Source organism: Pseudarthrobacter sp. MDT1-40-2, from assembly GCF_059383595.1.
The window spans coordinates 1,141,916-1,255,730 of the sequence record NZ_JBWZCL010000001.1 but is presented as its reverse complement, the minus strand read 5'-3'; the positions used below and the strand labels follow the sequence as shown (position 1 = coordinate 1,255,730).

The following is a 113,815-nucleotide window of genomic DNA, read 5'->3' as shown; positions in this document are numbered from 1 at the left end:
GGGCCCAGCGGCAGTGGATTACATACTGAACAGCTACCGGGCCGTGGTCTAAGCAACACAACGACCACTACGACGAGCAGAGACGTCCCCGGGCGGTGTACCAGCCGTCGTGGCCGGCATCCCTGGAACGGAAACAACCAGGCGCCAGCCGGCTCCCCAGGGCAGCCCGCCTGAGCCGTGGGCTTACACGGCTCACCTTGGAAGCCTCAGTCAAATCAATCACGGAGCGCATCATGACAACTGCACGGACCTTTGACTCCATCGTCATCATTTTCAATCCGAACAGCACCGGCGATGCCCCCAAGCTCGCCGAGAATCACCGATCATTGCTGGAAGAACTTCTTCCCTACACGGCAGACATCAGGCTTCAGCCCACTGCACGTACCGGCCACGCCGTCCAACTTGCCCGGGACGCCGCCAGCGCCGGCGGGAACGTGCTGGTTGTCTCTGTCAGCGGTGACGGGGGCTATAACGAGGTCGTCAATGGTGTAATGCAGGCCGACAACCCCCAAGCGGTCTGCGCCGTCTTGGGTGCCGGGAACGCCAATGACCACCGCCGCACCACCGGTACCCGGCCTCTGGAACACGCGATTGTTGCGGGTGCGGTGCGGCACATCGATCTGTTGCGCATCACCACAGGCCAGGGAGCGGGCGCGCCAGCAGAGTACGCGCACTCCTATATTGGTTTCGGACTGACTCCGGTCATGGCGATCGACCTGGAAAAGGGCAGCAAAGGCGCCTTTAAGGAAATGTTCTCCGTGATGCGTACTTTTTCCAGATTCAAGCCGTTTGAAATCCGCCAGGCAAACGGCAAACGCCGGAAGTTTGACAGTCTCGTCTTCGCTAACATCGCCGAGATGGCCAAGTACGCCACGCTCAGCGAAGCCGACAACCACCCCTCCGACGGAAAATTCGAAGTCGTGATCTTCCCCCACAGGTCAAAGGCGCGGATGCTGCTGACCGCGGTGCGCGCTGCCACCCGGGGACTGGGAGATCAGCCCAGCGTCAGCAACTACACCTTTACAACTCTCAAACCCATCCCGTACCAGATTGACGGGGAAGTGAAATCTGTAGAGGCGGACACTCGCGTCACCATCGAATCCGCCGCGGCCGCCCTGGCCACCTTAGGCTAGTCGGCCCCCACAAACCCTTTCATCAGGACTAGGACAACCGGTGCACACCGCGAACGACGAAAAACAAGACAACGAACTACTGCTACACCGTCTGCTCATGTCCCGGAGGGCCCCCCGGCTGACGCCCAGAATCGTCACCACCGCGTCCTTGACCTCACACGTGCACACCCTGACCGGACCAGCCGGGCCAGGCCCGGTGTTTGTGCTGCTGCACGGCATAGGCATGTCCCATCGCTACTACCGGCGGCTTCAGGTTCTTCTGTCCCGGCACGGGATCACCCATGCCGTCGACCTGCCAGGCTTCGGTGGAACACCCACACCGGGCACGCAGCTCTCTGTCGCCGACTACGCCCAGCACACAGCAGCAACCCTTGAAAAAATGGGCGCCTCCCGCGTAGTGCTGATTGGGCACTCAATGGGCACCCAGTTCGCCACCGAACTTGCGGTTCAACGCCCCGACCTGGTCTCCCACCTCGTACTTTTGGGTCCGGTCGTGGACCCCGCCCGCCGAACAGTCCTCCAGCAGAGCCTGTCCCTGGGTCTTGACTCACTGCTGGAAAGCCCGGCCGGCAACGCCACCGTCTTCACCGACTACGCCCGCTCCGGCTTGCGCTGGTACCTTACCGAACTTCCCGTCATGATGACCTACAACCTCACTGCCCGACTGTCCCTGGCCAACCAGCCCACCCTCGTCGTCCGCGGCTCACGGGACCCCATAGCGCCCCAACTCTGGTGCCAGAAGCTGGCCGCCACCGCCACCAACGGACGCTTCCTGGAGATACCCGGCAAACCCCACATCGTCCAACACGGCGGCGCCGCTGCCACCGCCGCGGCCATTCTTGCCTTCCTCGGGCTGCAGTGACATAACTGGCGGGCTCAAAGACGATCTCAAACGGTCAAAGTCCTGAACGGCATCCAGAATCGGACTCCAAGGAACTTGTCGACGGTCAGCGGCCGGAGAAGCGTTGAAATTACCTCGAGAGTATCCCTTGGAAGTCTCGAAGCGGGAGGCCAGGCCAGTTGTGGTTAGGACCGTGCGTCAATCTCCTTTTGTACAATTGCGGCGAGTGTACGAAGTACCTGCTGATCAGACGGGGGGAAAGCCCGGGGTTTCTGGTCGATGACGCATAGGGTTCCGATATTCCAACCCCGTGGCCCGTGTAACGGGTAGCCCGCGTAGAAACGGATGAACGGCTCCCCGGTGACGAGTGGGTTGTTGGCGAAGCGATCATCAGTTGAGGTGTCTTCGATAACTAGCATTGCATTGCGTTCCACGGTTACAGTGCAGAGCGCCATCGCCCGGGGGGCTTCGAGAAGAGGCCCCACGACGGACTTGAAGTATTGGGCGTCTTCGGCGATAAGGGACAACGACGCTGCGCCCACATCAAAGTACTTCCTGGCGGCGATAACAACCCGGTCAAAGATCTCCTCGGCCCCGCTCTGGAGGAGAGCGGTCTCGTGAAGGGAGTCCAGGCGTTCAGCCTCTGCCTGTTCTGGGGACAGCAGGAACCTGCCCGCAGCTCCCAGCGCTGCGAGCGGCTTCTCGTTACGCGTCTTCCGCCCACTGATAATGCGTTTAGATATCGGGCCCGGGCCTGGAGCCGCTGAAAGGGCCCGACGCTGTTCCGCTCCCGGCCTCCCGTACCTCCTCGGACCATAACCGCGGTCGAGCTCGGCCTGGGCCCGGGCACCATCATGAAGATATGCATCCAGTTCAAAAGCGGACAAGTGGAATCCGCCGGGAGGTGGCGGCCAAAGTTTCCGGGGGTCCAGGCCGACGGCGGCGGCGAGCTCCAGCAACCGCTCCACCTCTTGATTCACGTGCTTTTCACTCATGCGGGCTACCTCCAGCTGAGTCGCGTCTCGTGAGAACAAATCTTCCCCCAACTGCGCCGTAGCACTTGATAAGTTTACTTACTAGTCGACCCTGAGGCTACACCGCTATGACTTTGCGGCCGCAACCCCGTGCCCAGGGCCGCCCAAAGCCGTGATCGTTTCATACCGTGGGCTGATTCAGTCAGCTCAGCTTCAACCGCCGGGCTGAGGCGGTGACCCGGGGTGGCGGACACACTGGACATATGAACGTCATTCTGCACGCCCAGCAACTCACCAAGCACTACCCGGGAAGCGTCGCCTTGGACGGGGTGAATTTCGCTGCCGGTGCCGGCGAGTCGATCGCAATTATCGGGCCTTCGGGTTCGGGCAAGTCCACTCTGCTTCACTGCCTGGCCGGGATACTGCGTCCCGACGCCGGTTCCGTCACCTTTGCCGGCAGCGCCGGTCCGGTCCGGCTCGACAAGCTCGGGGACGGTGCGCTGTCCAGGATCCGCCGGGAAGAGTTCGGTTTCGTGTTCCAGCAGGGCATGCTCCTGCCCGAGTTGACCGCCGTCGAAAATGTTGCCCTGGCCCTGATGCTCAACGGCACGAATCGGCGAACCGCAGAGGGGCAGGCTGCCCCGTGGCTCGGTGCGCTCGGGCTGGCGGGCCTGGAGCAGCGCCGGCTTGGGGAGCTTTCCGGCGGTCAGGTCCAGCGCGTCGCGATTGCCCGGGCACAGGTGACCGGGGCCCGGGTGCTTTTCGCAGATGAGCCTACCGGGGCGCTGGACTCTGCCACCTCGGCGGAAGTGCTGGATGTCCTGCTTAACTCCGCGGCGGCCAATGGCAGGACGTTGCTGGTGGTCACCCACGATCCCCAGGTGGCCGCCCGCTGCGGCCGGGTGGTCGAACTCCGTGACGGCCGGATCATCGCGGACAGCGCCCTGGAGGCGGCTTCGAACGTTGGTGGCCCGGATGCGTAGCCTGATGCTGGCCATCAGGCTGGCGCCCTTTCTTGGCAGGGGCGGTACCGCTGACCTTCGCACGGCCGGGCTGCCCGTTCTGGCGTTCTGCATGGTCACTGCCCTGCTCCTGACGGTGACTGGCGGTTCGCAGGTTTTTTGGTCGTGGAAAGACGACTTCGCCCAGACCTACCAGGCGTTGGCGGTGGTTGCGATGGTTTTGTTGGTGATCCCGCTCCTCACCTTGGGCGCCTCGGCCGCCCGGCTGGCCGCCCGCCGTCGTGATGACCGGTTGGCATCTTTGCGGCTGCTGGGTGCAAGCGGCGGAACGGTGGTGTGGCTGACCGTGCTCGAATCCACGGCCCTGGCGGGAATCGGTGCCGCCACCGGATCCTTCCTGTACGCCGCCGTCAGCCCGTTCCTTGGCCTGATCGAGTTCCGGGGCAGGGCAATCGGCGCTCATGCGTGGCTGGGACTGCCGGGGATTCTTGCCTGCGTTGTGGCAGTCTGCCTGCTTGCAGCGGTCAGCGCGGCGTTCGGCCTGCGCAAAGTTGTCCTGTCACCGCTGGGAGTGCGCACACGGCAGCAGGCCGACGGCGCCCATTGGGTCCGCGGACTTCTGGCTGCCGCCGTCGTCGGTACAGGCGTTGTCCTGATGGGGATGCTCAGCGCCTTCGGAACTTTCGTGGTGATCATTGCCGTGATGGCCGGGTGCTTTGGCCTGGCGCTTCTCGCCCTGAACCTGATGGGGCCCTGGATAGTGCGGGTGCGGGCCAGAGGCCAGCTCAAACGCGCCACCCGTCCCGATCAGCTCCTCGCAGCCCGGTCGGTGCTGGAGAGCCCTAAGGAGACCTGGCGCCAGGTGGGCGGGGTGGCCATGACCAGTTTCGTGGGTGTCTTTGTGGGCATGGGCCTGGCAGTGGCCGAGGTCATGGAAGGCAGCAGTGCCGACGCCGAGACCCTGATGCTGGTCCGCGACATCAACACCGGCGTGACGATCACGCTGCTGGGTTCGTTCCTGATGGTTGCTTGCTCCGTGGGCGTCAACCAGGCATCGGCGGTGCTGGACCGGGCACCCATGCTGGTGGCCCTTGACCGGCTGGGCGTTCCCCGCCAGCTGATGGTCGCGGCACGGGTCAAGGCTGTCATGTCGCCGCTGTTCCTGGTGGCCGGCATCTCGGCGGCAAGCGCGGCCGCCTTGGTCCTGCCGCTGACAGGGGTCGCGCTGTTCCTGCGGCCATTGGCGGTCCTGACCCTGGCCGGCGTCTTCGTCGCAGGGTTCCTCCTGGTGCGATTGTCAGTTACCGCGGGAACCTCCCAGATCGGCCCGATCCTTGCCCGCCCTGAGCGTTATGCGAGCATGGATTCCTGAGACGCTGTTCCCCAGAAAATCCCCGCCAGGCAACCTTAGGGGTATGACCTTGGGGTATGGTCAAGCAGCCGGACTTCGAGCAGCTTGGGGGATTCAACGCGTGGAACCATCGATGATCAGCAAACCGCAGCGCCGTACCCTCTTGTTGGCGGCTGCCGTCATGCTGGTTTCAGGGTGCAGGCCCGGCGGCAGTGCCGGCCCGGCACCCTCAACGACGGCGCGGACGCCCCGCCCAGTACCTGACGCATCGACTACGGCGCCCGTGCCTCCAGCTGCCGCCACAGTTGAGCCAACGGTAACGGCTCCGGTACCCACGACCGCAGTCCCGTCCCAGGATGAGATCATCGCACGGTTCTCCGGCCGCTCCCCGGCCTATTGGGGCCTGGAGGGGCCCGGAGTCCTGCAGGTGCTGGCTGATCCCGCGGCAGGGATTGCCCTGACGGTGGATTACTGCGGTGGCCACGGCGGAAGCGGAGTCGACCATGCTGCCCTGGAGTTACTGCAAAGGCTGGAGGTTCCGGCAACGCTGTTCCTGAACGCGCGGTGGATCCATGCCAATCCCGCCCTGACGCGTGAGCTGGCCGCAGTGCCGTTCTTTGAATTGGCCAACCACGGGTCGCGGCATTTGCCGCTCAGCGTGACCGGGAATTCCGCCTATGGGATTCCCGGCACGCAAAACATCGCGCAGGTGTACGAGGAAGTCATGACCAATGACACGCTTCTGATGGAAATCACCGGTAAGCGTCCGCGTTTCTTTCGGCCAGGGACCGCTTTCCTCGACGAGGTTGCCACCGAGATTGCCCACGCTCTTGGCGCCGTCCCGGCCGGGTTCAGCATCAATGCCGACGGCGGGGCTACATACTCCGCGGAAATGGTCGCCGCCGAAACAGTCAAGGCCCGGCCGGGGGACATTATTATCTCCCACGGTAACCATCCAAATTCAGGAACAGCCGCTGGTTTCGCGAAAGCAATCCCGGCATTGTTGGAGAAGGGTTTTGGATTCACCACCCTGGGTGCTGCCGTACCCTGATCCGGCTGGTTCGCTCTGTCGGTCTTCGGCGAGTCAATTGTGGGCCTTGGGGATGGTCGCGCACAAAGCTGTTCCCGGAACGCGTTGACTCAACGGCCTGGAATACACCCTGGTGCCGTGCCACGGCACTTATAGGTTGCGCCGGGCTTCAGCTCAACCCCCGAGAAGAGCTGCGGAAGGGTCACGAGGTAGTAGCCCCTGTCCTTGAGTTGAGTGATCAATTCATCCTGACCGTCCACTGTGGCAGCATGTATGTCGTGCTGAAGAATGACTGATCCAGGCTTCACCAGGTTCATGATCCGCGGGATGAACACCTCTTTGTTCCGGGACTGCCAGTCCAATGAGTCAACATCCCAGAAGATCTGGGGCAGCCCGACAGTTCCTGCAACAGTGGCATTGGTTGCGCCGTACGGCGGACGCAGGAACGCAGGAACCACACCGGCAGCTCTTTCGATGGCTGCCTGGGTGCTGCTGATCTCCCTGACGATTTCGGCTGGTGGGATCTTCGTCAGGTACGGGTGGCTCATCGTGTGGTTCGCAATGTGGTGTCCGGCTTCGGCCACGGACCTGGCGATCCCGGGATTGGCATTGACGTACGCACCCTGCTGGAAAAATGTGGCAAGCACCTGGTGTTTGGCCAAAATTTCCAAGAGCCTGGCTGTCTGGGCGTTGGGTCCGTCGTCGTAGGTCAAGGCGGCGCATGCAACGATGTCGCAGTTGACGTGGCCGGTAGTGCCCTGGGCAGAAACGGGCGGGTTGAACGCTGCCCCGGCCCGGACAGCCCGACGAATCGCGTCTCCCGCGGGCGAGAGCACTTTGCTGGTGGCTGCTGCAGTGAGGGTCACTGTTTTCCGTCCACGCGGCGGCAGGCCCGTATTGGCGTCCTGATCGAAGGTGATACTGATTTCGCCTGCAGGCGTGAAGGTGATTTCGGAGAGCAATTCGGCGTCGGTAATGGCCGCGTCAGCAGGTTCGGGGACTGCTACCGTGGTGCCAATCTGCGCAGTGGCCGGTGGCGTCGTGGATGCCGGTTCCCGGTTCCCGGATGAATTGGCATCAGGCACCTCACGGAGCATGGTCCTCAGAGTGCCGATTGCGTCGGGTTTGACCAGTTCCGCGCTGCTGAGAACGGCGCCTGTAGCGACGTCGGAATAAGTGATTTCCTCGGTGCGCAGGGAATCGACGCCGCCGCTCCTGATTGTTTGCACAAACCTTGCACCGACCAGACTGCCGGTGGCCAGAACAAGTTCATGGGTAATCAACAGTCCGTCGCTGAGAGGTTCGGAAACTGCTGTCGGTTGTGCGGTGGGCTCGTGCCGTCCACCTGCATGGGCATCCAGTAAGGCCAAAAGCCGGGCATCCAGTGCTGAATTGAACGCTTCTGCACCACTGACGTACTGCCATGATGCGACGGCGGGAGCCGTACCTGCCCCGCGGGCGCTCATGTCTACAACAGCAGGAGCTCCGATGCCGATTTTCGCCGGGGCTGCTCCGGGAACCGCATTGACCGGCTTCGGAGGGGGCAAGGGTACTGGTTCTGCGACACACGCGGACAGCGCAAGGCCGGCAAGGACGGCCAGGGGAACCGCAAGCGGCACGCGTAAAGGAACGGGCGCCCTCAACTTTCCGCCAGCAGAGATCCGGTGGCGACAATTGCGCGTAACGTCTTGGTGCCAACCATAACGAGTGTCACTCCCAGCTGAGGATTTCAGTTGGTCCCAGAATGCCAGAGGGCCATGGCGAATTGCCGCAACGCCACTGTTGGAACCCCATGATGGGCTAACGGGGAATGTCCCGGACTGCTGTGCTGTAAGCCGGTTTGCGGAGCAAGAAGGGTGAAAACAGCGCAAATGCGGCATATTATGGGCTCATGCCAACTATCCGCATATCCGAGGCAGCACGCTTCCTGGGCGTCAGCGACGACACCGTACGTAGATGGACGGAGAACGGCATGCTCGCGCCGCTTCGGGACAGTTCCGGCAGGAGGGCAGTGGACGGGCTTGAACTCGCCCTGCACGCGAAGAAACTGGCGCAGCTCCCGGACGACCCCGCCAAGGGCGGCAGCTCAGCACGGAACAGGTTCGTCGGCCTGGTCACGGACATCAAGGAAGACCCCGTTATGTCCCAGGTTGAGCTCCAATGCGGGCCGTTCCGCGTGGTCTCCCTCATGAGCACGGAAGCCGTCCACGAACTGGGGCTGGAACCGGGCACGGTGGCCACCGCCGTCGTCAAAGCCACCACGGTGATCATCGAATCCGCAGGCCGGGGAACAGCGTGAAGCGCGGTGCAGGCCTCGCGGCGGCGGCAGCGGTGCTGCTCCTGGCCACATTCACGGGCTGCAGTGCCGGCGGTGCGGGAGATCCGGCGTCGGGAGCTAACGACGCCCGCGGCACCACCCCCAGCAGTTCCCTCACCGTTTTCGCGGCTGCTTCCCTCCGCGGCACCTTCACAGAAATCGCTGAACGGTTCGAGGCGGAGAACCCCGGGATCGAGGTGGTATTCAATTTTGCTGGCTCGTCAGACCTGGTGTCCCAGATCAGCCAGGGCGCCCCGGCGGACGTTTTCGCTGCGGCCGACACCGGCACCATGGGCCGGTTGCAGGAAGCAGGGCTGACAGATGGCCAGCCAACCACCTTCGCCACGAACACCCTGGCCATTGCGGTGCCGCCGGGGAACTCGGCGAACATCGGGGGCTTCCGCGACCTCGCCAGGCCCGGCCTGAAACTCGTGGTGTGTGCGGGCCAGGTCCCGTGCGGTGCCGCTGCACAGAAACTGGAAGCGGAAACCGGCACCTCGCTGGCCCCGGTCAGCGAGGAGAATTCGGTCACTGACGTGCTGGGCAAGGTGCTCTCTGGCGAGGCGGATGCCGGCCTGGTGTATTCCACGGATGTCCGGGCGGCGGGGGAGCGTGTGCAAGGCATCGATTTCCCGGAGAGCGCCGGTGCAGTGAACAGTTACCCCATTGCGGCAGTGAAGGGTACTGCAAACCCAAGGGCCGCGGAGGCATTCATCGCCATGGTCAGCGGTCCTGCAGGCAGTCAGATCCTGGGCGCTGCCGGTTTCGGCCCGGCAGGCCCATGAACGTCATCAAAACAGGCCGCGCAGGCTACACCGGCATTCCACGCTGGGTGCAGGCCATCGCGCTCGTGGCGGCTGCGCTGATTATCCTGCCGCTGGCCGCCATTATTGCCCGGGTGGACTGGCCCCGGTTCCTTCCGCTGGTTACCTCGCCGTCGTCCCTGGACGCACTGGCCCTGAGCCTGCGAACCTCTGCCGTCAGCACGGTGCTGTGCCTGGTCCTCGGTGTTCCGCTGGCCCTGGTGCTGGCGCGCTCACAGTTCCGCGGCCAACGGCTCCTCCGCGCACTGGTGCTGCTGCCACTGGTGCTCCCGCCAGTAGTGGGCGGGCTGGCGCTGCTCTACACGTTCGGCCGCCAGGGCCTGCTGGGTAGCACGCTCACCGTCCTCGGCATACAGATCGCGTTTTCCACCACCGCCGTCGTCATTGCGCAGACTTTCGTGGCGCTGCCGTTCCTCGTGGTCAGCCTGGAGGGTGCGCTGCGCACGGCCGGGTCCCGCTATGAGGCCGTGGCTGCCACCCTGGGCGCCAGGCCCTGGACGGTGCTCCGCCGAGTGACGCTGCCGCTGGTCCTCCCCGGGCTCGCCTCCGGCGCGGTACTCAGCTTCGCCCGCAGCCTTGGCGAATTCGGTGCAACCCTCACCTTCGCTGGCAGCCTGCAGGGGGTGACCCGGACCCTGCCGCTAGAGATCTACCTGCACCGCGAGACAGACCCGGATGCCGCCGTCGCCCTCTCCCTGGTCCTGTTGGTGGTGGCCGTGGCGGTGGTGGCGCTCGCCTACCGCGGCCCGCAACGGGAGCGTGGGGCAACGTGACCTTCAGCGTGGATGCAGCCGTCCGGGCACGGGATTTCGACGTCCAGCTGACCGTCGCGGCGGGGGAAACGGTGGCCGTGATGGGTCCCAACGGTGCGGGCAAATCCACACTGCTGGGAGTGATCGCGGGCTTGCTGAAACCGGATTCCGGGTCCGCCGAATCTGCCGGGCGGAAGCTTTTTAAGCTCGACGGCGGCACTCATGATTGGGAACCGCCGCACCGTCGCGGGACGGTGCTGCTGGCCCAGGAACCGCTGCTCTTCCCGCACCTCAGCGTCCTGGAGAATGCAGCGTTCGCTCCGCGCAGCGCCGGAATTACGGTGGCGCAGGCCAGGGAGGCCGCCATGGAATGGCTTGAGGCCTTGGATGTGGCAGAGCTGGCCGGCCGAAAACCCGGCGGGCTCTCCGGTGGGCAGGCGCAGCGCGTGGCCGTTGCCCGGGCACTGGCTGCCGAGCCGGACCTGCTGCTGCTGGATGAGCCGATGGCCGCCCTGGACATCACGTCGGCGCCGTTGCTCCGGCGGTTGCTGAAAAAGGTCCTGGCCGGCCGGCAGGCAATTGTTGTCACTCATGACGTCCTCGATGCCCTGATGCTGGCGGACCGTGTGGTGATCCTCGATGCAGGCCGGATCGTTGAGGAGGGCCCCGTCCGGGAGGTGCTGAACCAACCCAGAAGCCGTTTTGCTGCGGGATTATCCGGCGTGAACTTTGTAACAGGCACCCTCACTGCCTCCGGAGTGCGCGCCTGCGACGGGCTCGAGTTCTTCGGCCACCAGGACCCGGGTTCGCCCAACGTGACGGGAGCCGGCGGCGTTGCCGTCTTCCCGCCGTCGGCCGTTTCCATCTTCCTGGAACCCGCCTATGGCAGCCCGCGCAACAGCTTCCCCGTCACGGTGGCGCACCTGGAACCCCACGGTGACCAGATCCGCGTGCGGGCAGCGGGTGATCATTCGCTTGCGGCGGACGTTACGCCACAGGCCGCCGCGGAACTGGGGCTGGCGCCGGGAATGACCGTGTACTTCGTGGTCAAGGCCGGAGCGGTGTCGGTTTACCCGGCGTAGGTGTACGACCCCACAGCTAAGCGGCTATCGGTCGCTGATGAGCTGGCCTTCCGCGGGCCTCTGCGACACCAGCTGGAGGTTGGAATCGAAGACCGACAGTAGATCGGACTGGGTAACAACAATTCGTCCGTCGGAGATTCGTCGAAGATCGCGTACTGGCGCATCGGATTCCAGTTGCGCATTGGCTACGACCTGAGGGCCATTACTGACAGCCACTATGCTGACAGTGCGCTTCGACCCCAATGTATCGTCGGTGACCACGTGATCGGAATCGACGGCGGCCACGAGGCGCGGAGTCTCCACGCCTTGAGTCTTCGCTGTTGTTCCTTGGTCGTCTATGAAATAGAGCCCAGGGCGGTGGCCAGGCACTGTCGATCCAACTGCAAGTACGGTGTCAGTCCCTGCCATGCAGAGGTCAAAAGGCTCACCTGGAATGGGAGTTTCGCTAAGCGTGATGGATGATTCCGGTGCCGCTATTCGCCCAAGGAGTATCCCGGCGCCCTTGTTCGCGGCGAGTATGAGCCCATTATCTCCCTGTCCCAGGACCTGTGGGAGGAAGGGCAGGGGCAGACGCTCGGCCTCTGATGGCCCATACAGGGGCATCAATTCGGCCACTGATTCACCGGATGTCCCAGGAAGGACGGAAAAAAGGGTCTCTCCGAGAATGCCACGTACTCCCGAATCAACGGCGTAGTCAAGAGTTTTTACGCTCTCCTGCCCGGGGTCGATGATGGCAGCTTTTGTGATGCCATCGCCGTTTGACCATACAAGCACGACCCGGCCACTGCCGTCGACCGCAGGAATGGTCGTAACGGTGGCTTCCGCCTTCATCCCTACCGCGCGGTCAAGTTCAATCGCGCGGGCCCACGTTCCTTCGTCGGGGGTCAGAGCAAGCAGATATGGTTTTCCATTAGTGCTTTCGACAGCGAAAGCCGCCGAGCATCGCCAGGCGAAGAGCGCCGGGGCGGATGAGCAGGCAGTCAGTCCCGTGACTGCAACTACCCCGGCAAAGGCGAAAAACTGCCGCCGTGTTGTCACTAGATGCTCCTGAGTATTTCGATAACCGGGTGACGGACCGCCCGGCCCATGACGAGCCAGACAACCAGGGAAAAAATGACGAGAACCAATAGGTTGCCGAGGGCAAGAAGTCCGAACGGTGTTGAGCCGGAAGCAAGGTCGGCCCCAGCGGTCAAGCTGCGAAGCTGGTCTTCTACAAAGGGACTTACAAGAAGCCCCAAAGCCGTGCCCATGAGTTGTGCGCCACAGCAGACCACGGCAGTTTCTGTCATCAGCACGGCACGCAAGCGCGTGCTGCTCCAACCAAAGGCCTTCAGGACTCCTATGTCCCGGCGCCGCGCTTGGCCGATACTTTGTGCGAGTGCCGCTACTGCAACTGCACCGACGACAAGGAGCGCACCAAGCATGACGGAAGATACAACCCGAATCAGATTGATTACACCCGGAACAGCTCCGAGCTGTTGTGACTGACTGATGGCATGAATGCCCTGTGACTGTAGCTTTTCCAGTATGGGGGACACATCGGCTGCGGTCCGTGCCACCATGCTGATCCGTTCGTAGCCCTGTCCGGCCAGGTACTGCTCCTTCGGCACACCTGCCCTGGCAGCCGCCAGCTCTATGACTGTTTCTATGGGGGCATATGCGGCGTTGAGGGCGTCCACCTGGTACCCCGGATCGCTCAATGCGACAACGCGCATCTTTAGTTTGGCGGTGACGCCGGAGTTTTCGGTTCTGGCTTCTGTGTAGATAAGGTCGGCTTCGTTGTTGAGAAGACCGGTGAGGTCGTTGCCGTCAGCGGTGGCCGGAAGAACCACGGTCCCTGGTTCCAGCTCCGTTGCAGGAGCGGTTCCCACCAACAAAGGAACTCCGCCGTGCGGGTTCCATGGCAGGAGGGTGAGAGCGGATAACTGGGGCTCCAAACCTACCGGGACTGCGATAACGGGTTGTGCTGATTCTATTTCTGGAAGAGCGCTGATGTCGCGGAACGTGCTTTCCGTTAGAAGCCCCGCATCGTTGTAGGCGATGATCGTGCGCAGGGTCGAGGAATCATCGAGGCCTGCAGTCGCCTCAGCCTGGGCCATCGCTCCCAGGACAGTGCCAACAGTAACCGAGGCGCCACCAATGACGAGTAGGAAAACCAGCCCCAGGTAACGCCGCGGAGCTCTCCGGATTCCAGCGAATATGAGCGAAAAGAGTGTCATGATTCCTTGTAATTCAGTCGGTGTTGGAGCCGGTGGCCGGATGCGCCGGGGAGACGTTGGCAGGGGCAATGCTGCCGTGATCCAGAACGATTATGCGGTCGGCGTACTCGGCCGTGGCGAGATCATGGGTAGCCACGAGAATCCCTACCCCGGTTTGGGCAACCGCGCGCATCTGCTCGCGGACGTTCTGTGCAGCTGCCGCATCCAAACTCGCCGTGGGCTCGTCAGCCAGGATCAGCCGAGGCGCTCTAACTAAGGCGCGGCAGAGCGCAACCCTCTGTGCTTGTCCGCCCGAAAGCGCCCCGGGAAGCTTTTCGGAGTGTTCTGTAAGTCCCATTCGAGCGAGGAGCTTCAGGCCCGTGCGGGAACGCACTGAGGTCCGATCGGCAAGTAGGGGAAGGAGCACGTTTTCCAATGCGGTGAGATGGGGTGTCAGCGTTGGCTCTTGGAACAGGAATCCAACGTGGGCCGCTCTGAGCTTGGTCCGTTCCGCCTCGCTGAACCTTTCTGTTGACTTCCCACCCATAATGACGCTGCCTGAGGTGGGATTTTGGAGGAGTCCGGCTACTGCCAGCAGCGTAGATTTGCCCGCCCCTGAAGGACCGACAAGTGCAACCAGTTCTCCTGAACTGACGGTGAGTTCGATGTTCTCCAGGACTGTTTGGGTTCCTGAACGCGTTCTAAACGACTTTCTAACCGAATGAAGCTCCACGACTGGTTCGCCGGGTGTTCCGTACATGTTTCCCCTCAAGAGCAATAATGCAGGTGTTGCTGTCAGATGGTGCTGCTGGTGAGTATTTCGAGTCCTCAGTCTGCTTGTCTTAGTTCTATAACCATCTGCGCTACGGCGCTCGTGGATGCGTAGTCCGGGAACGAGCCGTCCGCATGCACCGTGTACAGGGCAGAAAGCTCGCCTTCCCCGTGGCGGCGGGCGATTTCGGAGAGCAGCATTCCCTGCGTTTTTTCGCTTAGCTGGCTCCCGGAAGCAGATGCAACCTTCGGTAAGGCCGCGAGTACCGAGGTCGCCGTGCCTTGGGGGGAAGCAGAGACCTCATCAACGGCGTTGCGAACGGCTTCTGCGTCAGGAGCCTTTCCCGTTGAGGCGGTTACATCGACGAGGATCTCTGCCGGTTGGTTGGACCAGTCCAGATCAGCGAACATGAGCGGAGGCAGGTCCCCACCGTAGTGATCCACGGCAGTGCGGCATCGCCCGACCTGGCGTGCTGACGGTGGCGTCACTGTTTGTTTGGCGCAGCGCAGCGCGGCATCCCGAACAGCCGCAGCTACTGGTTCTGTAGGGGCCTGGCCGAGGTGGTACATGAGATCGCCCCAAATCGCTATGTCAGCGTCGGGCCAGGAGTCAAAGCTCTCCTGCTCGCCGTACCGCAGCACGGAGCCAGGATCTATAACAGTACTTGGATCCTTGCCTATGGCCTTAGTTGTTTGGACTGCGTAAAACATACCCTGCACGTTTACGGATGGGGTTCCGACACGTCTGGTGAGCCCGTCCTTGTTGAAGGTTGCTTTCAGACCATGACCAATATCCTGGTAGGCAGCTGCGTCACCTCCGGCTGCTAGAAATCCCTCAAGTGAGTAATAAGCCCACCACGGGTCGTACTGCATGAAATGCTGCGGGGCGAGCGTCTGGGTAAGTTGCCTGAGGCGATCGGGGCGTGTACCGCCGACGTAGGCTGAACGCTTGGCTTCGGCAAAGGCTGAAAGAAGGGCCACCTCGTTTTGAGCTCCAGCGCTAGTGTCGAGGGCTGCCTCAGTGAACGGGCAATGCGACAACTGGCTGGCCGCCGCCTTGTCGTCCGGCTGTGCGGCCAGGATCGTCTCCACCAAATGCACTTGCACAAAGGTGTTTCCCTCGCAGCGGGCGAGAGCGTCGCGCGCCACGGCAACCGTTCGAGGATCCACGGGCAATCCGGCCGACTTCAAGGCAACTGAGGCGGCCCATGTGCTGAGCACGGTAGCAGCAACGTCTTCCGGAGCGTGTTCCGGCTTGTCTTCCACCCAACCGCTTGTAGCGGTCCACCCGGCAAGACCCGCCACATCTGCTTCGCCGAGGCTGCTGGAATTCATCGCGAGAGCGGTGAAAAACGCACTCCAGACTCCATTGGACGGAGCATCCGGAGCCTCCGTGAGCTCCTTGAGCAAGTCCTCGGAAAGCCTCGGGCGCTCAATACCCAGACGGTCAAGGACCGCTGACGACCAGCCGGTGGCGTCCAGTGATGGCGTCCCATATACGGGTGGCGAAGCCAGCAGACCATCCGGTCTCTTCAGGGTCGCCATAGTAGCCATGATTTCGTCAGAGTTCAGCCCGACCTTGACAGCCGTGTCGTTCCCGCCCCTCAGCGACAGGAACCCGGCAGCGCCCGCCACCACAAGGACAGCCAGCAGCAGAGCAATTGCTCCTCTGCGGCTTAGCCCTCTTGTCCTTGTGATGGCAGGCGTAGTTCGGTCATCCGAAGATGTCATACCCACTTCTGGACGGAAGCCGAGACAGTCCGCGGCGATCCGAAGTACGGAACGTTCGCATTACCGGAAGACGAGCCGGTCACGTACAGGTAGAAGTTGTTGCTGGTTGAGTTCGATCCGGCTCGGTCAGAGATCCACGTGTTGTAGTTCGTCCAGGTTGTCGAGAAATCCTGGTCGCTGGACGTCGCTCCTGATGCATTACCAAGTGAGACGCCTACGCCGGTGACTCCAATGTAGGCGGTGTTGGTGATCGATGAAGCGTAGCTCGGACCCGACCCGGAGCCCAGGTACTTTGTGCTGGTCGTATAACCAAACGGATTGCCAGAACCCAGCCAGACGTTGGCCTGAAGGTAGCGTCCCCCCGCGTAGTAGTAATTCGACGAAGCGCTGACTGCGCTGGCCGGTTGTGCGGCAACTAACCCCGCCGCTAGAGAAGCGCCGACTGCCAAAATTGAAGTCGCGACTTTTACTGCTTTCATTCTTTTGTTTCCTCTCTGGATATCTTTTTAGTGAACCCGGAAAGGAGCAGGTAAATCTAAATTCGCCACTTTTCAGTTTGCGATTGCAGAGCCCCCCACTCTCCCCCGCGTTCATCCAAACACAGGTTTGATGACCGCGCAACCAGATTTTCGATTCAATTGACATTGTCCAAGGAGGCAGTGTGACAGCTGTGACGTTGCGCGCTAGGGATTCGCACGATGAAACCTCCAACTTCCAGCGCTGTTTTTGTCAACAAGATGACAAATTTTAATAAAATTGGTCAATATCAAATAAAATCAATCTCGTCCAGTCACAGAATAGCGCGCTAATCGAGTGTAGGTGCAGTGAGTTTGTACTCGATTGACGGACGCTCAGCTGGCATCGGGCGCACAGTTCCATGGTGACGGTCCGTCACCAGACCCAAACAAACCGGACTGCGCGCAACTATTTATCTTTAGATCTTTATGAAGCGAGGCGGCAAAATTGGGTCCAAGCAGGCCTCGGGCTTCGGACCGGGATTGCGGCAACTGGAGAAGATGTTGCGTTGCTGCGAGCGAAATCAGGCTCCCGCGCGAACCTGATCGTCTCGTCCACGACTGTCTCCTCTGCGAAGCTGCCATTCCTGCGATCTCCTGGTTGCCAGAAGTGCGGGCTGTGCGGATCGTGGGGCTTCGATTGATTCCGGTTGTTGCTTAGCGCGGCGGCGTCCGCCACCAGGAGGTCCAGTTCTGCAGTCCAGAAGGAATCGAAAGCCTGCCTCATCCCGGCTTCCTCGAGGCTGTAAAACCTGTTGTGCCCGGACTGCCGTGCCGACACCCGGCCAACTTCGGCCAGGAGCAGCGGTCGCACAAGAAATCATCCGGCGGCAGCCGGCGCGCCGGCGCTGTGGCAGGGAACGCTGGACAGGGAGTTCGCCCTGGGCAAACATGGCAGGGGAAGGCCTTCGAAAAAAGTTGAGCGTAGTACACTCAAGTTAAAGATTTCCGTGTCCCGAAAGGAGCTCCCATTGGACGTCAAATTCACCACCAAGAGCCAGGAGGCTCTTTCGGCGGCAGCCATGAACGCATCGACCGCCGGCAACCCGCAGGTGGAGCCCCCGCACCTGCTGAAGGCACTGATGGACCAGCGCGAAGGTGTGGCGGTTGCCCTGCTCCGCGCCGCCGGCGCTGATCCTGACGCCGTCAGTGTCCAGGCCAGCAACGCGATCAAAGCCCTGCCCGCGAGCTCGGGAAGTTCCGTCCAGCAGGCACAACTGTCCCGGCCATCGCTGCAGGCGATTCAGACAGCGCAAACGGAAGCCGACCGCCTCGGTGATTCCTTCGTCTCCACCGAGCACCTGCTGCTGGGCCTTGCAACCGGAAGTGACGGCGTCGGGCGGCTAATGCGCGACGCCGGAGCCTCCCATGAAGCACTCCTCGCCGCGCTGCCAGGCGTCCGTGGCGACCGCAAGGTTAACTCCCCGGATCCCGAAAACACCTTCCAGGCGCTCGAGAAGTTCGGCACCGACCTCACCGCTGTGGCGCGGTCCGGCAAGCTGGATCCGGTGATCGGCCGCGACTCGGAAATCCGCCGCGTGATCCAGGTACTGAGCCGGCGCACCAAGAACAACCCCGTGATCATTGGTGAGCCAGGGGTGGGCAAGACGGCGGTGGTCGAAGGCCTGGCCCAACGCATGGTTGCCGGTGACGTTCCGGAGAGCCTGCGTGGCAAGACCCTGATCGCCCTGGACCTTGCGTCCATGGTCGCCGGCGCCAAATACCGCGGTGAGTTCGAGGAACGGCTCAAGGCTGTTCTGGAGGAGATCAAGAACTCCGACGGGCAGATTGTCACCTTTATTGATGAGATCCACACGGTAGTGGGCGCAGGTGCCACTGGCGATTCCTCCATGGACGCGGGCAATATGCTCAAGCCCATGCTGGCCCGCGGCGAACTGCGGCTGATCGGTGCCACCACGCTGGATGAGTACCGCGAGAACATCGAGAAGGATCCTGCGCTGGAACGCCGTTTCCAGCAGGTCTACGTGGGCGAACCCAGCGTGGATGACACCATCGGCATCCTCCGTGGACTCAAGGAACGCTACGAGGCACACCACAAAGTGGCCATCGCTGACTCCGCGCTGGTTGCAGCTGCCACGCTGTCCAACCGGTACATCTCCGGCCGCCAGCTACCGGATAAGGCGATCGACCTCGTCGACGAGGCCGCCTCCCGGCTGCGCATGGAGATCGATTCCGCCCCGGAAGAGATCGATCAGCTCCGCCGCGCCGTCGACCGCCTCACCATGGAAGAACTGGCACTCAGCGGGGAGACAGACGCCGCTTCTGTGGATCGGCTGGCCGCGCTGCGCGCTGACATGGCGGACAAGAAGGAACAACTCAACGCCCTCAACGCCCGCTGGGAGGCAGAAAAGGCCGGCCTCAACCGCGTGGGTGACCTGAAAGCCAAACTGGACGAGCTCCGGTCCACGGCTGACAAAGCGCAGCGTGAAGGCGACCTGGAAACGGCGTCCCGTGTGCTTTACGGGGAAATCCCCGCTTTGGAACGCGAACTGGACGCCGCCGCGCAGGCCGAGGCCGAGGTTGCGGACAAGTCAGGCCAGATGGTGGCAGAGCAGGTCACTGCTGACGACATCGCCGAGGTCATTTCCGCCTGGACGGGTATCCCCGCAGGCCGCATGCTGCAGGGGGAAAGCCAGAAGCTGCTGCATATGGAGCAGGAGCTGGGCAAGCGGTTGATCGGCCAGTCCAAGGCAGTACAGGCAGTCTCCGACGCCGTCCGGCGTGCCCGTGCCGGTATCAGCGATCCCAACCGGCCCACTGGGTCCTTCCTGTTTCTGGGGCCGACCGGCGTTGGCAAGACCGAACTGGCCAAGGCGCTCGCGGACTTCCTGTTCGACGACGAACGCGCCATGGTGCGGATCGACATGTCCGAGTATTCGGAGAAGCACGCCGTGGCCCGGCTGGTCGGTGCACCTCCCGGATATGTGGGCTATGAGGAGGGCGGCCAGCTCACCGAGGCAGTCCGACGCCGCCCGTACTCGGTGGTGCTGCTGGACGAGGTGGAGAAGGCGCACCCGGAGGTGTTCGACATCCTCCTGCAGGTGCTCGACGACGGCCGGCTCACCGATGGCCAGGGCCGCACCGTGGACTTCCGGAACGTCATCCTGGTGCTGACTTCCAACCTGGGCAGCCAGTTCCTGGTGGACCAGACTCTGAACCCTGCCAGCAAGCGGGATGCGGTGATGGCCACCGTGAATGCCTCCTTCAAGCCGGAGTTTCTGAACCGGCTGGATGAGGTGGTGCTGTTCGACGCCCTCACCGTTGACGAACTGGCCCGGATCGTGGAGATACAGGTGGCCGAACTGGGCCGTCGCCTGCACGAACGCCGCCTCACCCTCGAAGTGACCGAAGGCGCCCGTGCCTGGTTGGCCATGTCCGGCTTCGACCCGGCTTACGGCGCCCGCCCGCTGCGCCGGCTGGTGCAGCGCGAGATCGGCGACCGGCTGGCCAAGGCAATCCTCGCCGGCGATATCTCAGACGGCGACACCGTCCTGGTGGACACCGCTGCCGACGTCGACGAACTTACAGTCGAGGCTCTGGCCAACCCGACGGCGGCCGCCACCCTGGGTTCGGGCCTGTCCGTGACGCGGAAGTCCGGTTAGGGGGCATGCTTTCAGGTTTCGCCGCCGGGAGGTAACAATATTAGGGCCATGATCAGAACCGGGCCAGTGTCATATGCCTGCTGGGCATGTGCAGGAAGTGCATTTCGGACCTCGTTCTGACTCTTTGGCATCGATGCCGATGCCGGGATCAGTCCCCTCCAGCGCGGCCAGTGCCCCTTCCGTGTCAGGCCGAGCGATGAAGAATGCCGGGATTTCAAGCGCACGGAGCCTCGGCGTCCAGGAAACCAGTCCCTGAGGTTTATCCAGGCTCGGCGGTAAGCCGATGCGGGTGCACCGTATGAGTAGTTTCCGGCCCAATCCCGTTCAATAAAGTGCTGCTGCATGCAGTCGTAGCTTCCTCAGTGGCCAGTGCTTCATGCGAGGGCCACCCGCCAGTCGTAAGGGGGCGGGTGTTGGGCTGAAGGGTGATGGCAGTGCCGGTGGTAGGCCCGGCGCTGTTGTCACGAGCAGGCGTTCGCCCATTCATGCCCGCGATGGATTGTTTTTGCGTAAACTTTACGATAGTTTCCTTATGCAGTGAAATGCATGCCGGAATGGGCAGGCGAAGCAGAATTCAAGGACAAAAAATGACCATTCACACGGAGGCATTTTTGAGACCGCAGTGCACCTTCGGAAGGGTCTGACAGCAGCACCTACTGAAGCAGATACGCAACCATAAGGAAGTTTCATGCCCTCTACTCCCCAACTGCTCAACGACAACGGTGCTTGGTGCTGGTTTCAGGATGAGCGCGCCTTGATCGACCCCGTCGCCAACACCTTACTGGCGGGATCCGTTGCTGCGCCCCAAGGCCCCGGCGGTGAACACCGGGCGGGAAACATTGAAGTCGCTGTTCTCGATCTGGCAACAGGCCAACGTGCCGTCCATGTGCTCCATGAGCGCCTCGAGTCGGATGACCACAACGCGCCAGCCCTCCTCATCCGTCCCGACGGACACTATGTCGCCATGTACGCAAAGCATAAGACCGATAATTTCTCACGATGGAGGGTCACGGCGCGTCCGCATGACGCGTCTGAGTGGTTACCGGAGCAGGTCTTTGATTGGACTGAACTGGCCGGCGGCAGGGGCGCGACGTACTCGAACGTTTACCGGCTTTCGGCAGAGGCGCGAACCTACAACTTTGTGCGCGCCGTCAACGATGACCAGTCCATCATGGTCTCCGAGGACGACGGCAGCACGTGGAGCTACGGCGGGAAGCTCTTCACCCGCCCTAAGCTCGGTTACGTCAATGGCTACACCCGGTACTCCTCGGACGGAACCGAACGGATCGACCTGACCACCACGGACCACCATCCGCGAGATTACAACAACAGCATTTACCACGGCTACATCCAGGGCAATGCCCTTCACACTAGTGACGGCACCGTCGTCAGTAAGCCCGTCCTGGGTTCGGACGGAATCGACCAGAGCGAGCTGACCACGATTTTTCCCGCAGGACTGGAACTGGACGGTGACGTCCTGACACACGGCTGGACCTGCGATGTGCGACGCCAAGGGGAACAGATAGCGGCAATAATCTCCTGCCGGGCCAATGACACCAATGGCGCCTTACAAGGGAACCAACAGCTTGACGTCGACGATCACCGCCTGCTCTACGCCAAGTTCGACGGCAGCAACTGGAGCCTCCGGCCTTTGGCGAAAGCGGGGGCAGCGCTCCTGCCGCACGAACAGGACTACACCGGATTAGGGGCAATCGATCCATACAATTTGGACCGGGTCTATATCTCGGCCCCAGTCGATCCCCGCTCGGGCCACCGCACCGACCACTATGAGATCTACGCCGGCGGAACGGCAGACTGCGGCCGGACTTGGCAGTGGGAACCCGTAACGGCAAATTCGGATGTAGACAATCTTCGGCCGCTGGTAGTTCCGGGGGAGCAAGGGCTGCGTATTGTGTGCTGGTTCCGCGGCAACATGACTTCCTCACAGGCCTACGACACTGAGATCGTCGGGCTCAGCTTGCCATCCTCCAAAGGCCAGCAAGGCGGTGACCGCTGACGCCGGACTTAGAGTAGTGGATATTGTCAGATAGAGTTCGAGGCCCCGTCCAAAAGTGCAGTCAACACACGGCCTCCTTGGTCAGGATTATGTGTACTTGGACTGCCAGGCCTAGGGCGTGTCTGCTTATCGTGGTGCCCGATCTGGTCCGATGGCTCCGGGATTACAGCTTTTGGTACGTAGCGTGCGCTGGAGAGCCCGGTTCGCTCGGGACGAGTACCCCTTGGCGCCCATAACGGCGTCCGGGCGCGTCATGGGCGGCCAGCCTCCCAACCGTGGCAACCTAAACTGCCTCCACGACAACGAGAACATCGGTTGGTCCCCGCCTTGACCGGGACCCAGATCACAGCCGGAGGCCGCACCGCGTGCACGAAGGACCTGAAGGATTGCACTCCGATCTTGGTGAGGGACTCGCCAACGACAACTACTACGGGTTCACCGAACCGGCTGGAAAGCCGGGGATGAGTACTCTGCCTTCCCCCGAGAATTCTGGCTTCTAATACCCCTGCCAAATGTGGGAGTGGCTGTTGCAGCCCTTATGAGCATGCCATCGTCGGGTGCGGTGTCTCTGGAGCCGCGCATAAGGTCGTGGCCCACACCGCGGCCGCCCGGGCGGCCGCGGTCCTTTCAGTTGGTTTCCTCGGCTGGGGGTGCACTTCCGGGAGTGCAGATCTGTCCCACCAGGCCTATGCTCGGTAGCACATGGTCACTCTCGGAAGATTCCGTTCATAGCAGCACGGGTGCCCAGCCGCGGAAGGGTGCTTTGTCCTGGAGACGGATGATGCGCAGACACGACAGGCCGTCAGGCGTTGAGGATGAAAGTCGTCACGCTCAGTGAGGGCAACGGTGCAGTGAAGCCATTTCCCGTCCCGGAGATATCCGGTTGGTTCTGGAGATTGCGCGTGGAGTCGGTCATCCAGGATCGAACCTGACGAACCCTGGTTCCCTCCAGCTTTATCGGCTGCGTGACAGCATTGGCTGTTGTGTTGACTGCGACTACGACGACTTGGCCAGCGTTGCCGATGTACGCGGAGGTGAGCACGCCGGCCTGGGGCTCCTTTGCCGTATCAATGCGTGTGTAGCCGGGGCGGACGAACTTTGAGAAGTGGGCGATCATGTAGCCCCGCTTGCTGATCGATCCGTCCTCGAGAATCGGTCCGTACCCCCGTCTGATGTACCACCATACGTAAGCCTGGAACTCTGCATCCACAAGAGAATGGTGGACGTGCTCGGCCACGCGGAGTGCTTCAGGCCAGAGGTTTGCCGAGCTGGAGCTGTTGGGGTAGTACACCTCGGTCATCCACAACTCCTTGCCCGCGCCCTTCTCCTGGAAGAGCGGGTAGGTAAAGTCCGTGTACTTGGTTCCATACAGATGGGCGCCGATGATGTCCACGTTGGCAAGAGCTGCGGGATCGTTAAGGATGGGGTCCGACACGGACTTTACATACTGGTACGATTCCGGCGCAATGATGCGTGCGTCGATCTGGCCGGCATAGTCGCGCAGGAAGCGGTTCAGCTCATCTGTGGTCCACCACGTCCAAGTGTGGGCGTAATCGGGCTCGTTCTGGATCGAAATACCGTAAAGCTCTACGCCGTTGTCCCGCATGTAGTGAACAAAGTCATTCAGGTGCTGTGCATAGGCGCCGTAGGCGTCGTATCGCAGCCGTCGGGCAGAACCCGGGGCTGTGTACGCGGCAGCCATCAGGACGTCTACGGCAGGACCACCGGAGCCGGTGGTGACGACCTTGACCGGCCACTTGCCGGGTGTCATCTGGGCCTGGATCGACTTCCACTCCCAGGTTCCGGCTGCCGTTGCACTGAAAGTGACTCCTGCCGCCACGAGTGCACCCGCAACGTAGATGTCAACCTGGGTATCTCCTGCCGGCGCGGTGTAGCGGAAGGCCAGGTTTTTGGTCCCTGAAGACCCGATGACGATGTCGTTGAACTGGACGCTCGCACCCGAAGTGGCGTCGAACTCAACGTAGCCGCCGCCCTGGTAACCTGCATGGTCGGTGGCGACGTGGGCGTTGACGAGCACGCCGGCCTCCGCCTCGTACTGGCTGCCTTGCGGCACCCCGCCGTCATGTTCGAAATACTCTATGAGATGGGCGGGCGGGTTCCAAGGTGATGCGAAAACCAGCGCGCCTTTTGCTGCCGCTGCTTTCGCCGTCCCGAGGTCAAGCGGCCAATGTGCCCTGTCTTCATTTACAGGAATTCGCAGGATTGTGAGTCCGAGGTCGTTGCCGCCGTTGTCGAACGCGGTGTTCCTCTGTGTTGCTGTGAGGTCACCAATCCACTTGGCATGCGTCATCCCTCCGAAGCCGCGGATGGTCTGGCGCAGCCGCCCCGGTTCCAGCAGGAGTGCTCCCTTGCGCGCTTGAGGTGGCATATAGGCGTTTCCGGATGATGCGGCCCCGAGCGCTAGTGGCACTGCAGCTATTCCGCCGGCCAGGACATTGCGGCGGCTAATCGCGGGGAGGGATGGCTTCTTTGTCATTGTTCTCTCGCATTCTTTGGATCGCTTGATGTTTGACCTAAGGTGTTCCGGTTCTTGGTCTTCGGGCACGGAAAGCCCGGGCGTGTGGTACCGCGGCCGCCGGCCGGTAGAAACAGACAACACGGGCGTCGCTTGGCCGCCCTCGTGCACCATTGAGACCGCCAGAGGGCCTTGGGAATGATAGATGGTTCGCCTGTCTCTGGAAGCGGTTCGTTTCTGCGATGGCCGCTCCCGGATCCACAACAAGGTCGTTCTCGCCAGGAGCGCAGTCACGGACTCAGCGAAGCTGGTTCTCGAAGTAGGGTCAGCTCAGGCTGCCTGGGGTATTCGATGTGAGGAGCGTTGTTCGCGGCTATCCACCCGCTGTGGAGAAGGCCTGCAGCGCCCGGTAGGGATACCGCCGATCAGCGACCCCTACCGGACGGCTAATCTCAGCGGATTTTGACGGGGACGGGTGCTTGGGATGAAGTGGAATTACCAGCGCGATCCCGTCCGCTGACATACAGGTGATAGGGACCTGGCTGGAGGGCTGAGGTATCGAGCTGTGTTTCCCATTGTTCTTTGCTTACTACGGCGTCCGCAGTAAGCGCTACCGTCCCGGGCTGCCCAGGCGCCCGCAACTCCACGGTAACGTTCTCAATGCCCGCCTGCTCATCGCTGGCCGTTCCGCCCACTGTCAAGGGGCCGTCTACATGGGTTCCGGGCCTTGGGGTCGTGATGGACAGGGCTGGCGATGTTTGATCGGGGTCGGTGACCAGTGTGACGAGGGAGCGCGCCGGCAGCTTAAGGCTGGTGCGGTCGCCGGCGGCTGTGGCGATGTCGTGTGAGGCCTCGAGGCTGTGCGAGGAATCTGTAAGATACGCCGTCACGGGCAGATTGAGGTCTATGTCTGTGTTGAGGGCTTCGGTGCCTGTGTTGAGGATTTCTACTACTTTGGCCCCGTTGGAGTTTCGGTAGGCGGAAATTTTCGCGTTGGTGAGTTGGTGGTCAACGCCGATGCGTTCGGCATCCGGCTTGATGAACCGGCTGAATGCTGAAAAGGCGTGAAACCTTGAGGAGACGCGGTAGGTGCCGGCCGTGTCGTTGATCTGCATGAGGGCTGCGGTGCCGCCCCGGGATGCCCCCAGCCAATACAGGTATGCGCTGGCGTTGGCTTGGGCGAGGGTGTCATGGATGTGCTCGGCGATCTTGATCCCATCAGTGACCTTCCCGCTGTCCCAGGCCTCATTCCAACCGTCTTTAACGCTGGACGGGGCCCATTCGGACATCCATGTACGGACCGGTGCCTGAGGATCATAATTGGATCGGCCTGCGTACGAGTGGGCGGTGTAAACGTCGAGTTGTTCCAGGGCTGTGGGGTTGGCCGCGATGGCGTCCAGGTAATGTTCTCCTGCGGGCCAGCCGAATGAGTCGCAGCACGCGACGTCGATGCCGGCATTCTGCGCGTAGGGCCCGAAGTGAGCGACGAACTCGGCCGCCTGTTCGGGGGTGAACCGCATCGATTCGTAACTGGTGGTGTAGTCGGGTTCATTGGTAAACCCGATCGTGGCGATATCTATCCCTTCCTGGGCATAAAACTTTGCATACTGAAGCAGGTAGTTTGCATAGGCGGTGCGCCAGTCGCCGCTGTCGCAGGTGGTTCCCTGGAGGCCGCAGAGGGTGCCTCCCTGGTTGTATGTTCCGTTGGTTTTCATGTAGCCGGGGGCCGTCCACGCGTTGGCGTAAAAGCTGGCAACTCCTCGCTTCTGCGCTTCCTTCGCGAACCACACTTGGCCGCTGTCCCAGCCGTCCCATACGTATTGGGGTTCGGCAGCGGGGCCTCCCGGGTCCTTTGGCTGGATGGAGATCATTTTGTCACCGGTTGCCGTCGGGCTTCCGCCGACTCCAAGCCGCAGGATGCTTGGCGCCGCGCCAACTTCAGGATCCAGAAGCAGGTTCATAACCTCTTCCCGGGTCTGCTCAGGCAGATTATGAATCCACGCCGGGCGCTGGAATGCGGTGGAGTAGCCAAAGCCCTCAATCTTCTGATGGGTTTCGTCCGGCAGCAGGTCGATGGCCGGGGAGTCCAATGCTGACGCTGGTGCAGTAACCGTCCCCAAAGCGACTACGGCTAACACCGTGGGAAGCGACAAGAACCCTAACAACTTCATTTACCCTCTCCTTTGAAAGTTTCCGGCTAGCGCCGAAACTTAAAGATACCCGCTTGCAGTATATGGGTCAATAGAAATGGTGCAATAAGAGGTAACCGCGCCACCAAAACAGGTGCTAGGCAGCGCCAGGCTTGAGGATACTCTCGGATACTTTAGGTATTTATTCATCGGGTCTGGCACAGGATTGTGCTGCTTCCATCACTCAGAAGCGAGATCAGTGAGGAGCCGAGTGCGGGGAACTTGTGGAGTGGAGTGCGCAGCCGAACTATCGACGCGTGGGCCGTCCACGTCGTGATTTTTACAACCGGTCCCGCCCCCGTCTGCAGGAGGTCTTTCTGCGCCAGCGCTGCCGCAGTTTTTTAAGGTCACTCGCAGGGGCGATTGACTGAAGCACGACCGGCGCCACTTCCCATCCGAACCGGCGCCATTCCAATCCGATATGGCAGAAAGGCAGGCAGTCGGCGAGGCGTGTAGGCGTGGCGCGCGTTGCTAGGAGGCGAGTTCTGGGGAGCTCAGGTGTCGAAGGGGATGGGTTGCTTCGGCGGTAGAGCCTCTTACAATCAGCTCGGTTCCGAGTTCGATCCGTTGCGGCAACTCTTCATCGCCTTCCAGGTGTCGAAGTAACGCACGGGTGGCTGTTTCTGCCATCTGCACTACGGGCTGGCGGATGGTGGTGAGGCCCGGTTCAACCCATTCGGCGGCGGGGATGTCGTCGAAGCCTACGATGGACAAGTCATTAGGGACGTTCATTCCAAGGGACCGTGCGACACGGTACGCGCCCAGGGCCTGAGCATCGTTTCCGGCGAATATGGCGGTGGGGCGGTTATCTAGGGACAGCAGTGTGCGAGTGGCCAGTTCGCCGGCTTCAATGGAGAAATCTCCAGGTACGACGAGCGCGGGGTCTGCGTTGATTCCGGAACGGCGCAGCGCAGCAAGGTACCCGTCTTCGCGGGCGCTGCTGCACTGTAGATCCTCCCGCCCGCGGATCATGCCGATCCGTTTGTGTCCGAGCTTGAGAAGGTAATCCGTGGCCGAGAAACCACCGTCCCAGTTTGCTGCGCCGACGGTCAGGAGGTCCGGGCCCGGCTGCCCAACGGGATCAATCAGAATCAAAGGGATGCCCAGTGATTTGATGCGCTGGATTTGCTTAGAGTCCAGTTCGTACACGGCAAGCAGGACTCCGTCCGACTTCCGCTCGGCGAGGTTGGCGAGCCAGGAGCGGATCCGCGCTCCGTCGGGGGAGAGGCTGCTGACCACGGTTCCGTAACCGGCTTCCTGTGCCACCCTTTCCACGCCTTCAATGATTTCGCCTGCCCATTCCGTGTTAATGGCTGGGAACACAAGATCGATCAAACCGGCTTTCTTGCGTGGCTTCGCCGCCCGCCGCGCGTAGTCGCGGCGGGCGATGATCTCTTCTACCTTTGCGCGCGTTGCGGCTGCGACGTGGGAGTGGCCGTTCAGGACCTTGGAGACCGTGGGCACGGATACGCCGGCTTCGGCGGCGATTTCGCTGATCGTCGCTCGGGGCGTGTCCTGCTTGGTCACCATTAGAGGTCCCTTCGTTAGCGCCTACCTAGACCACCATTTTCGGATAGTTGCCATGCCTGGATTCGCCCGCACATTCCGAAAATCCTGTGTGGTTTGCTTACCCCTATCGTAGTCCTTGCTTCCTGCAAGTAGAAACTTTCCATGGAACCGAGAGAATCCAATTGCCGTCCGGTCAGGTCAGCCTGCCGCCGGGCCCCACCGGCCAAATATTGACTCCAGGTGGCTGTCTTACCGCCCACAAGGCGCACAGCTGCGGCATGAAAGTCTGCGAGGGCCGATACCCCGGCCTCCTGCACGGCTGCTTTCAGTTCCAGGTATCCCTTCACAGCCAGATCCCGTCGGCGTCGTGCAGCAGCTTCGGCGGCTGCGTCATCGCTGTCGGCGTCGCTGGGGGAAAGGTGAGCGGCGCGCGAGTAGGCCTCGATGTCTACCAGGTGCTCGGGCGGGAAAGTCATGACCGCGTCGCCGTTCTCGGGCAGCCCGGCATTCTGCATGACGATGAGCACGCGCAGGTCTCCGGAGTCGTTGATGGCTCGGTGGATTGTGCCAGGGGTAAACCAAACAATCGTACCCGCGTTGAGAGGTGTGGAGGTGAAGCCGCGTGAGTCGAGTGTCTCAAGCCTGCCGGTCCCCTGCTGTACTACGTATGCCTCCGTGGAAGCAGTGTGCATGTGGGGAGAGCCGCCGGCTGCCCCATCTGCAGCCGGCCAGTCATAAATGCTGACCTCGGACACGGCTGTGGCGCCTGGGAATGAATTGCACACCTCAGATCCACGCCTCCAAGGCAGCCTTCGCCTCGGCCGCCAGCGTCGTTGACGTGTCCGCGTCGGACTCGCCATCGGCGATGATGACGGCGTAGCGGTACTTGAGCGGTTCCCCTTCTTTAAAGGGGACTACTTCGCTGAAGAAGGGGGCCGAGCCGAGGCAAGCAAATGGCGAGGAACGGGCGAACCACTGGTTGGATGCGCCACGGTTGCCCTGGTCTTCTATGAACATGATGGTGGACTTCCGGCAGGTGCCGTCATGCTGGCCGGTAAAGGCTATCCAGGGTGAGCGGGTGCCCATGAGTTCGTCGGTGCCCGTTCCGGCATCGGAGTGGAAGCTGCCACCGGTAAATGCCCGGGGTCCACGCCAGAAGAGTCCACCGTAGCCTGCGTTGTCGCGGCCTTCCGTGGTGGGGCTCCCGATGCTGATTTCGGCGCCGGAGACGTTGCTCATTTCGGTTTCGAACAATAGCGCCCATGCCTTCCCGGAGGGCAGCAGCTGGACGGCGAAGCGGCGCCGTTCCCTGATCAGGGGTGCTCCCTCCTCGCCAGGCCGGGCAGGCTGGGCCGTCCAAAGCAGGGACTCGCTGGCCGATATTCCGGTTTCGGATTCCTCGATGCTGCTGAACGCCTGGTGGTTCATTGCCCCATTGTTCTCCAGGTTCGAGTAGCCGGACTCACGGGTGTAGGTTACTCCGCCCCAAAAATTGTGGTCGCCCACATTTGGCAGTGCCCAGGAAAGTCCCTTGTGCCATACGTGATCCCAGGGGCGATAGATGGTTACCTCGTCGCCTTCCATGGTGGTGAGCGGGTGGAAGTAGGGCCGGGGGCTTTCGTACTGGTCGTTGATGGGACGGTAGGTGTAAGTGGCGATTTCCTGCGCCCCGATGGAGAAGGTGAGAGACCTGCCGTCGTCGGCGTAGCTTAGGTCTTCAGTCAAGGCGCGTCGGGCTGTATTAGTCACAAGTTTCTCCGTTGAACTGGTTGGGAGTTAAGAGCCTGATGTCGAGGCCAAGGCGCGGGTGCCGCGGCCCTCGCCGTCCATACCACCGTAGAAGGGGTGCCCAGGGACGATTTCACCCCGCCGCACCGGCCGCCTGGTAAAGGCTGAAGCATAAATCGCGGCAGCCAGTTCAAGGGTCTGCCGCGCTGAATCGGCGTCGGCCGGGAGGGGGAGGCCTGCGTCAAGCGCGTCGTACATCGCCAGGAATTGCGCCGAGTGCCCGCTGCCCCGTTCCAGGGGCTGTGAAGACCATGCCCGCGAAACCTGTCCCTCATGGCCGGGGGCAGGAGTGATGGTCCAGTCTTTGGTGTTGTAACCGTAGAGGTGGCTGAGCTCGATCGTGGCGAACTCGCAGTCAATGCGGATGTCTGAGGTTTCCCGTGGGGAAAGCAGCGAGTTGATGATCGTGGCCGCCGCACCGTTCTCGAACTGGAGTAGTGCCGCTGAGAGGTCCTCGGTGGATGTGGGGCGCGCCTTACGGGATGCGATGGCGGTGACTTCCTTCCACGGCCCAAGCAGGTGGAGGAGGAGGTCGAACTGGTGGATGCCGTGACCCATGGTGGGGCCACCGCCCTCCGCTTCCCAGGTGCCGCGCCAGGGGAGGTCGAAGTATTCGTCTGGGCGGTACCAGAGGGTGTCGCAGCGCGCGACGAGGGGGCGGCCGAAATCGTCGCCTCCAATCAGGGAGCGTGCAGCGTTTGAGGCGTCACCGAAGCGGTGTTGGAACACGCACGAGAACTGCGCGCCGCCCTTGCTCTCGGCGGAGCTGAGACGGTCAAAGTCCGCCAGGCTAAGGGCCGGAGGCTTCTCGGACAGGACATGGGCGCCGGCTTCGAGGCACTCGATAGCCTGGTCAATATGCAGCATGGGTGGAGTGCACAGGTGCACAATGTCTGGCTTAGCCTCTGCCAGTAACTCCGTCAGGCTCTGGTAGCGGCCGGGGATGCCGTGCTGGTCGGCGAACGCCTGCAGACGCGCCTCGTCGACGTCGCACGCACCCACCAGCTCGGCTCGATTATCCGTTTGGGCCAAGTTGGATGCGTGGAACGCTGCAATCCCGCCGGTCCCCACGATGGCTACTCGATACGTCTTCATAAGAGACTCCATTATCACGATAATTCTAAAAGCTATCCGAAAGTTTCTTGGTTGCCTCGGCAGGCCAATCCGCGCGGATAGCCTGTTATTTTTGCGGTTATCCCACGTTAGGGAGGGAAAGTGAGGGAAGTCAAGAGATTTAGATTTAGAAACTAAACGGTAGTTTCTGATAGTTTTGTTCTACGCATTCGTAAATTGAGGAGAAGCCTGTGAGCACCGGCGCCGCCGAACAGCACGCACTTGCCCGCGTCCCCGCTTCGGGCGTCGTCGACTACCTGATACGCGAGATGACTTTGGAAGAAAAGCTCGCGCAACTGGTAGGCGTGTGGGTGAATGCTTCCACCGAAGGTGATTCCGTAGCCCCGTTGCAGAGTCAGATGGCGGGGGACACCCGTTCGTGGGACGAGATCATCTCGCACGGGCTTGGCCAGATCACGCGCATGTACGGCACTGTTCCGGTGGAGCCTTCTGAAGGCGCACGTCGCCTTGCGGCCGCGCAGGAGCAGATCAGGGGGGCATCCCGTTTTGGTATCCCTGCCCAGGTGCACGAGGAATGCCTTGCCGGGTTGGCTGCGTGGAAGGCAACGGCATTTCCGGTTCCTCTGGCCTGGGGTGCTACGTTCAACCCGGCCCTGGTGCAGGAGATGGCAGCCCGCATCGGCGCCAGCATGGGGTCCCTCGGGGTTCACCAGGGACTGGCTCCCGTACTCGACGTGGTCCGCGACCTTCGCTGGGGCCGCGTCGAGGAGACGATCGGCGAGGACCCGTACCTCGTGGGCACTCTCGCGACGGCCTATGTTCAGGGCCTGGAATCTGCCGGGATCGTCGCGACCCTTAAGCACTTTGTCGGGTATTCGGCTTCCCAAGCCGGCCGTAACCACGCGCCTGTCTCCATGGGTCCCCGGGAGCTGGCCGATGTCATGCTGCCGCCCTTTGAGATGGCGCTTCGCCACGGCGGTGCGCGTTCGGTGATGCACGCGTATACAGGTGTTGACGGCGTACCGGCCGCCGCGAACCGTGCGCTCCTCACCGGGCTGCTGCGCGAGCAATGGGGCTTCACAGGGACGGTAGTGGCGGACTACTTCGGCGTCGCGTTCCTGGGCGTCACCCATGGCGTAGCGGCAAACCCCGGTGACGCTGCGGTACTGGCCCTGCAGGCGGGCGTCGACGTTGAACTTCCAACAGTTAACTGTTTCGGAGAACCTCTGCTTGCCCGGGTCCGTGAGGGCGCCTTGGATGAATCGGTGATTGACGAGGCCCTCCGTCGGGTTCTTACACAAAAGGCAGAAGTTGGGCTGTTGTCCCCCGATTTCACCCCGGAACCCCCTGCTCTCTCCGGCCCCATCGAGCTGGATCCTGCCGAGAACCGGGCACTGGCCCGTGCCATCGCTGCGCAATCACTGGTGCTGTTGAGCAACCGGGAGTTCGCCGGGGCTCCATCCCTGCCCTTTACCTCGGCCCGGACTGGTTCCGTGGGTGTTGTCGGGCCACTGGCCGACGACCCCTTCGCGATGCTTGGCTGCTACTCCTTCGATGCCCATGTTGGAGCGTCGCACCCGGAAGTTCCCGTGGGGATTTCCATCCCGACGGTTGCAGGCGTCGCGGCGGCCCGGTTCGATTCGGTGAGGAGCTCCGTCACCGGAAACTGCGAGTCGGCAACCGAGGACCAAATCGCTGAAGCTTGCCGCGTGGCATCATCGGTCGAAACGTGCGTCGTGGTCGTCGGCGACAACGCAGGACTCTTCGGACGCGGAACCTCTGGCGAGGGAAACGACGCCTCCGATCTCCGCCTTCCCGGAGACCAACACCACATGCTGGACCGGATCCTCACTGCCTGCACTAACGCCGGCACCCGCGCGGTAGTGGTAGTACTCAGCGGGAGGCCCTACGCCCTGGGGGACTTCGTGGACCGGGCGGACGCAATCGTTCAGGGCTTCTTCCCTGGGGAAGCAGGCGGCGAGGCACTCTGGGACGTGCTCACCGGCGTCGTCAATCCTTCCGGCAAGCTGCCCGTCTCAGTACCTCGTTCCCCCGGCGGCCAACCGGGCACGTACCTTCACTCCCGGCTGTCCGGACCCACCGAGGTCAGCGCCTTGGACCCCTCGCCACTGTTCGGCTTCGGCCATGGCCTGTCCTACACAACCTTCGAGTTGTCAGGTCATCAGTGCACCGCACCGGCAATGTCGACGGCGGACACCGTCACCATCAGCTGCACGGTCACCAACACCGGTCACCGGGACGGCGCCGAAGTAGTGCAGCTTTACCTGGAGGATCCGGTGGGCGAAGTGGTTCGCCCGGTACGGGAGCTGATTGGTTACGCCCGTGTAGAGCTGGCAGCAGGCGCATCAGCCATCGTTGACTTTGCCGTCCACGCCGATCGCACATCCTTCACCGGGGTGGACCTGGCCCGCGTTGTCACACCTGGGCTCGTGAAACTGCACGTGGGGACCTCCAGCACGGCCGACGCGCATAGCCACGAAGTCATCCTGCACGGACCTCGGCGGGTGGTGGGGTTCGAGCGTGAGATGCTCACGCCAACAGAAGTCAGGTACTTGGGGTAAGGCGTGAGGAGCCTGGCTTCTTGAGGCGCCGTGAACGTGTGTTGAAAATGACCTTCACTCAGGGGCCGTGAGTTCAGGCATAGCAGGTAGAAGGCCCGGCAACGAAGGCAACAAGTCAGGCATAACCTTCCGACGGCCGTAGCTGAAGTTGCTGGATTCCAGACCACCCGGTACGGGTAGGTGGAGATGACATTAGAAGTCTCCCAGGCCGCTCGGAAAAGCGATTCCGCAATCTGATTCACAGTGCCGTACAGGCAGAAGTTCCACAGGAACATGCCGGCCGTATTTACCACTGACATAGAGTGCGGCAGATAGGCCACAGTCCGAACAAACTTCTTGAATGGCCGTACCAGATGGTGTTGCCATGGCGGCGTCGCCGCACGGTGCTGGAAGACTGCGTTGAACGAGGCGCCCGAAGCCTTCTCTGCTTTGATGATCTCGGCCAGGGAGAGTACCAAAAACCTGCCCTACTTAGTCTTGGGGTAGCTCTCCGGCAGAAGCAGATGTGGCTACCCTTCAGAATCATCCCGGGCGGTGCAAGCGACAGCTATTTGGGTTTTTTGTTGTCCCCCCCCCCACTCGGGCGCCGCCACACAGGGGTGCGGCTGAGAGGGATTGTTCTGGCGGACTTAGGCGGAAGCTAGTGCTTCTTGAAGTTCATCACGGATGGCGTCGCCGCCTTCGGCCTTCCAAGCCTTGACCCCATCATCCCAAGCGCTGACCGGCTGCCGGCCCTGCAGGATGTCATTTTGCAGGTCGGTCATCTTCTTCTTGATGCTGGTGCCCTTCTTGGACTGCGTCGGGGAATAGATGCCAGCCGTCGGGTCCTTCTTGCCCGTTGGGACGAGATCCTGCTGTGCCTGGTACTGGTCCTTGGTAGCCTTCTCCACTCCTGCCTGGTAGATGGGCCAGGGGGCGTCAGCCAGGTACTGGATGGACAGCTGCGTCTCGCTCTTGCCCTTGTCCGTGAGAATGGGGTCCGTGCCCTTCAGGTCGTAGTTAGCACCCTCTACACCATACTTTCGGAACAGGTATTCCTCGGTGCCGAATGGAGCGGACAGCCAGTTGAGAACGTTGAGCAGGGCCTCTACACGCCCTTCGCTGGCCTTGCTGATGGCGGATATCGAGTTGTTGGGATTGCCTAGCCAGATGGATCCCTTGCCGCCACCGTCGAACTTCGGAATCGGTGAGGCGGAAATGGCGAAGGGTCCCTTTCCCAACTGGATCTGGTAGAACTGCGGCCAGGCGCTAAAGGTGTCCCAGTGCATTGCGGCCGTCCCGTTGCCGAACCAGGCCTTGTAGTCCTGAGCGGAAGCGGCGAACGTATCGGGGTTTACCACCCCGGCCTCCACCATCTTCCGCGCTGCGGAAAGGGCATCCTTTTGCTCCGGGGCCTCATAGGCGCTGGTCAGCTGGCCGTCCTTTTCGGACCAGTTGAAGGGGATACCGTACATCTGGCGGATGTAGTCGGTGGGGGCCATCGTGAGTGCCCACTTATTGGACTTAGTGTCCGTCAGCTGCTTGGTCAGGGCGAAGAAGTCCTCGAACGACGTCGGGGCCACTTTGATGCCCTGGCTGTCCAGGATATCGGAGCGGTAGTAAAGGACGGAACTACTGAGCACACCGCGAGGGATGGGGATGCCGTAGATCTTGCCGTTAAAAACGGTGCCCTTCCAACTGTCCGTGGGGATGTTGGCCAGGAACGGATACTTCTTCACAGCATCACCAGATAGGTGCGGGGTGAGGTCTACGGCCTTAGCCTCCAGCAGCTGGGGCAGCTGAGGTGCGTTGCCGTCCACGTTGAACAGGTCGGGCAGGGAGTTTCCGGCAACGGTGGTGGCGAATTTCTGGCCGTAGTCCTGCCACGGGGTAATTGAGATTTCCAGTTCGGAGCCCAGCCGCTTGTTCAGCTCCTGCCAGTAGGTGTTCTGGTCCACGCCGGGCGGCACGGGGGTGGAGGTGATGGTCATCGCCGTGATTTTCTGGCCATCGCCCGGGGCCGAGGTGAATGCCCTCGTGGGCTGGGCCGGGTACTTCAGGAACGCGTCCATCACACCCTGCGTGTTGCCCGGCATATCCGGCTTTACGCCATCGTACTTGAGGTAGGTGGGCAATTTAACGGCGTTGTTGGAGGACTGAACTTCACCGCTGCTGGCGCTGCTGCCGCAGGCCGTCAGCAGTGGTGAGCCGACGGCGGCAAGAACAGCAGCGGATAGTGAACTTTTCAGGACGGAACGGCGGGAGACACTGAGAGACATGGAATTTCCTTCTTCGTCGAAGCAGTCTTGTACTAGGGAAGAGAGAGGCTTGGTCGGCCTGATAACCGGGCGTGTTTAGCCCTTCACGGCGCCGGTAAGAACACCCTTGGCGAAGTGCTTCTGCAGGAACGGGTAGACCAGCATGATGGGCACAATGGAGATGACCAGGATGGCCATTTGGATGGAGGCCTGCGGAGGCACGGCTTCAAGGCTGGCGCCTAGGTCCTGCGCCCCCAGCTGGGTTCCGTTCACCACGTAGGTACGCAACACCAGCTGGAGCGGCCACTTGCTGGCATCGTTGATGTAGAGCATCGCGTTGAAGAACGCGTTCCAGTAGCCCACCGCGTAGAAGAGGCCTACGACGGCGAGCACCGCCTTGGAAAGCGGGATCGCGATGTGCCGGAAGACCTGCCATTCGGAAGCTCCGTCGATCCGGGCACTATCCATCAGTTCGCCGGGAAGGTTGGTGAAGAACGACCGGACGACGATGACGTTGAACGCGTTCACCATGGTGGGCACGATCAACGCCCAGTACGTGTTGATGAGGCCGAACTGCATGACCACCAGGTAGCTGGGGATCATGCCGGGGCTGAACAGCAAGCTGAACAGGACCAGCAGCAGCATGGGCCGATTGCCCAAGGTGCCGCGCCGACTCAGGGCCCAGGCCAGCAGGCTGGTGGTCACCAGGCTGAGGACGGTGCCGAGACCGGTGACGATGGTGCTCACCACCAGCGCCCGGCTGACAACGCCACCATTGAAGATGCTGCGGTAGGCGTCCAGGTTGATGCTTTTCGGGAGGAGGACAAAGCCCCCCGCCTTGTTGACTTCCTCCGGTGATGCGAGGCTGGTGGAGATGATGCCGATGAATGGAACAATCACCAAGGCACACAGCACCGTCAGCACGACGCCTTTCAGTGCCCGGGCTCCCAGCGAGGGTACCGGAGATCCGTCGATCATTTTGGTGCTCATGCTTTGTACACCCCTTGTTCTCCAAACTTGTGGGCCACCTTGTTGGCTGACAACACCAGCACGACCCCGACGAGGCCCTTAACCAGCCCGACCGCAGCAGCGACGCCCCAGTTTCCGCCGATGATGCCGTTGTTGTAGACGTAGGTATCCAACACCTCGCTGACCCGGATGCCGGCCGCTTGCTGCTGCAGGATGATCTGCTCGAAGCCGACCGTGAGGGAATCACCGAGTTTGAGGATGAAGAGCAGGATGATGATGCTCCGCAGCCCCGGTAAGGTGACATGCCACGTCTGCCGCCAGCGGCTGGCGCCGTCCACGCTGGCCGCCTCATACAAGGAGCGGTCGATCTGGGACAAAGCCGCGAGGAACAGGATAGTGGCCCAGCCGGTGTCCTTCCAGATCACTTGCGAGGTGATCAGCGCCTTGAACAGCTCGGCGTTGCCGATGATGCTCAGGGTTTCCATGCCGTTGGCGCGCAGGAAGTTGTTGATCATGCCCGAGCCGCCCAGCATCTGCTGGAACACCGCCACCACGATCACCCAGGACAGGAAGTGCGGCAGGTACAGGATGGACTGCACCGTCTGGCGGAGCTTGTTGGAAAGCAGGCTATTCAGCAGCAGGGCGAGCATGATGGGCAGGGGAAAGACCAATACCGTCTGCAGGCCAGTGATGATCAGGGTGTTTTTCAGCGCGTTTAGGAACGCAGGATCGCCGTTGAAGAGAATTTCAAAGTTCTGAAAGCCGACCCACTCACTGCCACTGATGCCCAGGTAGGGCTGGTAATCCTGGAACGCGATGACGTTCCCCAGTAACGGGTAGTAGTGAAAGCAGATGATGACGGCCATGCCGGGCAGGGCAAATAACAGAAGGAGCTTGTCCCGTCGGACCTTCTCCCAGAACGACATTTTAGGGCGGGAGATGGGAACTAAGGCCTCAGGTGCACTCCGCGGCGCGCGCTTCGTCAGATTCGTAATAGTCATCTGACGGCTCCAGTACCTAGAGTCGGGCCATTGCATGCTTCCGCAGACGATGGAACGGCAGCAGCTAATTTCCAGCCTTCCAAAGCCAGGTCACGGCGCAGGCAGGCGACGTCTCCCCACACCTTGATTGGCGAGGCTGTCGACGGCAGAGCGGCAGCCTTCCGGTACTGCTCCCTCCAGCCGCCTCGCTTGCCGGGCCTCTTACGAGACCCTGGAGCTTTCACCTCGACCACCTCGGGCGGTCTGTCCAGTCGTACTGCCATCGCAAATTCCCTATCTACCTGTTCATCGACACTTGCTTCATTCCCACGTAGGAGCCTGGAACACCTGTCGATTTCGATCGGTGTGGTCTCAGAAGTACCTGTGGTGCGGCCTGCTGCGCGTCGTGGCAGCGTCCCCCACGTTCGCGGCTAATGGAGCTTCATGGGTGTTCCTTGCCGTCATTGGTCGGAGCCTCTCTGGTGCCGCGATGCGATTCGCATCACATACAGAAAGTATCGTAAATTTTACGCAATAACAACAGGAGTGACTGGCAATTTTCTCCCAAACGGAGAAACAGAAGGGCCTGCCCGCGCTCTCGACGAAGTCTGACCGCACCCGGGTACTAGACCGTGCGTGTCCTTGACTGACGGGTACGGATCCACGCCGATATGACGTCGGGGACCGGCTCCATCTAGTCAGGATTTTCCTCCAGTTAAGGCGACCGGACGCGGCTGAGCCCTAGTGGATGACGGCGATTTAGTCCAGATAAATGCCTGCGGCTACAGGGCGGCTGCCGAGCACGCAGCATGGATGGCGGAAATGACCGGCTCCGATGCGTCTTCTGACCTGCCCTCCTGGACATCCCCGCCGTGAACCGGGTGCTGGAAGAGCAGCTCTGTCTACGGATCTTAGGGATCAACGCCGCGGGTGATGGCAGGAAACAGCGCCCTTTGCATGCACTCGCCCGCATATCTGCAACGACGGGAATGAACGTATATGTGAAGCCGAGCGGGAGGTCCTCACCCGCGGATAGAAGAACGTCTGCTGCGAAGAATTTGTCAAGCATTGCATGGAGCGCACGGGTAGGCGGACCATTGTCCCCATGAACCAAGATAACTATGGGCCGGTGGGCCCCGACGCGGGTTCGTTGGTCCGGTTCGGTGACGCCATGACCGCCCGGACAATACTCGAATCGGGAGCAACGGCGGGGGCTTTCTCCGTTGTGGAGCACTTGCTCGCGCCGAAGGAGTTGGCGGCACCGCTGCATAAGCACAGCCGCGAAGACGAGTTCACCGTAATCACTAAGGGCCACATTGGTTTTCTTTTAGGCAGCGAGGTTTTTCATGCCGGTCCCGGTGAGGTCGTCCGAAAGCCCCGGGATCAGTGGCATACCTTTTGGAACGACGGTGAGGAACCAGCACAGGTACTGGAGCTGATTTCGCCGGCGGGTTTCGAGAAATACTTTCAGGAAATTGCCAGATTTTTCCCTGAGGATGCTGCGCCAGATTTAGGAGGCATGGCGGCCGCGAACGCGAAGTACGGGCTGCAAATGGACTTTGAATCGCTGCCTGCTTTGGTCGATCGCTTTGGTTTGGTCCGCCCCATGGAAATGGACGCCTAGGTCTCACGAATGTGCTGATGATCGTCCGGGAGCGGCTTAACGCCGAGGAGAAGGAACTACCTGCTGACGTTCACGGAGCAGGGCTTCGTGGTCCGAACAGCGTTAAGTCCATGCGCTTCGGTTCGTTGCGGCATCAGCGGACCCTTTAATGTCTTTGGGTATGAACGTAGTAGCCAGTAACGTCCCGCAATGGACCGTCCAGCGTGTTGTCATTGTCCACGGGTACGAGGCTTCGCCGGATGCGAACTGGTTCCCTTGGCTTCAGGAGGCCCTCGAAGGTGAAGGCATAGCCGTCACCATCGTTCCACTCCCTGAACCTGACGATCCTAAGAAAGCAGCGTGGGAAGACGCTGTCAGCGCGGCACTCGGAGTGCCTGACGCGGCGACTGTGATTGTGGCGCATTCTCTCGGCGTGGTTACAGTCCTACGAGTACTCGCGGGGATGACCGAGCCATGGGAACTGGGCGGTCTTGTGTTGGTCGCTGGCTTCACTGAGCCACTGGAGGCGTTGCCGGAACTTAATGATTTCCTCGCAACTGACGTTGACGTAGAACGGGTAGCCACCAGCATTAAGGATCGAACAGTAATCCGCTCCAACACGGATCCTTTCGTGCCGCCGGCAGCGTCCGATGACCTCGCCAGGCGCTTGGACGCAAGGTTGCAGGTTCATCCGAAAGCGGGGCATTTCATGACAGAAGACGGCGTTACAAGCCTGCCAAGTCTGCTCGCCCTTATCCTGTCCACATAGCGCTCCTCCCCGCACGCTCAATCCGCGGCAATGGCTCCTACGGGAGCACGCTGGTGTTGATGATGTTTCCTTCCGGAGCCACCACAAAGCAGTCCACTCTGCGGTCACCCACTTCCCAGCTGGTACTGCTGGGATACACCCGCTCGAAGTTGAGGACGAACGGGGTGGCTGCGGGAGACAACGTCACTGCCTGGCAAGCTTCCAGCGCCTTGGCTTTGAGGGCATCGGCGCCGGGATAGACCTCGCCTTCTTCATACGTGTAGTTGGCTACAAACTGGGCCGAGTGCGGGCTGTCGCAGGCCACGATATTGGCCTTCTGCGCCTCGGGCCTAAAGTCCGAGAAACAGTCTCCCAGGCGGAAATCAGCCGGTGCCGCTTCCCGGGGGAGGGGCAGTGCGGTAGGAGGCGGCGCCGTCGTGGTGACTATTGAACCCGCAGTGGGGACATCCTCCGCTTCAGACTCCAGGACGTTGAGGTTGGCAGAAACCAGGAGCCACACCACCAGTGCCACCAGCAGCAGCGCAACGACTGCCAGGACCACCAGGAACCAGACCTTGGAGCTGGCGCGGGATCCTGCAAGTGCGTGAGCAGGATCATTGACCACGTCGGGAGCCTCCATATGTGACCTACCAGGCGGCGTTTCAGGGCGGAGTGGAATGGGCCGCTGCTGCCCGTTGCCGGGCTCTGGCTCGGTCACGTAAGCCTCCCTGCTGGCGTCCGATCTAGCTGCGTTTCCGCCGGGCGGCGGAACGGGTGTTGCTCATGTGACTCTACCCAACCCGCTTGGCGAGCAGTTAGTGCTGAAACCATGTAATCTAGGTGTACGACAAATTGACCAAACATTCCGGGGCCTCACTAACGCCAATGGTGACCACCTCCGGTCCGAGTACAAAAGGGGGTCACGCCATGGGGCGCGGCCGTCAAAAGGCAAAAGCTACCAAGCAGGCTCGGGACATTAAGTACTATTCCCCGAACACTGACTATTCCGCTCTTCAGCGTGAGCTCAAGAGTTCCGAGGGTCGTGCTCCGAGCCATTTCGCGAATGATCCGGTAGAACCGGACTACTCGGCTTATGTGGACAAGTATGCGGACGATGTTGAGGACGACGACGAAGTGGATTCACGCAGAATCAGCTAGTCGGCGTCACTCCTGAACCCGCTGTCCCACCGGAACCACGGTGCGGACAGCGGGTTTTTCGACGTCAGCACGCAAAAGCGGATGACCCAAGACAACATCCGGGCCACTGATTCACTCATGCGATGCCTGCATTCTCAGGCGCCTTCAGTCATGACGTGGAGTTGTTGTGACGAGACGCGCAAGGGCAGTGCCGGGTGCCGCGAGCCGGTCCACGGTGTCGAAGACAAACTGCTGCATTGCCGCCGCAGCGGCTGTTGGTCCGACGTCGTTCCTTCGAGCCAGGTTGACGGTTCTGGTCAGTGAAGGATTCACCAGGCGTGCACTCTGCAGCCCGGGCCTGTCGATGACTACCATCGCAGGCACCACGGCCACCCCGAGGCCCCGTTCCACGAACCGCAGTACGGCGTCCATCTCAGCACCTTCGACGGCGATCACCGGCTGCAGGCCCCTGGCGGAGAACGCAGCCTCGGTGGCCACGCGCAGATCATAGCTTCGGTTGAACGCGACCTGCGGAATGTGCGCCAGCTCATCCAGCGTAAATTCTGCCGGAAACTCTGATCCGGCAGCGGAGACAACCACCAGCTCCTCAGTGAGCAGCGGAATCAGTTCAGTCCCCGGCGCCGCGGGGTCCACTCCGCGGGAGACCACCAAAGCCAGATCCAGTGCGCTTTCGTTGAGGGCATCAACCAGGAAACGCGAACCGCCCTCAGTGACGTGCAGCTCAATCCCGGGATGTGCGCTACGAAAGGCGGCCAGTACATCGGCTACCAACGAGACGCACAAGGTAGGCGGGGCGCCCAAGCGGACGCGGCCCCGGCGCAACCCTGCGAGTTCGTACATCTGCTCCCGGGCGGTCTGCGCGTCGCCGAGCATACGCCGGGCGATGGGCAGGAGCAGCTCTCCCGCGTTTGTAAGTGTCACACCCGACGGTCCGCGGTGGAAAAGAGCCATGCCAAGATCGGCCTCAAGGGCAGCGATCTGCCTGCTCAGCGACGGCTGTGCCACATACAGTTGTGCAGCCGCCCGTGTGAAATGCCCCACCCGGGCGACTGCCTCAAAAGAGCGCAACTGCTCCAACTTCATCCTCATAGCCTAAACGCATCACACCGAGCCAAACAATTTATTGGAGTCATTAGTCCCTTTCTTCTATCGTTGGCAGCATGAATCCCCAAAACACTCCAGAACGTCTAATCTCCACTTCGGTGCTGGTCATTGGCACGGGTGGCGCCGGATTGCGCGCCTCGATTGAACTTGCCCAGCGAGGGGTTCAGGTCCTTGCGGTGGGTAAGCGCCGCAAGCACGACGCGCACACCAGCCTGGCCGCCGGGGGTATCAACGCGCCCTTGGGCACGATGGACCCGGAAGACAGCTGGCAGCAGCACGCCGCCGACACCTTGCGGGAGTCCTACTTCCTGGCCGACCCGGCCATCGTCGAGACTGTGGCACGCAATGCCGCCCGTGGCATCGAGGACCTCGAGCAGTGGGGGATGCCGTTCGCTCGAGAGGAAGACGGACGCATTTCGCAGCGTTTCTTCGGCGCGCACAAGTATCGTCGTACCGCCTACGCCGGGGACTACACCGGACTGGAGATCCAGCGCACGCTAATGCGCCGGGCGGCGGAACTTCAGGTGCCGATCATCGACACCGTCTACATCACCCGGTTGCTCGTCGCCGACGGCACCGTATTCGGCGCCTTTGGTTTCGACGTCGTCGACGGGTCGCCGGTGCAGATCCACGCAGATGCGGTCATCCTGGCGGCAGGCGGACATACCCGTATCTGGCGGCACACCTCTTCCCGACGCGATGAAAACACCGGAGACTCGTTCCGGCTGGCCGCGCTGGCCGGGGCGCGGATCCGCGACGCCGAATTGGTCCAGTTCCACCCCTCCGGCCTATTGGAGCCCGACGACGCCGCCGGCACGTTGGTCTCCGAAGCCGCACGCGGAGAAGGAGGCATCCTCACCAATGCCTTAGGTGAGCGCTTCATGGAGCGGTATGACCCAGAACGGATGGAACTTTCCACGCGGGACCGGGTTGCACTGGCCGCATTCACCGAGGTTGCTGAGGGACGTGGGACTGCGAAGGGGGGCGTCTACCTGGACGTTTCCCACCTGCCGCGAGAGATCATCATGAAAAAGCTCCCCAGGGTCTACCGCACCCTTATCGATCTTCAGATGCTGGACATCACCACGACCAAAATCGAAATCGCGCCCACTGCCCATTACTCGATGGGCGGGGTCTGGGTTGCACCGGAGGATCACGGCACAGGAGTGAACGGACTGTACGCGATCGGCGAGGCATCCTCAGGCCTGCACGGCGCCAACCGCCTCGGCGGAAACTCGCTGACCGAACTGCTCGTCTACGGACGTATAACCGGCGAGCATGTTGCTGAGTACGTGCATTCACGCATCCATCTCACCCGAAATCCTGCCGCCGTGGCCGATGCCCGCAGCGAAATGCACGGCCTGCTGGATGGGGTTGGAACAGAGTCCGTACGGCCGCTGCAGCGGGAGCTGCGCAATGTCATGACCGCACATGCCGGAGTGGTGCGCACCGAGCAGGGACTGCAAGAAGGACTGAAGAAACTAGCCGCCTTGGAGGGACGTGCCCAGCTCGTTACCGCGCAGCCAGACATTGCAGGATTCGATGATCTCGCCCACGCGTACGACCTGCTTGGTTCCTTGCTGGCAGCACGGGCCACCCTGGAGTGTGCACTCGAACGCAGGGAAACCCGCGGAGCGCACAACCGTGCGGACTTCCCAGCGACAGATCCTTCACTGCAGGGCAATTTTGTCTGGTCCCCGAATCACGGAGTCAGCTTCGAGAGCCTGCCTCCGGCTCCGGAATCGTTCCGAGCCCTAGCCGAAGCCAACGCGGACGACTCTATGGCCGGGAAGCTTGTTGAGTGAACCGGAGGAACTTTGGCCCTTAGGCGTAGCTGTTGATCATCCGCACGGCTCCGCCGTCGACGCCCTTGGCGCCCTGGACATAGTCCGGACCGGATTTGATGATCAGGTCAGAATCGGCGTCGACAGTACCCATGATCCAGGCCGGGAGGCCGCGCTCGTTGAGGCGGGCCACGGCGGCGTCTGCAACCTGCGGGGACACGATGGCCACCATGCCCACGCCCAGGTTCAGGGTGCGTTCCAGGTCCGCCAGCGGCACGTTCCCGAGCTCGGAAACCAGTTTGAAGACGGCGGGCAGTTCCCACGTGGCGCGGTCGACGGTGGCCACCAGTCCCTGCGGCAGGACGCGCGCCAGGTTGGCGGCCAGGCCGCCGCCGGTGACGTGGCTGAACCCGTTGACGCCACCGGCACCGGTGGACGAACCGGCCACCGGGAAGGTGCGGGCCAGGTCCAGGCAGTCTGCTGCGTAGACGCGGGTAGGTTCCAGCAGTTCCTCGCCGAGCGTGCGGCCCAACTCGGAAACCTGGCGGTCCAAAGCCCAGCCAGCGTGGTTGATGACCCTGCGCACCAGCGAGTAACCGTTGGAGTGCAGGCCGGAGGAGGCCATGCCGATCACGACGTCCCCTGCGTTGACGCGGTCCGGGCCCAGAAGCTGGTCCGCTTCCACTACGCCGGTTGCTGCGCCGGCGACGTCGTACTCGTGTTCACCCAGGAGGCCGGGGTGTTCTGCCGTTTCGCCACCCACCAGGGCGGTGCCTGCAACGGAGCAGGCCGCAGCGATTCCGCGGACGATGTCGGCGATGCGCTCCGGTACCACCTTGCCGCAGGCGATGTAGTCCGTCATGTACAGCGGTTCGGCGCCTACCACCACGATGTCGTCCACCACCATGCCCACAAGGTCGTACCCGATGGTGTCGTGGATATCCATGGCCTGCGCGATCGCGACCTTGGTACCGACGCCGTCGGTTGAGGTGGCCAGCAGCGGCCTGGTGTAGGTCAGAAGCCGGGAGACGTCATACAAGCCTGCGAAGCCGCCGACGCCGCCAATGACGGAGGAGTTGTGGGTGGCTTTGACGGCGCCCTTCATCAATTCAACTGCGCGGTCGCCCGCTTCAACGTCAACACCGGCGGAGGCGTAGGTGATGCCGGAAGCGGCACCTGCGGCGGGAGTGGCGGAAGTCATAGGGATTCCTTCTGGTCGGCGCCGGTAGTCACGGCATCGTGGTGGATGGCGGGCACATGGTCGGCCTCGGTCAACAGGTTCTCGAACTCGGCGTCCGGTCCGGGATCGCACCCCGTGGCCCCGGGCTTCTCGGAGGGATCTTCGGTAGGGCCAACGGCCAAGGCAGCCGTCCGGCCGGGAAGTGCCGAGGGCGACGGCGCGAGGCCTCCGAGGTCCTTGCGCTCCAGCAGATTTTTGCCCAGCTTGTCCGAATCCGGAAGCTCGATGGGGTACTGGCCCGTGAAGCAGGCGGTGCAAAGGCGCTCGCGCGGCTGCTGGGTTGCCCCAATCATGCCTTCTTCGGAAATGTAGGCCAGCGAGTCAGCGCCGATTGCCTGTGAGATTTCCTCGATGGTGGCGCCGTTGGCAATGAGTTCAGCGCGGGAAGCGAAGTCGATGCCGTAGAAGCAGGGCCACTGCACCGGCGGGGAGGAAATCTTGATGTGGACTGCTGCGGCACCTGCTTCGCGGAGCATCCGGACAATGGCCCGCTGGGTGTTGCCGCGGACGATCGAGTCATCCACCACCACAACACGCTTGCCGCGGATGACGGACTCCAGCGCGTTGAGCTTGAGCCGGATGCCAAGCTGGCGCAGCGTCTGGGACGGCTGGATGAAGGTGCGGCCAACGTAGGAGTTCTTGACGAACCCATGCGCGAACGGAATGCCTGACTGCTCGGCATAGCCCACGGCCGCCGGCGTACCGGACTCCGGTACGGGGATAACGATGTCCGCTTCCTGGGTGTTTTCACGGGCCAGCTGGCGGCCCATCTCCACCCGGGACTCATAGACGGACCGTCCGGCAATGGCGGCGTCCGGCCGGGCCAGGTAGACGTACTCAAAGACGCAGCCGGCGGGAGTGGGTTCGGCGAAGCGCTTGGAGCGGACACCCTCCTCGTCGATGGCGATGAATTCGCCGGGCTCTATTTCCCGGATAAAGCTGGCGCCGACGGTGGCCAGGGCGGACTGCTCCGAAGCCACCACCCAGCCGCGCTCCAGCCGGCCGAGGACCAGCGGGCGGATGCCGTAAGTATCACGGGCTGCGTAGAGCGTGCCTTCATCCATGAAGACGAAGCAGAAGCCGCCCTTGATCTTGGGCAGAAGCTCCAGGGCCGTCTGTTCGAGGGTCTTGCCCTCCTCGCCTTCCAGCAGGGCTGTGACGAGAGCGGTGTCGGAGGTATTGCCCTGCTTCATCTCGCCGCTGAGCTGGCCGCCGTTGCGCTCCATGATCATGGCGTTGAGTTCGGCCGTGTTGGTGAGGTTGCCGTTGTGGGCGAGGGCTACGGTGCCGGTGCTGGTGGCTCCGAGGGTGGGCTGGGCGTTGGCCCAGTGGCTGGCTCCGGTTGTGGAGTAGCGGCAGTGGCCGACGGCCAGGTGCCCGGTCAGGGTGTTCAGCGTGGTCTCGTCGAAGACCTGGGAAACGAGGCCCATGTCCTTGTAGACATTGATCCGCTGGCCGTCGCTGGTGGCTATACCAGCGGACTCCTGACCGCGGTGCTGCAATGCGTACAGCCCGTAGTAGGTAAGTTTTGCTACTTCTTCACCTGGTGCCCAGACTCCGAAGACGCCACAAGCGTCCTGCGGGCCTTTTTCGCCAGGGAGAAGATCATGGGAAAGTTTTCCATCGCCGCGTGCCACTGGTTGATTATCTCACGATATGCGGTGGGTCATTCCCGAGGATTCAGCCTGTGACTTTAGGAACCCTCAGGGCGGGGGCCGGCGTCGCCGTGAGCAGTATCCGTCGAAGAGCCGGCGTCGGAATCAGGAACAGCCTCAACTACTGCAGTGCGGGAACGCCTAACGCTCAGCCGGTCAAGGATGAGTGCAAGGATGGCGCCCAGCAGCACACCACCAATGGCGCAGACGATCAGGAAGAACCCGAACACAGCGTTGGCGTCGTACGCGGGATCGCCGGGAAGCGCGAAGGCAATAATTCCTGCCACAACAAAGCCCACTACGCCGCCCAGAATCATAAACGGCACGTAGCGGGGAGCGCGACGGACGGAAACTTCGCGGCGTTCAGCGGGGGATTCTTCAAAAGCCATGTCATCCAGCCTACTCGCGGGCGAGTAGGCTCCAGGCCTTGAAGCGGCCGACGGTACGCGACAGGCGGGCCCGGCAGGAGTGGCCACCCCCAAATCAACAGGTCCAGTCCGGCCAACCGGAAGAGAAGCCCCCGCACTTTTCCCGGAAACTTATGCCCGGACCTCCAAAGCCGCCCGCGGAAGTGGTTCACTGAAACCTACCGCGGGGTCTATCTCCGAGGCCCGCTCCACGGAGGAGGTAGCTCATGACCAAGATCATTTTGATGATGTCTGTGTCCCTGGACGGGTTCTTCGAAGGACCGGACCGGGACATCAGCTGGCACCTAGTGGACGACGAATTGCACCAGCACTTCAACGACGAGTGCAGGGCGTTGGGCGCGTTCATGGACGGAAGGATCACTCACGAACTGATGGCCGCTTACTGGCCCACGGCTGACCAGGATCCGGGCAGCACGCCAACGGAGGTCGAATTCGCCGGTATCTGGCGGGACAAGCCCAAGTTCGTTTTCTCCCGGACCCTCACGGCCGCAGACTGGAACACCACAGTGCTGCATGATGTGGTGCCCGAACACATTGCGGAACTAAAGGCGCAGGCAGATGGCGATCTTGCCCTGGGCGGTGCAAATCTTGCTGCCACCTTCATGCGGTATGACCTGATCGACGAGTATCGGATCTACGTCCACCCCGTCGTGATCGGCAAGGGGCAACGCCTGTTCCAGTCGCCGGACATCAAAGCGGACCTCCAGCTTGCAGGGACGCGGACCTTTGGAAATGGAGTGGTCCAGCTTCGCTACCAGCGGGAATCGTTGCAGACCGGGGGCTTGTAAAGCCTAACCAGAAGTCCAGTGCCTTAGAGCCGTCTGGAGCGCCGGTAAGAGGCCGGTCGGGGGGAAGCTGCACCCGATGGTTAACTCCGCCTTAAGCCTTTGCGTCCACCGGGTGCTTTCTTGCGCTGGTGCTGTTCCGGATCAGGGACCCTTGGGCGACGGCTTGGCGAACTCGTGGTGAAGGACGCGCGTAGCAGAAGTGGATTCGCGTTCTTTCGCAGCTGGAACATACCTCTCCAAACGCATCTGACCTGCGGAGACATCCCCAGTTAAGGGGTTGTTCAACGCCAGATCCCGAATTTCTCCGTACCGGTTTACGTCCCTAGAGTCTTGGAGGCGTCAAAGGCGAGACGCACGAAAAGCGAGTTGAGGAGTCCGGATGGCTGTTGGCCAAATAGAAAGGTTGCGGAAACCACCTGCCCCCGCGGTCACTGCACAGCGGGTACCGGCCGGTTCGCACAGGAGGAGGTTCCAGCGCAAGGAAGCCCTCATCTTTTGGCTGCTGATCCTGCCAAACGTCCTGGCCATCATCGCCTTTTCCTACTACCCCAAGTTGTACAACTTCGTGCTCAGCTTCATGGAATGGGACATGGTCTCGCCGGCGCCGGTATGGGTGGGCCTGGAGAACTACAGCGACCTGCTGACCAGCAGCAGCTTCTACGAGGTGCTCCGGAACACCCTGATCTTCACCGGTATCTCTGTCTTTGGCAGCCTGGCCGGCGGTCTGGCGATCGGCGCGCTGCTGTCACAGAAGCTGCTGTTCTCCGGCTTTGTCCGGACCATGGCCTTCGCTCCGCACATGCTGCCCGGGGCGGCGGTGGGCATCCTGTGGCTCTTCATGTTCGATCCGGGCTACGGGCTGAGCCGCTGGGCCTTCGATCTGTTCGGTGCCGCTTCGCCGCAATGGACCACCACCTCTGACTGGTCGATCTGGGCCATCACCATCGCCTACACCTGGCAGCGGCTGGGATTCGTGGCCATCATCTACTACACCGCAATCCAGGACCTGCCCAAGGAAATTTTCGAGGCCGCCTCGCTTGACGGCGCCACGGGAGCCAGCCTGTTCCGCAGGATCACCCTTCCCCTCCTGTCGCCAGTGACCTACTTCCTCTCGCTGACCGGCTTGATCAGCGCTGCGCAGGCTTTCGACATCGTTGCCGCGCTGACCAACGGCGGCCCGGGCGGCTCCAGCACCACACTGTCCTGGCTGGTCTATGAAGAAGCCTTCCTGAAGTTCGACCTTGGTACATCGGCTGCCTCGGCCACCGTCCTCTTTGTCCTCCTGATGGTGGTCACCATCGTCCAGCACCGCATCGCAGACAGGCAGGTCCACTACTCATGAGCAGCGAAGCCGTGACTACCGAAGCCCCAACTGCAAGGCCCGATGCGCCACAGGCCCGGCCGCCGCAGTCCCAGCCCCGGCGCAAGGCGGCCTCTTCACCGGAACTGGCGTTCCGCCGTCGGACCCTCCGGATTGTCCAGTACCTGGCGCTTGCGGTTTCCCTGCTTCTCTTCCTGGTTCCGATGTACTGGCTGTTCAGTTCCGCCCTGAAATCAGAGGCGGGCATCTACGCCTTTCCGCTTCAGTGGATCCCCGCACCAATAGAGTTCGGGAACTTCGCGGAAGCCTGGACCTCGGCTCCGTTCGATAAGTTCTTTCTGAACTCGATCATCACCACCGTGGTGGGCACAGCCCTCGAGGTCGCCCTGGCGGTCATGAGCGCCTACGCCTTCGCCTTGGTGCAGTTCCGCTGGAAGACGCCCGTCTTCCTGCTGATGCTGGGCTCCCTGATGTTGCCGGGGCACGTCACGCTGCTGGTGAACTACATCACCGTGGGAAACCTCGGGTGGCTGAACACTTACCAGGGCCTGATTCTCCCCAACGTAGCCAGCGCCTTCGCGATGTTCCTGATCTACCAGCAGATGCGCCAGGTGCCCAAGGAACTGATCGACGCCGCCATCATGGACGGCGCCGGCCACTTTCACCGCATGCGCAGCATTGTGATCCCCATGTGCCGCTCCATGATCCTCACCGGCACCATCATCGTCATGGTCACCAAGTGGAACGACTTTGTCTGGCCGCTGATTGTCACCAACACCGCAGATATGCGGACCCTGCCCATTGGGCTCATGTTCCTGCGCAGCCAGGAGGGATACAACAACTGGGGCGCCATTATGGCCGGAACGGTCATGGTTGCCCTGCCCATGCTGCTCGTCTTCTTCGTAGCCCAAAAGCGCATCATCGGCGGCCTCGCTGCCGGCGCCGTCAAGGGCTAGGAAGCGCCCAAACCGCACCATCAACAACACGTTCACCGGGAGAATTACCATGTCTGATTCATTCTTGTTCAGCCGCCGCAGCCTCCTGTCCGCCATGGGCGTCGCCGGCGCAGGGCTTGGTTTGGCCGCCTGCGGAGCTCCGGGAGGCAGCGGTACGGCTGCTAACGCGGACTCCAACCTGCGCAGCAACTTCAGCCAGGCGGGCGTTAACGTACCGGCTGAATACGCAGGCCGCACCAATATCCTCTTTTGGGCGCCCTTCACCGGCGTCAACTTTGAAGCTGTACAGGCGCAGTTCAAGCTCTTCAACGATTCCCAGACGGAGATCTACGCCGCTGCCGAATCCCAGGGCACCTACGCAGACCTGAACCAGAAGTTCACTGCGGCACTGCAGGCCCGCCAGGTGCCGGATATCGTGTGCTTCCCCGAACTGCAGTGGCTCCAGTTCTACACGGCAGGTGCACTGGCCCCGCTCGAGAAATACTTCGACGACAAGTGGTCCCTCGATGTCTACCTGGACAACTATGTCCATGAAGGCAAAGCCGCGGGTGGAACGTACGTCGTTCCTTTCGCCCGGTCCACGCCGCTGTTCTACTACAACAAGAGCCGTTACAGGGAGCTGGGACTTCCCGAGTCAGGCCCGCAGACCTGGGACGACCTGGCAGCGTTCGCGCCGGAGTTGAAGAAGGTCGACGTCAACGGTCGTCCGCTGATGCCCATGGCCTTCGGTTCGGATGATGGTTGGTTCGGTCAGGCCCACGTGCGTGCCTGGGGCGGATCTTTCTCTGACGGCCTGACGGTGACGGCAGACTCCGATCCCGTCCGGAACTGGCTGCAGTGGAAGGCAAAGTTCATTCATGAGGACAAGTTTGGCTACATGGCCCAGGCTGCGATGACAGACTTTACTACCGGCGTTGCCGCAGCCTGCCACGGATCCACCGCGTCGCTCAGGGGTGCAACCAAGGCAGCTCAGTTCGACATTGGAACCGCCTTCATGCTGGGCAAGAACGAGAAGGAAACCAAGGTTCCCACCGGCGGCTCAGGGCTATCCATCGTGAAGGCCGAATCCCAGGAACGCCAGGACGCCTGCGCAGAACTGTTCCGTTTCCTTGCCGAGCCGGAGAATGCCGCGCTGTGGCATGCCAGCACGGGCTACCTGCCGATCGTCAAGGAATCGTTGAACACCAGCACGGTCAAGGACCTGGTAGCACAGGACCCGAACTTCGGTGTGGCCCTCAAGCAGCTGCCAAACGCCGAGACGGCCGATCCCATCATGTGGTACCAGTCGGCAGCGACGGAGATTGCAGCGGCCATGGCCAAGGTCTACGGCGACAACGCTGACGTGTCCTCCACCGTGGCAGGGCTCCAGGAAAAGCTCGAAGACATCATGGACGACCACCGCAAGGACCTCGAAAAGGTCATGTCTGCTTAAGGAGCAATTTCCGTGAAACCGAACAAGCTGGTTGTTGTATCCGTTGATGCCATGGTGGGGGAGGACTTTGAGTTCGCCCGGACGTTGCCGGCGTTCTCCCGTCTTTTGGATAATGCCGCGGTCGCAGAGATCGAAGCCGTCTTTCCCACTCTGACCTATCCGAACCACACCGCACAGCTGACCGGTTGCGGTCCTGCTGCTTCCGGGATCTACAACAACCTCCAGTTCCAGCCGGGTGAGGAGGAGCCCGAGTGGTTCTGGTACAGCAGCGCCATCAAGGTCCCCACGATCCTCGAGAAGGCAAAGGAAGCGGGCCTCACCACCAGCGCGATCCAGTGGCCCGTTACCGCCCAGGCCGACGTCGATTTTCTGATGCCGGAAATCTGGGACACGCAGCGGTGGGGCAGCGAAGAAGCCCTGTACCGTGGCACTGCCTCGACCGCTGTTTTCGAAACGTACTATCCAAGGCACCGGGACAAAATTGTCTGGGGTCCGAAGCGGGCATTCAACGAATTCGCCTGCTCCATTGCCGAAGAAGTACTGGCAAAGGAGCAGCCGGACGTGATGTTCCTGCACCTGGTGGCCGTGGACGCGGCCCGACACCTGACCGGACCGTTCACCCCCGCGGTTCACGACGCGCTGCGGGAAATTGATGCCCAGCTGGGCCGGCTGCTCGCAGCGATCGACGCGGCCGGCAACGCTGACACCACAAACTTCGTCATCGTCAGCGACCACGGCCATCTCGCCACCGAGCAGGCCACCAACTTGAACACGCTGTTCAAGGACCGTGGTCTGCTGCGCGTGGACGAGGCCGGCGATCTGGTGGACTACGACGTCGTCTGCCTCAGCGCCGGCTTTTCCGCCCAGCTGTTCCTGGCGGAGGGAATTTCTGATGCCCGCCTTGGTGAGGTTGAAGCCTTCCTCAAGGAAATCGAAGCCGAGCCGTCCTACCGGATCGAGAAAATCCACACCGTCGCTGAGGCTGACGCCCTGTTCGGGCTTGCCGGTCCGTTCAGTTATGTCGTCGAATCCGAGCCGGGCGTGCTGGTGGGCGCTGACTGGAACGACCGCCCGCTGGTGCTGGTCGGGGATGAGGACTTCACCGGCTACCTGGGCAACCACGGCCACGCTCCGCGGCATGGCGCCCAGCCCGTGTTCATCGCCAATGGTCCCGATTTCCGGCCGGGAACACATGCGGGAAGGCGCAGCATCCTGGACGAAGCACCTACCTTCGCGGCGGTTCTCGGCCTTGAGCTTCCCCAGGCAGAGGGCACTGCCATGACTGAGTTGCTGGCACCGGCTCAAGCGACAGCAGCAGTCCCAGGCTGATCATTCCGGTTTGCCCGGGCATATCCCCGGCATACCCACGGCGCCCTGCCAGAAGCTCATTTGAACTTCTGGCAGGGCGCCGCACTTTGACCCTGACCATTGACAAACCTGCAACCGAGGCATAACGTACAACCAAATGGTTGTACATCAGGGTTCCGAGGCGGAAATCGACAGGGTCTTCCAGGCCCTGGCGGACTCCACCCGGCGCGACATCGTCAGCCGGGTGGCCATCTCGGAGTTTTCGGTATCGGGACTAGCAGCGCTGTACACCATGAGCTTTGCCGCCGTGCAAAAGCATGTGGCGGTACTGGAGCGCGCCTCCCTGGTGACCAAGGAGAAGCGCGGGCGGGAGCAGATTGTGCGGGGAAACCACGAAGGTCTGGGCAAAGCGCGCCGCCTGCTCGACGAGTATGAGGCACTGTGGCGGCAGCGTGCCGGCCGCATTGCCGACATTCTGAATGAAAAATAGGGAGCACCAAGAAGGGGATCATCATGGCAGTCATCAGTTCCACCAAGAACCTGGAGGCACTCAGCCTCACGCTGGTGGCGGAGTTTGACGCCGGCGTCGAACGCGTCTGGGAACTCTGGCAGGACCCGCGCCAGCTTGAGCGCTGGTGGGGACCGCCCACCTGGCCTGCCACGTTTGAACAGCACGACTTCGTCCCCGGCGGCAAGGCGAGCTACTACATGACCGGGCCGGACGGCGAGAAGGCCCGCGGCTGGTGGCGTTTCACCGCTGTGGACGCGCCGAACACACTGGAGTTCGACGACGGTTTTGCTGACGAGCGCGGCGAGCCGGTAGGGGATTTGGGGACTACTCACGCAGTGGTCACCCTGGAGCCTTCCGGTGACGGTACGCGGATGACTGTGCACTCCACCTTCGAGTCCGAGGACCAGTTGGAAAAGATGCTCGAAATGGGCATGGAGGACGGCATGAAGGAAGCCATGGGCCAGATCGACGGCATCCTGGCAGAACAGCGGCAGCACTGAGCCGGCTGCTGTCCCGCTATAGTGCCAGGGTCATAAACACGCTGTTGGGATCCTCGAGGTAGGAGCCGAACGGCGGGCAGGGCTCGAAGCCCGTTTTTGCATACAGTGCCCGGGCCGGCGTGAAAAAATCCATGCTGCCGGTTTCCAGGGAAATCCTGCGCACCTTGCGCCGCCGGGCATCGGCCAGGGCGTGGGCCAGCAGGGCCGAGGCGACACCCTGGCCCCGCCTGGCCGGATCCGTCCGCATGCTCTTGAGTTCCTCGTGCCCGGCCTCAAGGAGTGGCGTCGCGGCCAGGGCGGCGGTTCCGGCAATGGCGTTGGCGGCCATAGCCACCCAGAGCCTGACGTGAGGGGTCTGCAGTGCCGTCAGGTCCAGGGCGTGCCGGCTCTCGGCGGGCGCTGTGGGTGCCATATCGTCCAGGTGGGCCTGCAGAAACCGGCCCAGGCGGGGATCTGAAAAGTCGGCGCGCTCAATCCGCAGGGTCATGACTCCTCCGCCAGGCTTTTGATGAAGTTATCTGCCTGGGCGAGTTTGCGCGCCATCTTGGCCCGCTCATGGACTGCCCGTTCCCGGAATTCGGCCAGCCGGGCCTTTTCTGCCCCGCCGGGAGCGGTCCCTGCGGCCAGGAGGGCAAGGATCTCCGCCATCTCCTCGAGCGAGAACCCCAGCGGCTTCATCTGCTTGATGACCATCAGGCGATCGAAGTCGTCCTCCGAATACACCCGGAAGCCCCCGTCGGTTCGCGCCAGGGCGGGTAGCAGGCCTACGTCGTCGTAATGCCTGATGGTGCGCAGGGACAGGCCGGTGCGTTCCGCGAGCTCGCCGATGTGCATGGTCAAGCTGCCGGGTTTTGCAGTCATGGGTGGCCTCCGTCCTGGTCGACTTTCAACTCTACCATCACGTTAGGGTAGTGTTGGGGTGGTGGCCTCACTCTCAAAATCAGATGCTGCCCTTCCCGGTGCGACGCCGTGCCCCCACAATCTTCGACAATACGAAGGCGCCTCGAGCGTTTTCCTGACCATGAACGGAGCCGGCGATGGCCGTCAAAACCGCAGGGAATGCCCGGGCAGAAACCCCCGAAGAGCTGCAGTCAGTCCTTGGCACGCTGAAGTCCCCGCGGCGGCTCAAGACCGAAGTGCTGGCGGGCCTGGTGGTGGCCCTGGCGCTGATTCCTGAGGCCATCGCCTTCTCGATCATCGCCGGCGTCGATCCCCGGCTGGGACTGTTCGCCTCCTTCACGATGGCCGTGACCATTGCCTTTGTGGGCGGCCGGCCTGCCATGATCTCCGCGGCCACCGGAGCCGTCGCACTGGTAATCGCTCCGCTGGTGAGTTCCCATGGCGTGGACTACCTCATCGCCGCCGTGATTCTCGGTGGTCTCTTCCAAATAGTCCTGGGACTGGCCGGGGTAGCGAAGCTGATGCGCTTTATTCCGCGTTCGGTAATGGTGGGGTTCGTCAACGCGCTGGCCATCCTGATCTTCATGGCCCAGGTGCCAGAACTCCTTGGGGTGACCTGGTTGGTATATCCGTTGGTGCTGCTGGGCCTGGCGATGATCTTTGGCTTGCCGAAACTCAGCAAAGCAGTGCCTGCGCCCTTGGTTGCCATCGTTGTGCTGACTCTGATCACCGTGCTGGCTTCCGTCGCCGTCCCCACCGTTGGGGACAAAGGCGACCTGCCGGAGTCGCTGCCGTCACTCCTGATACCGAACGTTCCGTTCACCCTGGAAACCCTGCAGGTCATCTTCCCGTTCGCAATGGCCTTGGCGTTTGTCGGCCTGCTCGAATCGCTGATGACCGCCAAGTTGGTGGATGACGTCACGGATACCCGCTCCAACAAGACCCGTGAGGCATGGGGGCAGGGCGTGGCGAACATTGTCACCGGGTTCACCGGCGGTATGGGCGGCTGCGCGATGATCGGCCAGACGATGATCAACGTCAAGGCATCCGGCGCCCGCACGCGGATCTCCACCTTCCTGGCCGGTGTCTTCCTGCTGATCCTGGTGGTGGTCCTGGGTGACGTTGTCTCGGTGATTCCTATGGCGGCCCTGGTAGCCGTGATGATCTTCGTCTCCTGGGCCACGTTCGACTGGCACAGCGTCCACCCGCGGACCCTGAAGATGATGCCCAAGAGCGAGACCATGGTGATGGTGGCAACGGTCGTTGTGGTGGTTGCCACGCACAACCTGGCCATCGGAGTGGCAGTGGGTGTGCTGGTGGCCATGGTCCTTTTTGCCCGCCGCGTGGCGCACTTCGTCACCGTGGATCGGACCGTTATGAGCCTGGACGGCCACGAAACCGCCACCTATGTAGTGAACGGCGAGCTCTTCTTTGCATCCTCGAACGATCTTTACACGCAGTTTGCGTACGCGCTTGATCCGCGGCACGTGGTCATCGACATGCATGCCTCGCACCTGTGGGACGCGTCCACCATCGCTGCACTCGACGCCATTACCGAGAAATACCGCCACCACGGCAAGGACGTGAAAATTATCGGCCTGAATGATGCCAGTGTGTTGATGCGTGAACGCCTGGGCGGCAAACTCGGCTAAGCGCCGCCACCATCACGGGTATCTCTGACGTCGGGATCAAGTTCATCTGCTTTCCGCGTCCGCTGGCCCACGTCTTCGCGGAGCGTACTGGCCTCTGTGGCGTGCTGGTCAGCCTGCTGGCGCAGCCGCGCCGCGTCCACCTGCGCCTGCTCTGCCTCGGCCCTGGCGTGCGCCGCCTTCGCTTCCCGTTCCCGCGCGTCGAGTTCCCTGTCCTCGGCCTCACGGCGGATTTCTGCGGCCTCGTCGCGGTGCGCATCATCGCGCTTTTGTTGCAATGCCTTGCGGCGCCGTCCGGTTGCGAGCAGCAGTAGCACTACCAGCACCACCACCACGGCAACAGCAATCCAAATCCATACAGTTGTATCCAAAGTACCCACCACTTTCGTTCGATGTGACCGACCGGCGGAAGCCGTTCCGGCTGAATCTGTCCAGCTCATCAGTACTTGGCCGGCAGCGGCACCTACCGTTCATTAGTAATCCTGCTTACTATTTTATGACCAGTATTCGCGGATGGGAGACCTTCCGGAGAGCCGGCAGGCAATCAGTAAGTGAGGCGGTGGCGCGCTGTGGGTAGCAGTGATTTTCGACGGCGGCGGCTGGAGCGCCTCGCGGAGCTCCGGTCATACCGCGGTGCCGGGATCACGGCGGAGGAAGAAGCGGAACTTTCAGCCGCCGAGGCAGCGGACCAGCAGAAGCGCCGGAAAACCAGCGAGGCCGCCCGAGCCGACTACCTGGTGCGGGAAGCCATGGCACAGGGCAAGTTTGACAACCTCAAGTACGCAGGAAAGCCGATTCCGGGGCTGGGCGAGGGCTACGATCCGGACTGGTGGATCAAAGGACTCCTCCAGCGCGAGGAGGTCAGTGGTCTGGGACCCAAAGCCATCCTGCTGCGCAAGGAAGACGCCGAACTGAACGCCAGGCTGGATGCGCAGCACACAGAGAAGCAGGTCCGGGACATCCTCGTGGACTTCAATGCCCGCGTGGTTGACGCCCGCCGCCAACTCCAGGGCGGGCCTCCGGTGGTCACGAAGACCAGGGATGTCGACGCCGAACTGCGGCGTTGGCGTGAACGCCGGGCTGCGCAGAAAACAGCGGAGCCGCCGCCGGCTGAACGCCAAAAGGGCGGCTGGCGGAGGTTCTTTGGACGGAGACCAGTCTAAAGTAAGCAGGCTTACGAACTCTCTGTAAGCTGGCCCCGAACGGGTTTTGTTCTCGCAGTGCACAAAAGGAGAAGTCATGACTGAAGTAATGGCACATCACGGACTATTCAAGGACACTGCTCTCCACGTGGATGACACCGGCGGCAGCGGTCGGCCGGTAGTCCTGATTCATGGGTGGCCGCTGTCCGGGGAAGCGTTCCAGGCCCAGGTTCCGGCCCTGCAGCAGGCAGGGTACCGGGTCATCACTTACGACCGTCGTGGCTTCGGCCGCAGCGCCAAACCCGACGCGGAACCCACGTACGACACGCTTGCTCAGGACCTGCACGCCCTGCTCGAGGAACTTGACCTCAATGACGTCACGTTGGTGGGTTTCTCCATGGGCGGAGGAGAAGTTGCCCGCTACTTCAGCCTTTACGCAGCTGAGCGGATCCGCAGCGTCGTCTTCGCATCCGCTGTGACGCCCTTCATGATGCAGGGCGAGGACAACCCCGAGGGCCCGCTGACCAAGGAAGCTGCCGCCGAAATGACAGCCGGTCTGACCAACGATGAAGATGCCTTCTACGACGGTTTCACTCGGGATTTCTTCTCAGTGGACGGTGAACTTAAAGTCAGTGAGCAGCAGCGCCAAGACGCATTGGCCTTGTGCAAGCAGTCTGACAAGAAGGCTGCTTTGGCCTGCCTGGCTGCTTTCGGTGAGACGGACTTCCGCAATGATTTGCTGGTTGTGAGTGTTCCTGCTCTGGTGCTCCACGGTGATGGCGACGCAACGGTAATTTACGCAGGATCCGGGCAACGGACGCACGCTTCGTTGATGGGCAGCGATCTGCACGTCATCGCGGGTGCCCCCCACGGCTGCAATCTCAGCCACGCTGACGAATGGAATGAAGCCCTGATCCGCTTCCTCGCGAAGTAGCTGCCCGGTAGTAAGCCGGCCACGTCAGGCTCGCTTAGCGTTCCGGAGCCGCCGCCGGCTGTACCTCAAAAGGGCGGCTGGCGGCGGCTCCTGAACCGTCGTTTCTCTCGAAAAACTACCTAGATGGTGCGCGGAGCCTTGGCCAGGTTTGCGCGCAGTTCCTCTGCGTTCTGCCTGGTTCCGTAGGCCGGACGGTCGCGCTCGACGCGCCAGCTTTCGGGCAGGGGGCCAACGTTGACGGTGTCGAATCCGAACTCGTCGTACAGCTTCGTGACCAGCGCTGCCGCTTCCTCGAAATCGCTGGCGGTGGCCAGTGCCCGGCGGTTGGGGACTTCGGCCGGGGTGCCGTCCTTGGTAATTTCCGCGGCCACGATGTGGTTGAAGCCCTTGGCCACCTTGGACTGGGGGAGATGCTCCTGAAGCAGCCCTGACGTGGTGGCCTCGCCGTTATCCAACGCGGGGATCCGGCCATCCCGTTCCCAGTAGTAGTTGTTGGTGTCGATCACAACCTTCCCGGCAAGAGGCTCCACGGGGATGTCCTGGTAGCTCTTGAGGGGAACAGTTACCACTGCAAAGTCGCCGGCGGCCGCGGCTTCCGCCGCTGTTGCGGCCCGCGCTCGTGGGCCCAGTTCCTCCACCAGGCCGGAGAGCGTCTCCGGACCACGTGAGTTGCTGATCACCACGTCGTATCCGAGGTCGACTGCCTTGCGGGCAATCTGGCTGCCAATATGTCCTGCACCGATGATTCCGATTGTTGTCATGTCCCCGGTAACACCGCCGAACCCGGCGAAAATTCCGTGATGACGCAATATGTCGCCAGATGACCGGTAAGTGCAACGGGCGGCCACCTCCAAGGATGACCGCCCGCCGTCGAAATCTCACATCAATAGCTAGCCCGCGAGGCCCGCCAGTGCGAAGATGGCGGCCGCGATGCCGAAGCCCATCACGCCGATGAGGGTTTCCATCACGGTCCAGGTCATCAGTGTGGTCTTGACGTCCATGCCGAAGAAGCGGCCCACCAGCCAGAAGCCGGAGTCGTTGACGTGGGAGACCACTACCGAGCCGGCGGCGACGGCGATGACCAGTGCCGCAACCTGCATGCCGTTGAGTCCGGCGAGGGCAACCGCGGGGGCTATCAGGCCCGCCGTCGTCGTCAGGGCCACCGTGGCGGAACCCTGGGCGATCCGGAGGATGGCGGAGATCAGGAAGCCGGCCAGGATCAGCGGGATTCCGGCGTCGCCCAGGACGTCTGCCAGGGCACTGCCGATGCCGGAGGTGCGCAGCACGCCGCCGAACATGCCGCCGGCGCCGGTGATCAGAATGACCGAGCAGACGGGGCCCAGCGAGGATTCAAGCAGCTTCTCCAGAGCACCGGCGCTCTTGCCGCGCCTGCGGCCCAGGACGAACATGGCAACCAGGACGGCAATGAGGAGGGCCACCGGGGTTTCGCCGATTGTCCGCAGCACCTGGTACCAGGTTTCACCCTTGGCAGTCTCCGGCAGGAGGCCTGAGGATGTGGCTGTACTGAGGCCCGTGTTGAGGAAGATCAGCACCAACGGGAGCAGCAGGACCAACACGACAGTGCGGAAACGCGGCGGGTTGGCTTCGGCTTCGGCGTCGGCACGGCCCAGCAGTTCAGGCACCGGCAGGACCAGCTTCTTGCCGGTCCACAGACCGAAGAGGTAGCAGGTCACGTACCAGGTGGGGATCGCGGCGATCAGGCCGGCGATAACAACCAGGCCAACGTTGGCATCAAAGAACGTGGCGGCCGCAACGGGGCCAGGGTGCGGCGGCAGGAAGATGTGCATCACGGAGAAGGCGCCGGCGGCCGGCAGGCCGTAGCGAAGCACCCCGCCACCGAGCCGGTGCGCAACGGCGAAGACCACGGGCAGCATAACTACCAGGCCGGCGTCGAAGAAGATGGGGAAGCCGAAGATCAGCGAGGCGACGCCCAGCGCGAGAGGGGCCCGCTTTTCGCCGAAGAGGTTGATGAGGTAGTCAGCCAGCGACTTGGCGCCGCCGCTGATTTCAACAAGGCGGCCCAACATGGCGCCGAGGCCCACCAAGAGGGCGACTGTTCCCAACGTGCTGCCAAAGCCGCCAACCAGGACGGAGACCACCTTGTCTGCCGGGATTCCCGTGGCAAATGCCGTCGCGAGGCTTATCAGGATCAGGGCCAGCAGCGCGTGCATGCGTAGTTTGATAATGAGGAACAGCAGGGCCAGGATCGCCAGGCCGGCGATCAGGAGCAGGGGGCCTGCGCCGAGGGTTTGTTCCCATCCTTCGATGGTCATGATTCTCCTTTGAAACGGGGGGAAGGGGGCTAGTTGTTGGCGAGCAGGTGGAGCGCGGACAGGACGTCCTCCACCAACTGCCCGGGGGTGCGGCTGATGTCCAGTACCAGGCTGCCGGTGGCGGTTTCCTGTTCCGTCAGCGGTTCGAGGGTGGCGAGCTGGCTGGGCAGCAAGGTGGGCGGCATAAAGTGCCCCGTGCGGTTGTGGATGCGTTCGCCCAAGAGGTTGGGATCGCCGTCGAGGTGCAGGAAGACGACGTTTCCCTTGGCTTCAGTGAGCAGGTTGCGGTAACTCCGCTTGAGGGCCGAGCAGGTCAGGACCGTGCACTGCCCGGCTTCTGCCTGCTCTGTCATCCAGTCTCGGATAGCGGTCAGCCACGGCCAGCGGTCCTCGTCATTCAAGGGCGTGCCGCTGTTCATCTTGGCGATGTTGGACTGCGGGTGGAATTCGTCAGCCTCAGCCATAACCCAGCCAAGCCGGGCGGAAAGTGCCTCGGCGAGGGTGGTTTTACCGGCACCGGAAACACCCATCACCACAAGGTGGGTGGCAGCAGACTTCATTGCTCTACCTCCGTAGAAGACGTCGTTGGCTTCGGGTGAAGCTCCAGGCAACCGAAAACACTCGGCTCGAAAAATAAGATAGCACCATTTCAGGCCTAGATACTACCTTTTGGTGACACTGGTCATATCTTTCGAAGAAACGGCATAAAGTGGTTAATGCGCTGCGGCGCAGAGGAGGCAAGAATGTCGAGGGCGACACCCACTTCAGTGCCGGGTCCGGCAATAGGTCACCGGCCGGCGGCGGTGCCAGGATCCGGGCCGCGGCCAGTGCCAGGGGCCACTCCCGATGCCCTGCACGTGCGGGTGCTGGACGCCTTGGGCGGGGCGATCGTCGCTGGCGACATCCCGCCGGGCGAGCGGCTCACCCTCGAGGGCATTCAGCAGGAATACGACATCTCCCGCACCCTGGCCCGCGACACCATGCGCGTCCTCGAATCCATGAACCTGGTGTACTCGCGCCGCCGGGTGGGCATTGTGGTCCAGGAGCAGGAGCACTGGAACTACTACGACCCCAAGCTGGTGCGCTGGCGCCTGGCGTCCCGGCACCGCGCGGAACAATACGCCAGCCTCACGGAACTGCGCATCGCCGTCGAACCCATTGCTGCAGCAGGTGCCGCAAAACGCGCCGGTGCGGGAGAACGACGCCGGCTGGCAGCGCTCGCACGCGAGTTACGGACGCTGGGGGAGGCCGGGGACCTGGAGGCTTTCCTGGCAGCGGATATTGAGTTCCATCAACTGCTCCTGCACAGTTGCGGAAACGAGATGTTCAAAGCCCTCGATGTGATGGTGGCCGAGGTCCTGTCAAGCCGGACCAGGCAGGGACTGATGCCTTTCAAACCACGACCTGAGGCGCTCAAGGCGCATGAGGACGTGGCGGAAGCCGTGGCCGGCGGCGACGCTGCCGCCGCGGAAGCTGCAATGCACCACATCCTCGAAGAGGTCCGCACGGCGATGGGGATCTAGCGGCCGGTACTTCTAGTCTGTCAGCACCACAGCGATTCCCAGGCCGCCCAGCGCCACGCAGGCGAGGGCGGTCCAGAGCACGGCGGTGACGTCCGCGCCCAAGCGTCCGGCGGATAGGCCGTGTGAGCTGGCCCGGTAGCGCCGCCGCTGGGTGAAGTAGATTGCCCCCGCCGCGCCCGCCGAAACAGCGAACAGTGCCAGGATAGGCAGGCCATGCAGTGGCAGCCAGCGGAGGAAGATGGCGCTGACTGTGATGAGTGCCATCATGGTGCGGCCCCAAGCCAGGCTGGTCCGTTCGGGCTGCAGCCCCGGGTCCTGGTGCAGGGCGGGACGGCGCGTCCTTGCCGGCACGGACTAATCCAGCAGGATGACGACGAGCACCACCGCTGCTGCCAGCGCACCGGCGCCGGCGAGGAGGGGGACGATAAGCGGCAGGGGCAGCGGTGCCTTGTTCCGCATGCTGCGTTCCACCCGAAGCCAGCGGACGGCGGCGCCAGCGCTCAACAGCATGCCCAGGCCCAGAAGCAGGATGGCGATGCCCTGGCGGACAGGTTCAATAAACAGGTCCGCCGTGAATGCCTCGATGGCAATGCCCCCCGCCAGCAGTGCCAGTGACGTGCGGATCCACGCCAGGAAGGTCCGTTCATTGGCCAGCGTAAACCGGGGATCCGGTTCCGTTCCGCCGGGCAGCAGGCGCTCGGCAAGCCGGCTGCGCCGGAACGGCTCTTGTGCGGGAAGGGGCTCGGGGCTGGTCACTCTGCAAGTCTAGCCACGCCGTTGTTGGCCCTGGAATGGCCGTGACCCGCAGAAACGGTGACATCGTTCCTGCGGGGGGGGCGGGACCGCTGGTGCGTCACGGGCGCTACTTCTGGTCCGGCCCCAGGTCGGGGGCTGCCACGAAGCGAACAGCGCGGGTGGAACTGCCCTGCAATTCAAGGATTGCGATCTCGTTGTCGCCCTCGCAGATCAAGGGGCCGGGCACGTAGAGCGTGCGCTGCGGGCCCCGGCTCCAGTAACGGCCCAGATTGAAGCCGTTGATGAAGGCGTTGCCCTTGGTCCAGCCGTCGAGCCGGAGATAACGGTCCCCTGGCCCCGTCGCGGTGAACGTCCCGAACGACACTGACGGTCCCGCAACGCCCCCATTCCCCGTGAACTCCCGGGCCAGTGCGCGTAGCGGTGGCAGTTCGGTCAGGTCGAAGGGCAGAACGTTCCACCCTGACAATTCCTCACCGTCCAGGGTGGCGGGGCCGATCAGTCCTTTCGGTTCACCAATCCGTGGCCCGTAGTTCACCCGGCCCTGGTCCTCAACGAGGATCTGCAGGAGTCCTCCGCGGGGCAGCGCTTTGGACCGTTCACCAAGGTCCCGGCTCAGGATTCCGACCGGAACGCCGTCCAGGAAAAACTGCGCCCGGTCCCTGACTTCGGCGACGGACAGCAGGCCCCCGTGCTGCAGTGTCCGCTCGTAAAGATGGAATCCACGGTAGGTGCCGGTGACATCGCTGGTGGGAACGGCGTCGGAGGCCGTTGGTGCAGCGTTAAGTGCGGAAGCCGCCTCCAGCAGGGGGATGCCGGCACCCACGGTCACCACGGCTTCGGGTGCAGGTTCTGCCGGTACGGGTAACTCGTCCGGAACCTCGAAGTGCCGGGCGATGACCTCCCGGAAGGCAAAGTACTTCTCCGTGGGGTGCCCGTTTTCACTCAGCGGGGCGTCGTAGTCGTAGGAGGTGATGGTGGGTTCATAGATGCCTTTGTCGTTGGCACCGTTACTGAATCCGAAGTTGGTGCCGCCATGGAACATGTAAATATTGACGGAGGCACCAGCAGCGAGAAGGGCATCAAGCTCTGCTGCGGAAGCGGCGGCGTCGGTGGTGTGGTGCTGCGTTCCCCAGTTGTCGAACCAGCCGTTCCAAAACTCCGCGCACATCAGCGGACCGCTCGGTTGACGCTCGCGGAGAAAGGCCAGTCGTTCAACGGAGCGGGAGCCAAACGTGCCGGTCTTGTGCAGTTCCGGCAGCGAGCCGTCCTCGATCATGGTGCCGTCGGGCTGGTCGCAGCTGAAGAGCGGTACGTCCACGCCCAGACGTTTAACTAGGTCCACGAGGTGCTGCAAGTACGCCTTGTCATTGCCGTAGGCGCCGTACTCGTTCTCGATCTGAAACAGTATGACGGGGCCGCCGCGGGTAATCTGCCGCTCCACCACGAGGGGCAACAGGGACGTGAAATAGGCGTCCACTGCCGCAAGGTAGCCCGGTTCGCTGCTCCGCACACCGACGGTGGGGTCCTGGAACAGCCACGCCGGCAGGCCGCCGTTATCCCATTCGGCGCAAATGTACGGCCCGGGCCGGACGATGGCGCGCATGCCTTCGGCCGCCACCAGATCAAGGAAACGGCCCAGATCGAGTCCTCCATTGGCGTGGAATGTTCCGGGCGCGGGGGAGTGCTCGTTCCAGGGCACGTAGGTCTCGATGGTGTTCAGCCCCATGAGCCTGGCCTTGCGGATCCTGTCAGCCCACTGATTCGGGTGGACCCGGAAGTAGTGGATGGCTCCGGACAGGATGCGGAACGGTTTGCCGTTCAGCAGGAAGTCCTGGTTACCGATGGCGAACGAATCCATAAAGGTTTTCCTCATTTATTGACGCCGGACGGGTGCGGGGTTAGACGGGGCTTTCACGCAGGACGGCATGGAAGGCGTAGGCCGCGTTGCTCCAGATGACAAACAGCAGTGGTGCCGGCGCGAGGGCCACCCCCAGCACCGGGTGGAGTACGGAAGCCGTTGCGATGATGCCCAACAGCACCAGCATGGCCAGGCTGAGGTACCAGCGCTGGACGCAGAGGTACAAGGACGCCTTCATCAGGCTCTTCATCCGGGCTTCGGGAAGCAACACCACCCCCGCTGTGGCCGTAACGGCCAGGCTTACCGTGACGGCTGCCGCCACCAGGATGACCGGAACCAGCACGGCCGCAGCAGGCATGGCCTGGACAATCACCAGATCGACACCGAGGAACAGCAGAACAACTACAGCAGCAAGGCCCAGCAGGAAGGCGCGCAGGAATCCCCGCTTGTATCCGCGGAGGAACGCTGCCACGGGTTTCACGGCGGTACCTTCATCGTTCAGGGCCTGGAATGCGGCGAACAGCCCAGCGAGCGACGGCGGCACGGTCACCGAAAGTGCCAGGAAGAACGGCCAGGCCGCCGCTGGGTCTGCTACCAAGGCAAGGCACAGAACCAGTGGTGCGTTGGCCACCGCCATGAGGACATTCCCCGCGAGGAACGTGTAAACGAAACCGAAGATGTTCCCAAAGGTTTCAAATCCGGGTCCGGAGATCCGTCCAGGTCCCCGCCGCTGCGGTACAGAGGTGTGCTGGCGCACTCCCGTCACCCCTTCATGCCACTCGTGGCAATGCCCTGGATGAAGTAACGCTGGCCGACCAGGAAAATGATCAGGATTGGCAGCACCGAGATCACGGAACCGGTCATGATCATGGCATATTCGGCGTCGAACTGCCCCACAAAGGAGCGCAGCCCCAGCTGGACTGTCCACAGCCGGTTGCTGGTGAGGTAAATGAACGGGCCCATGTAGTCGTTCCAGGTGTTGACGAACGTCAGCAACGCAAGGCTGGCGAGGGCGGGTTTGGACAGCGGCAGGATCACGCGGGCCCAGATGCCGTATTCGCTGAGACCGTCGATGCGGGCAGCTTCACAGAGTTCATCAGGGATGGTCATGTAATACTGCCGCATCAAAAAGACGCCAAAGGCGCCGAATGCCTGCAGCAGGATCAGGGCGTTGAAGCTGTTGGTGAGGCCCAGATTCTGCATCATGATGTACTGCGGCACCATGTAGGCCTGCCAGGGCACGGCGATGGTTCCGATGTAGGCCAGGAACAGCACATCGCGGCCGGGAAAACGGACCTTGGAGAATCCATAAGCCGCGAGGGAGCCGGTAAGGACCTGCAGGCAGGTGATGATCACTGCAAGGTAAAGCGAGTTCTGCAGGTAGCCCAGCATGGGAATCCGCGACCAGATATCGCTGTAGTTGCTCCACACGAATTCAGTGGGGATCCACTGGATCGGGACTGTCAGAACCTGGTTGTTCTCCTTTAACGAGGAGGACATCATCCAGATGAAGGGCACCATGAGGCCCACCACCAGTACTGCCAGCACCGCGTAGATGACGACGTCGGTGATGCGGGACCTGCGTTCCCTGGTGGACCGTCTGCGCTGGGTACTCCGGCGGTCTTCGGGCGAGGGTTCCAACCCATTGCCAAGGAAGGGTGCCTCGGCCTTGAGGTCTTCGGCCATGTTGGTCATCAGCGTTCCCTTCGCTGTTGGATCTTGAATTGCACGACGGTGACCGTCAGGACGATCAGGAACAGCACGAGCGAAATGGCCGATGAGTAACCAAACTTCCCCTCGCCGATGCCTTCCTGGTAGATCAGCTGGGAGAGCACCGTGGTGGAGCGGCCGGGGCCTCCATTGGTCATGACCACGATGAGGTCAAATACCTTGAAGCTGGAGACCGTGAGCATCACCACCACAAAGAAAGTGGTAGGACGCAGGGACGGAATGGTGACGTTCCAGAATCGCTGCCAGGCACTGGCGCCGTCTACCTCGGCCGCCTCGTACAGCTCGGTAGGAATAGCCTGGAGGCCGGCTAAGTAGAGAATCATGTAGTAGCCCATGTCCCGCCACACACTGGTGATGATGACGGCGGGCATGGCCCAATCGGAGCTGGACGTCCAGCCTGGCGTCTCAGCGATGCCGATGGCGTTCAGGAACTGGTTAATGGGGCCGTTGTCCGGGCTGAACAGCATGTTCCAGACGACGGCGACGGCCACCAGCGAGGTGATGTACGGGAAGAAGATGGCGACCCGGAAGAAACCGATGCCCTTCAGCTTGCGGTTCAGCAGCATGGCCAGCGCCAGAGCCAGCGCCAGCGTAAGGGGTACGTGCCCCAGCGCGTAGACCACTGTATTGCGCAGGGCTATCCAGAAGGTATCGCTTTGGGCCATGCGCTGGAAGTTCTCCAGCCCTACCCAGCGTGGCGCGGTGAAGGAAGTCCATTCCATGAAGGAGAGGGCGAAGGCCGCCACCACCGGAATCAGCGTGAAGGCCAGGAAGCCCAGGAAGTTCGGCAGGATGAAGGTCCAGCCAATCAGGGTATTGCGCCGCGCCTGCTTACGGTTGCCCCTGCTGTTGAGCGGCGCTGGTGCCGGGGCGGCAACCGGCTTGTATGTTTCAGTCGTCATAGATGACCGCTCCCGGATACCGGGGCGTTCCTCCCATTCAGGATCGGAAAGTTTTGGGTTCCGCCCCTGCGCCGGCGACCGGCGCAGGGGCGGGGGAGGGCTACTTGCCGAGGACTTCACTCTTGACGCGCTTACCCATTTCAGCGATGCCGTCCGCCACGGTGCGCTCGCCAACCATGATCAGGTCGTGTTCCTGATTAAGGATCTTATCGGTGGCCGCGGACTTGTCGCTCACAGGCATTTCGAGGGCGGTCTCGTCCGGCGTGAAGGCCTTCCTGGAAAGCTCGTCGTTCGGCAGGCCTTCGAGCTGGAAGTAGGTGTCCGTTACTGCATCGTCCTGCAGGGCGGGCACCACGCCGATTTTGGAGATGGCCTTGGCGCCCCCTTCGCCGGCGGCCCATTCGATGAACTTTCGAGCCTCATCTGAGTTGGCGGCGTTCTTGTTCACGGCGAACGCCGTGGGGGAGCCGAAGGTGCTGACCTTCCCGTTTGACTCTTTCTGCGGCAGCGGAGCCAGGCCCCAGTCAACGTTGGTCTTGCCGTCCTTCTTGGCCTGCAGGAAGCCGGCGATGTACCAGGTACCCATCGGCATCATTGCGGCCTGGCCGGTTTCGAACATGGTGCGGTAACTGGTCTTCTGGCTCTTCGAGGTGCCGAAATCGAGCGTGGCACCACTCTGCTGGAGATCCAGGGCGGTGTTGTACTGGTTCTCGAAGAAGCCGTATTCGCCGCTGTTCTGGTCGCCATCGTTCTGTGCGGCGGCGATGGAGTGAACCACCGAGCGCCAGCTGTGGTGGTACGTGCCGTATACCGTCTTGCCGTCAGCGGTGGTGGTCAGCTTCTTGGCGAGGTCCGTGTACTCCTCCCAGGTGAGGTCGCTGGGGTCTTCAACGCCGGCGGCCTTGAGCAGTTCCTTGTTGTAATACAGCAGCCAGAAGTCCTGCCGGTACGGTGCAGCGTAGTACTTTCCGTCCATGTCGAAGGCGTCCACGCCTGCGAGGTTGTCCTTGCCGACTGCGTCCACTACGCCGTTGATTTCTTGCAGCTGGCCGTTGTTGGCATACCGGGCGTAATCTATGACGTTCTTCATGGTCAGGACGTCGGTGGTGTCTCCGCCTGCCAGCATGGTGGTGACTTTCTGGGGGTAGTCATCGGCAAGGATGTCCACCGGTTCGATGTCGATGTCCGGATTGGCGGCCTCGTACCCGTCAAACAGGGCCTTGAATTCCGGCGTGCCTTCGTAGTTCCACACCGAAACTGTCAGGCGGGTCTTGCCGTCCTGGCTTTGCGGTTCCGCCGTGCCGGCGGCACCTGCGCAACCGGACAGGCCAAGGCCGGCAGCTGCTGCCAGTGCGATGGCGGCGAGGGTTGTGCGCTTCATTGCGTTCTCCTTTATAGGGTTATAAGTTTGCCGTAGTGGCGGCGGTCTTTATGGTCAGGCGCTGAGGGAGAGGTCCTCGTGGACCACCTGGGCAAGGAGGTCCCTGCCGGTCAGGTAGCGTTCCAGGTCCTCAAGTGCTGCATCGGACATCCGCCGTGTCTCCGTTCCCAAAGACCCGGCAATATGGGGGGTGATGATCACATTGGGGAGGGTATACAGCACCGAGTCCGCTGGCAGGGGCTCGGGTTCAGTGACGTCCAGCAAGGCCGTGATGCGCCCGGTGGCGCATTCGGCTTCGAGCGCTTTCGTGTCCACCAGCGAACCACGCGCCGTGTTGATCAACGTGGCATGGTCCTTCATGGCCTCCAGTTCAGGAGCGCCGATCATGTGCCGTGTTTCCGGGAGGGCAGGGGCATGGACTGTGACGACGTCGGAGGTTTTGAGGAGCTCCTGAAGCGGGACGAGCCGCCCCCCGGCCGCGGCGACAGCCAGCGGATCGGCATGGGGATCGCTCACCAGGCACGTCACATCCTGCAGCTGCTGGACGAGCTGAACCACCCGACGTCCGATGCGGGAGAAGCCGATAACCCCGATGACCCTGCCGATGTTGCCGAGTTCGCCACGCTGGGTGGCGTAACTCCAGTCCTCCCGGAACGTCCGGGCATCGTTGGACAATACGTGGGCCTTTTTGCCTGCCAGGACAATGGAAGCGAAAGTGAACTCCGCCACCGGAATGGCGTTGGCGTCCGCGCCGTTCGTCACGAGTATGCCGCGCTCCCACAGCTCCTCGCTGACGAAGCTGCGCACGGTGCCGGCGCAGTGGAAGACGGCGCGAAGTTTGGGCATCTGCTCCAGCCTCGCCGCATCCAGGCGCGGCACACCCCAGCTGGTCAGGAGTATTTCTACTTCTGCCAGACGTCCTGACAGTCCCGGAACATCCAGCGAGTCCGTCCACGGTTCCTCACCGAGGTCCACCACCGCGCCCAGCCGCTGCAGGCGGGTGGAATCAAATTGATCAGCAAAGGTTCCACTGTTCATAACCAGCAGCGCCTTGGGCTTCAGTGACATAAGAACCCTCCTTTCTGCATTTCGTGGCAGGGACTTGCCGGACCGCATGATGTCTTGCATCACATCTAACATTCGGTAGATACTCATAAACAAGACGGATCATTCAAATCTGTCATGATCGATCCAATCCGTTCACACTCGAACAAATGAGATTAAATGTCCCCTTCTACTCCTGCTGCCGGACACGCTGAGCGAGTGCTTGCCTCCGCTTGGGGAGACAAGGGGACCGCTGCACGCCTGGAAAGCCTGCTGGCAGGAGCCGCCGGCAGGGTCCGGGTCCGGCCCGGAGTCGACTTAGCCTTGCCCCGGCCAGCCAGGGTTGCGGAGACCGCGTTGCGTCGGCAGGCATGGGAAGAGAAGGGGACTGCCTGGCCCCAGCCGCTTGCCTCGCTCTACGCCCGGTACTTCCGTGACGGGAACCGCACGGCCTACGAGGGCCTGGTGGCGGCGCGGCAGCAACGCCTGACCCGGGCAGTCCTCATGTGCCTGATCCCGGAGCCTGGCCGTCCTGCCGGCGCCGATGAGGAATGGCTCGATGAAGTGATCGACGGCGCCTACCTCCTGTGCGAGCAAAGCTCGTGGAGTTGGGCAGCCCATGACGACGTGTTCTCCCGGTCCCGGGAAGTTGTTCCGGACATGGCTCGGCCCTACCTGGATCTGGGGGCCGGGGAAGTAGCCGCACAACTGGCCTGGCTGGATCACGTCCTGGGCCAGCGACTCGATGAGCGGGTGCCGGGTCTGCGGCGCCGCATCCGCGAGGAAACGCTGGAACGGGTCATTCTGCCTTTCGTGGAGCGGATGGACTGGCACTGGCTTGGCTTGGACGGTGATGTCCATAACTGGAATCCCTGGATCCATTCCAACCTTCTGGCCGTGGCGATTTTCCTCGTGGACAACCCGGCGCTTCAGGCCCATACCGTCGCCCGGTGCATAGAGGGCCTGGACCGTTTCCTGGCTTCCCTGCCTGAGGACGGCGCGATTGACGAAGGCTTTGCGTACTGGTGGAACGGGGCAGGACGGGCGCTGGAAGGGCTGGCTCTGCTGGAGGAGGCCACGTCAGGGGCGCTAGACGCGGACCTTCCCATCATCCGCGAGATGGTGGCATTTCCCCACCGGATGCATGTGGCGGGCACGTGGTTCCTCAATGTGGCGGACGGTCCCGCCCGGGCCGCGACCACTCTTCCCTGGGGGATGCTGCACCGCTGGGCGCTCCGCCTTGGCGATGATGCGGCCAGCAGGCATGCAGCGGCGATGGCAGCCGGCAGCCTGGAGGCTGCGTCCGGGCTGGGCAGGGTTCTTCATGCGCTTCTTGATACGGTGGAGCAGGCTACCCGGCCCGAGGCGCCGCTGATTCCGTTCACCTATCTGCCTTCCGTGCAGATCATGGTGGCTCGAGAGGAAGGTGGCAGCCCGGCGGGCCTGCTTCTGGCTGCGAAGGGCGGCCATAACGGCGAACACCATAATCACCGTGACGTGGGGTCGGTAGTGGTGGCCGTGGATGGCGTTCCGTTGCTTGTAGACGCGGGTCAACCCACCTATACCGCCAAGACCTTCGGGCCGGAGCGCTATGAAATCCGTGCCATGCAAAGCGCCTGGCACAGTGTGCCCGCGCCCTTCGGCATGGAGCAGGGCACAGGCCGGGAGTTTGCCGCTGCCGAGCTAAGCCGGCCGGAACCAGGAGCACCCATACTCAGGCTGGCCATTGGGGCTGCCTACGGTCTGCGCCCCGAGCAGTGGATCCGCACCTCCTCACTGGACAGCAAGGCCAGGCGTGTGACTGTCACCGACAACTGGAAGCTGGTGTCACCTCCCGCGGGCGCCGGGTCCGACGTCGACATCACCTACCTGGCAGCCGGAACCGTCTCCTGCACTGAGGGCAGCGTGACTATCCTTCCCGCGGGTATTCCCGCTGCAATTTCCTCTGGGAGCACCGGGCGCGGAGCGGTTTTGCGCTGGGAGCCGGCGGCCGCCGTCGTACTCATTGACGAGTGGCACCTGGACGATCCCCTGCTGTCGGACGTCTGGGGCCAAAAGCTGACCCGCCTGCGTTTCCGCATGCCCGCCGGTCTTCAGGCCGTCGGCGTATTCACCCTCACCGTGGAGGCATCATCATGAGCCCTGAACAACCGCATGAAGCAGCAGGAAAGTCGCTGTTCTCCCTGCAACGGCGGGAGCGGTTGATGGAAGAACTGCGGGCCCACGGCGCCATCACCGTCCGCGAAATTGCCGTGAAGCTGGGAGTCAGTGAATTGACTATCCGGCGGGACGTAAACCTTTTGGCGGATGAAGGGCTGGTCTCGCGGGTTCACGGCGGTGCGACCCTTCCCAGCCGCCTGGACCGCTCGGCATCGGCGGCCCGGCAGCAGCCGCACAGCTACGCCATCGGAATGGTGGTGCCATCGCTTGATTACTACTGGCCGCAGGTCATCAGCGGTGCACGGGCCGCGGCGGAGGAGCAGAACCTCCGGATTCTGGTCCGCGGCTCCGCCTACGATGCCGCAGATAACCGCAAACAGGTCCAGGCGCTGCTGGATACCCAAAATATTGACGGGTTGATCGTGGCACCGGACATGACCGGAGAACAGGGCCACGAACTGCTGCGCTGGCTTAACGCGCTGCCCATACCGGTGGTGCTGGCCGAACGCCGTTCCCCCCTCGAAATTCCGGCACATCGGCTGGACTGGGTGGCCACCGATCACGCATTCGGTGCCGGAATCGCGGTGCGGCACCTGTGGCAGGAGGGACACCGCCGGATCGGCTGCCTGGCAGATGCCGCCAGCCCCACAAGTCCCCACGTGGTGCGCGGTTGGCAGCAGGCCTTGGCTGCCCTGAAAATCCCCTTGGAGGACTCAGTACACGAGGATTCCGCGAGGCAGGAAAACGGCGAGCGCACACAGCACTTCGATCACGTCCTTGAACTTTGTGACAAGTCCCGGACCACGGCGATGCTGGTCCACTCGGACACGCAGGCAGTGGCCTTCGTGCAGCACTGCGTGGACAGGGGACGGCAGGTGCCCGGGGATATGGCGATTGTGGGATACGACGATGAAGTGGCCTACCTCGCCGAGCCTGCCATTTCAGCTGTCCGGCCGCCCAAGCAATACGTAGGCAAGGTGGCGGTGCAGCTTATGGCAGCCCGGCTGGCTGAAGGACGGATGCGGCCTGTGCATCGAGTCGAACTCAATCCGGAGTTGATTCTGCGGGAGTCCTCCATTGGCGCACCGAGAATCTCCGTCGGCAACGTCCTGGGAGACTCCCAGTGACGGCCGAGTCAGCAGCTGCCTCCGGGGTGGCTCGGCACGCAAAGAGACCAAAAAGGGCAACGCTGCTCAGCGGTGCCGGCCGGTACTCGGATCCTTGGCATCCGTTTCCAGAGACGTCAGGCGCCTTGGCGGCGCTGCTTCGCGAGGCAGGGTTCGACGTCGGGATCCCTGACGATGTGGACGCAGCCCTGGCGGATCTGGCGGATCTGGGCGGGGACGAACTTCCTGACCTCTTGGTAGTCAATGTCGGTTTGCCCCGCGATGGCCTGCCGTCCCCGCAGACGCCCAAAGCTTCGGCCGGACTGCGGCGCTGGCTGGACTCGGGACGGCCCCTGCTGGCCAGCCATGTCAGTGCCACCAGCTTTACGGACCTGCCGGAATGGGAAACCGGGCTGGGCGGCCGCTGGATTCGGGGAACCTCCATGCACCCCGACTATGGGCCGGCCAGCATCACGATCAAGCCCGGTTCCGGGGGCATCGTTGACGGGATTGACGATTTTGAGCTGCTGGATGAGCGGTACAGCTACCTGCGGACGGCGCCTGGCATCAGTGTCCATGCGACCCATCTCCACGACGGGACCGAGCACCCGGTGATGTGGTCCTTGGAACGCCCGGCAACGGACGACGGCAGAACCGGCAGGACCTTCTACGACGCCCTGGGCCACGACGCCGCCTCCTTCCAATCCGCCGAACACCTGGAACTGCTCCGGCGGGCCATCCTATGGCTGAGCGCGCCTGACCCGCTTCAGCCAACTTCTGACTCCTGAGGATCTGAGGACCTATGCCAAGTACCGCTTCTTCCGTTGCCCTGAACCTGCCGCCGTTGGACTGGCAACTTTCACCCCGGACGGGACTCACCAGGGAGCACTGGTGCGGTTACGCTGACCACCTCCTGCGCTCTGCCCACCGCTATGCCTCTGAGGATCACGCGAACCTGTACCTGCCCGGAGCCAACAGTGCCTATGGCCCCCGCAGCGACTCACTGGAGGCTTTCGCCCGGACCTTCCTGCTGGCGGCCTTCCGGATGGCGGGGAATCCCGAGTCCACCGGCTGGATCGCGCAATGGTATGCCCAGGGGCTCGACGCCGGCACCGATCCGGCCAATCCGGACCGGTGGCCCACGCCGGGCGAGCTGGCACAAGCCAAAGTGGAGGCGGCTTCCCTGGCTGTGGGGCTTGCACTGACCAGGGACATGCTGTGGGACAAGCTTTCGCAACGGGTTAAGGAACAGCTGATCGCGTGGTTTGAGACGGTGATCGGCGAGGAGTACCCGCCCATCAACTGGGTGTGGTTCCAGATCGTCGTCGAAACCTTCCTGGCCTCTGTTGGCGGCCGGTACTCGGACGAGGACATAGACGCCGGGCTGGCCATCCATGATTCCCTGTACCGCGGCCACGGCTGGTTTGCTGATGGTCCTGAGCGGGCTTACGACCACTACGTGGGCTGGGCCTTCCAGGTGTATCCCCAGCTTCTGCAGATCATGGCTCCTGACGATCCCCGGGTCCAGGCCCGGACGCGACTAGACGGCGACCGCCTCGCCGATTTTCTTGACGACGCCGTGCACCTCGTTGGAGCGAACGGAGCCCCGCTCATCCAGGGCCGCAGCCTGATCTACCGCTTTGCCGCCGCCGCCCCGTTCTGGGTGGGCGAGCTCTCCGGCCACTCCAGGCTGGACCCTGGCGTCAGCAGGCGTGCCGCATCGGGCATCCTGAGCTACTTCACCAGCCGCGGCTCCGTGACCGGCGACGGGCTTTTGTCCATCGGCTGGCACGGCGAATTCCCTGGCATGAAACAGTCCTATTCCGGGGCGGGCTCGCCGTACTGGGCTGCCAAGGGCATGCTGGGTCTGGCCCTGCCACCGGAACATCCCGTGTGGACTGCTGTGGAACAGCCGCTGCCTGTGGAAACCGGGGACACGCAACGGCTGATTGCCGCTCCCGGCTGGCAGGTGAACGGAACCCTTGCCGACGGCGTCATTCGGGTGCGCAACCACGGTACTGACCATGCCACGGTCGGGGCTGCCGTGGCTGACTCGCCGCTGTACGCGCGGCTGGGGTACTCCACGCACAGTTTCCCCGACCTGGAGCCGGAGTCGCTGGATAACTCCGTGGTCCTGGTGGACAGCGAGGGCAGGCTCACCCACCGCACGGGTTTTGAGTTTCTGGGTCATCGGGAGGTCGGCGGGGTGCTGGCAGGTGCCTCCCGCGGCGTCGTGAAGTGGATCGACGTCGACCCGGATGCCGGGCCCGATCACGGCAGCGGCGCTAAGGGAACGGCCACCCTGGGGCCGGAGGTCACGGTGGTCTCAGTCACTCGCGGAGCAGTGGAGCTGCGCCTGGTCCGGGTTGCCGGCACTGTAGGCAGCGCCGCTGGTGAAAGCAGCCTGTTGCGGATCGGTGGCTGGCCTCTTGACGCGGGTGCATCCCTTCGAAGCGAAGTCCGCGCGGTAGACGCGCAGGGGCAGGCACTGGATGACGCCGGCAACCGGGTGCGTGTAGCTCCACACCCGATGGGGGAGGAGTTGACCATTCCCTGGGTGGGTACGTCCGTGCCTGTGACCGATGGTGAGTATGCGGTCCTGGTCGGGCTGGGCGGAGAGACCATGACGGCGGAGCTGGATGGCGCGCGTCTTTCCGGCGGCAACCGCTTCATCTTCGCCGATGGAACCACCGTAGACCTCGACGCACTGTGGACGGATCTGCTTTAGCTGCCCGTGGATGGGGCGGCTGCCTGGGCATGCGCCCGCGGCGCCTCGCGCATGAGGGCTGCGTCAATCAGTGGTGTTCGACCCAGCAGGCAAGGATGGTGGTTGAGAGCTGGTAGGCCAGGGCGTTGCGGGTGATGCTCTCCGGTCCCAGGGTTGCAGGGAGGTCGGTGGCGTCCACGTGAAGGACGAAGCTGTCTTTTTGGAATACTGCTGACCCGTCTGTGGTCTCGTAGGCCGGGAACCCCAGGCTGGCGAGCCCTTTGATGGGCGTGGCGTTTTTTGCCAGGGCCTGCATGGCGTCAAAGTGGGTCAATGCCGTGGCTTGGTCGGTGGCTTCTTTGACGGAGATTTCCAGGTCACCTTCATCCAGGTGGTAGGTGCAGGTGAAGGTGCTGTCGGCCCAGTTGCTGACTGTGTGGGGCGTCCCCTTCAGGTCCAGTATTGCGGTGAGCCGGTCCATGGGCTGGTCCCCGCAGATCATCTTCGCTGCATCGCTGGGCCCGTCCGCTTTCGTAAGCGGAGCGAGTGTTTCTTCGCTGTGGTGCGTGCCGCTGTGGCCGCCGGCCGTGTCGGATTGCGGTGACGCGCCGGTCGGTGCGGGGGCGGCTGAGGTTGGCGCAGGCGCTGTTCCTGAGGATCCGGTTGCAGCGGTGCAACCGGTGAGCAGGAGGGCGGACATGGCCAGCGGGGCCAGCAGGGTGTGGGGGTGGTTCATTCCTCGTCCGTCCTTGCCGCCGTCCAGATAGAGGGACCGGCGGCCGGGTTGTCAGGCTTTGAGTTTGGCGTAGATGACGTAGTTGTCGTTGAAGAGTCCCGTGGCGGGGTCGTACCCGTCGCAGGTGATGAGGCGGAGTTCGGGGCCGGGTGTATTGCCGTAGACCTCGAAGGTGGGGAAGCTGTTCTTGCTGTAGAGGGCCCCGCGATCGACGGTGAATACGGCCGTGCTGCCATCGGTTCGGGAAACGTTGATCTCATCGCCGGGTTTAAGTTTTTGGAGGTCCGCGAAGACACCCTTGTTTCCGCCAAGAGCGTTGACGTGCCCCAGTATTACGGATGGTCCAGGCTCACCGGGGGTGGGGGAGCCGTGATACCAGGCCGCAGGGGAGCCGCTGCCGGTGTCCTCGGGGACCTCCAATGACCCGTTCTCCCGAAGCCCCATACGCAGCAAATCAGTGCGGACGTCGATCGCTGGAATGCTCAGCGTGACCGGTGCAGATGCGGGCATGACAAAATTCACCGGAACCGCAGGGGTTGCCGGCGCCGGCAGGGAAGGCTGGGCGGTGCCGGCGGCTGCCGACGGCGGCGCCGGAGCAGTGGCTGGTGGTGTGCCGGTGCCGCAGCCGGTCAGTGCCAAGGCGAGCAGAAGCCCGGCTGCCGTGGTGGTCTTCAAACCTCCACGGCGGCCGGGCTTCGTGCTTGTCACAGTGTCGAACCGGTCAGCGGTGTTCAGCCGGCTGATTCTGCGTTGCGACGACGGAGAACGTAGGCGCCGGTTGCCAAAGCGATGAGGGTCAGCCCCCCGCCGATAGCGAGTGCTCCGGTGTCGGTGCCGGTTTCCTGGGCTATGCCGGTTTCAGCGCCGCCGACGGGCATCTTCATCTGTCCGGCGGTCAGCGTCCCGCACAATGCCGGCGACGTTGCTGCCAAAGGCAGTTCGGGAATGAGGTCGGACTTGGCTGCCGCGCCGGCCGGGCTGAGGGTGGCCGGGTCGAGGCCATGGACAACGACGACGGCGGTCCCGGCGTCGAGGGCTGCCTTGGTCTCAGCATTCAGTGGGAACGTCCGGTCAATCGTGTAAGCGGCACCCTGGCCGGCGGCCTTGATGTCCAAGCCGGCAGCGGGGCTGGTGTCGCCGCTGACGGAGAGGGTGGTGAGGATGCCGCCGTAGTTGGGTGCGCCCTCGGTGGTGGAGATAACCTGGTCACCATCCTTGTCAGCCGAAGGGTCCGGGCAGGTACCCTGCGCCCCGCCGTGGATGTGCTGGACGTGCGGGTAGGGCATGTCCATAAACGTTGCGGGCATACCCGAAACGTTCAGCACCACATGAGCCTCCTCGCCCGTGACGTGAAGTTCGATGGTGGCTGCACCGGAACTGCCGTTGAGCTGGCCCAGAGTGGCCTGGTAGGACTGGTCAGCGGCCATGGCCGGCGATCCGGAAAGGGCAAGTGCGCCCAGGGCCAGGGTAGGTACTGACATAAAGCGGAGTGACTTGTTCATCTGAAATCTCCTCATACACGCGCGTGTGATGGTGACTCCCCAAGAAAGGGACACCAGTCTTGAAGCAGACCATCCCACCGCAAACTGAGGATGTGTCCTATATCACAGTGTAGGGCCAAATGCTAAAGCGTAACCCGAAAGGTTCCCTATTTCTGATGGGCGCTTGCGAGGGGTTTCGGGCACCTGCGCTACTGAGAGTCTTCCGCAGCTGGCTCCTCGGCGTACTCGTCGCGTGCGCTGATCAGCAGACCAAGCGCCGCGCCCGCCACACATACGATTGCGGTGATTAAGAAGATTTCGCCGTACTGCAGGGCGTACGCTTCGCGGACCCGGCCGGCCTCAGCTGCCACCCGTTCCTCAAGTGTGCCGCCCGTCCCGGCGGGCAGGCTGGCCAGATGCTGGTTGAACCGGTAAAGGCCCCAGGCGCTCAGCGCCGCGATGCCCAGCAGCATACCGATCATGCGGGCGACCACGACCGCTGCCGACCCGATCCCGTGCTGGGCGGCCGGAACCACCCGAAGTGTCGCCGAGGACAGCGGGCCGATCACCAGGCCGAGACCCAATCCGGCGATTGCGAGGTCGGTGTCCAGTGTTGGCAGGGAGAACAGTCCGAGATCATGCTGTTCCGCCAGCACGTCGACGCGCCACTGTGCAATCAGCAGATAACCTACAGCGGCGATGAGGAGGCCGGTGCAAGCGACGATCCGGTCGCCGATCCGGGTGGCCAGCCAGCCGCCGAGCAGCGCCCCAACCGGCAGCGCGACGAGGAAGCGCAGCAGCAGGAGGGCGGCCTGGTTCTGGTCCTGGCCCAGAACAGCCTGACCGAACAGTTCGACGTTGACCAGCGTCACCATGAGCGCAGCGCCTGCAGCCATCGATGCGCCAAGCGCTGCCAGGAATGGTCCAAGGTGCACTCCCACCGGCTCCAGCAGGCGGGTGCGGGCGAACCTCTCCCATACGAAGAACGCGACGGCCGCCACCGTTGCGGCGATCAGCACTGGCATTCCCCAACTTGGCAGCACCGATTCGCCGTCGGGCTTGGGGTTGTAGAGCCCAATCACGGTCAGACCCAGGGCGACGGCCAGCAGCAGACCGCCGAGCACGTCCACCTTCTGGGGAGTATCAGTTTTCTGCCGGCCGGGAACGCTGAAGTGGATCATCACCATCGCGATCGCCGCAAGCGGCACGTTGACCCAGAAAATGGCCTGCCATTGCTGGAACAGCCCAACCAGGGCGATGCCGTAGATCGGACCGAGCACGCTGCCCAGCTCCTGGGCCGCACCGACGCCGCCGAGCACAGCTGCACGCTTACGTGCAACCCACAATTCGGCAGCCAAAGCCAGTGTCACGGGCAGCAGGGCCCCGCTGGCGGCGCCCTGGAGAGCGCGGCCCAGGACCAGCACGGTGAGATCGGTGGACAGTGCCGTGACCACCGATCCGAGTGCGAAGCCGGCCAGGCTGGCCTGGATGAGCAGCTTGCGCCCGAACCGGTCCGACGCCCTGCCCAGCAGTGGCATAGCTGCGATATAGCCCAACAGGTAGCCGGTGATGATCGGCGTAACCCGCTGAAGCTGATTCACTCCAATGCCGACGTCGCGCATGATGTCGGTCATGATCGTGACGACGACGTACGTGTCCAGCGCGCCCAGCGTCACCGCAAGGCTGGCAGCGCTGATCGCGACGCGACGGTTGGTCGGCGCCCGCCCGGCGGCGAGGGGCGGGCCCTGGATCAACTTGCCGGGTTGTCGACGGTGACCGGCACGCCCCACTTGGACAGGGTCATCGTGACGGTGTTACCGGAACTGGGTTCCAGCTGGACCTGCGTTAGTTCGCTTCTTTCTTCGGAGATCCAGACGGTGCCGGGTATGGGGTCAGCCGCCCCGATCTGGGGTGCAATCTTGTTGACCGCGTCCGCGGTGACGTTGCCCGTGATGCGTACAGAATTTGCGCCTTCGACGGCCTCGTTGCCGTCGATCGTGGCATCGGAGAAGTTGGCGAGCACGTTGGCCAGCCCCGCATCTGGGTCCAGGATCGTCGCGGGGTCGTAGACCTGGGAAGCCGGCCCGAAGTTGGACAGGCTGCCCCCTGACGTGATGGCGGCCCAGAGGTCGCCGTCGAAGACGACAAACTCAACCCCTTTGAGCTGCTGGCCAAGGTATGTCATGTCGAGTGTGCCCTTGGCGGCGACTGCGGGATTCCGGGTGAGATCGCCCTCGATGAACTCGACAGGCAGCCCTTCGATCTCGCCCTCAACCATGAGCTTGAGATGCGCACTGGTCTGCTCTTTGGTGGCCTCACTCGACTCCTGCACCAAAGCAGCGGGGTCGGGAGTATCCTCCGGCGATGGGGCAGGGGAGGGGGAGGGGGATGTGCACCCTGCAACCAGGGCGACGACGGCAATCAGAGGCGCGAAGATCGCCACAAAGCGGCTTTGCTTGGATGCACTATACATGGCCGAACTCTACATGACTGCCTCACATTGCTGAAGGCTTGCCCTGACAGTACTTGCTTGCATGAAACTGCTCCCCGGAAGTCGGAACTGAAGTTCTCAGTCCAACGTCCGGGGAGCAGTTCAATCCCTGCAGGGCCTTTCGGTTTGCCGGCGCTACCTGTTCGCGGTGCTACTTGTAGGCCGTGCTACTTAGACGAGGCGAAGTAGCTCACGCATTTTCCTTCGTTCTTGAACCCCGGATCAACGTTCGTGGCCCAGCCATTGTTGAGGCAGGCGGCTTTTCCTGTCGTGAAGTTCACTGTGTATTCGCGAACGCTGCCGTTCGGCGCAGTCACGGTGACCGTTGCTGCCGGGTTCTCGGCAGTTGCCTGCACCACGGACACCAAGGCGCTCGTATCCAAGGGGTAGGCCGCCACGGTAGGCCTGACTGCCGACGACGTCAGTACGGTGTAGTCGCCGGTGCCGGGCGCAAAGCCGGTGACGGACCTCTGATCCACCAGCAAACGGCCCAGATCGGCGAGGCCCGCCTCCCCCAGCCGGGTGCCCGCGATGGCGACCTCGGCCACCTTGGTGTAAGAGCCCGGAGTGGCCAGTACCACCCGGATGCCATGTGTTTGCACGGCATTGAAGGACACCTTTACCGGCGCAGTGAGGGTAGGGCCGGCGACTGTACCGGCGGAGGTATCCTGCCAGGTTCCGGCTGGATCCTGATACTGGACCTTGAGGCTCGCAGGTGCTTTCTCGGCCAACGTTACGGTGACCGAGTCCACGGTGTAGTCCCGCCCGAACGCGTACGTGAGGCTGTCGCCGCTGCGGCCTCCACTGACCCAGTTGGACCAACGGGTGGATACGTTGCCGTCGCAGGTGTTCTTTGCAACAAACGCACCCTCCGTATAGGTTGCCGTGACTGCCGTAGCCGCATCGTCCCGGCAGATGTTGCTGCTGGGGATCCGGTTCACCACCAGGACGGTCAGCAGCGCGTCCAACGGTGTGCCGCCGTCGACGCCGGTGCTTGCCTTTCCGGAAACGGTGGCGGTTCCGGGAGCCTGCAGTACGGAGGCGTCCAGGCTGCTCCAGTCCCATGTCACGGCGAGGTTGTTGCGTACAGTGGCGGTGCCCACCTGTCCGGGGACAGTGGTGGGAGCTGCTGCCTGCACGTCGGCAACGGTGGCACCCTCTCCCACTGTGACCGAAACAGGATCGGTGCCCGTGTACGTTCCAACGGTCACGGTGACCTTGGCATCGGTAAAGGACTGTCCGTAAACGTCGGTCCCGGAGCCGCTGATGGTCACGGTGCCGCGCTTATTCCACACTGCCGGATCGACACTGTCCCACTGGACCGCTACCGGGCGGCCTTCTCCGTTGGCATACAGGGGAGTGACTGTGGGCGGCAGTACCGGGGCTACGCCAAGCGGCGTGCCCAGTTCCACCGCTTTGACGCCCTGCAGCAACAGGTCCTCGAGATCCGTGAGTCCCCAGGACTGGTGGAGGCTGCCGGTGGCGGTAGCCGTGGTGCCCGTTGAAGAGCCGAGCGAAACAGGTGCGCCGGCCGCTGTCTGGTTACCGGAGACCTGGAGGGCGATGGCAGCCGCGGCATTCACCAGCGACCACTGTTTGCCGTTTTCCGTCATGGGAACCCACTGCGCCGAAGGATCCGACAGCGCCTGTTCAGTACTGAGGGTGCCCAATGACGCGGCACCGGCGTGGCTGGCATTCAACACGCCGCCGTTACCCTTAAGCACCCGTCCGTCTTTGTTGGTGACCACCCAGCGGCGGTCATTGGCGTACTGATCCTTGCCCGGCACCGCGGTGAAGGTCCACAGTTGGGTGTTGACCTCAGCCGCCGAGGTTCCCGGGTCCTGGATAGAGACGGTTCCGTCGGGGCGGGCCGTGAGGTACTTCCCGCTGGCATCGCCGGTGAGGTGATAGGTGTGACCGTCCTGCACAGGCGCGGCGTCCTCCGCGACCCCGCTGACGCCGTCTACCAGGAATGTCACCACTGAGGCGGCAGGAACATCCAGCGTTGCAGATTTAGTGGCGGTATCGACGGCGACGGGGGAGCCCTTAACAAGAGCGTTGCGTTCGATGTCGTCCAGCGGCGACTTCGTGGTGACCACCGGGGTGACCGTGGCACCGGGACCGATCATGGCGAAGCGGCTGAGATCGACGGTGACCTTTTCCGCCGTCGGGGTGTCATTGAAGTGCACCAGTGTGGCGCCGTTGCCGTCGGCGTCCAGCGCGCTGGCCGTCTTGGCGTTGTCGTTCTGGATCAGGAAGTCACCGGGACGGATGTAATGCGTGAAGTTCCGTGTGGTGTTGTACTTCTGGTTGGTCAGGACTTTGCACTTGGCTGCCTCGCCGGTGGCGCCATCGTTGAGGCGGCGGTTGGAGAAGCCTTCGCGGCCCTCGTAGTTGCAGTCAAAGTCAATGTAGATGGAGCCCCAGCCCTTGTTGGCTTTCTCCTGCTTGTAAGTATCCTCGACAGGCTGCCAGAAGACCCAGGCGTCCGGCTCGAGCTCGCGAAGGTCGTTCACCATGCGGCCGGCAATGCCCAGGCCGTTGGTGATGTTGGAACGGTCCCAACCGCTGGTGGAATCGCCCAGGGCCGGATTGCCGTTCCAGAAACCACCCACTTCACTCATCCACAGGGGCTTGTCCGTGGAGGTGGCCAGGTCGCGGACCCGGCGGCGGTCGTTGGTGCCGTAGGTGTGGACGTTGAGCTGGGCGACGGCGTTCTTGGCCTGCTGGCTATAGCCGTTCCAGTTGGTCATGAACCTGCTGGGATCAGTCTCATCCATGGCGGAGATGACAGCGTCCGTGGTGGTGCCGTCCTTGGCCAGTTCAGCCGCGAGGTGCTTGATGATGCGGTCCTGGGCGGCCGGGTAGATGAGCGCGCCCTCCTGCTTTTGTGTGTAGGTGGTGGGCGGCTTGCCCGTGGCCGGGTCGATGTCGGTACCCCAGTAACCTGAGTTCGGTTCATTGAACGGATCAATGGTGTCCACCGTGATTCCGCTGCCTTTTTCCAGGAGTTCGACGGCGTTCTTCATGTAGGCGGCAAACTTCCCCTCCGCCTGGGGCAGCAGGTTCTCGCCCTTGGCGGTGTTGACCTGGCCTGATACGTAGCCGCTCCTGGTCATGAACCACGGCGGGGAGTTGCTGAAGGCCTCCCAGTGGGAGATCTGGTCGTCTGCGGCGAGCCGCTCCACCCACCAGCGCTGGTTCTGGTCAGCGTCCGGGTTGTACGAGGAAGGATCATCCGGGTTCCACTGATCCAGGAAGGCGAGCTTGTTGGCCTGGGTTTTGTCCACAGAGCCGTCCGGGTTGTACAGGTTTGAGGCTGCCTTGCCCGCCTCCGGTTCGGTGACCGGGTTCCACCAGCCTTCCACCGCGCTGCCGTCATGAAGGTAGTCCGGCACGTCCGAGGCATGGCCGCCACCTACGTTGTAGCGGGCGATATTGAGGTTGAGTCCGTTTTCGCCAAAGACTTTCTGATAAAGCTCTTCGCGCAGCTCCGGAGCGTAGCCTGCTGTGGCATTGGCGAACCAGACGAGGCTGGTACCCCAGCCTTGGAAGGCCTCGCTGCGGCTGGCCGGATTGGGGGTGATGGTTACGGCGGTGGCTGCATCTGCAGCGTGCGCCGGGGCCGGTTGCGGCAGGAGCGCCAGACCAGCTGCAGCTGTCACCGCCGCGGCCAGGACGGCGACTGGCCGCCGGAATCCTCGATGGGAAAACGTCATTGTTATACCTCTTGGTCTTTGAGTGTGGTGACGAGCCCGGACCTGGGTGAAGATGCTCATAGCGGTCAGCCCGGGCACTGCGAGACTAAGGTCGAACCGGCTCCGGAACAAGGCAATCGAACAGGAACGACCAAAGTCGCTCACAGCCATTCATGCTCGCCCTTTGAAAGGTCGCGAAGGGAAGGCTGCCGGCCTCCAGCGAAGGAATGTTGGACGGCCCCTGCGCGTTCCCCGGGCATGACACGTATTGGATTTCTCTCCTTCGGCCACTGGGGTCCGGGCCAGGGCTCACGGACCCGCACGGCAGGTGAGGCACTCACCCAGGCGATCGAGTTGGCAGTCGCAGCCGAAGAACTGGGCATCAACGGGGCCTTCTTCCGGGTGCACCACTTCGCCCGCCAGCAGGCCTCACCCTTCCCGCTGCTGGCAGCCATCGCAGCTCGGACCAGCAGGATCGAGATGGGTACCGGCGTCGTCGACATGCGTTACGAGAACCCCCTTTATTTGGCCGAGGAGGCGGCGGCCGTGGACCTGATCAGCGGCGGCAGGCTGCAGCTCGGCGTCAGCCGGGGATCACCTGAGCCCGCGCTTAAGGGCGCCGAGGCCTTTGGTTACCGGCCTGCGCCCGGGCAAAGCGACGCGGACATGGCGCGCGATCATACTGCGCTGTTCAGGACGGCCATCAGTGGGGCAGGGGTGGCACCGGCGGATCCCAGGTATGCGGGCACGTCCGGCCTGTTGCCCGTGCAGCCGCAGTCGCCCGGACTGTCTGAGCGGATCTGGTGGGGCGCCGGCACCAGGAAAACGGCAATCTGGGCCGCAGAGCAGGGCCTGAATCTCATGAGCTCAACCCTGTTGACGGAGGATACGGGCGTGCCGTTTGATGAACTGCAGGCCGAACAGATTGACGTGTTCCGGGCCGCCTGGGCTGCCGCCGGCCATGACCACACCCCTCAGGTGTCAGTAAGCCGCAGCGTACTGCCCATTGTGGACGAGGAAGACCGCCGGTACTTTGGCGGCTCAGAGCTCCGGGACGGCAGGGACCAGGTAGGCACCATCGACGGGTCCATTGCCAGGTTCGGAAAAAGCTACGTCGGCTCCCCGGAGCTCCTGGCCCAACAACTCAGCCAGGATGCAGCGGTCAGGGCCGCCGACCTCGTGATGTTGACGGTCCCGAACCAGCTGGGCCTGGACTTCAATGCCAAGCTGCTGGGCAACATCACAAGGCACATTGCGCCGGCCATCGGCTGGAGGGCGCCCGCAATGTAGAGGACGCGGAGCCTGTAGCCGGCCACAGGATTGGCTTCGGGGGAACCAACACGTCACACTGTCCGTTGGGGGTACTAACGGCTTGGGGGAAAATTACTAGGTCATAAATGGTCCGCCCCGGGGCCATATGACGAAAGCAGGACAAATGACCCAAGCCCATTTAGGCTTAACTGCATGAGGCTCCGACGGCTGGCGAACGCCGCTTCCGTGTTGACCACACCGTTTACGCCGGAAGATTTTCTGGCACTGTTCAATCCGGTGTTCTCGTCCCGCCAACTGCGGGGCGTGGTTACGCGTGTCGTCAAGGAGACGGCCGATTCGGTCACCATCTTCTTCCGCCCCGGACGCGGCTGGCATGCGCACCTCGCCGGGCAGTGGGCCCGAATAGGCGTCGAGCTGGACGGCGTCCGGCACTGGCGTTCCTATTCGCTGAGTACGCCTGCCGGCAAGGACCCGGCCATCACCGTGACGGATATGGGCGCTGTCTCCGGCACCCTGGTCCGCAATACAAAGCCCGGCGATGTGCTGTTCCTGGCGCCCCCGCAGGGCGACTTCGTTCTCCCTGAGCACCCGCGCCCGCTCCTGATGCTGACCGCCGGCAGCGGTATCACGCCGGTGATGTCCATGATCCGCACGCTGATTCCCCGGCGTCCTGATGCCGACGTCGTGCTCATCCATTCTGCCCGGACACCCGGTGAGAGCCTCTTCCGCGAAGAGCTGGCCGAACTTGCGGATCAGTTCCCCAACTTCCGTCTGGCCCAGTGGTTTACCCGCCGCCAGGGCCGCATGGACTTCAGCTCCATAAAGGAAATCGAAGAAATCTGCCCGGACTGGAGTGATCGTGCCGCCTACGCCTGCGGCCCGGAAACTTTCCTGGACGACGCCGAGGCGCTGTGGAACCAGGCGGCCCTGGCTGCTCCTGAACCTGATGCCTCCGGCGTAGCAAAAGGCGCCGGTACCCTGAAGATCGAACGCTTCAGTACCAATCTGGCCGCCGGGGAAGGGCACGACGGCGGACTGGTCACCTTTGAGTCTTCGGACCGTGAGGTCCAGGCCGACGGCGCCACCCCCCTCCTGGACGTCGGCGAAGACGCCGGGGTACTCATGCCCAGCGGTTGCCGGATGGGCATCTGCCACAGTTGCCTTACCCCGCTGCTGTCCGGCAGCGTCCGTGACCTCCGCACGGGTGAGGTCTCCGGTGAACCGGGTCAATTAATCCAAACGTGTGTTTCGGCAGCCGCCGGACCCGTCAACCTCGAAATCTGAGGAGTAACGAATGTCAGTAGCCACAGCGAACAGGCCGGCAGCCGCCGGTACCACCAAGCCCCGTCCCGGAGCTCTTGCCGAATCCGGCAGCCCGCTGGTTCGTCCTCCGGCAGCCGCCCACCTCACGGACGAGCAAGTTGCGGAACTGGGCCGTGAACTCGACGCCATCCGCGACGACATCCTGTCCAAGCGGGGCGCCTCTGACGCTGCGTACATCCGCCGCATGGTCAAGATCCAGCGCGGCCTGGAGCTCTCCGGCAGGGCTGCCCTGCTGGTCAGCAAGAACAAGGGCGCCTGGGTTGCCGGCACCGCCATGCTGAGCCTGTCCAAGATTCTGGCAAGCATGGAGCTGGGACACAACATCCTGCACGGCCAGTGGGACTGGATGCGTGACCCGGACATCCACTCCACCACCTGGGAGTGGGACTTCGTCACCCCGGCCCGCTCCTGGCAGCACACCCACAACGATCTCCACCACCGCTGGACCAACGTCCTGGGCAAGGACAAGGACGTTGGATACAACCTCCTGCGCATGGATCCGGACCAGGAATGGAAGCCCTTCAACCTGGGCAACCCGCTCTACAACGCCATCCTGGCGCCCATCTTCGAGTGGGGCATCGCCGTCTACGACCTGGAAATTCCTGACTACCAGGAAGGCCTGAAGTCCAAGGAAGCAATGCTTAAGGACCTCAAGGCCCTGGGCCGTAAGGTGGTCACCCAGTTCACCAAGGACTACGCGGCCACTCCAGCGCTGGCCATGCTCACCGGCTCCGGCAAGCAGGCTCTGGTTGGCACCCTGACCGCCAATGCCGTCCGCAACGTCTGGGCCCACGCGGTCATTTTCTGCGGACACTTCCCCGAGGGCACGGACACGTTCACTGAGGAAATGGTGGAGGGTGAGACCCGCGGTGACTGGTACATCCGGCAAATGATTGGTTCCGCCAACATCTCCGGCTCCAAGTTCATGCACCTCATGACCGGAAACCTGTCCCACCAGATTGAACACCACCTGTTTCCGGACCTGCCCTCCAGCCGGTACGCGGAAGTTGCTCCCCGGGTCCGCGAGATCTGCCAGCGCTATGGCCTGAAGTACACCACCGGTCCGCTGCTGAAGCAGGTTGGCTCGTCCTGGGCCAAGGTATTCAAGCTGGCGCTGCCCGGCAAGGGGGCCTAGCTTCCCCGGCAGGCCCTTAGACGAAATACCCGGCTCCCGGGCGCCTTAGCCGATTGCCGGCAGACGCGCCCGGGAGTTTTTGCGGTCTACTTGGCCAGGAATGCCAGGATTGCTTCGCTGACCTCTTCCCCGTGAGTCCACAGCAGGCCATGCGGGGCGCCCTCGATTTCGACGTAGTCGGCCGAAGGCAGCGCCTTGGTGAAGCGCCGCCCCGTCACGTCGATGGGCAGGATCCTGTCCGCCGTGCCATGCAGGATCAGTGCCGGAACGTCGATTTTCCCGATGTCGGCGCGGAAGTCTGTCAGCCAGGAAGGCTGGGCAGCCACGGAGGCCACCGCTCCGGACTTCGTGGCGATATTCCAGCTGGCCGTCAGGGCTTCCTGGCTCAACCGCTCTGTGCCCAGGAAAGTATCTGTGTTGTAGAAGTTTTTGAAGAACTCGGTGAAGAACGCGTACCTGTCCGTGGTGACGGCGTCGTACAGCTCAGTGAACACTTCCTGCGGGACACCATCAGGGTTATCTTCGGCCTGCAGCAGGTACGGCTCCAAGGAGCCCAGGAAGGCGGCCTTGGATACGCGGGCTGAACCATAGGTGGAGAGGTAGCGGGCCACCTCGCCGGTACCCATGGAGAACCCCACCAGCACGGCGTCACGCAAATCCAGTGTTTCCAGGAGGGTGGACAGGTCCGCTGCGAAGGTGTTGTAGTCAAAGCCGGTGGTGGGCTTGCTGGAGTTGCCAAAACCCCGACGGTCGTAGGTGATTACCCGGTAACCAGCGTCCAGGAGGGCGGCTGTCTGCTTCTCCCAGGACGTGCCATCCAGCGGGTAGCCGTGGATCAGCACCACGGGCTGACCGGTCCCGTGATCCTCGTAGTGCAGCTCGACGTCGGTGCTGTTCTCGGTTCCTACGGTGATGAAAGCCATCGCGGCGGTCCTTTCCAATGCCTCAGTTGCCTATCAGTCGGCCAGGGGCCATTGCCCCCGCCGCCCTTAGTCTATGGACGGCTGCGCCGCGAAAGAACCCGCTCAGGGGCGCTGGCGGACGCCCTCCCAAACCAGCCGCATGGCGTCCTCTACGCGTTCTGCGGCCGCCGCCGGATCCTGGGGTCCCCGCACCACGAACTGGTAGTAGTACAGTCCGTTGATGAGATCGATCATGGCTTCGATGTTCACGCCGGCGTCGACTTCGCCTGCCTCAATAGCCGCCCGGATCCGGGCGGCTATTGGCTCCCGGCGGCGGGACACGTGGCGTTCCCAGGACAGTGCACGGATCCTGTCGTTTTCCAGGCCCAGTGCCACCCGTTTCTTGACCAGCGAGCCCACCCGGCCCCGGCTCTGTTCCACGCTCTGGCCATAGCTGGAGAGGATGGAGTCAAGGAGGTTACCGGCAGGAAGCAGGGCCACCTCGGAGCGGACGCTGTCCAGTGCGGCGGCCAGCAGTTCCTCGCGGCTGCTCCAGCGGCGGTAGAGCGCGGCGCGACTCACCCCGGAGCGCTCGGTGATCGCAGAGATCGTGACATCCTTTGTGTCCAACTCGAGCAGGAGTTCCACGGTGGCGGCGAGGACTGCTGATTCCAAAGCCGTGTCCCGTGGACGGCCGGGTTGCCGCCGCGCACTGGCAGTTCTGGATGGGTGCCTGCCGGTGCTTTCCTCAGCCATCGGGAGCCCGTCCGGATCACGGAGGTTGTTCCGTTTCGTCGCGACATCAGCTGGGGCTGCGGGCATGGGATTCCTCACTGGTGGGTACCAAAGCAGTTGATTCCTTTACGAAACCACCGGTATCTGAATCTGAATGAGAAGACTGCCGTCTTCCAGATGTCATGAGGGTTAACACTTTCCGGCGGTCAGGCGTCGTAGTACGTTCTGACCGGACCCTGGCCCAGGTTGAGCACCACGGTCCGGGCAACTTCGCGCAGCTTGATGTTGCGTGTGCTGGATGCTGTTTTGAGGATGTCGAAAGCCTCGGCCTGTGAGCAACGGTTCTGCCCCATGATGATGCCTACTGCCATGTCGATCACCGTCCGGGTTTCCAACGTGGCCCGTAGGTCCGCTGCGGCTTCGCTGTAGCGGGCCAGCCGGACGGCCAGGTCCAAAGCCATGGTCGTTTGACGGACAAAGTCTTCGACGATGGTGCGGGTCCTGCCCTCAAAGCGGTTGGGGCGGCCGGAGTAGAGGATCAGTGCGGCGCGGGTATCGCCCTCCAGCTTGAACGGTACGGCCAAGAGTGAACGGACGCCCAGGCCCATGATCATCTCGGCATAGACCGGCCAGTCTGTGTCTTCTTCCAGGTCCGGCAGGCCGATGGTGATCTGCTCACGCGAAGCCTTCATGCAGGGGCTGTCGCTGAATCGATATTGAACCTGGCTGATCTCCTCAGCCTGTTCGTTGCTGCTTGCCACGGTTGCGGGTTTACGGTGACGCCAAAGAGTCACCCCGCAGAGAACGTCGTCTCCCGAATTGGACAGTGTCCTGGCAGATATGCCCGCCAGTTCACGGAGGAACGCCTCCACGTCTTCGCTGTCAAGGACAAGCTGGTGCAGGTGCTCCGATATTTTTGCTTCAAATTGCGCAGTTGAATCGCTGGCCACGATGGTTGGTGCCATTCGCTCAGGTCAAAACGAGCCGGTTAGCCTCGCTTGGATCCCGTGATGCGGGAGGTGCGGCGGAAGCAAAGGCGGATCGACGAACTTTCCTACGGCCTCTGCTTAACCGTGTGGAAAGTATCGCATGACAAAGCCCCCGGTTTCGAGTCGGTGGATAATCCGCTGCTCGGGGATAAGCCGCCAGTCAGGGGGTACAGTTTTTCAGCACGATCATTGTTCCCATGGCACGAACGGACTCTCCAGTGGCAGAGCAGGCAACAGCATCCCCCAATTGGTGGCAGGGGTTCAACCAGAAGTTTGTGGTTGAGGAGCGCTACATGGAGCCGGCAGATCGCCACAGCCTGTACCGCATCTCAGTGATCCTTGCCGTGGCGGGCACCCTGATGTTCCTGCTGGTGCTTTCCAGTGTCCTGCTCGACGACGGATTGGCACTGATCGACCAGCCGCTTCGTCACTGGCTGCTGGACACGCGCTCAGACGCGGCAACCAGAACGATGCAGTTCCTTGCAGTCCTTTTTGGACCAGTGGCGCTGCCGATTATCGTGCTGGTTGTGAATGTGGTGTGGGGGTTTGCCGCCCGGCATGCCTGGCGCCCGATTCTGCTCGCGGCAGGAATGATCACCGGTGTTGTCATCTCGCAGATCATCCTGCACCTCGTGGACCGTGCCCGGCCACCCACGGAATTGATGCTCTTCGGAGTGGACCACACCTATTCGTTTCCGTCCGGGCATGTACTGGGGGCCTGTGATTTCCTGTTGATCGGCGCTTACCTCATCGGTTCAAGGTCGCGGAACCTCAGGGTGGGCGTGGGCTGTTTTGCCTTGGCCGGGTTGGGAATCGTCTTTGCCGCACTTAGCCGGCTGTACCTGGGGTATCACTGGTTTACTGACGCTTTCGCCTCACTGTCGCTGGCCCTGGTCATCCTGGCCGGAATCATTGCCGTGGACACCTGGCGGACGGCACGCATTCCGGGTGAACCCATCACCGGTGAGTTCTCGACCACAGAGCGGCCGGGGGACTAGCGAGGTAGCTTCCGCGATGCCGGTTTACTCTGCGGACTGCTTCCGTAGCCGGCTCCGGGCACGTTTCAGGTCGATGCGCAGCTTCGCGTTGACGGCTTCCAACTCAAGCACCTTCGCCACTCCCGCGAGGTTCAGCCCTTCCTCGAGCAGTTCGCTGATCCTCAGCAGGACCGCAACGTCGCGGTCGCTGTACTGGCGGGTGCCGCCAGGGGTCCGGTGCGGAGTCAGCAGGCCCCGCGTCTCGTAGAGCCTGATGTTCTGCTGGCCTGTGCCAACAAGGCTCGAGACTACTGAAATGGCGTACCGGGCCTGCACTTGAGCGGCTTCGGCGCGGGCCCGGGCAGCAGCAGTACCGTCCGCAGGGGCACCTTCTGCACCGTCAGTGGAGCGGGTCCAGTGGGTGTCTTCCGGGGGCTGGGCTTCGGTGGGCATTTCCCTCTGCAACCTTCGTCGGGGGGCTTGCGGTCAATTCACTTCAATGCTATAAAAAATCTATACCGGCCACCACAGATCAGTGGCCGGTAGGTACAGTAAAACACATGGACCTGAAGGAGTGGGGTAATGATGCTAATGCGTACGGACCCGTTCCGTGAGCTGGACCGGCTGACGCAGCAGGTGTTCGGAACCACGGCGCGGCCGGCGGCTATGCCGATGGATGCGTGGCAGGAAGATGGCGAGTTCGTGGTCGCCTTCGATCTGCCCGGCGTTGATGTGGATTCGGTTGACCTTAATGTTGAGCGCAACGTCCTGACTGTCCGCGCCGAACGCCGGGATCCCACGCAGCCTAACGTCGAACTGGTTGCTGCCGAACGTCCGCGCGGTGTCTTCAGCCGCCAGCTGATCCTGGGTGAGACCTTGGATACGGAAAACGTCAAGGCAAGCTACAACGACGGCGTCCTGACTTTGCGGATCCCCGTCGCTGAAAAGGCCAAGCCACGAAAGATCGAGATCGAAACGAAGAAGGACCAGATGCAGGAGATCGGGAGCTAATCCCTTCCTGATCGGCCCGGGTACAGCAGAAGCCGGGTGGGCGGTACGGCGTTGCCGCCCACCCGGCCGTTTTACCCTGCGGGCCTGCCAGGTCGTGCGCTGTCCGGCGGAGGTGAGCGATGCGGAAGCATGACTACTACTCGATCCTTGGCGTCGGCACCGACTCGACGCCGGCGCAGATTTCCCGTGCATACCGCACCCTGATGCGCATCCACCATCCCGACGTCGGGCATGCCCCGGCCGAAAACTCCGAATTGCTGCGCATCATGGAGGCTTTCGCGGTCCTGAGGGATCCCGCGCGCCGCGCCCATTACGATTCTTCGCGCACAGGAAGCGCAAGGCGGGAACGCGTGGAACCCGCGCGGGGCAACAAAAAGTCCGACGCCGGCACTCCGGAACACGAACACCGCCAGACTGCGAGGGGACAGGGAGCCCGGAACGTCCCGGTGCGCCGGAGCACCCCAGCGCAGCAGCACGAACGCAAGGGACCGGCGGACATCCGGGTGACGCCGGTCCGCTGGGAACGTGGCCCGTGGGCATAGCCAGGCATAGCTAGGGCCGCAGCCTGACCCGCACGGCAAGCCCGGCACAGCACACCACCGCCAGGCCGCCCAGCAGAGTAGTCCATGTGAGCTCCTCGCCCAGCAGCAGGCCTGCCCAGCCGATTGTCAGCACGGGTTGGACCAGCTGGATCTGGCTAACCTGCGCCATGGGCCCAATAGCAAGGCCGCGGTACCAGGCGAAGAATCCCAGGAACATGCTGACCACGCCCAGGTAGGCGAACGCTGCCCATTGCTGAACGCCCGCTGTCGGTGGTTGCTGCACCACGGCCACTGCCGTCAGAAAAACCATCAGCGGCGACGCCAGGACCAGGCTCCAGGAGACGGTCTGCCATGCCCCGAGCTCGCGGGCCAGCAGGCCCCCTTCTGCATACCCGACTGCCGCCGCTATCACAGCGCCAAGCAGCAGCAGGTCGGCCCAGTGCAACTGGCCTGCACCACCTGAGTGAACTACTGCGAAGCCGATGGCTGCCACGGCACCGGCCAGCGTCGCCCACCAGAATGCAGCGCGAAGCCGCTCGCGTCCCCGGAGCGCTGCCGCCGTTGCGGTGGCGGCGGGGAGCAGCGCAATGACAACTGCTCCGTGACTGGCGGGCGCGGTGGTGAGCGCATAAGAGGTAAGCAGGGGGAATCCGACGACGATTCCTCCTGCGATAACGGCAAGCCGTCCCCACTGCGCTCCCCGGGGCAGCCGTTGCCGGGTGAGCGTCAGGGCAGCGGCGGCCAGGAGTGCGGCTACCACTGCCCGTCCCGCGCCGGTGAAGAGTGGCGACATGCCCTCGACGGCCAACCGTGTGAACGGGACGGTGAAGGAAAATGCCGCTACTCCCAGCAACCCCCAGAGCAGGCCGGCAGGCCAACGAGACGGTATCGCAGGTGGAAATTCGGTAGTAGCGCTACTATAGGCTTTCATGAACAACGATAGCACCTCCAGAATTGTGGACCGGTTGACTTCCTGGATTTCCGGCGCCGCTCCTGGTGCGCGGCTGCCGTCCACCCGTTCGCTCGTTGCCGAATTCCAAGCCAGCCCGGTTACGGTGCAGAAAGCACTCCACACCCTGACGGTCCGCGGACTGATCGAAAGCAGGCCGGGCGTGGGGACCTTCGTCCGGACAGCACGGACTGCACGACCATCCGATTACGGCTGGCAGACCGCAGCACTCCGATCGCCCCAGGGTGCGCCCCGGGCAGCGGCTACCGCAATGCGGGACGCAGCCAATGACGTAGTTGCTTTCCATTCGGGCTATCCGGACCGCGAACTCCTGCCGGAACGGCTGGTGCGCGGCGCGCTCGCGCGGGCAGCGCGGGGAGGCGCGGCCCTGTCCCGGCCGCCTGCCTCCGGGCTCCCGGAACTACAGTCATGGTTCGCTCGGGAACTCGGCGCCGCAACTCCCGCCGGCATCACCCCGCCCACGCCGGCGGACGTGGTGGTGCTGCCGGGAAGCCAGAGCGGCCTCAGCTCAATATTCCGGGCGCTGCTGGTTAACGGCCAGCCGCTGCTGATGGAGTCGCCCACATACTGGGGCGCTATCCTGGCGGCTGCGCAGGTAGGCGTGCCGGTTGTTCCCATACCCAGCGGTCCCTACGGCCCGGAGCCGGACGAGCTGGCGCGGGCCTTCGAGGAGAGCGGTTCGCGGTTGTTCTATGCGCAGCCTAACTACGCGAACCCCACAGGCGCGCAATGGTCCGCAGAGCGCCGGCAGGAAATCCTGGCGGTGGTGCGGGAATATGGTGCCTTCGTCGTAGAGGATGACTGGGCCCATGACTTCGGGATCACCACCAGCCCCGTACCGCTGGCCAGCCAGGATGATTCCGGGCACGTCGTCTACCTCCGATCCCTGACTAAAAGCGTGTCGCCGGCCATCCGGGTAGCGGCGGTCATAGCGCGGGGTCCCGCCCGGGAGCGCCTCCAGGCGGACCGTGCAGCCGAATCCATGTATGTCAGCGGCCTTTTGCAGACGGCAGCACTGGACGTCGTCACGCAACCCGGGTGGCAGACCCACCTCCGGAGCCTCCGCCACCAGCTGCAGTCACGGCGGGACGTTTTGGTTACCAGCCTCCGGGAATTCGCGCCAGATGCCCACATCACGCAGGTGCCGAAGGGCGGGCTCAATCTCTGGGTGCGGCTCCCGGATGCAATCGATCCCGTTCAACTGGGCATGAACTGCGAGCGGGCCGGTGTGATGATCGCCGCTGGTACTGAGTGGTTTCCTGCAGAATCTGCGGGCCCATACCTGCGGCTCAACTTTGCAGGCCCCAACCCGGCGGGGTTCGCAGAGGGCGCGCGCGTCATCGGCCGATGTATGAAGCTCTGACCAGTCGGCCGCCGCAGTGGAGCCTCAAACGGCTCGTTACAGCAGCCGCTGCAGTCCGGCGACTGAGGCCAAGTAAAACTCGTAAGCCTGCTTAGGTATAAGATTTTGGGATCAAAGGCAGCGCCGGTCAGTCCGAAGAGGACGGGTATCCGGTTGCCCCGGAAGTGAGGAACAACGTCAATGCACATCAGTGCCAAGGAACTTGCGGCCCTGATTCCGCCGGAGTTTGTTCTGGGAGTGGCCACCTCTGCGTTCCAGATTGAGGGAGCGGTGAACGAGGGCGGCCGTGGTCCTGCAGGGTGGGACGTCTTTGCTGCCAAGGAAGGCACGATTGTTGGCGATCACAGCCCGCAGGTGGCCGCCGACCACTACAACCGGATGCCGGCCGACGTCGAGCTCCTGAAACAGCTGGGGGTGGACTCCTACCGCTTTTCCCTTGCCTGGCCCCGGATCCAGCCACATGGACGAGGTCCTGCAAACCAGGCAGGCCTGGACTTCTATGACCGGCTCTTGGACCAACTGCTGGCCAATGGCATATCCCCTATGGTCACCCTGTACCACTGGGACACCCCGTTGCCGCTGGACAACGTCGGCGGCTGGATGAACCGGGATACCGCCTACCGGCTGGGGGAGTTCGCTACCATTGCGGCCGAGGCCTTCGGTGACCGCGTTGACCGATGGGTCACCATCAATGAGCCTGCCACCGTGGTGACCAACGGTTATGCCCTGGGCCTGCACTCTCCGGGGGAGAAGCTCATGATGAAGGCCTTCCCGGCAGTGCACCACCAGCTGCTGGGTCACGGCCTGGCGCTTCAAGCGCTGCGCCAGGCCGGTGCCAAGGGCGAGGTGGGCATGACCAATGTGTACTCGCCTACAGTCCCCCATTCCATCAATCCGCTGGACAAGCTGGCGGCCGGGCTGGTGGATCTGGCACAAAACCGGCTGTTCGCCGACCCGGTTCTCACCGGCAAATATCCGGACGTGATCCGGGCGGCCAAGTTCTTCTCCTCGTTTGAGCACCCGCCGGAGGATATGGAGCTGATATCGCAGCCCTTGGACTTTTACGGTTTGAACTACTACATGCCCACCCGCGTCGCGGCGGGGCAGGGCGACGGAGCTGTACCCCAAGGGATGGCGGAAGCCTTGGGCGAGGACCTTAGCGATTCAGCCTCCGGCACCCCGTTCCATATTGAACCGTGGCCTGATACCCCTATCACGGCCTACGGCTGGCCGGTCAAACCCGAGTACCTGACCGTGGCGCTAAAGGAGATGGTGGAACGCTACCCGGACCTGCCGCCGGTGATCATTACCGAGGGCGGCGCCAGTTTCGAAGACATTGTAGTGCGGGACAAAAACACCAACCACAGTTTCATTCCGGACGAACGACGACTCAAGTACCTGTCCGACCACCTCGAGACTGCGCTGCGGGCTACAGCTCCTGGAGGCGAGGCAGACGCGCTGCGCCTGATCGGCTATTACGTGTGGTCGCTGATAGACAACTTTGAATGGTCCGGTGGCTACGAGCAGCGGTTTGGTCTGGTGCACGTGGACTTTGACACTCAGGAGCGTCGCCCCAAGGCCTCGTACTACTGGTTCCAGGAACTCATCGAGGAGCGCAATATGGCCTCGAGCGCCGGCCAGGCCGTGGCTGCAGCAGCCACGTGACCGGCCGGCACCCTGCTACATAAGCCCCAGGTTCTCCAGCCGGCGGGCAATTCCTGCCCCGTCAGGGGAGTAGATCCACGGCGCTTTCTCACCGCTGTGGTCCCCGTGTTCGGTGTGCCCGCCGGCCAGAACCGATTCGCCCACGGACAGTTGGCGGATGGCTATGGCGGCTACCTTGTCCGGGAACTTGGCGGAAAATTCGGAGTAGATCTGTTCGTCGTGCTGGCCGTTATCACCGATCAGCAACCACTTCATGCCGGGGAATTCCGTGGCCAGGCGTTCCAGGTTGCGGTGCTTGTGTTCCTGGCCGCTACGGAACCAGCGGTCCGGCGTCAGGCCCCAGTCGGTCAGCAGCAGCGCGCCTGCCGGGTACATGTTCCGTCCCAGGAAACGGGCCAGCGTGGGGGCAGCGTTCCAAGGACCCGTGGAGAGGTAGATGACGGGGGCATCGGGGTGCCGTACGGTCATCCTGTCCAGCATCACCGCCATACCCGGCGTTGCCATCCGGGCGCGCTCGCTCAGCACAAACGTGTTCCACAGGGCCAGGAAGGGACGGGGCAAGGCGGTGACCATCACGGTGTCGTCAATGTCGCACACAATGCCAAGACGGGTCTCAGGACCAATGACCCGGACCTGGGCCGTGGCTTCGTCGGTGCCGTCAGCCCGGAAGGTCACCGTGTGCCAGCCGGGTGTCAGCTGTACCTTAATGACTTCGTCCACCAGGCCGCCGCGGTCCGCTTTGACCTGCGTTCGAACACCGCCGATCTCTATGTCCACCACCGAGTGCTGCATGGGAACGCTGGTGAAGGCGCTCCAGCCGCGAACGTTTTGGGTACCGTTCCGCGCGGCATTGTCCGCGCGGCTGCCGGGTTTGGGGGATGCGGCCAGCAAGGCTCTGCCGAAGACGCGGACCCACTCCGTGGATCCGTAGCCGTAGTAAGCGATCATCTTGGGCTTGAAGTTCCAGCCACGCGCCAGTTTCCGCCGCACCGTGTTGGTGGTGTCGGAGAGGTGGAGTGCCAGCCGTAAGGCGCGGGTGGCGACGGCGGCAACTGGTTTCGCCTCGTTGTCATCCGCAGGCTGCTGCGGGGGTGAGTCCTGCCGGGCAGTTTCCATGCGTCCACTCTGCCACACGGCCGGGCGTCCGGGGCGTCCGCTGGCGGCACGTTACGGCTCACCGCAGCCCCAGCAGCCCCAGCAGCGTCTCCGCATTCCGTACTGCGTTCCCGCCGCCGTCGTTATTGAAATACGCGTAGACATCCTTTCCGCCTGCCGCCCATTCGCCGATGCGGTCCGCCCACCACCGCAGATCGTTGTCCGAGTAGGACCCGCCGTAGAGATGGTGCTGGTCAGGCCCGTGCAGCCGCACGTAACAGAAGTCAGCTGTTGACTTCAGTACGCACGGCAGGCCCGCGCCGCTCATCACGCAATAGGCAGCCCCGTGCCGTTCCAGGATCCGGTACACGTCTTCGTGGTCCCAGGACGGATGCCGGAATTCCACAGAGACGCGGATCCAGTGGGGCAAGGCGGCGAGGAAATATTCCAGCCGGGCGTCGTCACGTTCCATATCCGGCGGCAACTGGGCCAGCAGCACGGCCCGGCGTGAGCCAAGTTCGTGCCAGCACCGGCTGATCCGTTCCACCCACACCTCGGGCGAGAGGAGGCGCCGACCGTGGGTGAGCCCTCGGGGTGCCTTTACCGACATAGCAAAGCCGTCAGGCAAACGGTCCCGCCAGCTTGCAAAGGCGGTATCGCGGGGCCAGCGGTAGAAGCTGGCATTTAACTCGACCGTGCTGAATCGGGCGGCGTAGTGTGCCAGGCGCTTTGCTGCCGGCAAGCCTGGCGGGTACAGCACGTTCTCCCAGTGATCGTAGCTCCATCCCGAAGTGCCAATTTCTATCGCCACGTGGCCCGCTCCCTGCTGTCCTGGTTAGTCAAAGTGCGTCTGCAGATCGCCTCCGCCTGCGGACTGGACCACTTTCGCGGCAACGTCCCGCAGCTTCATGTTCCGTGTGCTGGAAGCTGACATGAGCAGGCGCACTGCCTCCTCCTGGGTGCACCGGTTCTGCCCGATAATCACGCCGACGGCGGTATCGATCACCGTTCGGGCTTCCATGGCGGCACGGAGGTTATTGGCCGTATCCGTACTGTTGGCCAACCGGACGGCCAGGCTCAGCCCTGTGGAGGCCTGCTGCACAAATCCTATGACCTCCTTCACCTCCCGCTGACCGAAAGCCTTGGGCTGGTCGGAATAAAGGTTCAGGCCCGCGAGTGCCTCGTTGCCGGAGAGTTCGAACGGCACGGCCAGCACGGAACGGACACCGTACCCCATGATGGTGCGGTTGTATTCCGGCCAGGTCTGCTCCTGTTCCACTTCCGGGACGTAAATCAGCACCTTCTCGCGGCAGGACTTGAGGCACGGGCCGTCACCGAACTGATACTGCACCTCGTCGAGCCGCTGCGCCTCCTCACTGCTGGAGGCGACGGTGGCCGCTGACCGGTGCCGCATCAAGGTGATGCCGGCCAGAACCTTTCCCCGCGGCCCTGACAAGGCTTCGGCCGAATGCCGGACGAGTTGGGTAAGGAAGTCCTCCACATCCTGAGTGTCCAGCAGCAAATCCTGGACTTTTTCGATGACGGAGTTATGGGTGGAGGGGTTGGTCATGGTGGCGTCTCCCGGCCGGTGCTGCGCGCGGTCCGCGCGGGTCCTGGTGCGCCGCTGGGAGGCGCAAGGCAATTGCCCGCCGGCAGCTGCATACCGTCCTTTCAGGCTACACCCCGACAGCCTGGCCAGGACCCCCTTGAACTCCACGCTTCCGCGAATTTCCAGCACGACCCTGGCCTGCATATGGCACCCTTGGAATCATGGCGCTCATTGAGGAATATGCGATGGTGGGGGACCTTCATACGGCGGCCCTGATCAGCACCGAGGGTTCCATTGACTGGATGTGCCTGCCCAGGTTTGATTCGCCGGCCTGCTTCAACGCGCTCCTGGACACACCTAGAGCCGGCCGGTGGCTTCTGGCACCCGACGGCGGCGGAAGGTGTACCAGCAGGCGGTACCTGGAGGGCACCCTCGTCCTGGAGACGACCTGGGAAACAGCCGAGGGCACGGTCCGCATTCTTGACTTCATGCCTCCACGCGACGGTGAAGCCAATATTGTCCGCATCGTCGAAGGGCTCAGCGGCAGCGTGCGGATGCGGGGAGAGTTGGTGCTCCGCTTTGATTATGGACACATCATCCCCTGGGTCCGGCGTGACCCGGCAGGCCTGAACGCCATAGCAGGCCCCGATTCTGTTTACCTGGTGACCAGTGCACCGCTGCATGGCGAAAACATGCACACGGTGAGCGACTTTGCGGTTGAGGCCGGCCAGCGGGTGCCATTTGTCCTGACCTGGGCGCCAAGCCACCGGCCGCGGCCACACTCAGTGGACGCTGAAGTGGTACTGGAGCAAACCATTGACTTTTGGCGGGAGTGGATCGGCAAGTCCACAGTCCGCGGGCCCTACCGCGCCGCCGTCGAGCGGTCCCTGATCACGCTGAAGGCCCTGACGTACGCGCCTACAGGAGGCATCGTCGCAGCCGTCACCACGTCCCTTCCCGAACAGATTGGCGGGGTCCGTAACTGGGATTACCGCTATTGCTGGCTGCGGGACGGAACCATGACCCTGCAGTCACTGCTGGCCGCCGGTTACACGGAGGAAGCCGCCCGGTGGCGGGACTGGCTGCTGCGCGCGGTGGCCGGTAATCCGGCGGACCTGCAGATCATGTATGGGATCCACGGCGAACGCAGGCTGCCGGAGACTGACATCCCGTGGCTTCGTGGCTATGAAGATTCCCGGCCGGTCCGCACCGGCAACGGAGCTGCGGACCAGCTGCAGATCGACGTGTGGGGTGAGGTGCTCGACTGCCTGGCACTCACCCGGCATGCCCTGCTCCAGCATAGCGACGAGGCCTGGGCACTGCAGAAGGCCCTGATGCGGCACCTGGAAAAGATCTGGGACCAGCCAGATAACGGACTGTGGGAAATCCGCGGACCCAGGCAGCACTTCACGCATTCGAAGGTGATGGCCTGGGTAGCCGCGGACCGCATGGTGGCCGGCGTGCGTGAGTGGGGGCTGGATGGGCCTGTTGAGCACTGGGAGCAGCTCCGCGAGACCATCCGGGCAGACATCATGGCCAACGGGTTCGATCCCGTCCGGAACACCTTCGTGCAGCGTTATGGACGTCCGGAGCTTGATGCGAGCCTGCTGCTGATTCCGCGCGTCGGATTCCTGCCGCCGGATGATCCCAAGGTGCTGGGAACTATCGATGCTGTTCAGAAGGAGCTCACAGAGGACGGCTTCGTGCTCCGCTACCGGCCGGAAGTCAGCGACGACGGGCTGCCGGGCACCGAAGGCGTGTTCCTCGCTTGCTCCTTCTGGCTGGTGGAAGCACTCCTGGGGGCGGGCCGCCAGCGCGAAGCCACGGAACTCTTCGAACGCCTGCTTGAACTGCAGAACGACGTCGGACTGCTGAGTGAGGAGTGGGCAGTGAACGCCGGGAGGCAGTTGGGAAACACCCCGCAGGCTTTCAGCCACTTCGCCCTGGTGGACAGCGCGCTGGCCCTGCATCAGGCGGCGGCGCCCCGCAGCGACGAGCCGATGTAACGCGGCGAATTGAGCGGGAGCAGATTACTAAGTATACTTGCTAACCCGGGAGATCCCCGGCGCTCACAGTGAAGTGGGAATTGTAGGGAGTTGATTGGCATGGCGGGTTATTTTGAACTCGTGGACGCGCCCGACGGTGGATACCGGGTCAGGATGTTGGACGGCTCCGGAACGTTGATGGCCATCTCCATCACCTTTCCCACCAAGAGGGCTGCCGTGGCCGGAGTGTCGCGGGCGCGGGAGATCGCGGGAACGGGGCTTATTCGCGATCGCAGCCACGAGGCCAGGGCCGCCCAGGACAGCAGGGCCAGCCGCGGGATGGCGGCATCGGGTTCATGATGCCCGCCCATGGCGAAGCGACCGCCCGATCAACCGGTACGTCAGCGCCCCGTGCTGTCATCTTTGACGTCGACGGCACGCTCGTCGATTCGGCCTATCTGCATACCATGGCGTGGTGGCATGCGTTCCGGCAGGCAGGGTACGCCGTGCCGATGGCCAGGATCCACCGCCTGGTGGGCATGACGGGGAAAGAACTGGTCAAGGAGTCGCTGCCTGCAGACCGGGACACGGCACTGGATGAGGAGATCCTTTCCTCGCACAGCGCACTCTTCGCCACCTACTGGCCAACGCTCCAGCCGACCGAGGGGGCCAGGAATTTGCTGTCCCGTTGCAAGGATCTGGGCTTCAAGGTGGTGCTCGCAACGTCCGCCCGTGAACGGGATCTGCAGGAGCTCCGGCGGGCCCTTGGCGCAGACGACTTCATCGATGCTGCCACAAGCTCCAAGGACGTGGCTAAAAGCAAGCCTGACCCAGATATCCTGCTGGCCGCGTTGGACACGGTTGGCGTGGCAGTGAAAGATGCTGTCTTCGTTGGCGACGCCGTCTGGGACATGATGGCGGCACGCGCACTAGGGATGCCCTCTATCGGCGTCCTGTGCGGTGGCACCGGTGAAGCCGAACTGCGCGAGGCAGGCGCCGCAGAGGTTTATGGCGGTCCGGGCGAACTGCTGGCAAGGCTGGACAGCAGCGCGATAGGAAAGCTGCTGCAGCACGCCACCTAGGGGAGGGGATCCTCGATTGCCTCCGCCTTGTCCCAGGCGACCTTAACCGAGACGCCGCCCTCCTCGTCCCGGTTGATGGCGGTAATAACGTCCTCAGGGAGGGCGCCCATTGCCATGATTTTCTCCTGGTACCCGGCCACGAGGGCCGCCAGGGTCTCCTCGCTCCACTCGCCGGGACGCATTCTGGTGGAAATCTCCACAGGTTCTGGATCGTAGATGGACATGCTCTCGCCTTCCGTCGGGTGGTGGACAGTCTACTTACTTCCGACGCCGGCGTTCAGCTTTTGCCGTTCTCGCGCCATTGCGCAGACTCGAGCTGTGCGCCCGCCATGGGTCCCATCTGCAGCATGCCGCCGTCCACCGCCCACGATGCTCCGGTGACATAGGAGGCGGCAGGCGATGCCAAAAAATTAACGACGGCGGCAATCTCCACGGCCCGTCCGGATCGCCCCAGCGGCACGCCGGGCTTGACGTCCGGCTCGGGGTCGTCGCCTTCACGGCCGGACATTGGAGTCGAAATTGCGCCCGGTGCTACCGAGTTTGCCGTGATGCCGAATTCTGAAAGTTCCAGGGCGATGGTCTTGATCAGTCCGCCCAAGCCATGCTTTGAAGCCACATAGGCAGCGGCCCCGACCTTGGGCTGGGTCTCGTGGACGGACGTCACGGCAATGATTCGGCCGCCTCGCCCTGCGGCGACCATGTGTTTTGCTGCTGCCTGGATGCAGATGAAGGCGCCATTGAGGTTGATGTCCATGGTGCGCTTCCAGGTGTCCGGATCCAGCTCCAGGAAACCGCGGCCGTCGCCTGCTCCGGCGTTGTTCACAAACACGTCCAGGCCGCCGAGATCTTCGATCAGCGAATCAATGGTGGTTCCACATCCAGGCACCTCGCTTGTGTCCAGTTGCCGGACGTGGGCCACTCGGCCCTCGGCACGTACCTGGTCGGCCGTGTGTTCTGCACCGTCACGGTCCGAATGCCAGGTAATGCCGATGTCCATTCCGGCGCGCGCCAGCTCGACCGCTGTTGCCCGGCCGATTCCCGAATCGCTTCCTGTGACAATGGCCGTGCGCGGTGAAAAATCCATCTGGTGTCCTTCCGGTGTGCTCAGGTATCTCAGAACTTCAACTTAGTGCCGCCCCGGCCGTCCGTCGAGGGCTGGGAGGCAAACCCGCCCGGTCCGGACGCCAGGCCGTACTAGAGTGTGGAGAATGGGGGACACAGCATCAGGACATGAACCAGAGCCGGACGCTTCGAACGGTGGTTCCGGCGGGGGAGCGCCGTGGCGGTCTGCTGGCCTGCGGCTACTGCCCGTTCTGGCTGTGCTGAGTGCTGTGACCGGCCTTGTGGTGATCCTGACGTCCGCTCCGCTAGGGGGCTGGTTCGGAGCTGCCCCTCTCAACACCGATTTCGGATTCGTTGCGGGGAAAGCCGTCATCTTGAACCACCAGGAGCTGGCGGGCTGGGCCGTGCTTGGCCTGGGCCTTGCCCTTTTCATCTTCTGGTTCGGGCTCCGCCTGGGGCAACGAAGCCCGCGTAATAAGTAGGCCATTTTCCCGGGTGCAGGAAGCCGAATCCGCCGCCAATATTCCCCTCGACGTATAGTCGAACGATGGAACAACGCACACTCGGAAAAACCGGACGAACCGTCTCCGCCGTGGGACTGGGCACGTGGCAGCTTGGCGCCGACTGGGGAAACGTCGACGACCAGCAGGCCCGCAGCATCCTCGAAGCGTCCGTTGACGCCGGGGTGACTTTCTTTGATACCGCTGACGTCTATGGCGACGGCCGCAGCGAACAGACCATTGGCGCCTTCCTGGCGGATAACCCGGACCTGAACGTCACGGTGGCCACCAAGATGGGCCGCCGCGTCGAGCAGCAGCCCGAGCACTACAACCTCGCCAACTTCCGCGAGTGGACTGACCGCTCCCGGAGGAACCTGCGCACTGACCGCCTGGACCTGGTGCAGCTGCACTGCCCGCCGACGTCGGTCTACAGCACCAATGAGGTTTACGACGCCCTGGACACCCTGGTAGCCGAGGGCGCCATCGCCAACTACGGCGTCAGCGTTGAGCGCACCGACGAAGCCATGGAAGCCATCCGCCGCGAAGGTACGGCATCCGTGCAGATTATCCTCAACGCCTTCCGCCTCAAACCGCTGGATGAGGTGCTGCCGGCCGCCAAGGCAGCAGGGGTGGGCATCATCGCCCGCGTGCCGCTGGCCTCGGGGCTGTTGTCCGGAAAGTACACCAAGGACACCGAGTTTGCGGCCAACGATCACCGCAACTACAACCGCGACGGTGGCTCCTTCGACGTCGGCGAGACCTTCTCCGGAGTGGACTACGCGCAGGGCCTGAAGGCTGCAGCGGAGTTCGAAGCACTGGTTCCCCAGGGCGCCACTGCAGCCCAGGCCGCGATCGCCTGGATTGTGGCGCAGGAGGGCGTCAGTTCCGTCATTCCCGGGGCACGCAGCGTGGAGCAGGCGCGGCTCAATGCCGAAGCCGGGGACCTCAAGCTGGATTCGAAGTTCGACGCCGGTGTCCGCTGGATCTACGACCACTACTTCCGCGAAGCCATCCACCCCCGCTGGTAATGGCTGCCGGCTCCCGTTACTGGTCAAGGAGCGGGAGTTGGGCCGGGGTGTCGACGTCGGCGCCCGTATCCAGATCGCTGCAGTCCACGAGGCTGACGAGTCCGGGATTCGCCTGAAGGAAGGCCCGGGCTCCGGCATCGCCGGCGGCTGAGGCAGCGGCCTCGGCCCGGAGGGATGAGTCGATCAGGATCGGGTGGCCGCGCCGGACCGCTCCGTCGGGGCCACGATAAGCCGCAGCGGTGACCCGGCCCCTTTGGTGCGCTGCCAGCAGCCGGGCCACGAGTTCTGCAGACATTCCGGGCTGGTCCACCAGGGCGACCAGGACGTGGTGGTCCTCGGGTGCAGTTGCCAGGCCAAGCCGCAGCGAACCAGCCATGCCGCCGGCCCATTCGGGGTTATCCACCACCGTGCATCGGGCCAGGCCGGGCAGCCTGTGTACGGCCTCGCGGCCGGCTCCCGCCACCACCACCACGCGGTGCGCGCCGCCGTCGAACAGGATGGCCGCCTGGACCTCAACCAGGGTGCGGCCGCGGAACGGAAGCAAAGCTTTGGGGCCGCGCCCCAGGCGGATGCCGCCGCCCGCGGCGAGCAGTACCGCCGTCGTCGCCTTTCCCGCTTGTGGTTCCATTCCCAACACCCTAGCGGCAGTGGCTGCGCCCCAAACCCTAAAGCGGCAGCAGGGCTGACAAATCAGCCCGTAAGCCTGACGCCGCCACCCGGCCTGCCCGGACTGCGTCTTCCCAGCTCAAGGCGCCGGTGACCATCGCCAGCCAAGTGGCGGCGTCGCACTCTATGACGTTCGGCGGGGTGCCGCGCGTGTGCCGCGGGCCCTCCACGCACTGGGTAACCCCGAACGGCGGAACCCGGACCTCCACCGAATTGCCCGGGGCCCTGGCGGTAATTTCCTCGAGGGAGTAGCGGACGGCAGTGGCGGTCACGGCCCGCGGGACGGGCGCAACTGCCGGAGCCCCCGTGGAAACTTCCGACGGCGGGTCCCCACTGACTGCGGCGTCGTGCCAGGCTGCCACGGCAGCTCTACCCTCGTTAATGTCTATCCGGCGGCGTGCTACGGCCAAGGTCCGGCCTCCTCACATCAGTACAAAATAATCAACGGCTGTCCGGGTGGGATGGCGGCCAGGCCGAGCAAGACCCAGCGAACCGGAACGGCGTCACTCGAGCAGTGCGGACACAGCCTTGCCAAGCCTGATCTTGCCCACAGGCCGGCCGCCGCCCAGTACAGGGCTTACCACCTTTTCCAGGACACTGGCCACCCCGGGAATGTCGACAGCATCTGCCACCGCCAGCAACGTCAGCGCCACCAGCGACGTGCCGCGGATGTTGCCGTCCAGCATTTTTACGGCCACCGAGACGCCCTGCGGCGTGGCCATGGCGAGTACACCTTCGGCGCCGATCTTGGCGATGATCCCGAGCTCGTCCATGACAATCGTGTTCGCCTCGCCCTGGCCCTGAACGGCCCACGGGTAGTCCAGCATGGACGTGGCGATCGTTGCCGCCCGCGCGTTCGAGTTCTTGTCCCCGGGTGCCTTGGCCAGCAAGGAGTAGGCCCGCGCCAGCCCCGTCAGTGAAATGGCTGCGACGGGTGCGCCGCAGCCGTCTATGCCAAGGTGCGCGATCTGCTCGCCGGAGTACTCCTCGATCACGCCACGGATCCGCTGCTGCAACGGATGATTGGGTTCAAGGTAGCTGTGCAGATCCCAGCCGTTTTCCTTGCACGCCCACAGGAAAGCCGCGTGCTTGCCCGAACAGTTGAACGCCAGCTTGGACTTTCCGTTGCCCGAACGCATCAGCCAGTCGCGGGCAGTTTCGTCCTGCGGCCAGTCGGCGGGGCACTGCAAATCGTTGACTGTGACGCCGGCGGCCTTCAACATGCCTTCCACAACGTCCATGTGATCGAGCGACCCCACGTGGCTGCCGCAAGCCAGGGCTACCTGGGCGCCGCGAAGCGGCACCCCGGATTGCATGGCAGCCAACGCCTGGAAGGGTTTGAGGCTGGAACGGGCAAAAATTGGGGAACTGATGTCCCCGAGTTCCGTTACCACGGAGCCGTCTGCCGCCAGCACCACCGCAGAACCAATGTGCCGTGACTCCACAAAGCCGCTGCGCTCCAAAACGGCGAGTTCGACGGCGGACTCAACAGTGAAGGTTGCGTGCGGGTTGTGCGGCATGCAGCAAGTCTAGGCGACCGTCTTCGCCAGCCCCGAACCAAGAGCGCCCTACCTGCAAGCCACTAGTCAACGGTCACAGTCACCGTGTGCCAGCCCGAGGCGCCATCGGGCACCGGATTGGCCTTCTCGGCGGTCTGGACATCGCCGGACCTGTCGATGGCCCGCACCCTCAGCTCATGCCGGCCGGGAACCGCATCCCATTCGAACGACCACTGCCGCCAGGCATCGACGGTGGGTTCTTCAGACAGGGCAGCTTCCTTCCAGTCGCCGTCGTCCACCTGGACCTCCACCGAGCTGATACCGCTATGCTGGGCCCAGGCCGTTCCGCCTACGGCCACAACACCGGCCGGGACCCTGGCCGCCTCCCGCGGCACTTCCAACCGGGCCATGGTCTTGATGGGCCCGCGGTCAGACCAGCCGCGCTGGGTCCAGTAGGCTTCCCTGTCGTCGAACCGGGTTACCTCAAGGTCCATCAGCCATTTAGTCGCGGAGACGAAGCCGTACAGCCCTGGAACCACCATGCGGACGGGGTACCCGTGATCCAGAGGCAGGGGCTCGTCATTCATCCCGATCGCCAGGATGGCATCCCGATCGTCCTGCAGGACCGCCAGGGGAGTGGAGGCTGTAAAGCCGTCCACGGAGGTGGAAAGCACCATGTCCGCCGCCTCCAGGGGCCGGGCCCTTGCAAGGACCTCGCGAATTGGCAGGCCCAGCCATTTGGCATTTCCCACCAGGTTTCCGCCCACGGGATTGGACACGCAGGCGAGGGTCACATGCGTCTCGATCAGGCTGGCGTCGAGCAGATCCTGGAAGGTCAGTGTGACCTCTTCCTCCACCAGTCCGTGCACCCGCAGAGTCCAGACGGTGGCGTCGATGTCCGGAACGCGCAGCGCGGTGTCGATCCGGTAGAAGTCATCGTTGGGGGTGAGCCAGGGGTCCACCCCCGGGGTGCGGGACTGCACCGTGGCAGGCACCACTGGTGCTGGCCGCGTCGGCGCAGGAAGCTTCAAGGCGCTGCGGGCCTGGAGGGCGGCATTTCTGGCGGCGCCCAACACCTGCCCGCCGACCCCCATCACCACTGCCGCTGCCGTAGTCCCGGCGGCCATCAGGAAATACCTGCGGGAGGGACGCGGCGGACTGCCGGCATCATCGTCGGGCGCAGGCCGCGGCACAAGGTTCACCAGCAGCCGCAACGCCAGCACCCCGGCAGCCGTGCCTGCCGCCGTCGGGAGGGCATCGGTTGATTCCGCCCCGGATCGGGTGAGCACGCACGCAACGATCACGGAGCCCATCAGCAACACTCCGGCGGCGCCTTGCCACCACTTTCTGTAGGCAAGGATCCCCAACAGGGAAGCCAGCACCAGGATGGTAATCCCCATGCCTGCAAACAGCGCAGCTTTGTCGTTCGTGCCGAAGGCGGCAATCGCGAAGTCCTTCAGCCACGAGGGCGTGAAGTCAATGAACGTGGACCCTAAGGCAAACAGTGGGGTCAGCCGCGAGGTAAAGAAGCTGCCCAGCAGTTCGGCAAGGGAAAGTACGACGGCGGCTGCCAGGATTCCGGCGAGGGCGGCCCATGCTTCGGGCCGTTCGCGGGTTCGCCCGGGAGCCGGGCGGGGGATTGCCATGCACTGATCCTCCGCCCACACAGCAGGCGTGGCAAGCACACGTGACGCTGCAGGCATGCCCCGGCAGACGCCCATAGAGTGCGCAGCGTCCCCAAATCCGGGTAAAAGAGCGACAATTGACTGTTAAGACGACTCAGTGCTGAGGACCGGCCTGGAAGGATGCCCGATGACCCGCTCCAACCCTCCCGTGGAGGAAGCAGACGAGAACAATCTGGATGTTGCGAAGCCCAAGGACTGGGCGGCCGGGCTGCCCGGCGTCTATCACTCGATGCAGCCGGCCCTCAAGCACATGGGCATCGAGCGGAGCGCACGCACCCTGCTCAGGATGAACCAGAAGCAGGGGTTCGACTGCATGAGCTGCGCGTGGCCTGATCCGTCCGATCACCGGGGCACCTTTGAGTTCTGCGAGAATGGCGCCAAGGCGGTGACCTGGGAAGCCACTCCGGTCACGGTCTCATCGGAGTTCTGGGCCGAGCACCCGATCAGCGAACTGCGTGGAAGATCTGAATTCTGGCTGGGAATGCAGGGCCGGCTCACCGAACCCGTCTACAAGGCGGCCGGTGATGACTACTACCGCCCCATCAGCTGGGATAAGGCGATCACCATTGTTTCCGAGAAGCTCAAAAGCCTTGCCTCCCCCGACGAAGCAACTTTCTACACGAGCGGCCGCGCGTCCAACGAAGCCGCATTTCTCTACCAGTTGTTCATCCGGGGACTTGGCACCAACAACATGCCCGACTGCTCGAACATGTGCCATGAATCCTCCGGTGTAGCGATGGGCCAGACCATCGGCATCGGCAAAGCCACAGTGGCCTACAACGACTACCTCAACTGCGATCTGATGATCGTCATCGGCCAGAACCCCGGGACCAATCACCCCCGGATGCTAAGCGCCATGGAGAAGCAAAAGGAGAACGGCGGCCAGATCGTCGCGATCAATCCCCTGCCCGAAGCGGGCCTGCGTCGATTCAAAAACCCGCAAAAGCCCAAGGGCGTTATTGGCCGCGGAACTGACCTCGCGGACCAGTTCCTGCAGATCCGGGCCGGCGGGGACATGGCGCTGCTGCAGGCTGTCTCCAAGCGGGTCCTCGAAGCTGAAGACCGCAACCCGGGCACCGTGCTGGACCATGAGTTCATCGCCCGGTACTGCGAGGGCCTGGACGAACTGCGCGAGCACCTGGCACGCCTCGACGAGCAGACGGTGCTGGAGGCCACCGGGCTGCGCCCGGAGGAAATCGATGAACTCGCCGGCCGCTACATCAGGGCCGAAAAGGTCATCATCACCTGGGCCATGGGCGTCACGCAACAGAGGAACGGCGTCGGGACCATCAAGGAAATGATCAACCTCCTCCTGCTGAGGGGAAACATCGGCCGCCCGGGTGCAGGCGCGTCACCGATCCGCGGACACTCCAACGTGCAGGGTGACCGCACCATGGGCATCTGGGAACAGATGCCGCCGTCGTTCCTGGATGCACTCGGCAAGGAATTCTCGTTCGAACCTCCCCGCAAGCACGGCGTAGATTCGGTGGCTGCCGTCAGGGGCATGCGGGACGGAGACATCAAGTTCTTCATGGCGCTGGGCGGGAACTTCGTTGCCGCGATGTCCGACACTGCGGCAACCGAAGCAGCAATGCAAAACCTCGAAATGAACGTGCAGATCTCCACTAAGCTGAACCGCTCCCATACCGTCGTTGGTGAAGAAGCGCTCATCCTGCCCACGCTCGGCCGCACCGAAACAGATATCCAGGCCACCGGTCCGCAGTTCGTGTCCGTTGAGGACACGGTGAGCGCCGTGCACTCCTCCGAGGGCAAAGTCGAACCGGTAGCACCCGGACTGCTCTCCGAGATTGCCATCGTCAGCCGCCTGGCTCGGGCCACCCTCGGCAATCGCATTGCCGCTGACTGGCAAGGGTTCGAGGATGATTACGACCGCATCCGGGACCACATTGCCCACGTGGTACCCGGTTGTGAGAACTACAACCGGCGCATCCGGGAAAAAGACGGCTTCCTGCTGGCTAATGGTCCGCGGGATTCGCGGAAGTTCGATACCCCCAGCGGCAAAGCACTGATGACCGTGAATGAGCTGGACCCCATGGAGTGCCCGCCCGGCCGCCTGATCCTGCAGACGATGCGGTCCCATGATCAGTTCAACACCACGATTTACGGCTATAACGACCGGTACCGCGGTATCAGGAAGGGCCGGCATGTAATCTTCGTGAACCCGGAGGACCTTACAGAATTGGGGTTCTCTGACGGTGACCTGGTGGATGTGCACGGGGAGTATGCGGACGGCAAGGACCGCGTGCTGCGCAAATTCCGCGTGGTGGCCTACCCCAGCGCCCGGGGCTGTGCGGCTGTTTACTATCCGGAGGGGAACGTCCTGGTGCCCCTCGACGACACCGTCAAGGGCAGCAATACACCCGTCTCCAAGGGCGTCATCATTCGGCTCGAGCGGGCCGCGGATGGTCCCGCCGGCGGCAGCAGCGAGGAGAACGGGCGGGAGGACATGCCGGCCACCGTTTGACTACCGGACCAGCCGGACCAGTAATCTCCGCATTCCCTCTTAGGCTCGCGGCGGGGCACAAAGTACCCTTGGGAACTGTGAAGGTACTTGTCATTGGCCCTGGAGGCCGCGAACACGCCATTGTCCGTTCCCTGTTGGAAGACTCCAACGTTTCCGAGGTCCACGCGGCGCCGGGTAACGCAGGGATCAGCAAGCTGGTTCCGACTCACCCCATCAACGCCAACGATCCCGAAGCGGTGGCCGCACTCGCCGCCAAACTCTCCGTGGACCTGGTGGTGGTTGGCCCCGAGGCGCCACTGGCGGCGGGCGTTTCCGACGCCGTTCGGGAAGCAGGTATTCCGGTGTTCGGGCCCAGCAAGGCCGCAGCCCAGCTGGAGGCTTCGAAAGCGTTTGCCAAGGAAGTGATGGCCGAGGCCGGCGTTCCCACAGCTATGGCACTCGTGGCCACGAATACCGCCGAAGCCGAATCCGCCCTTGATACCTTTGGTGCCCCCTACGTGGTTAAGGACGACGGCCTGGCTGCCGGTAAGGGCGTTGTGGTCACCAAGGACCGGGCCGCCGCCCTGGCCCACGCCCAGTCCTGCTTTGATGCCGGCGGAACGGTCGTCATCGAGGAATTCCTCGACGGACCCGAGGTCTCGGTCTTCGTCCTCTCCGACGGCAAGAACACCGTAGCGCTCTCCCCGGCCCAGGACTTCAAACGCATTTACGACAATGACGAAGGCCCCAACACCGGCGGCATGGGTGCCTATACACCGCTCGAATGGGCGCCCGAAGGCCTGGTTCAGGAAGTACTGGACCGCGTCGCCCAGCCCACGGTGAACGAGATGGCCCGGCGTGGGACTCCGTTTGTCGGCGTGCTGTTCGTCGGCCTGGCGCTCACTTCCCGAGGGACCCGCGTCATCGAATTCAACGTCCGCTTCGGCGATCCGGAAACCCAGGCAGTCCTGGCGCGGCTCAGGACTCCGCTCGGTGCGCTGCTTCTGGCTGCCGCCAAGGGCGAACTGGACAAGGCAGAAGAGCTGCGTTGGTCGCCCGAGACCGCTGTCGCCGTCGTCATTGCGTCCGAAAACTACCCGGACGCCCCGCGAACAGGCGACCGCATTCGTGGCCTGAAGAAGGTGGAGGAGCTTGAAGGCGTCCACGTGGTTCATGCCGGTACTGCGTTCGACCAGGACGGCAAGGTGATCTCCGCCGGTGGCCGCGTGCTTGCGGTGGTTGCTCTCGGCCGGGATCTGGTGGAGGCAAGGGAAAAAGCGTACGACGGCGTTGAGCTGGTCAAGCTCGATGGTGCCCAGTTCCGGACGGACATAGGCCGCAAGGCTGCCCGCGGCGAAATCA

102 protein-coding genes and 1 pseudogene (2 of these 103 cut by a window edge) are annotated in these 113,815 nt (G+C 63.0%); 47 read left to right on the top strand and 56 right to left on the bottom strand.

The window, feature by feature from the left end; genetic code table 11:
* The 3 genes from AC50X5_RS05860 to AC50X5_RS05850 form a co-directional block, all read left to right on the top strand.
* A protein-coding gene (locus AC50X5_RS05860; protein WP_494975135.1) for a hypothetical protein crosses the window boundary here: on the top strand, positions 1-52 show its final stretch. It extends 200 nt beyond the left edge of the window; only the last 52 of its 252 coding nucleotides appear in the window; its start codon lies beyond the left edge, outside the window; it ends in the stop codon at positions 50-52.
* 181 nt (positions 53-233) lie between these two features.
* Positions 234-1,133: a diacylglycerol/lipid kinase family protein gene (locus AC50X5_RS05855; protein ID WP_494975134.1), complete on the top strand. Its 900-nt coding sequence runs from the start codon at positions 234-236 to the stop codon at positions 1,131-1,133.
* Between the two features lie 97 nt (positions 1,134-1,230).
* The gene (locus tag AC50X5_RS05850) at positions 1,231-1,995 is read left to right on the top strand and encodes an alpha/beta fold hydrolase (RefSeq protein WP_494975133.1); all 765 of its coding nucleotides are present in this window, start codon (positions 1,231-1,233) and stop codon (positions 1,993-1,995) included.
* Between the two features lie 164 nt (positions 1,996-2,159).
* Here AC50X5_RS05850 and AC50X5_RS05845 read toward each other — a convergent pair whose 3' ends face one another.
* On the bottom strand, positions 2,160-2,969 hold the full coding sequence (locus AC50X5_RS05845; RefSeq protein WP_494975132.1) for a GAF domain-containing protein: 810 nt from the start codon (positions 2,967-2,969) through the stop codon (positions 2,160-2,162).
* 242 nt (positions 2,970-3,211) lie between these two features.
* Between AC50X5_RS05845 and AC50X5_RS05840 the strand changes: the two genes are divergently transcribed.
* Entirely contained in the window at positions 3,212-3,931 is a 720-nt protein-coding gene (locus AC50X5_RS05840; protein ID WP_494975131.1) for an ABC transporter ATP-binding protein, read from the top strand.
* The gene (locus tag AC50X5_RS05835; protein WP_494975130.1) at positions 3,924-5,282 is read left to right on the top strand and encodes a permease; all 1,359 of its coding nucleotides are present in this window, start codon (positions 3,924-3,926) and stop codon (positions 5,280-5,282) included. The genes AC50X5_RS05840 and AC50X5_RS05835 overlap by 8 nt, the downstream gene beginning before the upstream one ends.
* A 93-nt stretch (positions 5,283-5,375) precedes the next feature.
* Here the strand turns inward: AC50X5_RS05835 and AC50X5_RS05830 are convergent, their stop codons facing one another.
* A complete protein-coding gene (locus AC50X5_RS05830; RefSeq protein WP_494975129.1) occupies positions 5,376-5,564 on the bottom strand; it encodes a hypothetical protein in 189 nt (62 codons plus the stop codon).
* On the opposite strand from AC50X5_RS05830, the gene AC50X5_RS05825 reads away from it, so the two are divergent.
* Positions 5,545-6,312 carry a polysaccharide deacetylase family protein gene (locus AC50X5_RS05825; protein ID WP_494975128.1) on the top strand — a complete coding sequence of 256 codons (768 nt, stop codon included), beginning with the start codon at positions 5,545-5,547 and terminating at the stop codon, positions 6,310-6,312. The genes AC50X5_RS05830 and AC50X5_RS05825 overlap by 20 nt on opposite strands.
* A gap of 89 nt (positions 6,313-6,401) precedes the next feature.
* Here AC50X5_RS05825 and AC50X5_RS05820 read toward each other — a convergent pair whose 3' ends face one another.
* Complete coding sequence (locus AC50X5_RS05820) at positions 6,402-7,838, bottom strand: polysaccharide deacetylase family protein (RefSeq protein ID WP_494975127.1); 1,437 nt, start codon at positions 7,836-7,838, stop codon at positions 6,402-6,404.
* A gap of 344 nt (positions 7,839-8,182) precedes the next feature.
* Here AC50X5_RS05820 and AC50X5_RS05815 point away from each other — a divergent pair, with 344 nt between their 5' ends.
* From AC50X5_RS05815 to AC50X5_RS05800, 4 genes are read left to right on the top strand one after another with little or no spacing between them, the layout of a single operon-like run.
* Entirely contained in the window at positions 8,183-8,590 is a 408-nt protein-coding gene (locus tag AC50X5_RS05815; protein ID WP_494975126.1) for a TOBE domain-containing protein, read from the top strand.
* On the top strand, positions 8,587-9,393 hold the full coding sequence (gene modA, locus AC50X5_RS05810) for a molybdate ABC transporter substrate-binding protein (RefSeq protein ID WP_494975125.1): 807 nt from the start codon (positions 8,587-8,589) through the stop codon (positions 9,391-9,393). The genes AC50X5_RS05815 and modA overlap by 4 nt, the downstream gene beginning before the upstream one ends.
* The gene (locus AC50X5_RS05805) at positions 9,390-10,205 is read left to right on the top strand and encodes an ABC transporter permease (RefSeq protein WP_494975124.1); all 816 of its coding nucleotides are present in this window, start codon (positions 9,390-9,392) and stop codon (positions 10,203-10,205) included. Before modA ends, AC50X5_RS05805 begins: the two co-directional genes overlap by 4 nt.
* Positions 10,202-11,266: a sulfate/molybdate ABC transporter ATP-binding protein gene (locus AC50X5_RS05800; protein ID WP_494975123.1), complete on the top strand. Its 1,065-nt coding sequence runs from the start codon at positions 10,202-10,204 to the stop codon at positions 11,264-11,266. Before AC50X5_RS05805 ends, AC50X5_RS05800 begins: the two co-directional genes overlap by 4 nt.
* A gap of 24 nt (positions 11,267-11,290) precedes the next feature.
* On the opposite strand, the gene AC50X5_RS05795 is transcribed toward AC50X5_RS05800, so the two are convergent.
* From AC50X5_RS05795 to AC50X5_RS05775, 5 genes are all read right to left on the bottom strand, one after another.
* Entirely contained in the window at positions 11,291-12,304 is a 1,014-nt protein-coding gene (locus AC50X5_RS05795) for a hypothetical protein (RefSeq protein WP_494975122.1), read from the bottom strand.
* Positions 12,304-13,485, bottom strand: coding sequence for an FtsX-like permease family protein (locus AC50X5_RS05790; RefSeq protein WP_494975121.1), 1,182 nt, complete (start codon positions 13,483-13,485; stop codon positions 12,304-12,306). Before AC50X5_RS05790 ends, AC50X5_RS05795 begins: the two co-directional genes overlap by 1 nt.
* A 13-nt stretch (positions 13,486-13,498) precedes the next feature.
* Entirely contained in the window at positions 13,499-14,224 is a 726-nt protein-coding gene (locus AC50X5_RS05785; protein WP_494975120.1) for an ABC transporter ATP-binding protein, read from the bottom strand.
* Between the two features lie 68 nt (positions 14,225-14,292).
* Positions 14,293-15,789: a hypothetical protein gene (locus AC50X5_RS05780; protein ID WP_494975119.1), complete on the bottom strand. Its 1,497-nt coding sequence runs from the start codon at positions 15,787-15,789 to the stop codon at positions 14,293-14,295.
* 173 nt (positions 15,790-15,962) lie between these two features.
* Complete coding sequence (locus AC50X5_RS05775; protein ID WP_493985893.1) at positions 15,963-16,445, bottom strand: hypothetical protein; 483 nt, start codon at positions 16,443-16,445, stop codon at positions 15,963-15,965.
* A 1,007-nt stretch (positions 16,446-17,452) separates the two neighbouring features.
* Between AC50X5_RS05775 and clpB the strand changes: the two genes are divergently transcribed.
* Both clpB and AC50X5_RS05765 read left to right on the top strand, forming a co-directional pair.
* Positions 17,453-20,104 (top strand): ATP-dependent chaperone ClpB, encoded by a 2,652-nt coding sequence (gene clpB / locus AC50X5_RS05770; protein ID WP_494975118.1) that lies wholly within the window; start codon positions 17,453-17,455, stop codon positions 20,102-20,104.
* Positions 20,105-20,792: 688 nt separating this feature from the next.
* Positions 20,793-22,121: a BNR-4 repeat-containing protein gene (locus tag AC50X5_RS05765; RefSeq protein ID WP_494975117.1), complete on the top strand. Its 1,329-nt coding sequence runs from the start codon at positions 20,793-20,795 to the stop codon at positions 22,119-22,121.
* A gap of 802 nt (positions 22,122-22,923) precedes the next feature.
* Here AC50X5_RS05765 and AC50X5_RS05760 read toward each other — a convergent pair.
* The 6 genes from AC50X5_RS05760 to AC50X5_RS05735 form a co-directional block, all read right to left on the bottom strand.
* Positions 22,924-24,618, bottom strand: coding sequence for a CBM35 domain-containing protein (locus tag AC50X5_RS05760; protein ID WP_494975116.1), 1,695 nt, complete (start codon positions 24,616-24,618; stop codon positions 22,924-22,926).
* A gap of 431 nt (positions 24,619-25,049) precedes the next feature.
* On the bottom strand, positions 25,050-26,768 hold the full coding sequence (locus AC50X5_RS05755; protein ID WP_494975115.1) for a glycoside hydrolase family 30 protein: 1,719 nt from the start codon (positions 26,766-26,768) through the stop codon (positions 25,050-25,052).
* A 489-nt stretch (positions 26,769-27,257) separates the two neighbouring features.
* Positions 27,258-28,316 (bottom strand): LacI family DNA-binding transcriptional regulator, encoded by a 1,059-nt coding sequence (locus AC50X5_RS05750; RefSeq protein WP_494975114.1) that lies wholly within the window; start codon positions 28,314-28,316, stop codon positions 27,258-27,260.
* Between the two features lie 14 nt (positions 28,317-28,330).
* Positions 28,331-29,080 carry a cupin domain-containing protein gene (locus tag AC50X5_RS05745; protein WP_494975113.1) on the bottom strand — a complete coding sequence of 250 codons (750 nt, stop codon included), beginning with the start codon at positions 29,078-29,080 and terminating at the stop codon, positions 28,331-28,333.
* Position 29,081: 1 nt separating this feature from the next.
* The gene (locus AC50X5_RS05740; RefSeq protein ID WP_494975112.1) at positions 29,082-30,044 is read right to left on the bottom strand and encodes a DUF6807 domain-containing protein; all 963 of its coding nucleotides are present in this window, start codon (positions 30,042-30,044) and stop codon (positions 29,082-29,084) included.
* Positions 30,045-30,071: 27 nt separating this feature from the next.
* Entirely contained in the window at positions 30,072-31,178 is a 1,107-nt protein-coding gene (locus AC50X5_RS05735; RefSeq protein ID WP_494975237.1) for a Gfo/Idh/MocA family protein, read from the bottom strand.
* A 209-nt stretch (positions 31,179-31,387) separates the two neighbouring features.
* Between AC50X5_RS05735 and AC50X5_RS05730 the strand changes: the two genes are divergently transcribed.
* Positions 31,388-33,739 carry a glycoside hydrolase family 3 N-terminal domain-containing protein gene (locus AC50X5_RS05730; protein WP_494975111.1) on the top strand — a complete coding sequence of 784 codons (2,352 nt, stop codon included), beginning with the start codon at positions 31,388-31,390 and terminating at the stop codon, positions 33,737-33,739.
* A gap of 629 nt (positions 33,740-34,368) precedes the next feature.
* On the opposite strand, the gene AC50X5_RS05725 is transcribed toward AC50X5_RS05730, so the two are convergent.
* The 3 genes from AC50X5_RS05725 to AC50X5_RS05715 all read right to left on the bottom strand — a co-directional run bounded on the left by AC50X5_RS05725 (position 34,369) and on the right by AC50X5_RS05715 (position 37,946).
* Positions 34,369-35,997 carry an extracellular solute-binding protein gene (locus AC50X5_RS05725; protein WP_494975110.1) on the bottom strand — a complete coding sequence of 543 codons (1,629 nt, stop codon included), beginning with the start codon at positions 35,995-35,997 and terminating at the stop codon, positions 34,369-34,371.
* Between the two features lie 75 nt (positions 35,998-36,072).
* Entirely contained in the window at positions 36,073-36,966 is an 894-nt protein-coding gene (locus tag AC50X5_RS05720; RefSeq protein WP_494975109.1) for a carbohydrate ABC transporter permease, read from the bottom strand.
* Positions 36,963-37,946: an ABC transporter permease gene (locus tag AC50X5_RS05715; protein WP_494975108.1), complete on the bottom strand. Its 984-nt coding sequence runs from the start codon at positions 37,944-37,946 to the stop codon at positions 36,963-36,965. Before AC50X5_RS05715 ends, AC50X5_RS05720 begins: the two co-directional genes overlap by 4 nt.
* Before the next feature lie 1,150 nt (positions 37,947-39,096).
* Here AC50X5_RS05715 and AC50X5_RS05710 point away from each other — a divergent pair.
* Both AC50X5_RS05710 and AC50X5_RS05705 read left to right on the top strand, forming a co-directional pair.
* The gene (locus AC50X5_RS05710) at positions 39,097-39,549 is read left to right on the top strand and encodes a cupin domain-containing protein (RefSeq protein WP_494975107.1); all 453 of its coding nucleotides are present in this window, start codon (positions 39,097-39,099) and stop codon (positions 39,547-39,549) included.
* A 160-nt stretch (positions 39,550-39,709) separates the two neighbouring features.
* Positions 39,710-40,297 (top strand): RBBP9/YdeN family alpha/beta hydrolase, encoded by a 588-nt coding sequence (locus tag AC50X5_RS05705; RefSeq protein WP_494975106.1) that lies wholly within the window; start codon positions 39,710-39,712, stop codon positions 40,295-40,297.
* A gap of 37 nt (positions 40,298-40,334) precedes the next feature.
* Here AC50X5_RS05705 and AC50X5_RS05700 read toward each other — a convergent pair whose 3' ends face one another.
* Positions 40,335-40,916: a septum formation family protein gene (locus AC50X5_RS05700; protein WP_494975105.1), complete on the bottom strand. Its 582-nt coding sequence runs from the start codon at positions 40,914-40,916 to the stop codon at positions 40,335-40,337.
* A 287-nt stretch (positions 40,917-41,203) separates the two neighbouring features.
* On the opposite strand from AC50X5_RS05700, the gene AC50X5_RS05695 reads away from it, so the two are divergent.
* Complete coding sequence (locus AC50X5_RS05695) at positions 41,204-41,434, top strand: DUF3073 domain-containing protein (RefSeq protein WP_463937950.1); 231 nt, start codon at positions 41,204-41,206, stop codon at positions 41,432-41,434.
* A gap of 144 nt (positions 41,435-41,578) precedes the next feature.
* Here AC50X5_RS05695 and AC50X5_RS05690 read toward each other — a convergent pair whose 3' ends face one another.
* Complete coding sequence (locus AC50X5_RS05690) at positions 41,579-42,523, bottom strand: LysR family transcriptional regulator (RefSeq protein ID WP_494975104.1); 945 nt, start codon at positions 42,521-42,523, stop codon at positions 41,579-41,581.
* A gap of 71 nt (positions 42,524-42,594) precedes the next feature.
* Here AC50X5_RS05690 and AC50X5_RS05685 point away from each other — a divergent pair, with 71 nt between their 5' ends.
* Positions 42,595-44,343, top strand: a complete 1,749-nt coding sequence (locus tag AC50X5_RS05685; RefSeq protein ID WP_494975103.1) for an L-aspartate oxidase — start codon at positions 42,595-42,597, stop codon at positions 44,341-44,343.
* A 19-nt stretch (positions 44,344-44,362) separates the two neighbouring features.
* Here the strand turns inward: AC50X5_RS05685 and purM are convergent, their stop codons facing one another.
* Genes purM through AC50X5_RS05670 form a run of 3 tightly spaced genes read right to left on the bottom strand, consistent with a single transcriptional unit; the run spans position 44,363 to position 47,606 of the window.
* Entirely contained in the window at positions 44,363-45,523 is a 1,161-nt protein-coding gene (gene purM, locus AC50X5_RS05680; RefSeq protein WP_494975102.1) for a phosphoribosylformylglycinamidine cyclo-ligase, read from the bottom strand.
* Positions 45,520-47,199 (bottom strand): amidophosphoribosyltransferase, encoded by a 1,680-nt coding sequence (gene purF / locus AC50X5_RS05675; RefSeq protein ID WP_494975101.1) that lies wholly within the window; start codon positions 47,197-47,199, stop codon positions 45,520-45,522. The genes purM and purF overlap by 4 nt, the downstream gene beginning before the upstream one ends.
* Before the next feature lie 56 nt (positions 47,200-47,255).
* Complete coding sequence (locus AC50X5_RS05670; RefSeq protein WP_494975100.1) at positions 47,256-47,606, bottom strand: hypothetical protein; 351 nt, start codon at positions 47,604-47,606, stop codon at positions 47,256-47,258.
* Positions 47,607-47,851: 245 nt separating this feature from the next.
* On the opposite strand from AC50X5_RS05670, the gene AC50X5_RS05665 reads away from it, so the two are divergent.
* The 7 genes from AC50X5_RS05665 (at position 47,852) to AC50X5_RS05635 (ending at position 54,461) form a co-directional block, all read left to right on the top strand.
* Positions 47,852-48,433: a dihydrofolate reductase family protein gene (locus tag AC50X5_RS05665; protein WP_494975099.1), complete on the top strand. Its 582-nt coding sequence runs from the start codon at positions 47,852-47,854 to the stop codon at positions 48,431-48,433.
* 379 nt (positions 48,434-48,812) lie between these two features.
* A complete protein-coding gene (locus tag AC50X5_RS05660; protein ID WP_494975098.1) occupies positions 48,813-49,775 on the top strand; it encodes a carbohydrate ABC transporter permease in 963 nt (320 codons plus the stop codon).
* A complete protein-coding gene (locus tag AC50X5_RS05655; protein ID WP_494975097.1) occupies positions 49,772-50,710 on the top strand; it encodes a carbohydrate ABC transporter permease in 939 nt (312 codons plus the stop codon). Before AC50X5_RS05660 ends, AC50X5_RS05655 begins: the two co-directional genes overlap by 4 nt.
* A 49-nt stretch (positions 50,711-50,759) precedes the next feature.
* Positions 50,760-52,142 carry an extracellular solute-binding protein gene (locus AC50X5_RS05650; RefSeq protein WP_494975096.1) on the top strand — a complete coding sequence of 461 codons (1,383 nt, stop codon included), beginning with the start codon at positions 50,760-50,762 and terminating at the stop codon, positions 52,140-52,142.
* A gap of 12 nt (positions 52,143-52,154) precedes the next feature.
* Entirely contained in the window at positions 52,155-53,471 is a 1,317-nt protein-coding gene (locus tag AC50X5_RS05645) for an alkaline phosphatase family protein (protein ID WP_494975095.1), read from the top strand.
* Between the two features lie 136 nt (positions 53,472-53,607).
* Positions 53,608-53,940: an ArsR/SmtB family transcription factor gene (locus AC50X5_RS05640; RefSeq protein ID WP_494975094.1), complete on the top strand. Its 333-nt coding sequence runs from the start codon at positions 53,608-53,610 to the stop codon at positions 53,938-53,940.
* Between the two features lie 23 nt (positions 53,941-53,963).
* Positions 53,964-54,461 (top strand): SRPBCC family protein, encoded by a 498-nt coding sequence (locus tag AC50X5_RS05635; RefSeq protein WP_494975093.1) that lies wholly within the window; start codon positions 53,964-53,966, stop codon positions 54,459-54,461.
* A 16-nt stretch (positions 54,462-54,477) separates the two neighbouring features.
* On the opposite strand, the gene AC50X5_RS05630 is transcribed toward AC50X5_RS05635, so the two are convergent.
* Complete coding sequence (locus AC50X5_RS05630; RefSeq protein WP_494975092.1) at positions 54,478-54,948, bottom strand: GNAT family N-acetyltransferase; 471 nt, start codon at positions 54,946-54,948, stop codon at positions 54,478-54,480.
* Positions 54,945-55,322, bottom strand: coding sequence for a MerR family transcriptional regulator (locus AC50X5_RS05625; RefSeq protein WP_494975091.1), 378 nt, complete (start codon positions 55,320-55,322; stop codon positions 54,945-54,947). The genes AC50X5_RS05630 and AC50X5_RS05625 overlap by 4 nt, the downstream gene beginning before the upstream one ends.
* Before the next feature lie 176 nt (positions 55,323-55,498).
* On the opposite strand from AC50X5_RS05625, the gene AC50X5_RS05620 reads away from it, so the two are divergent.
* Positions 55,499-57,013: a SulP family inorganic anion transporter gene (locus AC50X5_RS05620; protein ID WP_494975090.1), complete on the top strand. Its 1,515-nt coding sequence runs from the start codon at positions 55,499-55,501 to the stop codon at positions 57,011-57,013.
* Here AC50X5_RS05620 and AC50X5_RS05615 read toward each other — a convergent pair.
* Positions 57,010-57,381 carry a hypothetical protein gene (locus tag AC50X5_RS05615; RefSeq protein ID WP_494975089.1) on the bottom strand — a complete coding sequence of 124 codons (372 nt, stop codon included), beginning with the start codon at positions 57,379-57,381 and terminating at the stop codon, positions 57,010-57,012. The two genes, AC50X5_RS05620 and AC50X5_RS05615, sit on opposite strands and share 4 nt — an antisense overlap.
* 198 nt (positions 57,382-57,579) lie before the next feature.
* Between AC50X5_RS05615 and AC50X5_RS05610 the strand changes: the two genes are divergently transcribed.
* The gene (locus AC50X5_RS05610) at positions 57,580-58,173 is read left to right on the top strand and encodes a DnaJ family domain-containing protein (RefSeq protein WP_494975088.1); all 594 of its coding nucleotides are present in this window, start codon (positions 57,580-57,582) and stop codon (positions 58,171-58,173) included.
* A gap of 76 nt (positions 58,174-58,249) precedes the next feature.
* Entirely contained in the window at positions 58,250-59,086 is an 837-nt protein-coding gene (locus tag AC50X5_RS05605) for an alpha/beta fold hydrolase (RefSeq protein ID WP_494975087.1), read from the top strand.
* 119 nt (positions 59,087-59,205) lie between these two features.
* On the opposite strand, the gene AC50X5_RS05600 is transcribed toward AC50X5_RS05605, so the two are convergent.
* The 3 genes from AC50X5_RS05600 to AC50X5_RS05590 all read right to left on the bottom strand — a co-directional run bounded on the left by AC50X5_RS05600 (position 59,206) and on the right by AC50X5_RS05590 (position 61,940).
* Positions 59,206-59,847 (bottom strand): NADPH-dependent F420 reductase, encoded by a 642-nt coding sequence (locus tag AC50X5_RS05600; RefSeq protein ID WP_494975086.1) that lies wholly within the window; start codon positions 59,845-59,847, stop codon positions 59,206-59,208.
* Between the two features lie 129 nt (positions 59,848-59,976).
* Complete coding sequence (locus AC50X5_RS05595; RefSeq protein ID WP_494975085.1) at positions 59,977-61,380, bottom strand: GntP family permease; 1,404 nt, start codon at positions 61,378-61,380, stop codon at positions 59,977-59,979.
* A gap of 29 nt (positions 61,381-61,409) precedes the next feature.
* Positions 61,410-61,940, bottom strand: coding sequence for a gluconokinase (locus AC50X5_RS05590; protein ID WP_494975084.1), 531 nt, complete (start codon positions 61,938-61,940; stop codon positions 61,410-61,412).
* Between the two features lie 183 nt (positions 61,941-62,123).
* Between AC50X5_RS05590 and AC50X5_RS05585 the strand changes: the two genes are divergently transcribed.
* Complete coding sequence (locus AC50X5_RS05585) at positions 62,124-62,903, top strand: FadR/GntR family transcriptional regulator (RefSeq protein ID WP_494975083.1); 780 nt, start codon at positions 62,124-62,126, stop codon at positions 62,901-62,903.
* A gap of 12 nt (positions 62,904-62,915) precedes the next feature.
* Here AC50X5_RS05585 and AC50X5_RS05580 read toward each other — a convergent pair whose 3' ends face one another.
* The 8 genes from AC50X5_RS05580 to AC50X5_RS05545 all read right to left on the bottom strand — a co-directional run bounded on the left by AC50X5_RS05580 (position 62,916) and on the right by AC50X5_RS05545 (position 70,599).
* Complete coding sequence (locus AC50X5_RS05580; RefSeq protein ID WP_494975082.1) at positions 62,916-63,254, bottom strand: DUF202 domain-containing protein; 339 nt, start codon at positions 63,252-63,254, stop codon at positions 62,916-62,918.
* Between the two features lie 3 nt (positions 63,255-63,257).
* Positions 63,258-63,659 (bottom strand): YidH family protein, encoded by a 402-nt coding sequence (locus AC50X5_RS05575; RefSeq protein WP_494975081.1) that lies wholly within the window; start codon positions 63,657-63,659, stop codon positions 63,258-63,260.
* 106 nt (positions 63,660-63,765) lie between these two features.
* The gene (locus tag AC50X5_RS05570; protein WP_494975080.1) at positions 63,766-65,517 is read right to left on the bottom strand and encodes a glycoside hydrolase family 35 protein; all 1,752 of its coding nucleotides are present in this window, start codon (positions 65,515-65,517) and stop codon (positions 63,766-63,768) included.
* A 40-nt stretch (positions 65,518-65,557) separates the two neighbouring features.
* Positions 65,558-66,274 (bottom strand): DUF624 domain-containing protein, encoded by a 717-nt coding sequence (locus AC50X5_RS05565; RefSeq protein WP_494975079.1) that lies wholly within the window; start codon positions 66,272-66,274, stop codon positions 65,558-65,560.
* Positions 66,275-66,279: 5 nt separating this feature from the next.
* On the bottom strand, positions 66,280-67,212 hold the full coding sequence (locus AC50X5_RS05560) for a carbohydrate ABC transporter permease (protein WP_494975078.1): 933 nt from the start codon (positions 67,210-67,212) through the stop codon (positions 66,280-66,282).
* The gene (locus AC50X5_RS05555) at positions 67,212-68,150 is read right to left on the bottom strand and encodes a carbohydrate ABC transporter permease (protein ID WP_494975077.1); all 939 of its coding nucleotides are present in this window, start codon (positions 68,148-68,150) and stop codon (positions 67,212-67,214) included. Before AC50X5_RS05555 ends, AC50X5_RS05560 begins: the two co-directional genes overlap by 1 nt.
* A gap of 100 nt (positions 68,151-68,250) precedes the next feature.
* Complete coding sequence (locus tag AC50X5_RS05550; protein WP_494975076.1) at positions 68,251-69,531, bottom strand: ABC transporter substrate-binding protein; 1,281 nt, start codon at positions 69,529-69,531, stop codon at positions 68,251-68,253.
* A 54-nt stretch (positions 69,532-69,585) separates the two neighbouring features.
* Entirely contained in the window at positions 69,586-70,599 is a 1,014-nt protein-coding gene (locus AC50X5_RS05545) for a hydroxyacid dehydrogenase (RefSeq protein WP_494975075.1), read from the bottom strand.
* Positions 70,600-70,755: 156 nt separating this feature from the next.
* Here AC50X5_RS05545 and AC50X5_RS05540 point away from each other — a divergent pair, with 156 nt between their 5' ends.
* Genes AC50X5_RS05540 through AC50X5_RS05525 form a run of 4 tightly spaced genes read left to right on the top strand, consistent with a single transcriptional unit; the run spans position 70,756 to position 76,569 of the window.
* Complete coding sequence (locus AC50X5_RS05540) at positions 70,756-72,714, top strand: heparinase (protein WP_494975074.1); 1,959 nt, start codon at positions 70,756-70,758, stop codon at positions 72,712-72,714.
* Entirely contained in the window at positions 72,711-73,862 is a 1,152-nt protein-coding gene (locus AC50X5_RS05535; RefSeq protein WP_494975073.1) for a LacI family DNA-binding transcriptional regulator, read from the top strand. Before AC50X5_RS05540 ends, AC50X5_RS05535 begins: the two co-directional genes overlap by 4 nt.
* Positions 73,859-74,629, top strand: coding sequence for a ThuA domain-containing protein (locus AC50X5_RS05530; RefSeq protein ID WP_494975072.1), 771 nt, complete (start codon positions 73,859-73,861; stop codon positions 74,627-74,629). Before AC50X5_RS05535 ends, AC50X5_RS05530 begins: the two co-directional genes overlap by 4 nt.
* A 14-nt stretch (positions 74,630-74,643) precedes the next feature.
* Positions 74,644-76,569, top strand: coding sequence for a DUF2264 domain-containing protein (locus AC50X5_RS05525; RefSeq protein ID WP_494975071.1), 1,926 nt, complete (start codon positions 74,644-74,646; stop codon positions 76,567-76,569).
* Between the two features lie 67 nt (positions 76,570-76,636).
* Here AC50X5_RS05525 and AC50X5_RS05520 read toward each other — a convergent pair whose 3' ends face one another.
* The 6 genes from AC50X5_RS05520 to AC50X5_RS05495 all read right to left on the bottom strand — a co-directional run bounded on the left by AC50X5_RS05520 (position 76,637) and on the right by AC50X5_RS05495 (position 84,975).
* The gene (locus AC50X5_RS05520; protein ID WP_494975070.1) at positions 76,637-77,284 is read right to left on the bottom strand and encodes a hypothetical protein; all 648 of its coding nucleotides are present in this window, start codon (positions 77,282-77,284) and stop codon (positions 76,637-76,639) included.
* Positions 77,285-77,335: 51 nt separating this feature from the next.
* Positions 77,336-77,959 (bottom strand): class F sortase, encoded by a 624-nt coding sequence (locus AC50X5_RS05515; protein WP_494975069.1) that lies wholly within the window; start codon positions 77,957-77,959, stop codon positions 77,336-77,338.
* A 56-nt stretch (positions 77,960-78,015) separates the two neighbouring features.
* Complete coding sequence (locus AC50X5_RS05510; RefSeq protein ID WP_494975068.1) at positions 78,016-78,786, bottom strand: hypothetical protein; 771 nt, start codon at positions 78,784-78,786, stop codon at positions 78,016-78,018.
* Between the two features lie 188 nt (positions 78,787-78,974).
* On the bottom strand, positions 78,975-80,555 hold the full coding sequence (locus AC50X5_RS05505; protein WP_494975067.1) for an MFS transporter: 1,581 nt from the start codon (positions 80,553-80,555) through the stop codon (positions 78,975-78,977).
* Complete coding sequence (locus AC50X5_RS05500) at positions 80,516-81,238, bottom strand: LppX_LprAFG lipoprotein (protein WP_494975066.1); 723 nt, start codon at positions 81,236-81,238, stop codon at positions 80,516-80,518. The genes AC50X5_RS05505 and AC50X5_RS05500 overlap by 40 nt, the downstream gene beginning before the upstream one ends.
* A 185-nt stretch (positions 81,239-81,423) precedes the next feature.
* Positions 81,424-84,975 (bottom strand): discoidin domain-containing protein, encoded by a 3,552-nt coding sequence (locus AC50X5_RS05495; protein WP_494975065.1) that lies wholly within the window; start codon positions 84,973-84,975, stop codon positions 81,424-81,426.
* Positions 84,976-85,212: 237 nt separating this feature from the next.
* On the opposite strand from AC50X5_RS05495, the gene AC50X5_RS05490 reads away from it, so the two are divergent.
* The 3 genes from AC50X5_RS05490 (at position 85,213) to AC50X5_RS05480 (ending at position 88,684) form a co-directional block, all read left to right on the top strand.
* Positions 85,213-86,244, top strand: coding sequence for an LLM class flavin-dependent oxidoreductase (locus AC50X5_RS05490; RefSeq protein WP_494975064.1), 1,032 nt, complete (start codon positions 85,213-85,215; stop codon positions 86,242-86,244).
* A gap of 174 nt (positions 86,245-86,418) precedes the next feature.
* On the top strand, positions 86,419-87,510 hold the full coding sequence (locus AC50X5_RS05485) for a ferredoxin reductase (RefSeq protein ID WP_494975063.1): 1,092 nt from the start codon (positions 86,419-86,421) through the stop codon (positions 87,508-87,510).
* Positions 87,511-87,520: 10 nt separating this feature from the next.
* Complete coding sequence (locus AC50X5_RS05480) at positions 87,521-88,684, top strand: fatty acid desaturase family protein (protein WP_494975062.1); 1,164 nt, start codon at positions 87,521-87,523, stop codon at positions 88,682-88,684.
* 86 nt (positions 88,685-88,770) lie between these two features.
* On the opposite strand, the gene AC50X5_RS05475 is transcribed toward AC50X5_RS05480, so the two are convergent.
* From AC50X5_RS05475 to AC50X5_RS05465, 3 genes are all read right to left on the bottom strand, one after another.
* A complete protein-coding gene (locus AC50X5_RS05475; protein ID WP_494975061.1) occupies positions 88,771-89,607 on the bottom strand; it encodes an alpha/beta fold hydrolase in 837 nt (278 codons plus the stop codon).
* Between the two features lie 102 nt (positions 89,608-89,709).
* Positions 89,710-90,408: a TetR/AcrR family transcriptional regulator gene (locus tag AC50X5_RS05470; RefSeq protein ID WP_494975060.1), complete on the bottom strand. Its 699-nt coding sequence runs from the start codon at positions 90,406-90,408 to the stop codon at positions 89,710-89,712.
* A gap of 119 nt (positions 90,409-90,527) precedes the next feature.
* Positions 90,528-91,286 carry a GAF and ANTAR domain-containing protein gene (locus AC50X5_RS05465; RefSeq protein ID WP_494975059.1) on the bottom strand — a complete coding sequence of 253 codons (759 nt, stop codon included), beginning with the start codon at positions 91,284-91,286 and terminating at the stop codon, positions 90,528-90,530.
* 221 nt (positions 91,287-91,507) lie between these two features.
* Between AC50X5_RS05465 and AC50X5_RS05460 the strand changes: the two genes are divergently transcribed.
* Positions 91,508-92,308: a phosphatase PAP2 family protein gene (locus AC50X5_RS05460; RefSeq protein ID WP_494975058.1), complete on the top strand. Its 801-nt coding sequence runs from the start codon at positions 91,508-91,510 to the stop codon at positions 92,306-92,308.
* A 24-nt stretch (positions 92,309-92,332) separates the two neighbouring features.
* Here AC50X5_RS05460 and AC50X5_RS05455 read toward each other — a convergent pair whose 3' ends face one another.
* A complete protein-coding gene (locus AC50X5_RS05455; RefSeq protein ID WP_494975236.1) occupies positions 92,333-92,623 on the bottom strand; it encodes a MerR family transcriptional regulator in 291 nt (96 codons plus the stop codon).
* A 246-nt stretch (positions 92,624-92,869) separates the two neighbouring features.
* Between AC50X5_RS05455 and AC50X5_RS05450 the strand changes: the two genes are divergently transcribed.
* Together AC50X5_RS05450 and AC50X5_RS05445 are read left to right on the top strand one after the other, a co-directional pair.
* Positions 92,870-93,298: an Hsp20/alpha crystallin family protein gene (locus AC50X5_RS05450; protein ID WP_494975057.1), complete on the top strand. Its 429-nt coding sequence runs from the start codon at positions 92,870-92,872 to the stop codon at positions 93,296-93,298.
* Positions 93,299-93,417: 119 nt separating this feature from the next.
* Complete coding sequence (locus AC50X5_RS05445) at positions 93,418-93,840, top strand: J domain-containing protein (protein WP_494975056.1); 423 nt, start codon at positions 93,418-93,420, stop codon at positions 93,838-93,840.
* Between the two features lie 10 nt (positions 93,841-93,850).
* On the opposite strand, the gene AC50X5_RS05440 is transcribed toward AC50X5_RS05445, so the two are convergent.
* Positions 93,851-94,771 (bottom strand): DMT family transporter, encoded by a 921-nt coding sequence (locus AC50X5_RS05440; RefSeq protein ID WP_494975055.1) that lies wholly within the window; start codon positions 94,769-94,771, stop codon positions 93,851-93,853.
* Between AC50X5_RS05440 and AC50X5_RS05435 the strand changes: the two genes are divergently transcribed.
* Both AC50X5_RS05435 and AC50X5_RS05430 read left to right on the top strand, forming a co-directional pair.
* Positions 94,770-96,173: an aminotransferase-like domain-containing protein gene (locus AC50X5_RS05435; protein ID WP_494975054.1), complete on the top strand. Its 1,404-nt coding sequence runs from the start codon at positions 94,770-94,772 to the stop codon at positions 96,171-96,173. The genes AC50X5_RS05440 and AC50X5_RS05435 overlap by 2 nt on opposite strands.
* A 180-nt stretch (positions 96,174-96,353) precedes the next feature.
* Positions 96,354-97,838, top strand: a complete 1,485-nt coding sequence (locus AC50X5_RS05430; RefSeq protein WP_494975053.1) for a GH1 family beta-glucosidase — start codon at positions 96,354-96,356, stop codon at positions 97,836-97,838.
* A 15-nt stretch (positions 97,839-97,853) separates the two neighbouring features.
* On the opposite strand, the gene AC50X5_RS05425 is transcribed toward AC50X5_RS05430, so the two are convergent.
* From AC50X5_RS05425 to AC50X5_RS05415, 3 genes are read right to left on the bottom strand one after another with little or no spacing between them, the layout of a single operon-like run.
* Positions 97,854-98,954, bottom strand: coding sequence for an App1 family protein phosphatidate phosphatase (locus tag AC50X5_RS05425; RefSeq protein WP_494975052.1), 1,101 nt, complete (start codon positions 98,952-98,954; stop codon positions 97,854-97,856).
* A 58-nt stretch (positions 98,955-99,012) separates the two neighbouring features.
* The gene (locus AC50X5_RS05420) at positions 99,013-99,744 is read right to left on the bottom strand and encodes a DUF72 domain-containing protein (protein WP_494975051.1); all 732 of its coding nucleotides are present in this window, start codon (positions 99,742-99,744) and stop codon (positions 99,013-99,015) included.
* Between the two features lie 24 nt (positions 99,745-99,768).
* Positions 99,769-100,686 carry a GAF and ANTAR domain-containing protein gene (locus AC50X5_RS05415; protein ID WP_494975050.1) on the bottom strand — a complete coding sequence of 306 codons (918 nt, stop codon included), beginning with the start codon at positions 100,684-100,686 and terminating at the stop codon, positions 99,769-99,771.
* Between the two features lie 17 nt (positions 100,687-100,703).
* Between AC50X5_RS05415 and AC50X5_RS05410 the strand changes: the two genes are divergently transcribed.
* The 3 genes and pseudogenes from AC50X5_RS05410 to AC50X5_RS05400 all read left to right on the top strand — a co-directional run bounded on the left by AC50X5_RS05410 (position 100,704) and on the right by AC50X5_RS05400 (position 103,549).
* Positions 100,704-102,488 (top strand): glycoside hydrolase family 15 protein, encoded by a 1,785-nt coding sequence (locus tag AC50X5_RS05410; RefSeq protein ID WP_494975049.1) that lies wholly within the window; start codon positions 100,704-100,706, stop codon positions 102,486-102,488.
* A 99-nt stretch (positions 102,489-102,587) separates the two neighbouring features.
* Positions 102,588-102,770, top strand: a pseudogene (locus AC50X5_RS05405) (hypothetical protein); the annotation flags it as partial.
* Between the two features lie 53 nt (positions 102,771-102,823).
* The gene (locus tag AC50X5_RS05400; protein ID WP_494975048.1) at positions 102,824-103,549 is read left to right on the top strand and encodes an HAD family hydrolase; all 726 of its coding nucleotides are present in this window, start codon (positions 102,824-102,826) and stop codon (positions 103,547-103,549) included.
* On the opposite strand, the gene AC50X5_RS05395 is transcribed toward AC50X5_RS05400, so the two are convergent.
* Entirely contained in the window at positions 103,546-103,773 is a 228-nt protein-coding gene (locus AC50X5_RS05395; RefSeq protein WP_494975047.1) for a hypothetical protein, read from the bottom strand. The genes AC50X5_RS05400 and AC50X5_RS05395 overlap by 4 nt on opposite strands.
* Before the next feature lie 53 nt (positions 103,774-103,826).
* Positions 103,827-104,633, bottom strand: a complete 807-nt coding sequence (locus tag AC50X5_RS05390; RefSeq protein WP_494975046.1) for an SDR family oxidoreductase — start codon at positions 104,631-104,633, stop codon at positions 103,827-103,829.
* Between the two features lie 124 nt (positions 104,634-104,757).
* On the opposite strand from AC50X5_RS05390, the gene AC50X5_RS05385 reads away from it, so the two are divergent.
* Together AC50X5_RS05385 and AC50X5_RS05380 are read left to right on the top strand one after the other, a co-directional pair.
* Complete coding sequence (locus AC50X5_RS05385) at positions 104,758-105,093, top strand: hypothetical protein (RefSeq protein WP_494975045.1); 336 nt, start codon at positions 104,758-104,760, stop codon at positions 105,091-105,093.
* 65 nt (positions 105,094-105,158) lie between these two features.
* Positions 105,159-106,139: an aldo/keto reductase gene (locus AC50X5_RS05380; RefSeq protein ID WP_494975044.1), complete on the top strand. Its 981-nt coding sequence runs from the start codon at positions 105,159-105,161 to the stop codon at positions 106,137-106,139.
* A 16-nt stretch (positions 106,140-106,155) separates the two neighbouring features.
* On the opposite strand, the gene nboR is transcribed toward AC50X5_RS05380, so the two are convergent.
* The 4 genes from nboR to AC50X5_RS05360 form a co-directional block, all read right to left on the bottom strand.
* Positions 106,156-106,767: a nicotine blue oxidoreductase gene (gene nboR, locus AC50X5_RS05375; RefSeq protein WP_494975043.1), complete on the bottom strand. Its 612-nt coding sequence runs from the start codon at positions 106,765-106,767 to the stop codon at positions 106,156-106,158.
* Positions 106,768-106,804: 37 nt separating this feature from the next.
* The gene (locus AC50X5_RS05370) at positions 106,805-107,215 is read right to left on the bottom strand and encodes a sterol carrier family protein (RefSeq protein ID WP_494975042.1); all 411 of its coding nucleotides are present in this window, start codon (positions 107,213-107,215) and stop codon (positions 106,805-106,807) included.
* A 93-nt stretch (positions 107,216-107,308) separates the two neighbouring features.
* Entirely contained in the window at positions 107,309-108,325 is a 1,017-nt protein-coding gene (locus AC50X5_RS05365) for an asparaginase (protein ID WP_494975041.1), read from the bottom strand.
* 62 nt (positions 108,326-108,387) lie between these two features.
* Complete coding sequence (locus AC50X5_RS05360; RefSeq protein ID WP_494975040.1) at positions 108,388-109,950, bottom strand: molybdopterin-dependent oxidoreductase; 1,563 nt, start codon at positions 109,948-109,950, stop codon at positions 108,388-108,390.
* A gap of 166 nt (positions 109,951-110,116) precedes the next feature.
* On the opposite strand from AC50X5_RS05360, the gene AC50X5_RS05355 reads away from it, so the two are divergent.
* Positions 110,117-112,474: an FdhF/YdeP family oxidoreductase gene (locus AC50X5_RS05355; protein ID WP_494975039.1), complete on the top strand. Its 2,358-nt coding sequence runs from the start codon at positions 110,117-110,119 to the stop codon at positions 112,472-112,474.
* 77 nt (positions 112,475-112,551) lie between these two features.
* Positions 112,552-113,815, top strand: the 5' portion of a protein-coding gene (purD, locus tag AC50X5_RS05350; protein WP_494975038.1) for a phosphoribosylamine--glycine ligase. Its footprint extends 53 nt past the window's final position; the window shows 1,264 of its 1,317 coding nt (coding positions 1-1,264); the start codon lies at positions 112,552-112,554; the stop codon falls past the right edge of the window.

What these genes read in the sequence shown, in the direction of transcription:
- AC50X5_RS05855 (WP_494975134.1), top strand. Translation starts at nt 234, where the DNA reads ATGACAACTGCACGGACCTTTGACTCCATCGTCATCATTTTCAATCCG.
- AC50X5_RS05850 (WP_494975133.1), top strand. Translation starts at nt 1,231, where the DNA reads ATGTCCCGGAGGGCCCCCCGGCTGACGCCCAGAATCGTCACCACCGCG.
- AC50X5_RS05845 (WP_494975132.1), bottom strand. Translation starts at nt 2,969, where the DNA reads ATGAGTGAAAAGCACGTGAATCAAGAGGTGGAGCGGTTGCTGGAGCTC.
- AC50X5_RS05840 (WP_494975131.1), top strand. Translation starts at nt 3,212, where the DNA reads ATGAACGTCATTCTGCACGCCCAGCAACTCACCAAGCACTACCCGGGA.
- AC50X5_RS05835 (WP_494975130.1), top strand. Translation starts at nt 3,924, where the DNA reads ATGCGTAGCCTGATGCTGGCCATCAGGCTGGCGCCCTTTCTTGGCAGG.
- AC50X5_RS05815 (WP_494975126.1), top strand. Translation starts at nt 8,183, where the DNA reads ATGCCAACTATCCGCATATCCGAGGCAGCACGCTTCCTGGGCGTCAGC.
- AC50X5_RS05805 (WP_494975124.1), top strand. Translation starts at nt 9,390, where the DNA reads ATGAACGTCATCAAAACAGGCCGCGCAGGCTACACCGGCATTCCACGC.
- AC50X5_RS05790 (WP_494975121.1), bottom strand. Translation starts at nt 13,485, where the DNA reads ATGACACTCTTTTCGCTCATATTCGCTGGAATCCGGAGAGCTCCGCGG.
- AC50X5_RS05785 (WP_494975120.1), bottom strand. Translation starts at nt 14,224, where the DNA reads ATGTACGGAACACCCGGCGAACCAGTCGTGGAGCTTCATTCGGTTAGA.
- AC50X5_RS05780 (WP_494975119.1), bottom strand. Translation starts at nt 15,789, where the DNA reads ATGGCTACTATGGCGACCCTGAAGAGACCGGATGGTCTGCTGGCTTCG.
- AC50X5_RS05775 (WP_493985893.1), bottom strand. Translation starts at nt 16,445, where the DNA reads ATGAAAGCAGTAAAAGTCGCGACTTCAATTTTGGCAGTCGGCGCTTCT.
- AC50X5_RS05765 (WP_494975117.1), top strand. Translation starts at nt 20,793, where the DNA reads ATGCCCTCTACTCCCCAACTGCTCAACGACAACGGTGCTTGGTGCTGG.
- AC50X5_RS05760 (WP_494975116.1), bottom strand. Translation starts at nt 24,618, where the DNA reads ATGACAAAGAAGCCATCCCTCCCCGCGATTAGCCGCCGCAATGTCCTG.
- AC50X5_RS05755 (WP_494975115.1), bottom strand. Translation starts at nt 26,768, where the DNA reads ATGAAGTTGTTAGGGTTCTTGTCGCTTCCCACGGTGTTAGCCGTAGTC.
- AC50X5_RS05750 (WP_494975114.1), bottom strand. Translation starts at nt 28,316, where the DNA reads ATGGTGACCAAGCAGGACACGCCCCGAGCGACGATCAGCGAAATCGCC.
- AC50X5_RS05735 (WP_494975237.1), bottom strand. Translation starts at nt 31,178, where the DNA reads ATGAAGACGTATCGAGTAGCCATCGTGGGGACCGGCGGGATTGCAGCG.
- AC50X5_RS05725 (WP_494975110.1), bottom strand. Translation starts at nt 35,997, where the DNA reads ATGTCTCTCAGTGTCTCCCGCCGTTCCGTCCTGAAAAGTTCACTATCC.
- AC50X5_RS05720 (WP_494975109.1), bottom strand. Translation starts at nt 36,966, where the DNA reads ATGAGCACCAAAATGATCGACGGATCTCCGGTACCCTCGCTGGGAGCC.
- AC50X5_RS05715 (WP_494975108.1), bottom strand. Translation starts at nt 37,946, where the DNA reads ATGACTATTACGAATCTGACGAAGCGCGCGCCGCGGAGTGCACCTGAG.
- AC50X5_RS05710 (WP_494975107.1), top strand. Translation starts at nt 39,097, where the DNA reads ATGACCGCCCGGACAATACTCGAATCGGGAGCAACGGCGGGGGCTTTC.
- AC50X5_RS05705 (WP_494975106.1), top strand. Translation starts at nt 39,710, where the DNA reads ATGAACGTAGTAGCCAGTAACGTCCCGCAATGGACCGTCCAGCGTGTT.
- AC50X5_RS05700 (WP_494975105.1), bottom strand. Translation starts at nt 40,916, where the DNA reads ATGGAGGCTCCCGACGTGGTCAATGATCCTGCTCACGCACTTGCAGGA.
- AC50X5_RS05695 (WP_463937950.1), top strand. Translation starts at nt 41,204, where the DNA reads ATGGGGCGCGGCCGTCAAAAGGCAAAAGCTACCAAGCAGGCTCGGGAC.
- AC50X5_RS05690 (WP_494975104.1), bottom strand. Translation starts at nt 42,523, where the DNA reads ATGAGGATGAAGTTGGAGCAGTTGCGCTCTTTTGAGGCAGTCGCCCGG.
- AC50X5_RS05685 (WP_494975103.1), top strand. Translation starts at nt 42,595, where the DNA reads ATGAATCCCCAAAACACTCCAGAACGTCTAATCTCCACTTCGGTGCTG.
- purM (WP_494975102.1), bottom strand. Translation starts at nt 45,523, where the DNA reads ATGACTTCCGCCACTCCCGCCGCAGGTGCCGCTTCCGGCATCACCTAC.
- AC50X5_RS05670 (WP_494975100.1), bottom strand. Translation starts at nt 47,606, where the DNA reads ATGGCTTTTGAAGAATCCCCCGCTGAACGCCGCGAAGTTTCCGTCCGT.
- AC50X5_RS05665 (WP_494975099.1), top strand. Translation starts at nt 47,852, where the DNA reads ATGACCAAGATCATTTTGATGATGTCTGTGTCCCTGGACGGGTTCTTC.
- AC50X5_RS05660 (WP_494975098.1), top strand. Translation starts at nt 48,813, where the DNA reads ATGGCTGTTGGCCAAATAGAAAGGTTGCGGAAACCACCTGCCCCCGCG.
- AC50X5_RS05655 (WP_494975097.1), top strand. Translation starts at nt 49,772, where the DNA reads ATGAGCAGCGAAGCCGTGACTACCGAAGCCCCAACTGCAAGGCCCGAT.
- AC50X5_RS05650 (WP_494975096.1), top strand. Translation starts at nt 50,760, where the DNA reads ATGTCTGATTCATTCTTGTTCAGCCGCCGCAGCCTCCTGTCCGCCATG.
- AC50X5_RS05640 (WP_494975094.1), top strand. Translation starts at nt 53,608, where the DNA reads ATGGTTGTACATCAGGGTTCCGAGGCGGAAATCGACAGGGTCTTCCAG.
- AC50X5_RS05635 (WP_494975093.1), top strand. Translation starts at nt 53,964, where the DNA reads ATGGCAGTCATCAGTTCCACCAAGAACCTGGAGGCACTCAGCCTCACG.
- AC50X5_RS05630 (WP_494975092.1), bottom strand. Translation starts at nt 54,948, where the DNA reads ATGACCCTGCGGATTGAGCGCGCCGACTTTTCAGATCCCCGCCTGGGC.
- AC50X5_RS05625 (WP_494975091.1), bottom strand. Translation starts at nt 55,322, where the DNA reads ATGACTGCAAAACCCGGCAGCTTGACCATGCACATCGGCGAGCTCGCG.
- AC50X5_RS05620 (WP_494975090.1), top strand. Translation starts at nt 55,499, where the DNA reads ATGGCCGTCAAAACCGCAGGGAATGCCCGGGCAGAAACCCCCGAAGAG.
- AC50X5_RS05605 (WP_494975087.1), top strand. Translation starts at nt 58,250, where the DNA reads ATGACTGAAGTAATGGCACATCACGGACTATTCAAGGACACTGCTCTC.
- AC50X5_RS05600 (WP_494975086.1), bottom strand. Translation starts at nt 59,847, where the DNA reads ATGACAACAATCGGAATCATCGGTGCAGGACATATTGGCAGCCAGATT.
- AC50X5_RS05595 (WP_494975085.1), bottom strand. Translation starts at nt 61,380, where the DNA reads ATGACCATCGAAGGATGGGAACAAACCCTCGGCGCAGGCCCCCTGCTC.
- AC50X5_RS05590 (WP_494975084.1), bottom strand. Translation starts at nt 61,940, where the DNA reads ATGAAGTCTGCTGCCACCCACCTTGTGGTGATGGGTGTTTCCGGTGCC.
- AC50X5_RS05585 (WP_494975083.1), top strand. Translation starts at nt 62,124, where the DNA reads ATGTCGAGGGCGACACCCACTTCAGTGCCGGGTCCGGCAATAGGTCAC.
- AC50X5_RS05570 (WP_494975080.1), bottom strand. Translation starts at nt 65,517, where the DNA reads ATGGATTCGTTCGCCATCGGTAACCAGGACTTCCTGCTGAACGGCAAA.
- AC50X5_RS05560 (WP_494975078.1), bottom strand. Translation starts at nt 67,212, where the DNA reads ATGACCAACATGGCCGAAGACCTCAAGGCCGAGGCACCCTTCCTTGGC.
- AC50X5_RS05555 (WP_494975077.1), bottom strand. Translation starts at nt 68,150, where the DNA reads ATGACGACTGAAACATACAAGCCGGTTGCCGCCCCGGCACCAGCGCCG.
- AC50X5_RS05550 (WP_494975076.1), bottom strand. Translation starts at nt 69,531, where the DNA reads ATGAAGCGCACAACCCTCGCCGCCATCGCACTGGCAGCAGCTGCCGGC.
- AC50X5_RS05545 (WP_494975075.1), bottom strand. Translation starts at nt 70,599, where the DNA reads ATGTCACTGAAGCCCAAGGCGCTGCTGGTTATGAACAGTGGAACCTTT.
- AC50X5_RS05540 (WP_494975074.1), top strand. Translation starts at nt 70,756, where the DNA reads ATGTCCCCTTCTACTCCTGCTGCCGGACACGCTGAGCGAGTGCTTGCC.
- AC50X5_RS05535 (WP_494975073.1), top strand. Translation starts at nt 72,711, where the DNA reads ATGAGCCCTGAACAACCGCATGAAGCAGCAGGAAAGTCGCTGTTCTCC.
- AC50X5_RS05525 (WP_494975071.1), top strand. Translation starts at nt 74,644, where the DNA reads ATGCCAAGTACCGCTTCTTCCGTTGCCCTGAACCTGCCGCCGTTGGAC.
- AC50X5_RS05520 (WP_494975070.1), bottom strand. Translation starts at nt 77,284, where the DNA reads ATGAACCACCCCCACACCCTGCTGGCCCCGCTGGCCATGTCCGCCCTC.
- AC50X5_RS05510 (WP_494975068.1), bottom strand. Translation starts at nt 78,786, where the DNA reads ATGAACAAGTCACTCCGCTTTATGTCAGTACCTACCCTGGCCCTGGGC.
- AC50X5_RS05500 (WP_494975066.1), bottom strand. Translation starts at nt 81,238, where the DNA reads ATGTATAGTGCATCCAAGCAAAGCCGCTTTGTGGCGATCTTCGCGCCT.
- AC50X5_RS05495 (WP_494975065.1), bottom strand. Translation starts at nt 84,975, where the DNA reads ATGACGTTTTCCCATCGAGGATTCCGGCGGCCAGTCGCCGTCCTGGCC.
- AC50X5_RS05490 (WP_494975064.1), top strand. Translation starts at nt 85,213, where the DNA reads ATGACACGTATTGGATTTCTCTCCTTCGGCCACTGGGGTCCGGGCCAG.
- AC50X5_RS05485 (WP_494975063.1), top strand. Translation starts at nt 86,419, where the DNA reads ATGAGGCTCCGACGGCTGGCGAACGCCGCTTCCGTGTTGACCACACCG.
- AC50X5_RS05480 (WP_494975062.1), top strand. Translation starts at nt 87,521, where the DNA reads ATGTCAGTAGCCACAGCGAACAGGCCGGCAGCCGCCGGTACCACCAAG.
- AC50X5_RS05475 (WP_494975061.1), bottom strand. Translation starts at nt 89,607, where the DNA reads ATGGCTTTCATCACCGTAGGAACCGAGAACAGCACCGACGTCGAGCTG.
- AC50X5_RS05470 (WP_494975060.1), bottom strand. Translation starts at nt 90,408, where the DNA reads ATGCCCGCAGCCCCAGCTGATGTCGCGACGAAACGGAACAACCTCCGT.
- AC50X5_RS05465 (WP_494975059.1), bottom strand. Translation starts at nt 91,286, where the DNA reads ATGGCACCAACCATCGTGGCCAGCGATTCAACTGCGCAATTTGAAGCA.
- AC50X5_RS05460 (WP_494975058.1), top strand. Translation starts at nt 91,508, where the DNA reads ATGGCACGAACGGACTCTCCAGTGGCAGAGCAGGCAACAGCATCCCCC.
- AC50X5_RS05450 (WP_494975057.1), top strand. Translation starts at nt 92,870, where the DNA reads ATGATGCTAATGCGTACGGACCCGTTCCGTGAGCTGGACCGGCTGACG.
- AC50X5_RS05445 (WP_494975056.1), top strand. Translation starts at nt 93,418, where the DNA reads ATGCGGAAGCATGACTACTACTCGATCCTTGGCGTCGGCACCGACTCG.
- AC50X5_RS05435 (WP_494975054.1), top strand. Translation starts at nt 94,770, where the DNA reads ATGAACAACGATAGCACCTCCAGAATTGTGGACCGGTTGACTTCCTGG.
- AC50X5_RS05440 (WP_494975055.1), bottom strand. Translation starts at nt 94,771, where the DNA reads ATGAAAGCCTATAGTAGCGCTACTACCGAATTTCCACCTGCGATACCG.
- AC50X5_RS05430 (WP_494975053.1), top strand. Translation starts at nt 96,354, where the DNA reads ATGCACATCAGTGCCAAGGAACTTGCGGCCCTGATTCCGCCGGAGTTT.
- AC50X5_RS05425 (WP_494975052.1), bottom strand. Translation starts at nt 98,954, where the DNA reads ATGGAAACTGCCCGGCAGGACTCACCCCCGCAGCAGCCTGCGGATGAC.
- AC50X5_RS05415 (WP_494975050.1), bottom strand. Translation starts at nt 100,686, where the DNA reads ATGCAGGCCAGGGTCGTGCTGGAAATTCGCGGAAGCGTGGAGTTCAAG.
- AC50X5_RS05410 (WP_494975049.1), top strand. Translation starts at nt 100,704, where the DNA reads ATGGCGCTCATTGAGGAATATGCGATGGTGGGGGACCTTCATACGGCG.
- AC50X5_RS05400 (WP_494975048.1), top strand. Translation starts at nt 102,824, where the DNA reads ATGATGCCCGCCCATGGCGAAGCGACCGCCCGATCAACCGGTACGTCA.
- AC50X5_RS05395 (WP_494975047.1), bottom strand. Translation starts at nt 103,773, where the DNA reads ATGTCCATCTACGATCCAGAACCTGTGGAGATTTCCACCAGAATGCGT.
- AC50X5_RS05390 (WP_494975046.1), bottom strand. Translation starts at nt 104,633, where the DNA reads ATGGATTTTTCACCGCGCACGGCCATTGTCACAGGAAGCGATTCGGGA.
- AC50X5_RS05385 (WP_494975045.1), top strand. Translation starts at nt 104,758, where the DNA reads ATGGGGGACACAGCATCAGGACATGAACCAGAGCCGGACGCTTCGAAC.
- AC50X5_RS05380 (WP_494975044.1), top strand. Translation starts at nt 105,159, where the DNA reads ATGGAACAACGCACACTCGGAAAAACCGGACGAACCGTCTCCGCCGTG.
- nboR (WP_494975043.1), bottom strand. Translation starts at nt 106,767, where the DNA reads ATGGAACCACAAGCGGGAAAGGCGACGACGGCGGTACTGCTCGCCGCG.
- AC50X5_RS05365 (WP_494975041.1), bottom strand. Translation starts at nt 108,325, where the DNA reads ATGCCGCACAACCCGCACGCAACCTTCACTGTTGAGTCCGCCGTCGAA.
- AC50X5_RS05360 (WP_494975040.1), bottom strand. Translation starts at nt 109,950, where the DNA reads ATGGCAATCCCCCGCCCGGCTCCCGGGCGAACCCGCGAACGGCCCGAA.
- AC50X5_RS05355 (WP_494975039.1), top strand. Translation starts at nt 110,117, where the DNA reads ATGACCCGCTCCAACCCTCCCGTGGAGGAAGCAGACGAGAACAATCTG.